Source organism: Leifsonia sp. PS1209, from assembly GCF_012317045.1.
Classification (GTDB): Bacteria; Actinomycetota; Actinomycetes; order Actinomycetales; family Microbacteriaceae; genus Leifsonia.
This window is the reverse complement of sequence record NZ_CP051154.1, coordinates 1765946-1878794: the sequence shown is the minus strand read 5'-3', so window position 1 is coordinate 1878794 and position 112849 is coordinate 1765946. Positions and strand designations below refer to the sequence as shown.

The window sequence follows — 112849 nt, the reverse complement described above, 5'->3', positions numbered from 1 at the left end:
CCGCGCTCGGCACGCTGATGCCGGTGCTGCGGGATGCGGGCGAACTGAAGACGTCGTTCGGGCGCGCCGTCACCGCGGTCGGCGCCGTCGGCGAGTTCGGTCCGCTGCTCGCCATCTCGCTGTTCCTCAGCGGACGGAAGCCGCTCGCGGCCTCCCTGGTGCTGATCGCGTTCGCGGTGATCGCCGGCCTCGCCGTCTGGTTCGCCGCGCGCGGAGGGCACGAACGCTTCCACGGGCTAGTGCGGGCGACGCTGCACACCAGCGGGCAGTTCGCCGTGCGGTTCATCGTGATGGTGATCGCGGCACTGGTCGGGCTGAGCCTCGCGCTCGGACTCGACATGCTGCTCGGGGCGTTCGCCGCCGGGGTGATCTGCCGGGTGCTGCTCTCCGGAGCCGCGGAGCCGGACGCGAAACTCGTCGAGGGGAAGCTCGAGGCGGTCGCGTTCGGCGTGCTGGTGCCGGTGTTCTTCATCAACACCGGGATCGGCTTCGACCTCCGCGCGCTCGTCACCGACCCGCACGCGCTGCTCCTGCTGCCGATCTTCCTGGTCCTGATGCTGATCGTGCGCGGGCTGCCGGGCTCGCTCGCCGCGCCGGGCGGGTCGACGTTCGCCGACCGCAGCGCGCTCACGCTGTTCAGCGCCACCGGTCTGCCGATCATCGTGGCGGTGACCAACATCGGGGTGGCGGAGGGCGACCTGAAGACCGGGACGGCCACCGCGCTCGTCGGAGCCGGGATGCTGTCGGTGCTCGCGTTCCCGATCATCGCGCTCACGCTGCGCAAGCGCTCCTCCGACGGCGGCCTCCGCCCACCGGACCCCGACCGCATCCCGATCGTCGGCTGACCCGCCTCCCGTCCCGAAGCCATCGTGCCGTCCCGAAGCCATCGAGCCGGGACTTGTGCACGCCCCATCCCGGCGTGTCGCGTGCATAAGTCCCGGCTCGATGGCTTCGGGACTGGGGTCAGGGGATGCGGGTGACGGCGCGGGCGAGGATGGCGGTGGTGAGCGCGTCGACCGGCTCGCGCGCGGCGGCGGGGTTGGAGAGCAGGGTGAAGTCGACGTGGCCGAGGTCGGGCAGACCGAACCGGTTGGTGACCTTGATGAGGTCGGTGGGGATGAGCGACCGGGGGAACACCGCGATCCCGATACCGGCGCGCACCGCGGCCAGCACACCGTTCACCTCGCGCGTGTTGCAGGTGATCCGCCAGGTGCGGCCGGCGGCCTCCAGCGCGTCGATCGTGATCTGACGGCTGATGCTCGGCCCCTGGTATGCGATCAGCGGCACAGGATGCTCGGGCTCCAGCACCGTCTTCTCCTGCCCCATCCAGACCAGCTCGTCGGTGGCGACGACCGTGCCCTCCGTCGTACCCGGGTTCTGCTTGATGAAGATGAGGTCGAGGTGCCCCGCCTGCAGGCGACGGTACAGCGGCGCGGACTGGTCGACGGTGAGCTCCAGGTTGATCTGCGGGTGCTGCTGCCGGAAGTGGCGCAGGATGCGCGGGAGCGTCGTGATCGCGAGGTCGTCCGCCGCGCCGAAGCGCAGTCGCCCGCGCATCGCCGAGCCGCTGAAGTAGCGGTCGGCCTCCGCGTGTGCCGCGAGGATCGTGCGGGCGAACCCGGCCATCGCGTCCCCGTTGTCCGTCAGCCGCACATCCCGGGTGTCGCGGGCGACCAGCTGCCGTTTCGCCGCCGCTTCGAGCCGTCGGACGTGCTGGCTGACCGTCGGCTGGCTGATCCCGAGCCGCGCGGCGGCCTTCGTGAAGCTGTGTGTGTCGGCCACGGCGAGGAAGGTGCGGAGCAGCACAGGGTCGAACATCGCGCATCCATTCGGTAATCCAATAGGAGTTATAGGTTCAATTCGCTGCAAGAATAGCTCAGGTTGCGTAACGTCGAAGGTGCAGAAACCTCATACGAAACTCGATACGCAGGAATACACGTGGCAAACTCCACCGCAGCAGCCCCACCGACCGGGCCCATGCCCGTTCTCAGCACGCGCCCACCGTGGCGGGAGACGTTCGTCTCACTGAAAGTCCCCAACTACCGCAAGTTCGCCGCAAGCAACCTCGTCGCCAACACGGCCGTCTGGATGCAGCGCATCGCGATGGACTGGCTGGTACTCCAGCTCTCCGGCAGCGTCGCGGCCGTCGGCATCACGGTCTTCATGCAGTTCATGCCGATGCTCGTGCTCGGTCTGCACGGCGGAGTGATCGCCGACCGGTACAACAAGCAGAAGATCCTCATCGTCACGCAGACCTGCGCTGCACTGCTGGCCGGCGTCCTGGCCGCGCTCACCCTCACCGGACTCACGCAGGTGTGGCACGTCTACCTCATCTCGTTCCTGCTCGGACTCGTGACCGTGGTCGACAATCCCACCCGCCAGGTGTTCGTCAACGAGCTGGTCGGGCCGAAGTACCTGCGCAACGCGATCAGCCTGAACTCGTCCATCTTCCAGCTCGGCGGCCTCATCGGCCCCGCGGTCGGCGGCATCCTGATCACCGCGGTCGGCGGCGGCTGGTCGTTCGTGATCAACGCCGTCGCCTGCCTCGCCGTGGTCGGCTCGCTGCTCTCGCTCAACCGCTCGCAGCTGCACCACTCTCCTGCTGCGCCGCGTGCGAAAGGCCAGCTGGCCGAGGGCATCCGGTACGTGCGCCGCAAGCCCGTGATCTTCTGGACCGTCGTGATGGTCGCGATCATCGCCGTCTTCGCGTTCAACATGCCGGTGTTCCTCGCGGCGTACGCCAACAACGTCTACGACGTCGGCGCGCAGGGCTACGGACTGTTCAACGCGCTGGTCGCTGCGGGCGCGCTGGTCGGCGCCCTCGCATCCACTCGCCGGACGAGCGTGCGGCTGAGCATGGTGGTCGGCACGGCTGCCGCGCTCGGCTTCATCCAGGCCATCGCCGGATTCGCGCCGTCGGAGATCGCGTTCGGCGTGCTCCTGATCGGCATCGGCGTGGGAAATCTGCTGTTCATCACGGCGGCGAACTCGCTGGTGCAGATGTCGTCGAACGTGCAGATCCGCGGCAGGGTCATCTCGCTCTACATCCTGGTGCTGCTCGGCGGCCAGGCCATCGGCGGACCGTTCATGGGCTGGGTGGTCGAGGAGGTCGGACCGCACATCGCGATGATGATCTCCGGCGTCGTCCCCGCCGTCGCAGCCGTGGTGATCGCCCTGCTGATCGCCAGGAGCGCGAGCCTGCGGCTCCGGTTCGGCCTGCGCGGCCGCCGCCCCACCATCGCCATCGTCAACAGGGCGGGCAAGAGCGGCGCGACGCTCTGAGGCCGACGGGCTGCGGTATCGTGGAAATCACGCCCCCGTAGCTCAGCGGATAGAGCAGGAGCCTTCTAATCTCTTGGTCGCAGGTTCGATTCCTGCCGGGGGCACCGCTGTGCCGCCCCACTGGGCCGCGCCCAGTGGCCGCACAGCTGGGCAGCGCCGAACCTGGGTTCAGACCGCTTTCGCCGCGGCGACCAGCACCTGCTGCAGCGTCGGAACGCCCTCCGCGCGGAACACCTCGTCGCCGGCAGCCGTCGCCACGATCACCGTGGGGGTGACCCGGATGCGGTCGGCCTCCGCGCTCTGCAGGTTGCGGGCGACGTCCAGCTCGGTCACGGTCACCAGCGGCACGAGCCGCGCCGCCTCGGCCAGCACGGCGCGCGTCTGCATGCACGGTTCGCAGAACGCCGACGTGTACAGGGTGAGCCGGACAGCGTCTCCGTCGGTGACGGGACGGCCAACGGCCGATGTCGAATCCACGGTTCCAGTGTACGTCCGGGGAACATCCGGAGACCATCGAGCCAAGCGGCGGCTGTTGGCACGCGCATCCCGGCACCGGTGGGCAGACTCGGGATGTGAGCCGCACAGCTTTCACCCGGTATGTCGCCCTCGGGGACTCGATCACCGAGGGCCTCTGCGATGCCCCGCCCGCGCGCGGAGCGCAGCACCCTGAACCGGCCGGGGCGTGGATCGGCTGGGCCGACCGCCTCGCCGCCATCCTCGACGGGGACGCCAGACTGGCGGGGCATCCGTTCGAGTTCGCCAACCTCGCCGTCCGGGGGCGCCGCATCGCCGACGTGGTCGACGGGCAGGTGCCGCACGCGCTGCGGCTCTCCCCTGACCTGGTCTCGGTGATGGTCGGCGGGAACGACCTGATGAGCCCGGCCGCCGATCCGGATGCGCTCGCCTCGCGCCTCGACTCCGGCATCCGGTCGCTGCGGGAGGCCGGCGCGACCGTGCTGCTGGCGAACCTGTTCGACCCGCAGTTCGCGTTCTTCCTCAAGCCGTTCCGCGGACGCGCCGCCGTCTTCAACGCCAACATCTGGAGCATCGCGCGGGACCACAGGGCCATCGTGCTCGACGTGTGGGGCGTGCGCGAGTTCCGCGAGAGCAGCATGTGGGCGAGCGATCGCGTGCACCTGAGCGCCCGCGGCCACCGGCTGCTCGCCGCGCACGCGGCGCACACGCTCGGCGTGCCGTACGCGGAGATCGCGGCGACGACCGCCGGAGAAGCGGCAGCCGACCAGCCGGTTCCCCCGCCGGAGGAGATCCCGCTGCGCACCTGGCTGCGCGTGTACGCCATCCCGTGGGCGGCGAGGCGCATGCGGCGCATCTCCGCCGGGGACGGCATGGATGCGAAACAGCCGGTGCCGCTGCCCGTCGGAGGGCCGCACTAGACTTTCAGCATGGCAAATTCCTCGGATCGTCTGGTCTGGATCGACTGCGAAATGACCGGACTCGACCTCGAGGTCGACGAACTCGTCGAGATCGCGGTGGTCATCACCGATTTCGAACTGAACGTGCTCGACCCCGGCCTCAGCATCGTGATCAAGCCGGACGCGTCCGCGCTCGAGAACATGAACGACTTCGTGCGAGACATGCACACCACCTCCGGGCTGATCGACGAGATCCCGAACGGCAAGAGCCTGGCCGAGGCCGAGTACGAGGTGCTGGAGTACGTGCTCAAGTTCGCGCCGACCGCGCGCACGGCGCCGATCGCCGGGAACACCATCGGCACCGACCGGATGTTCATCGCCAAGTTCATGCCGCGCCTCGACAACCACCTGCACTACCGCAGCGTCGACGTGTCCTCCATCAAGGAGCTCTCCCGCCGCTGGTACCCGCGCATCTACTTCAACGCGCCCGAGAAGCACGGCGGTCACCGCGCTCTCGCCGACATTCTCGAGTCGATCCGGGAGCTCGATTACTACCGCCGCGCAGCGTTCGTGGGCGAACCGGGACCCACCACGGACGACGTTCAGAGCGTGTCGGCGGCCGTAGTGGAAAAATGGGCCCCGCGAATGTAATAGAATCGTCGAGTTGCTTTGTTCGGGACCGCGTTCCGGACGAAGACATGGTGGGTATAGCTCAGTTGGTAGAGCGCCTGGTTGTGGTCCAGGAGGTCGCGGGTTCAAGCCCCGTTACTCACCCCAGTTGAATGAAGCCCCCGCGCGAATGCCGGGGGCTTCGTCGTTGGGCCGGGCTCTCTGTCCGCCGAGCGATGCAGCAGGAACATCCCGCCATGCACCGGGAGGTCCCGTCGCGAATCGTCCGTCTCCACATACTCGTCGATCACCGCGACGATCCTGCGGTCCAGTTCCTCGATGTCCTCCGGCGACAGATGCAGGGAGAATCGCGCGTACGTGGCGATGGAGGACGGCCCCGCCTCCGCCAGCTCCTGCTGGAACGCCTCCACCGGCGCGAACCCCTCGCTCGGGTCCGACCCGGCCAGCGCATCCGACAGCCACCAGCTGCGCCCCGTCGAGCGGTACGGCTTCTCCAGCGCGCCGCTCTCCCCCGTGCGCACCGGCGCGGGTTCCAGGAAGCCCGCATCCACCAGCTGGCGCACGTGATAGTGCGCCGTGCCGGGATCGACGCCGAGGCGGTCGGCCAGCTGCTTGTTGGTCAGCTCGTACTGTCCGCACAGGCGCACCATGCGCACCCGCAGTGGATGCGCGAGTGCTTTCGTCTCCTTCACCGTCGCCGGGCGCCGCTTGGCGTCGACCGGATGGATGGGGGCGCTGTCGCTCTCGCTCATACGCAGACTCTACGCTTCGATCCGTCTTTCTCCCATCGATTGAGTTTTCTCAATCACTGTGTCATCGTTCTTCCATGACCTCGTCCCTCGGAGCGCCGTACTGGAAGCTGTGGACCTCGTCCGCGCTCTCCAACCTGGCCGACGGCGTGATGAAGGTCGCGCTCCCGCTCGTGGCCATCCGCTACACCGAGTCACCGGCGCTGATCGCGGGACTCGGCTTCGCGTTCACCCTGCCCTGGCTGCTGTTCGCCCTCACTGCCGGCGCCCTCGCCGACCGCTTCGACCGCCGGCGCCTGATGCTCATCGGCAACACGGCCCGCGCCACGCTGCTGGCCGCGCTCGTCGTCATCGCCCTGCTCGGCGGAGGATCCATCTGGATGCTCTACGCCGTCGCCCTGTTCGTCGGCACGGCGGAGACGGTCTACGACACCTCCGCCCAGTCGATCCTCCCGCAACTCGTGAGCAGGGACGCGCTCTCCCGCGCCAACGGCCGTCTTTACGCCGCAGAGCTCACCACCAACCAGTTCGTCGGGCCTCCGCTCGGCGGCTTCCTCGTCGCATCCGGGATCGCTGTCGCCTTCGGGGCGCCCGTCCTGCTCTGGGTGCTGGCGATCGGGATGCTGCTGCTCGTCCACGGGCGCTTCAGCACCGACCACCCCGGCACCACCACCATCCGCACCGACATCGCCGAGGGGCTCCGCTTCCTCTGGCACAACACCATCCTGCGCGTCCTCGCGATCATGGTCGGCGTCTTCAACCTGGCGTCGAGCGCCACCTTCACCGTGCTCGTGCTCTACGCGGTCGGCCCGAACTCGGCCATGAAGCTGACCGACCCCGGCTACGGCCTATTGCTCACCGCGTCCGCACTCGGCAGCGTGCTCGGCTCCTTCGCCGCGGAGTGGGCGGAGCGGAGGCTCGGCCGTGCCAGGGCGCTCGCCCTCACCATCCTGGGCAGCGTGCTCACGGTCGCGACGCCCGCGTTCACGACCGACGCGTGGGTTATCGGCGCCGCGTTCTTCCTCGGCGGTATCACCGTGTCGATCTGGAACGTCATCACGGTCTCGCTCCGCCAGCGCATCGCACCGCCCCGCCTGCTCGGCAGGGTCAACAGCGCGTACCGGCTGGTCGCGTGGGGCACCATGCCCCTCGGCGCGGCTCTCGGCGGTGTGATCGCCGAATTCTTCGGCCTGCCTGCGGTCTTCCTCAGCATGGGCGTCGTGGTGGTCTGCCTGCTGCTCGGGATGTTCTGGGTCACCGACACGCGCATGGATGCGGCAGACGAGGCCGCGGAACGCGAGCACGCCGCCGCGACCGCCACAGCCACCTCCGCCACCAGCGGGCCGTCCCCCGCCGAGGAAAACGGCCGCTGATCAGCAGCAACGCACACACGACTTTGCCAGGCTCCGTGCCTCTCGCGTCCAGACTGGCCGTCTAACATTGTCGGGTCGACGGCACTGTACGCCGTCGTGCCGTGCACCTGCCGCGCATCCACCCCCCAACCCCCGGATGCCCGCCGAACGTTTCGCGCGGCACACCCGCGTTGCGCACAGCACGCCATCGGACCACCAGGTCGCCGGTGGATCACGCCTGTGCCTGCGCGGTGTCAGCCCGCCGGGTCGCAGCCTCACCGCTGCAGAGCCGTGCCTCCCCTGCGCCCGAGTGCGAAGAACGGCAGGCGGGGAAGCCCGTAACCAGGAACCACATGCCCCTCACTTTCAAGAACACCACCATCCCCTTCCGCCACATCGTCGCCGGCGTCACCGCCGCCCTGATGACGGCATCGCTCTTCGCTCCCGCTGTCGCCCAGCAGCAGAGCGAGAAGCAGACCCGCGAACTCTCCGAGTCCACCGGGATGCACCACGAACAGCTGGGCGTGTACGAGAGCATCGTGCGCCACCGCCTCGAATCCGAGGCGAAGACCACCATCGTCGGCGCCACCCGCACCGTCGACGCATATGCGGCGAAGGCAGACCCGACGGCGGCCAAGACCGCCATCGCGGGTCTCGACAGCTATCACAAGCTCGACGACTCGACGCTCCGCACCACCATCGACAGCGCGAAGGCCGCGTCGGACGCCCTCGCGGCAGCGGCGGCGGAGGCAGACCGCAAGGCGGCGGAAGCCGCAGCGGCCGCACTGGCCAACGCCAACACCCCGGACGGCGCCAAGTCGGTCGCCCGCTCGCTCCTCGCCGCGCACGGCTGGGGCGACGACCAGTTCTCCTGCCTCAGTAACCTGTGGCAGAAGGAGTCCGGCTGGAACTACCAGGCGTACAACGCGGGCAGCGGAGCCACCGGCATCCCGCAGGCCCTCCCCGGAAGCAAGATGGCCACGATGGGCAGCGACTGGCAGACCAACGCCGGCACCCAGATCAAGTGGGGCCTCGACTACATCTCCCGCTCGTACGGCACCCCCTGCAGCGCCTGGTCGCACTCGCAGTCGGTCAACTGGTACTGATCCACGGCACGGGCTCCCGGTAGACTCGCGCGGGTGAACACCCCCACCGTCCAGGGAGCCCACCTCGTCGGCAGCGTCAACCTGCCAGACGCGGAGACCGTCTTCCGCACCGTCAGCACCCACCTCGGCGACCGGATGCACCGCATCCCGGATGGCGAGGTCGGTGAGCGGTTCTACTGGATCCAGTTCCAGACCAAGCGCTTCGACACGATGAGCGGGCTGTCCCGCATCCCGGTCGAGCCGTTCTACATCCGCGGTGTCTTCGACGGGCGCCCCTTCGTGATCGACGACGGGATGTCCGCCGACGACCTCGTGTTCCCGACCCTCGGTTACGCCGACGCGGCCCTGGAGTCGTTCGCGACCTTCGACAGGATGCGCGCGGCCGGCGAGATCGCAGAGGGCACCCGGTTCCAGGTGTCGCTACCCACCCCTGCGGCGATCACCGGGGCGTTCGTGGTCGCCGAGCACCGCGCGGCGTTCGAGCCGGCATACGAGCGGGCCCTGTTCGCCGAGCTCCAGCGCATCGTCGACGGCATCCCGCACGACAGCCTCGCGATCCAGTGGGACACGGCCGTCGAGTTCGCGCTGCTCGAGTCGGCGAACATCCGGTCGCACCACGCCATCGTGCCGTGGTTCGACGACGTTCTCGGCGGCGTCGTCGAACGCGCCGTCCGACAGGCAGCGGCCGTCCCGGCCGACGTGGAGGTCGGATACCACCTCTGTTACGGCGACGTCGAGGAGGCGCACTTCGTGCAGCCGACGGACGCCGGTCACCTGGCCGACGTGCTCGGCGGCGTGCTCGGCGCTGCGACGCGCCCGATCACCTGGTTCCACCTGCCCGTGCCGATCGAACGCGACGACGCGGAGTTCTTCGCACCGCTCGCTGCTGTGACCGTCCCGCAGCACACCGAGCTGTACCTCGGGCTGCTGCACCACGAGGACGGCGTCGACGGCGCCGAGCGCAGGATCGCGGCGGCGGCGGCCGTTCAGCCGAGGTTCGGCGTCGCGACGGAGTGCGGGTTCGGCCGCGGTCCGAGCGAGCGCACGGTGGAACTGCTCGACCTGCACGCCGCCACCGCCCAGGCGTGGTGACCGTGCCGATCCAGCTGGACGCCGACGCCTTCGAGCGCCTGGTCACCGACGAGCTCGACGAGCTGCCGGACGAGATGGTCGACGGGCTCGACAACGTCGTGTTCGTGGTCGAGGACCGTCCGGAGGACGGCTCACTCGATCTGCTCGGGTTGTACGACGGGGTCGCCCTCACCGAGCGCGACAGTTACGGCTTCGGCGAGATGCCGGACCGGATCATCCTGTACCAGGAGCCGCTGCTGTCGATCTGCGACGACATCGACCAGCTCCGTGAGGAGATCCACGTCACGCTGGTGCACGAGATCGCGCACTTCTACGGCATCGACGACGCCCGCCTGCACGAGCTCGGCTGGGCCTGACCGGCGCGGCCGGCCCGGCCCGCCAGCTGCCCGCCTAGAGGGACTCTTCCTCTTTCTCGGTCTCGACGGGGTCGCTGTCCGGGGCGTCGAACGAGTACGACACGTACTTCTCGCCGTTGACGGTGCGCTCGGCGCCCGCCACGTACCAGAACAGCGACTCGAGACCCTCGATGGCCGCCACGGCGCCGATGCGCTCGTCGACTTTGCCGTCGATCAGGAGGCGTCGCTCGGTCGTTCCGGCCAGGGGGCCGTCGACGTATTCGACGATGTACTCGGTCTCAGTCTGTTCTGCTGCGGTCATGCCTCAACGTTAGTCCTCTGCGCTGCCTGCCGGGCTGCGGCCAGCGGCCAGTCGGTCACGTCGAGCACGAGCGAGGCGTTCTCCCTCGGGCGTTCGCGCGCGAGGTAGCGCTCGAAGTCGTGCTGCCACTGGTCCCAGTGGGTGGCGAAGGAGAGTCCGTCGCGGGCGAGCGCGCGCTCTTTTCGCAGGGCGTCGTCCGCGTCGAGCCAGAGCGCGAGGTCGGCGAGCCGCGCGTTCGCACGAGCGAGCGTCCCGCATCCCTCGACGATCAGGGGCGCGTCGCCGTCGACGGTGTGCCACTCGGCGGGGGCGTCGGCCGCCCAGTCCCAGCGTCGCCACCGTCCTGCCCCGGATGCGCGGAGCGGCGCGAGCAGGTCCGTCCCGACCGCCTCGCTCGCCGCATCCAGCCCGCCCCAGCCCGGGTACAGGTCGTCCATCCGCACCAGCCGTGGGGCGACGTCGCCCGGCCAGTCCGCCAGCAGCAGGTCGGCGAGGGAGCTCTTCCCCGCCCCGCTCGGCCCGTCGATGAGCACCACCGGCGCCGCCCGGCGTGCAGTCGCATCCCGGATCGCTCGCTGCAGCGCATCCCGCAGCCGCAGCTCGGCGTCACGCGCCGAAGACATGCCACGTCCCCGCTGCGATGGCGGCGCCTGCCGCGGTGATCGCGACGGCTGCGGCGAGGGAGAGCGCCACCCAGTCCCGCCCGCGGAACACGCTCTGCCGTGCCCAGGTGCGCACGGTCGACGCCCCGAAGCCGCGCGCCTCCATCGCCGTCGCGAGCTTGGTGCCCCGGCGGATCGACAGCACGAACAGGGCGAACGCCTGGCCGAGCATCCGGCGGAGCGCTCCGGACTCGGAGATGCCGCGGGCGCGCCTGGCGAGGCTGAGCGCGCGCCAGTCGTCGACGAACAACCCGACCAGCCGCAGCCCGGCCAGGCCGCCGAGCACGAACCGCGCAGGAAGGTGAAGCACCTGCGCGAGGCCGTCGGCCAGGTCGGTCGGGTCGATGGTGATGAACAGCAGCACGGCGGGGAGGCCGATCGCGAGGATGCGCAGCGTGGTCGCAACCGCCAGCTGGATGGAGCCGTCGCTGATCTCCACGAACATCCACTGCACGTAGACGACGCCGCTGGTACGGCCGTAGAGCAGCGTGGTGATCCCGGCGAGCGGCGCGGCGATCCAGACGGGAGCCGTGCGCAGCGCGAGCACCCGGAACGGGATGCGCGAGAAGCACAGCAGCACCAGCTCGAGGCCGAGCGCGACCGCGGCGGAGACGATGTCGATGGACAGCAGCAGCACCACCGTGACGATGAGGGCTGCGCCCAGCTTGGCGACCGGGTTGACGGCGCCGAGCGGTCCCTGGCGCACCGGGGCGATGATGCTCACGCGCGCACCTCCGTTCCGGCGCCGAGCGCGAGCCTGGTCGCGCCGATGGCGGTCACGAACTCGTCGTCGTGGGTCGCGGCGACGATGGCGTGCCCCTCGGCGCGCAGCTCGGCGATCATCGCGACCAGACCGGCCCAGGTGTTGGCGTCCTGGCCGAACGTCGGCTCGTCGAGCACGAGAACGGTGGGCCGGGTGGCGAGCGCCGTCGCCACCGAGAGGCGGCGCTTCTGGCCGCCGGAGAGGGTGAACGGGTTCGCGTCGGCGAGCGGTGCGAGCGAGAGCCGGTCGAGCAGCTCGTCGACCCGCGCGGTCACCGCGCTCTCCGGTTCGCGCAGGACGCGCGGCCCGATGGCGAGCTCGTCCCGGACCGTGGAGGCGACGAACTGGTGCTCCGGATTCTGGAACACGCTGCCGATGCGGGTGAGCAGGTCGCGCGAGCGCCACGCGGAGGGCTCCTGCCCGGCCTGACCGGCGAGGGCCCCCTCTGCGCGCAGCACCCCGCCGAGCGGAGGGAGCAGGCCGCCGAGGGTGAGCGCCAGGGTCGACTTGCCCGCGCCGTTCCTGCCGACGAGGGCGAGCGCCGAGCCCTGGGCGATGCGCGCATCCACCCGGTCGGGCAGTGCTGCGGCAGCGAGCTCGGCCGTCCTGTCCGCGTGGCCGCGCCTCCCCCGCCGGGCGCGACGGGCGACGGCAGGACCGCGGCCGAACGCCAACGCGTCGGCGGTCAGCAGCGGTGCGCCGGTGACGACCTCCCTGGCGACGGGCACCGGTTCGTCGGGCAGCCAGACGCCTGCCGTCCTCAGCTCGTTCGAGGTGTCGGCGAGCACGGCATCCGGATGTCCGTCGGCGAGCACACCGCCGTCGGAGGCGAGCACGATCACCCTGTCCACGATGCCGCGCCAGACGGCCACGCGGTGCTCGACCACGATCAGCGTCGCCCCGGTGGCCGCGAGCACGGACTCGACAGCCTCACGCACCTCGATCACGCCGTCCGGGTCGAGGTTCGCCGTCGGCTCGTCGAGCAGCAGCAGTCCCGGCCGCATCGCCAGCAGCCCGGCGAGGGCGAGCCGCTGCTTCTGACCGCCGGAGAGCTCCGCGGTGGGGTGGTCGAGCGGCACCCGGAGCCGCACCGCGTCGAGCGCATCCCGCACCCTCGGCCAGATCTGCTCGCGCGGCACGCCGAGGTTCTCGCAGGCGAAGGCCACGTCATCTCCGACGCGCGCGAGGATGACCTGCGAGTCCGGGTCCTGCAGCAGCAGCCCGCTCGCCCCACGCGCATCGGCCGGGCGCCGTCCCCCGACGATGACGGACCCGACGGTCTCCCCGTCGTCGTCCCCGCCGAGCACCCCGGCGAGGCCTGCGAGCACGGTCGACTTGCCCGCTCCGGATGCGCCGAGCAGCAGCACCCGCTCCCCCGGCTGGATGCTCAGGCTCAGTCCGCTGACCGCCCACGCGTTGCGCCCGGCATAGCGCCAGCCCCAGTCGTCGACCCGAACGGCGACCGGGGCTGACGGTCCGCGCAGACCATCCGCACTGCCTGCGATGATCAGACCCTGCCTGTCGCCTCGCGACCGGATGCGAACCTGCTGAGCGCGCCGGTCTTCGCCAGCGCGCGCACGAGCAGCCAGGAGAGCAGCCCGGCCACGACGATGCCGGAGATGGTCGTGGTGATCGTGTACGTCACGACGAAGCCGAGCTTGGAGCCCGGGTACCAGTAGAGGAGGTCGAGGATCGACTCCGCGATGCCCGCTCCGGCCCCCGCGAGCAGCGCGACAGGCAGCCGCCAGTTTGCGTAGAGAAACAGGGCGAAGACGATCTCGACACCGAGGCCCTGCACCAGCCCGGAGATGAGCGTCGCGAAGCCCCACTGCGTGCCGATCAGCGCCGAGACGGTCGCGGCGACCAGCTCGGTGTAGATCGCAGCACCCGGCTTGCGGATGATCAGCGCACCGAGCACGCCCGCGAACAGCCACGGCCCGTTCAGGATGCCCTGGAAGCCCGGGAGCACGGCGCTCACCGGTCCGGAGATGGGGTTGTCGAGCTGTCCCCAGACCCAGAAGACGACGCCGGAGGCGACGGCGACCACGCTGGCGACGACGATGTCGACGACCCGCCATTTCAGGACGCGCGTGCTGCGATCGGCTGTGGTGCTCGGAGAGAGTGTTGCGTGCACTGTTCGTGCCCTTTCGTTCGTGGAAAGAGGGCACGGGATTCGAGAATGTCTCCCTGCGCTGGCATGATCCAGATCAGGTTCAACGGTCGAAACTTGAGAAGTTTCCTCTCAGCCCGGCTCACCGGACTCCCGTGTTCGCGTTCAGTCTACTTCTTCAACGCCCGGATGATGCGTGCCCAGGCGTGGCCGGCCACCCAGACGAACGGGATGGCGACGGCGAGCAGCGTGATGATGTTCGGACGGAAGTGCACACCGGTCTCGTCGTTGATGTACGCACCGAACGGGATGCTCACGCCTCCACCGCCCGCTCCACCGGGGGCGTCGGCGTCCTCGCCCTCCCCGGCCGAGCCTGCGCCGAAGCCGTACTGCACGGCCGCGACAGGGACGATGGTGGTCCCGTCGATCTCCACGGGCTCGCCGTAGACCGACTTGATGCCGTTTGAGCTGATCGTTTCCGCGAGCTTCAGGGAGATGTTGGTCATGCAGCAACCGTACCCTCCCGCTCCCAGGCTCACCAGGGCAGTGCTCAGCCTCTGTCCAGCGTTTGCGGCGGGTTCTCAGCGGTGCACCGTGAATAATCGTGCGAGTGTCGATGATCCGTTCCAGCCGTGGCCCGCGCGGCATCGTCACAGGCCTGCTCGCCCTCATGGTGGGCGCACTGCTGCTCTGGCACGGTCTGCTGCCGAACATCGTGGGGTCCGCGTCGCTGATCGAGACCTTCCTGCCGTGGCTCGGCGGGGTCATCCTGCTGCTCGGCATCGCCTCTCTGCTGCGGCTGTCCCTGTTCGGCGGGCTCTGCGTCGCGGCGGCCGCCGCGGTCTGGGGCAGCATGTTCCTGCCGACCATCCTGCCCGGGATGCACGCGGGAGCGCCGTCGCTGACCGTCGCGAGCGAGAACATCCACGCCCAGAACACTGCGGCGGGCGCGATCGCGAAAGACCTCGCCGACCGCGCGCCGGACGTGATCGCCCTGCAGGAACTCGACGCCACCTCGCGGGAGACGGTCGCGGGCGTCCTCGCCCCCGGCTACCCGCACAGTGCCGTCGTCGGCACGGTCGGCGTCTGGAGCAAGTACCCGATCAGCGACGAGCAGCGGCTCGACCTCGGCCTCGGCTGGGACAGGGCGGTGCGGGTCGACCTGGCGACGCCGGGAACGCCGACGCGCGTCTACGCGGTGCACATCGCGTCCGTCCGGCCCGGCGCATACCAGTCGCGCGACACGATGCTGTCGCAGCTGGCGGAGACGGTCGCCGCGGACGACGCGGCGAAGCTGATCGTGGTCGGCGACTTCAACACGGCGAGCACCGACAGGAAGTTCCAGCCGCTGCTGTCCACGCTTACCGAGGCGCCGGACAGCACGCTCGGCTTCGGCTTCACCTGGCCGGCCGAGTTCCCGGTCGCCCGGCTCGATCACGCGCTGGTGCGCGGCATGACGAACGTGTCGAGCGACGTGCTGCCGGACAACGGCAGCGACCACCGCGGCATCATCGTCGGGCTGCGCTGACCGGTCGCGCGCTCAGCCTGCTGCGCTGACGCTCAGTCGCTGAGCCAGCGCGGGTTGCGGCCGTCGTCGGCCGCCGCGTCGGCGTCCGGCTGGCGTTTCACCAGGGAGGCCGGCCCGATCATCCCGCGCCCGAACCGTGCGCTGACCGCGTCGAGCGTTCGCTCGGTCTCGCGCCACTCGTCGTCCGGATCCCAGAGCGCCAGGCTGTCGCCTCCGCCGTCGAGCAGTTGCTCGGCGCGTACGCCGATGAGACGGATCGGGGTGCGGCCGAGGTCGAGCCCTTCGTAGACCTGCCACGCCTCCTCGAAGATGCGCCTGCCGACGTTGGTCGGCTCGCCGAGGGTGCGCGAGCGCGTCACCGTGCGGAAGTCGGAGAACCGCAGCTTGAGGGCGACGGTGCGCCCGACGAACCCGTGCTTGCGCAGCCGCTCCCCCACCTGGTTGGACAGCCGCAGCAGTTCGCGGCGCAGCAGATCCTGATCGGAGACGTCGGTCTCGAACGTCATCTCGTGCCCGACGCTCTTCTCGCGGGTCTCCGTGACCACCGAGCGGGGATCCCTGCCGTTCGCGAGCTCGTGCAGTTTGCGTCCTGAGGCGTCGCCCACCGCCTTCTGCAGCACGTGCAGCGGTGCGTCGGCCAGGTCGGCGACCGTGCGCATCCCGAGTCGTTCGAGCGCCTGCTGGGTGCTGGCGCCGACGCCCCAGAGCGCCCCGACCGGCAGCGGGCGCAGGTAGGAGATGATCGCGGACTCCGGGATGACCAGCACGCCGTCGGGCTTGGCCCGGCCGGAGGCCAGCTTGGCCATGAACTTGGTGGGCGCTGCGCCGACCGAGCAGGTGAGGCCGGTCTCCGAGTACACGCGCGCCCTGATCAGCTCGGCGATGCGGCGCGGCGACCCGAGCAGCCGCCTGGCGCCCGCGACGTCGAGGAAAGCCTCGTCGATGCTCAGCGCCTCCACCAGCGGGGTGACCTCGGAGAAGATCGCCATGACCTTCTCCGAATACTCCTTGTACTTGTGCATGTGCGGCGGCAGGATGATCGCCTGCGGGCAGAGCCGGAGCGCCTGGGAGACGGGCATCGCGGAGCGCACCCCGAACTTGCGCGCCTCGTACGTCGCGCTGGTCACGACCGAGCGCGGGCCGGGGTGACCGACGATGGCGGGCTTGCCGCGCGCATCCGGTCGGTCGAGCAGCTCGACGGAGGCGAAGAACGCGTCCATGTCGACGTGCAGGATGGTGGCGGACGAGTCGTCGATCGGCTCGGTGGTCACCCGCCTGTCGTTGCCGTCCGCTCGTCCCACCAGACAAGCTTGCCACGTGCCGCCGACAGTGTCGTCGGGTAGCGTGAGCATCATGGAATTCAGGTACCTCGGCAACAGCGGACTCAAGATCTCCGAGATCATCTACGGCAACTGGCTCACCCACGGCTCCCAGGTGGAGAACGACATCGCGACGCAGAGCGTCCGTGCAGCACTGGATGCGGGCATCACCACCTTCGACACCGCGGATGCGTACGCGAACACGGCGGCGGAGAAGGTCCTCGGCGACGCGCTCAAGGCCGAGCGCCGCGCCTCCCTCGAGATCTTCACGAAGGTCTACTGGCCCACCGGCCCCAAGGGCCACAACGACGTCGGGCTCTCCCGCAAGCACATCTTCGAGTCGATCGACGGCTCCCTGGAGCGTCTCGGCACCGACTACGTCGACCTCTACCAGGCGCACCGGTACGACTACGAGACGCCGCTCGAGGAGACGATGCAGGCGTTCGCCGATGTCGTGCGCGCCGGAAAGGCGCTCTACATCGGCGTCTCCGAATGGAACGCGGAGCAGCTGCGCGCCGGTGCGGCGCTGGCGAAGGAGCTGAACTTCCAGCTGATCTCCAACCAGCCGCAGTACTCGATGCTGTGGCGGGTCATCGAGGGCAAGGTCGTCCCGGCCTCCGCCGAGCTCGGCATCTCGCAGATCGTCTGGTCGCCGGTGGCGCAGGGCGTGCTGACCGGCAAGTACCAGCCGGGCGGAGAGGTGCCGGAGGGCAGCCGCGCCGCGGACAGCAAGGGCGGCGCGAACGCGATCAAGTCGTTCATGAACGACGACGTGCTCACCGCCGTGCAGCGTCTCCGCCCGATCGCCGACGAGCTCGGCATCACGATGGCGCAGCTCGCCGTCGCCTGGGTGCTGCAGAACCCGAACGTGGCGGGCGCCATCGTCGGAGCATCCAAGCCGGAGCAGGTCGCCTCCAACGCCGCCGCAGCGGGCATCCGCCTCTCCGGCGACGTGCTCGCCCGCATCGACGAGGCCGTCGGCGACGTGGCCGTCACCGACCCGGCAGAGACCGTCTCCCCCGCTCAGCGCCCCGCCTGATCGGCGAGGAGCTAGACGAGGGCGGCGACGACGGGGGCGAACCAGGCGCGGAAGGCGTCGGAGTCGTCTCGGAGGGTCGTGCTGAGGATGACGGAGTGCGGGCCGACGATCCAGGCTCCGCGCTCCTCGAGCGGGAGCACGGAGAGATCCAGCCGGAAGTAGCCGGCCTGCCTCCGCAGCTCGTGCTCGCGGTCGCGCACCACATCCACGATGTCGGCTGCGCGCCTGGCGTGCGTCTGCGCGCTCGCCCTGGCGTACTCGTCGTGCCGCTCCGTCGCCCACAGCAGCGCCTCGTCGAAGTGCTCCAGGATGAGGTCCTGCAGCTCGATCGCCCTGTCGAACGCCGAGAAGTGGGGCGGCTGCAGCAGCGACCCCGCCGCCCTCCGCTCCCTGTCGACGGTGAACTCGAACCACGCCAGCCACTGCTCGGCCAGCGGGCTGCCCTCCGCTCCGGGATGCGCTGGGCGACGCCGGGCGGGAAGCACGGGGAGCGCACCGGTCGCCGGATGCAACACGGGAGCGACCGCCGGCGTCAGCCGCGGGATCACGGGGTCGCCGACCCCGTCGAGGTGTCCGAGGTCGCGGAGGGCGAGCGCCATCAGCAGGTCCCAGGGACAGTCCTCGGTGACCTGCCATCGAAGGGTGCCCTCGACGAACATGCCGTCATTGTAGGAGCGTCCGCCGCGCGGGGCCAGTGATTGCGGGTAAAGGGCACGGCCCGCCCTCCCGAAGCCGGGGAGGACGGGCCGTTCGGACGACGAGGCCGGTCAGCTCCTGAGGAGCGTTCCGTCCAGCTCGTCGTCCTCGGCGGGCTGCGCCGTGTCGGACGCAACCGCCTGCTGGGAGGCCGCTTCCGCATCCAGTGTCGGATGCGTCGAACCGTCGATCTGGGCGGTCGTCGCGACCACATCGCGCTCGATGGTGGTGGCCAGCGGCTTCTCCTTGACGAAGCAGAGCAGCACGACCGCGACGAGCAGCAGCGGGACCATGTAGAGGAACACCGGGGTGAGCGCATCGTTGTACGACCCGACGATCACGTCGCGGATCGGCGCAGGCAGGCTCTTGACGATCGCGGGGGTGAGCGAGTTGGTCCCGCCGCCCGCCGCCTGGCCTCCTGCCGGCATCCGCTCGGTGAGCAGTTCGGTGAGGCGCGACGCGAACAGGCTGCCGACGATCGCGGAGCCGAGCGAGGCTCCGATCTGACGGAAGTAGTTGTTCGCCGCCGTCGCCGTGCCGACCTGGGACACCGGGAACGCGTTCTGCACGATGAGGATCAGGATCTGCATGCTCATCCCGAGCCCGATTCCCATGACGGCCAGGTAGCTGCAGAGCACCCACACCGGCAGGGTCGGGGTCATGGTCGACAGCAGCACCAGGGCGACGCCGACGATCACCGTTCCCGCGATCGGCAGCCACTTGTACCGTCCAGTCCTGCTGACCAGCTGCCCGGAGACGATCGAGGTGATGAGCAGCGCGGCCATCATCGGGATCATCAGGAAGCCGGCCTCGGTGGCGTTCGCCCCGGTGACCATCTGCAGGTAGGTGGGCAGGTAGGCGAGGGCGCCGAACATCGCGATGCCGATGATCAGACCGGCGATCGTGGTCAGGTTGAAGTTGCGGTCCTTGAACAGCGCCAGCGGCATGATCGGCTCCGCCGCCGCCTTCTCGACGAAGACGAAGGCGATGCCCGCCGCGACCGTTCCCACGACCAGCGAGACGATCACGGGCGAATCCCAGGCGTACGTCGTGCCGCCCCAGGTGGTCAGCAGCACCAGGCAGGTGGATGCGATGGCGAGCAGCCCCATCCCGGCCACGTCGATGCGCGGCTTGCCTGCGGTGTTCTTCGGCAGGCGGAGGAAGGCGACGGCGGACGCGATGGCCAGGATGCCGAGCGGGATGTTCATCCAGAACGCCCAGCGCCAGCCGATGCTCTCGGTGAACCAGCCGCCGAGCAGCGGGCCAGCGACGGATGAGAGGGCGAAGACGCCGCCCATGATGCCCATGTACTTGCCGCGCTCGCGGGCGGGGACGACGTCGGCGATGATCGCGTTGGAGAGGATCATCAGTCCGCCGCCACCGAGACCCTGCACGGCACGGCCGACGATCAGCCAGCCCATGTCGCCCGCAAGGCCGCCGACGACCGAGCCGGCCATGAACAGCCCGATGGCGATGATGAACAGGCCCTTGCGGCCCATCAGGTCGCCGAGCTTGCCGTAGACCGGCATCATGATCGTGGACGCCAGGATGTATGCCGTGGTCACCCACAGCATGTGCTCGACGCCGTTCAGCTCGCCGACGATCGTCGGGAGGGCCGTGGAGAAGATCGTCTGGTCGAGGGATGCGAGGAGCATCGTGACCATGAGGCCGGCGAAGACGAGGAGGATCGCCTTCTTCTTCGGAGCCCCGTCGGGCATCGCGCCCGCGGTCTCCTGGTGGAGTGCTGTCTGACTCATGCGAGTGCCGTGATCACCTTTCCGGCGAGCTCGACGGCCCGCCTCTGAAGTTCTGCTGTGTCGCGCACGGAGCCGTCGGCGACCCACTCTTTGACGGCAGCGCGGATGGCGCCGCCGCAGAGCGGGAGGATCAGCTCGGCGAGCGAGTCGCGTTCGGCGTCCGGGAGGGCGGAGAACGCAGGATCGTTCGTGAGGAAGAGGGAGACGCCCGCGACGAGCTGCTCCCCCATCCGTGTCATCTGGGCGAACTGTCGGCGCAGGAGTTCCGGATGCTCCTTGACGATCGCCATCCTGGCCGCGTGCAGCTCGGTGTCTCCGATCGCCGGGCCCATCACGTGCAGCAGCAGGCCGATCACCTGTTCGACGACCGGCAGCCCGGCGGTGGCCGCCCTGTGCTGGTCGAGGAAGGCGTCGTCGATGGGCAGGTCGCGCATCCCGAGGATGGCGTCCTCTTTGCTGTCGAAGTAGTTGAAGAAGGTGCGGGGCGAGACGGGCACACGGGCGCAGATCGCGTCGACCGTGGCGTTCTCGAGTCCGACCTCTGCCACCAGCAGTACGGTGGCGCGTTCGAGCTGCGCCCGTGTCTCCAGGCGTTTGCGCTCGCGCAGTCCGAGGGTTTCCGATGTCACCTGACTATTATTGCACTCGCTGCAAGCTTTCTAAACTGAAAGAATGCAGTTCTGCATTATTCGCGGAGAACGCTCAGCTTCGCGCATCCAGCTCCTCGATCAGGCGGAGCACCGTGCGCCAGTTGCGCCCGGTCGCCACCGGTCCGACCTCGCGCCAGAACGCGTGAGTGAGCTTCGACTTCGAGACGCCGAGCGGGCACCACTGGTACACGGCGCGTTCACCGACGCTGACGACCTCCGGAGCGATCCTGTCCGCGTCGGGAACGCGGAGCGCGGGCGGCACGGGATGGTCGAGAAAGGTGACCATCAGCTTCGAGTGATCATCGCCGGCGTCGAGCAGCGGGTTCGCCGCCGCGACGGTGCGGAACGCCTTCTCGGTCAGCAGGATCACGCGGGCGGAGACGCCGGAGCGCTTCTCGATGGCCCTCTCGACGGCCGCGGCCTGTGCGGCCGACGGGGCGGCTGCGGCGTCGAACACGACGTTCCCCGACTGCAGGAAGGTCGAGACGCGCTCGAACCCGGCCTCCGTGAACGCCGCGGCCAGGTCGCCCTTCGCCACCCGCGTGGATGCGCCGACGTTGATCCCGCGGACCAGCCCGACCCCGTGCATCCGGATGCCGCTAACCGTCGATCGGGTCTGCGGCCACCAGCAGCGCCTGTGCGATGGTCGCCTGCTCGTACGGGCCGCGGCCGTCGCGCCGCCGCTGCGGCTCGCTGAACGCGACCAGCCACGACGTCACGTCTCCGGCGGGCAGGTTGACGCTGCGCAGGCTCGCTGCACCCGGCGCGATGATGACCCCGGTGGGCTCCCCCACCCAGTCGTCACCGCTCTCCTCCTGCGGCTCGCGCACGTACACCTGCACGCCGACGCCGAACGCCGGGGCCGTCGAGGCGGCTGTCTTGCGGTTCTTCATGCTCCAAGCATCCCACCCGGCGGGCCGGCTGCCCGGTCAGCGGGCGGCGGACGGCTCGATCCGCCCATCCGGACGGTGCCGCTCCGGGTCGAGGAGACGACGCAACGTGAACCGCTCCGCGACGGTCCATGCCGTCGAGGTCAGGATGTAGACAGCGGCGGCGAGCGGCACGAACGCCGCGAACACCACGGTCACGTACGGCAGGAACGACAGCGCGCGCAGCAGGCCGCCGGAACCGGGCGTGGCGGCGCCCTCCGGCTGCGGGAGCGTGAGCACCCTCCTCGACACGGTGGTGACGATCGCGATCAGCCCGAGCACGACGAGGTAGACCAGCATCGCGGGCCACACCTCCGCTCCGGCACTGGTCAGGCCGACGAAACTCGTGCCGAGCGGCGCGCCGAAGACGTGCTCGCCGAGCAGCTCGTTGGCGTGACCGGAGATCGCCGGATGGGTGAACACCGCGTAGACCAGCGAGATCACCGGAAGCTGCGCGAGCAGCGGGAGCATCCCCGCGAACGGAGAGACCTTCTCCGACTGGTAGAGCTCCATCGTCTTCCTGGCGAGCAGCTCGCGGTCCTTTCCATGTTTGCGTTGCAGCTCGGCGATGTGCGGCGCCAGACGGCGGCGGTTGTACTCGGCGCGCACCTGACTCATCCCGACCGGGATGAGGAGCGCGCGGACGATCACGGTGAGGGCGACGACGGCCAGCAGGCCGCTGAGAGTGCCTGCGACCGGCGCGAGAGCGCCGGACAGGCCGGTGACGAGAGCGTATGTCGCGTCGAGGACGGCCGCGATGGGGCCGAAGGAGAAGATGTCCACGAGAAGTGTCCCTGCTGTCGAACGGATGGGGGGATTCCGTCTGACCGCGCTCGGCAGCCGATGTTGCCGGCAGGGCTGCGCCGCCCATCGGGGTGGCGGGAGATGCTCCTGCTACGCGGTCCGCAGGGAGAGACCGGGCGCTCGCGGGCGCGGGCGGCCGTCGGCATCCGGATCGGACTGGCGGAGCATGGCGCTCTTGTCCGCCGGTTCGATGGGCCGTTCGAGCCGGGCCCGGATGCGCAGCGACGCCGCCAGTGCTGCCACCGACGTGAGCCCGGCGGCCGCGACGACCGCGACGAGTCCGATCGCACCGGCCATACCGGCGAGAGCGATGATGCTGGCCGGCGTGGATGCGGCGAGCACGCCGTCGAGCGACGCGGCGAAGACCCGCCCCAGCAGCTCGAAGAACGTCAGCATGGGATGACGCTAACAAATTCACGGCCGATTCGCTGGAGGTGTTCGCCGTGGGCGCATCCACCCCCGAGGGGTCCATGATGGAAGCATGACTCGTGTTGTGATCGTCGGTGCCCACGGAAAAGTCGCCCAGCAGTTGATGCGGGTGCTCTATGACAACGGTGACGACTTCGTCGGCATCGTCCGGAATGAGGAGCACGCGGACGACGTGTACCGCCTGGGCGGAGAGGGCGTGCTGCTCGACATCGAGAAGGCGACGCCCGAGCAGCTCTCCACGGCGTTCGCAGGGTCGGACGCCGTGGTGTTCGCCGCCGGTGCCGGCGCGGGCTCCGGCATCGAGCGCAAGCGGACGGTCGACTACGAAGGCTCCGTGAAGTCGATGCAGGGCGCCGTGCTCGCGGGCATCCGCCGCTTCGTGCAGGTCTCCGCCTGGGGCGTCGACGCGCCGCTGCCGGACGACACCGAGCCGGTCTGGCGCGCATACGTCGAGGCGAAGCGGGATGCGGACGCCGTGCTCCGCGAATCCGGGCTCGACTGGACCATCCTGCGCCCGGGCGGCCTCACCACCGAGGAGGGCACGGGGCTCGTGACCATCGGGGACAGCGTCGAGCGAGGCAGCATCCCGCGCGAGGACGTCGCCCGGCTGATCAGCGCCTGCATCGACGAGCCGGGCACCATCGGGCACGTCTGGGAGGCCGTCTCCGGCAGCACGCCGATCGACGACGCGGTGCGCGCGCTGGTCGCCTCGTCGTAGGCTTGCCAGCGTGAGCCAGACACCGGACGGCGCAGACGCCGCAGCCACCTCCGACGCCAGCACCTCCGCTCCAGGCACCGACGCCACAGGCACCGCTCCCGGCGACTACGCCGCGCGGCCGTGGCTCGCGAGCTATGCGCCGAACGTGCCGGACGACGTCGACCTGCCCGACGGCTCGCTCGCGCACCTGATCGACGAGTCCGTCGCCCGCTACCCGCGAAACGTCGCCCTCGAGTTCTTCGGGGCGACCACCACGTACGCGGAGCTGGGCGACCAGATCGCCCGTGCAGCGGAGGGCCTGCGCAAGCGCGGCGTGCGCAAGGGAGACAGGGTCGCGCTCGTGCTGCCCAATTGCCCGCAGCACGTGGTCGCGTTCTACGCCGCCCTGCGTCTCGGCGCCGTGGTGATCGAGCACAACCCGCTCTACACGCCGCGCGAGCTGCGGCACCAGTTCGAGGACCACGGTGCGACCGTCGCCATCGTCTGGGACAAGGTCGCGAAGACCGTCCAGGAGCTCCCGGCCGACCTCGGAGTGACCACGGTCGTCTCGATCGACATCACCCGGGCGATGCCGGCGACCAAGCGCGCCGCCCTGCGGCTGCCGGTCCGTGCAGCACGTCAGGCCAGGGAGCAGCTCACCGCGAAGGTCAGCGGCACGGTCACTTGGGAGACCCTGATCGGCGGCCGCAGGCTGAAGGCCTCGTATCCGCGGCCCGAGCGCGACGACCTGGCGCTCATCCAGTACACCAGCGGCACCACCGGCCTGCCCAAGGGCGTGATGCTCAGCCACCTGAACCTCACGGTGAACGCCGCGCAGGCCCGGGCGTGGGTGCCCACCATCGAGCGGGGCACCTCCGTGGTGTATGCCGTGCTCCCCCTCTTCCACGCGTACGGGCTGACGCTCTGCCTCACCTTCGCGATGAGCATGGGGTCGCGCCTGGTGCTGTTCCCGAAGTTCGATCCCGACCTGGTGCTGGATGTGGTCAAGAAGCGCCCGGCGACCTTCCTGCCGGCGGTCCCTCCGATCTACGACCGCCTCGTCGCGGCCGCGGAGAAGCGGAAGGTGTCGCTGTCCGGCATCGAGATCGCCATCTCCGGGGCGATGAGCCTGCCGGAGAGCATCGTGCGGCTCTGGGAGAGCAAGACCGGCGGCTATCTGGTCGAGGGCTACGGCCTGTCCGAGTGCTCCCCCGTGCTGATGGCCAACCCGGTCGGCACAACGCGCAGGGACGGCACCGTCGGCCTCGCGCTCCCGAGCACGCGGCTGCGCGTCGTCGACCCGGACGATCCGTCGCAGGACCGCCCGTTCGGCGAGGAGGGCGAGCTGCTCGCCAAAGGCCCGCAGGTGTTCTCCGGATACTGGCACAAGGCCGACGAGACGGCGAAGGTGTTCACCGACGACGGCTGGTTCCGCACCGGTGACATCGTGACGATGGATGCGGACGGCTTCGTGCGCATCGTCGACCGCATCAAGGAGCTCATCGTCACCGGCGGCTTCAACGTCTCGCCGACGGAGGTCGAGGACGCGCTGCGCGACTTCGAGGGCGTCGCGGACGTGGCCGTGGTCGGCGTCCCGCAGGAGCGCGGAGGCGAAGACGTGGTCGCCGCCGTCGTGATGAAGCCGGGCGCCTCGTTCGACGAGGCCGCGATCCGGGCGTTCGCGAGGGACACGCTGACCCCGTACAAGGTGCCGAGACACGTCACCCAGGTGGACGATCTGCCGCGCTCCATCGTGGGCAAGGTGATCAGGCGCAAGGTGCGCGATCAGCTGCTCGCAGCGAAGGACTGACCGGCCCGGACCGCTAGAGCGGGAACACGAGCAGCGAGCCCGTCGCCGTCGCGACCGTCTTGCCGGAGGCGTCCGTCACCACCCCGTCAGCGAACGCGACCCTGCTGCCCGGCTTCGTGACGTGCGCCACGCAGGTCAGCGGACCGGCGCCCGCGTAGACAGGGCGCAGGTAGTTCACCTTGATCTCGATGGACGTGTATCCCTGACCCTGCGGCAGCGTCGTCTGCACCGCGCATCCGAGGGCCGAGTCGAGCAGCGTGCAGACCAGCCCGCCGTGCACGGTGCCGATCGGGTTGTAGTGCGACTCGTCCGGTTCGCAGACGAACGTCGCCGTGCCCGGCCCGACGTCGGTGAGCCGCATGCTCATCAGGTTGGTGATCGGCGGGGGCGGAAGCTCCCCGTCGAGCATCGACCGGAGGTAGTCGAGGCCGCTCATGGTGGGCATCACCGCCACTCCCGGTGCCGGGTCCTCCCATTCGACGACGCGCTGTCGTTCGCTCACTCACTCGTCCTTTCGCGGCAGGGCGGGATCGTCCGGCGGTAGCTCGGACGGTTCCTTCACCGGCTCCAGCGTCTCGGCATTGATGGGGGTCTGTCCAGGGGGAAGATTGGAGAAGTCCGGCGCGATGATCGTGGGCGGGATGCCGGAGTCCGGCAGCCCGAACGCCGGGACGACGCCCTCCGGCGACAGCACCAGGTCGTCGGAGCGCCGTGGGAGGGTCCTGCCGCGGAAGTAGTCCGGCCTGCGCCACCACCAGATCGCCATCAGCACCAGCCCGATCAGCAGACCGCCGACACCGACCACGGCCTCGGCGCCGATGCCGAAGATGGTCACGTTCTTCCCGTTGTCGTCCACCAGCCAGTCCACGGCGGCGAAGTTGATCAGGCCGTAGATGAAGACGTAGGTGAGCATCAGCCCGCCGACCAGCGGGAACAGCCCGCGCAGGATGATGCTGCGGAAGCTGTGGAACAGCGTCTTGCGGTAGTACCAGACGCAGGCATACCCGGTGAGTCCGTAGTAGAACGCGATCATCAGGCCGATCGACCCGATCAGCGCCAGCAGCAGCGCGGGGCTGATGAAGGTGAAGATGAGGAAGAAGACCGCGGACACCAGCCCCATCCCGATCGTGGCCCAGGTCGGCGTGAGGAACCGAGGGTGGATGCGCGCGAACTGCTCGGGGATGGCCTTGTACGCCGCCATCGACAGGGCGGTGCGCGCCGTCGGCAGGATCGTGGTCTGGGTGGAGGCGGACGCCGAGGTCAGGATGGAGAAGCCGAGCAGCGCCATCAGGAGCGCGCCGACCGGGCCAGGACCGAACAGCGTCGGCCCGATGGCCGAGAACACGTCGCCCGAGTTGGCCGGGTTCGCCAGCCCGATCCCCTTCTCCCCCACGCCCGCGAACGCGACCGTCGCCACCGTGACCACCGCGTACGTGGCGAGCAGCAGCAGCGTGCTGATCACGGCTGCGCGGCCGGGGGTCTTCCCCGGATCCTTCGTCTCCTCGTTCACCGAGACGGCCGTGTCCCAGCCCCAGTAGATGAAGATCGCGGTCAGCATGGCCGGTGCGATGGTCTTGCTGAAGTCGAGGGTGAACGGGTTGAACCAGTCCCACTGCGGGATGAGCGAGTACGGCTCCGCGTTGCCGGTGTAGACCTTCACGAGCGCGAACGCGGCGAAGAAGATCAGGATGACGACCTCGAACGAGAGCAGCACGTACTGCAGCCTGGCCGAGATCTCGATGCCGCGGTAACAGATCCAGGTCATGATCGCGATCCAGAGCAGGCCGGCGATCGTCGTCGCCACGGTGTTGGTCGCGAGGTCGGCGACGGCGGGCAGGCCGAAGCTGCCGACGAAGGTGAACGAGTACGACCCGGCGATCTGCGCCAGATTGGACATCACGATCACGTCGGCGACGATGATGCCCCAGCCGCCCATCCACCCGGTGACCGGCCCGAACGCTCTGGTCGCCCAGGTGAACGTCGTTCCGCAGTCCGGCTCGGCCTTGTTGAGCTCCTGATACGCGACCGCGATCATATACATCGGGATGAACGCGAGCAGCACGATGCCGGGCGCCTTCACCCCGGCGACGACCGTGCCGCCGACGACGATGAAGCCCAGGCTCGCCGCCAGGCTGTACGCGGGCGCGGTCGATGCCACGCCTACCACGACGCTGGAGACCAGGCCGAGGGCCCCGCCTTTCAGCCCCTTGGATTCCACATCCTCCGGTTTGGAGGGGACGGTCGCTGTCATTTCTGCGCCTCCACCGACTCGGGTCCGCTCTCCACTGAGCGGGCCGGCTGGAGACAGGCTAACCCCAAACGACGCCGAGCAGGTCCTCAGTCCGCCGCGAGGCGCGCCAGGCGACGGCGGGCGGAGAGCTCGGCCTGCGTCTGCGGGCCGAGCAGCACCCCGGCTCCCGCGAGCACGGTCGCCGCGGCCCTGTCCACGGGGAACACCCGGTCGAGCGGCGTCGTGCGGAGGCCGAGCATGGCGCGGTGCCGTGGTTCGAGGCTCGCGACGGCCGCCCGGAAGACCACGCGGTACGACGGCCGGAGCATCCTGCGCAGCGGAGGACGCCGGATGAACCGCACGATCTCCTCCACCTCCGGTCCTCCGCGCAGCTCCCCGTCGGCGGTGTACGCGCCGATCTGCGCACGCAGTTCCGCCGCGCTGCGCGGCGGCTCGGCGACGCCCATCAGCTCACCGGCCGTCGCCCACTGCGACACGTAGCCGTCCGCTCCACCCGGGATGGGACTCCCCCAGCGCTCGTGCGCCGTCAGGAACGCGTCGGTGAAGGCGATGTGCACCCAGGCCGCCAGCTCCGGATCGTTCGCGGAGTACGGCCGCGTGACGCCGTGGCCATCGACGAACGTGCCGGTGACCCTCTTGTGCATCGCTTTCACCATCTGCGTGCTCGCGACGGCCTGGCCTGTGCTGCCGAAGGTGACCGTGTGGATCCACTGGATCGTGCCGGCCAGACGCCCGAGCGGATCCTCCCGGTACCGCGAGAAGTCTCTGACGCCCGCGAGAGCCCCGGGATGCAGCGCCTGCAGCAGGAGCGCACGCACCCCGGCGACGAGCGTCGGCATCCCGCCGTGCACCACCCAGGGCGCGCTTCCCGCTTCGAAGAAGCCGTCGTCCTCCCCGTCCTCCAGGGCGAGCACCCAGCGGGGCACCTCGTCGGAGCGTCCGGCCAGCGTCTCGATGAGGCGCGAGCGGACGGGTTCGAGGATGCCGGTCATGCGCCGGCGCCGAGCGCATCCAGGCCGAGACCGTCGACGACGCGGGCATTCGGCAGCTCCCCGAGGAGGCGCCCCGGCAGCAGGATCTTCGACCGGCGGACGCCGGAGCCGATGATGACGACGTCGGTCTCCGCGACGCGGGCGTCGACGAACACCGGCCACTCGGCGGGCAGGCCGATCGGGGTGATGCCGCCGTACTCCATCCCGGTCAGCTCGACGGCACGGTCCATCGACAGAAACGACGCCTTGCGCACATCCAGCAGCCGCTTGACGGTGTTGTTGACGTCGGCGCGCGTCGTCGCGAGCACCACGCAGGCCGCGATCCGCTCGACGCCCTCGCGCTTGCCGGCGACCACCACGCAGTTGGCGAGCGTCGCAGCATCCAGGCCGAACCGCTCGCGCGTGGCCGCCGTGTCCGAGACGGCGGGGTCGATCTCCACCACCCCGACATCGTCCAGCCACCCGGATGCGGTCAGCGCCCCCGCGGTCGTCGGCGCGAGCAGTTCCGTGGCAGTGGAGGCGGGGGCCGTGGTCAGCCCGCCGAGTGTGAAGACGCCCATCTCCCTAATCTGCATCACGCGCCGCCCGAACGCCAACCCCGCCGCGCCTCCGTCGAAACAGAAGCGCGGCGGGGTCTGAGCGTTGCTACTCGGCGGAGCCAGCGCGCTCGAGCACGAGCTCGCGCACGCGGGCGGCGTCCGCCTGGCCCTTCATGGCCTTCATCACGGCGCCGATCACGGCGCCGGCGGCCTGGACCTTGCCGTCGCGGATCTTGGCCAGCACGTCCGGCTGCGCGGCCAGCGCCTCGTCGATGGCGGCGATGAGCGCTCCGTCGTCCGACACGACCGCGAGGCCGCGCGCATCCACGACCTGCTGCGGCGAGCCCTCGCCGGCGATGACGCCTTCGAGCACCTGGCGGGCGAGACGGTCGGTGAGCGTTCCCGCCTCGACAAGTCCGGCCAGCTCTGCGACGTGCCCCGGGCTCACGAGCGTGCCGGCCGGAACGCCCTGCGCGTTCGCCAGTCGGGCGATCTCGCCGGACCACCACTTACGCGCGGCGGCCGGGGTGGCCCCGGCGGCGATGGTCGCCTCGACCTCGTCGAGGAGGTCGGCGTTCGCGATGTCCTGGAACTCCAGCTGCGTGAAGCCCCACGCCTCGATCAGGCGCTTGCGGCGCAGCGACGGCTGCTCCGGCAGGGTGCAGCGCAGCTCGTCGACCCACTCGCGCGCCGGGGCGACGGGCACCAGGTCGGGCTCGGGGAAGTAGCGGTAGTCGTCCGCGTCGGACTTCGGACGTCCAGCACTCGTGGTGCCGGTGTCCTCGTGCCAGTGCCTGGTCTCCTGGACGATCGTGCCGCCGGCGGCGAGAATCGCGGCCTGGCGCTGGATCTCGTAGCGCACCGCACGCTCGACCGAGCGCAGCGAGTTGACGTTCTTGGTCTCCGTGCGGGTTCCGAGCTTTCCGGAGCCGCGGGGACGCAGGGACACGTTCGCGTCGCAGCGCACGTTGCCCTCTTCCATCCTGGCGTTGGAGACGCCGAGCGCCTTCACGATGTCGCGGATCGTGTGCACGTAGACGCGGCCGATCTCCGGAGCGTCGTGCTCCGCTCCCTCGATCATCTTGGTGACGATCTCGACCAGCGGGACACCGCCGCGGTTGTAGTCGACCAGCGAGTAGTCCGCGCCCTGGATGCGTCCGGTCGCCCCGCCGACGTGCGTCAGCTTCCCGGCGTCCTCCTCCATGTGAGCGCGCTCGATGTCGACCGTGATCGTGCGGCCGGACTCCAGCTCGATGGTGACCGCGCCCTCGAAGGCGATCGGCTCGTCGTACTGCGAGGTCTGGAAGTTCTTGGCCGTGTCCGGGTAGAAGTAGTTCTTCCTGGCGAACCTGCTCGACTCCGCGATCTCGCAGCCGAGGGCGAGGCCCAGCCGGATGCTCGACTCGATGGCCTTCTTGTTCACCTGCGGCAGACCGCCGGGAAGACCCAGGCAGGTGGGGCAGGTGTTCGTGTTGGCACCGGAACCGAACTCGTTCGCGCAGCCGCAGAACATCTTCGTCTTGGTGTTCAGCTCGACGTGCACCTCGAAGCCGAGCACCGGCTCGAAGAGTTCGAGAGCCTTGTCGTAGTCCATCAGTTCTGCTTTGGCCATCAGACGGCTCCCTCTTCGCTCGCGAACATCTCGGTGGCGCTCAGGTCGGGCGCCTGACTCAGCAGGGTGCGACCCCACTTCTGCTCCAGGAGCTGCTCGAGCGCTGCGCCGATCGTGTACAGCCTGGCGTCGGCACGCGCCGGCGTCATCAGCTGCAACCCGACGGGCAGGCCGTCCTCGGGCGCGAGGCCGATCGGCAGGCCCATGCCCGGCACGCCGGCCAGGTTGGCCGGGATGGTGGTGATGTCGTTGAGGTACATCGCCATCGGGTCTGCGAGCTTCTCGCCGAACTTGAACGCCGTGGTCGGCGCGCTCGGGCTGACCAGCACATCCACCTTCTCGAAGGCGGAGGAGAAGTCGCGCTGGATGAGCGTGCGCACCTTCTGGGCGCTGCCGTAGTAGGCGTCGTAGTATCCGGCGCTCAGGGCGTAGGTGCCGAGGATGATGCGGCGCTTGACCTCCGGGCCGAACCCGGCGTCGCGGGTGGCGGACATGACGCGCTCGACTGTGACCGGCCCTTCCGCCGGGTTGGTGCGCAGACCGAACCGCACGGAGTCGAAGCGGGCAAGGTTGCTGGACGCCTCCGCGGGGAGGATCAGGTAGTACGCGGCGACCGCGTACTCGAAGCTGGGGGCGCTGACCTCGACGATCTCCGCACCGGCCGATTCGAGCAGCGCGAGCGCCTCGTCGAAGCGCTGCTTGACGCCCGCCTGGTAGCCCTCGCCGGAGATCTCCTTGATGACGCCGACGCGGATGCCCCGCAGGGCTCCGTCGACGAGCCCGGCGCGCGCGGCGTCCGCCATCGACGGCCAGGTGTCGCTGAGCGACGTCGAGTCGAGCGGGTCGTGGCCGCCGATCACGTCGTGCAGCAGACCGGCGTCGAGCACGGTGCGGGAGACGGGGCCGACCTGGTCGAGCGAGCTGGCGAGCGCGATCGCGCCGTACCGGCTGACGCCGCCGTACGTCGGCTTGACGCCCACCGAGCCGGTGACGGCTGCGGGCTGGCGGATCGACCCTCCGGTGTCCGACCCGAGCGCGAGCGGAGCCTCGAACGCGGCGACCGCAGCGGCGGAGCCACCGCCCGAGCCACCGGGGATGCGCTCCAGGTCCCACGGGTTGCGGGTGGGCCCGTATGCGGAGTGCTCCGTCGACGAGCCCATCGCGAACTCGTCCATGTTGGTCTTGCCGAGCGGCACGAGGTCGGCCTCGCGCAGCTTGCGCACGACGGTCGCGTCGTACGGAGGCAGCCAGCCCTCGAGGATCTTCGATCCGGAGGTCGACGGCATGTCGTTGGTGGCGAGCACGTCCTTGATGGCGATGGGAACGCCGGCGAGTGCCGACAGCTTCTCACCGGATGCGCGGCGCGCGTCGATCGCGGCGGCGGTGGCGAGCGCCTTCTCCCCCGCGACGTGCAGGAACGCGTGGACGTCGGCATCCACGGCCTCGATGCGGTCGAGGTGGGCGCGGGTGGCGTCGACGCTCGACACGTCTCCCGCGGAGAGCAGGTCGGAGAGGGCGGCGGCGGAGAGCCTGGTCAGGTCTGTCATTCGTGCGTCCTACTCTTCGTCCAGGATGGCGGCGACCTTGAACTTGTCTCCGTCGCGGTCGGGGGCGCCGGAGAGCGCCTGCTCAACGGTCAGAGACGGCCGCACATCGTCGTCGCGGAAGACGTTGGTGAGCGGCAGCGGGTGGCTGGTGGCAGGGACGTCCGGTCCGGCCACCTCTGTGACCTTCGCGACCGCTTCGACGATCTGGCCGAGCTCGCTGGTCAGGCTCGCGATCTCTTCCTGGCTGAGGTCGATCCTGGCGAGGTTCGCCAGGTGCGCGACCTGCTCTGCACTGATTTCGGACATGCGTCTCCGTGGTGACTCGTGGGTGGACTCACCAATTCTATTGCGCGCCGAAGAGTCCCGTTCCCAGACGGGTCACCGCGTCGTACGCCTCCTTGTATGTGCGGGGCGTCTCCTCCTCCGGCAGCCCGTAGCGCGCCTGCAGCAGCCCGACGAGGCCGATGCCGGGCGGGCTGAGCGGCCGGTCGTCGTCGCCGGGCGCCGGCGCCTGCTGCTCCGGGTTGGCCGGGAGGAACTGCGGATGCGTGTCCGGCCAGGTGCCCGGCTGTCTCGGCGTCGACCTGTTGACGGCGTTGTCGATCGTCGCCGCTCCCCTGTCCCGGTCGGTCAGGTGCTTGAGCTTGTGCTTCTTCACGAGCGTGCTGACCACGGCGGCGTGGTGCATCTCCTCGTTGATGATCGTGCCCCGCTGCGTGTACGCCGAGATCGCGAGGGTGGGCACGCGGACGCCGAGCCGGTCGAACGTGAACCCCATCTCGCCCGGCCCCGAGCCGTCCGGGGGTGTCGCCGGACCGGGGACGGCGTGGTCGTACGTGCCTCCGTGCTCGTCGAACGTGACGAGCAGCATCGTGTTCAGCGCGTTGGAGCCCTTCGCGCTGCGCGACGACCGCACGGCGCTGTACACCCGGTGCAGCAGCAGGTCGCCCGCCCGCACATCGGAGATGGCGCCGCCCACGATGATCTGGCCGTCGACGTTCTCCTCGGTCATCGGGCCGCCGGGTGGATGCATGTCGTTGTGGTCGTAGAGCAGCCGCGGCTCCACGAACGCGTACGCGGGCAGGGTGCCCTCCTCCACATCCCGGTAGAAGTCGGTCATCGTGCGGAAGTTGCTGTGCCAGTACGGCTCGAGCACCGGAGCGTGGATGAAGCCGGTGAGCGAGATGATCTGGCGGTCGTCGAAGTAGACCCGCCAGCTGATCCCGGCCTCTTCGAGCCTGTTGAAGATGGTCGGGGAGTCGTTGGCGGCGTCGAACCACTTCTTCAGCCCGCCCTTACCCCCGTTGGTGACGTAGCCGTGCGAGGTGGACGCGTGGAAGAACGAGCGGTTGCAGAAGGTCTGGGACGGAACGGCGCAGTGCCAGTCGTCGTAGACGGCGAACTGCTTGGCGAGAGTGGAGAACACGGGAAGCATGTCCGGCGTGAACGAGCCCATCACCCTGCGGTACTCCTCGGGGACGGGGTCGCGCTTCAGGTCTTTGCGGAGCTCGCCGACGTAGTCCTGCACGAACCCCTTCATCCGCGCCTCGGTGCCGGCGGGCGGAGCGTTGAACGGCGGCAGCATCTCGCGCTCGCGCGCCGTCGCGTTCGTGGCAGGGTCGACGGTGCCGAACAGCTGCGTGTTGACGTGCGGGTACGCCTCGCCCGGGTCGGGAGACGGCTGCCGCATCACGAAGTCGGTGGTGCCCTCGTACGGATGCGCCGCGACGACGCCTCCTGCCGGGTCCGGATTGCTGTACTCGCCGAACGCGAGGCCGTCGAACCTCTTTCCCGCCGGGAGGTTCTTCTCGTCGTAGAGGTAGCCGAGCAGGTTGTCGAACGACCGGTTCTCGTACATGAGCACGATCAGGTGCTCGAAGCCCGGCTTGTCCGGCACGGGAAGCGGCGGGTACTCCTCGCCGGTCTCGTGCTCGACCTCCTGGGCGGGATGCGAGGCGACGGATGCGCCGATCGCCCCGCCGCGACGCCACCGACGGCCGCACCGATCCCCGCGATCCCCGCCGTCTTCAGGAAGGCACGCCGGGACGGAGCGGGCTGGCCCACGTCGCGCTCGTCGTCATCCGGCTGCATCGTCTCCCATTATGCGCGCAGCAGAGCGGCCGTCCAGGGTCAGCGCGCCGAGGCGGTCACGACGCCGCCGGACGATCCCGTCCCGCTGATCACCAGGCGGCCCTGGTCGATGCCGATCATGGCGAGGTTGCGCATGCACTCCGTGCCGGCCGTGAAGTACTCGTTGTGGCCGGACGAGCCGCTGAGGCTCTTGCCGGTGATCGGGTCGACAGCTCCTCCCACATCCATCCGCTGCGCGCCGTAGGACGCGGAGCCCGGGTCGCTTCCGAAGAACGCGCTGTGCACGACCGGGTCGAGGTCGGCCTGGCCGACGAACACGTTGCCGCCGCGCACGCTCAGCTGCTGCACCGACTGCGCGTCGCTGCCCGGCGAGCCCATCAGCGCCAGCGCATCCACCGTCACCGTGTGCCGCTGGAGGGCGAGCAGTGCGGCCGTCGAACCGTAGGAGTGCGCGAGCACGCTCAGGTACGGCGGGTTCTCCTTCCGCAGCTCCTGGATGCCGACCAGGGTGCGCTCCAGGCTGTCCGCGCCCTCTTCGGCAAGCTGCATCCCGCCGATGTTGGTGAGCACGGGCGTCTGGTAGCCGATCCAGGCGACCACGGCGACGCCCGGCGCCCCGCCGGAGGAACGCGGCCCGAGGAGCCTGTGCAGGAACGCGGTCTGCTCGTCGTGCAGGTTCTGCGCGACCTTGGCCCAGTCGACGATCTGCTCCCCCACCGACATGTACATGCCGGGCACCAGCACGCTCACGTAGCGCGCGGTCGACAGGTCGCCGACGACGATCGACGCTCTGGCGTCGTCGGAGGTGTCGAGGTTGACCAGGGTGCGCTTCACGCCGTCCTTGACGGTGAGGGCCTTCTTCACGTTGTCGAGCGTGGTGAGCCTGCGCTCCAGCTCCAGGCGCACGGCCTTGCCGTTCTCGGTGGTGAGGCGCTTCGTGGTCGAGGCGATCGTGCGGCTGAGGTCGATCGCGTTCGCCTTGCCGCGGACCGAGTACGGGATGCCCTCCAGGTTGCCGATCACGTGCGGGGCCTCGGCGACGAGCGCCGCCTGCTTGACGGGGTCGAGCAGGCGCCAGACCGCGGAGACGTCACCGGCGCGCGGCGGCGTGACGAGCATCCGGTCGAGGTCGGCCTTGTGCGCGCTGACGAAGCCGGGCACCGCGGCGGCGCTCAGCCCGGCGATGGAGCCGAGCAGCGATCCCGGCGCGACGGCCGACGTCCCGCTGCCGGAGGGAGCATCGGCGACGACCGCGTCGTACGAGGAGGCGCTGTAGCTGTATGCCGCGATCGGAGGGAGATCTGCGGGCGCGACGGAAACCCCGGTCAGCCCTGTGGCGACCGAGGTCATGGCGATAACAGCTGCAAAGCCGACCAGCACTCCGTCCGGGTCCCTCCGAGAGCGACGAGCTAAGCCCTTGCAGTGCGCCCCGGGCGAGCGCACTCTTCGATGCTATCGGTAGCGCGATCGCGTCAGGCCGGTCATTCTACCCCCTGTTCAGGCGTAGACGGACGAGTCCTGGCTCAGGATTGCTCGTCGGCCGCCCCGGAATCGTCCGAATCGTCCAGAGCAGACGGCCCAAGCTCGACAAGAATCCGAAACTGCTCCGCGTCGAGGATGCGGAGGCCCAGCGCCTCCGCCTTCGCGAGCTTCGACCCTGCGCCCGGTCCGGCAGCGACGAAATCGGTGTTCTTCGACACGCTGGATGCTGCCTTGCCGCCGGCGGCGATGATCGCCTCCTGCGCGCCCTCCCTCGTATAGCCCTCCAGAGAGCCGGTGGCGACGACGGTCAGCCCGGCGAGCACGCCGCCCGCCTCCGCCGCTGCACCAGGACCGGGATGCCCCGGCGTCGCGAACTGCACGCCGTCCGCGGCCCAGCGCTCCACGATCTCGCGGTGCCAGTCCACCTCGAACCAGGCGAGCACCGCGTCGGCGATGATCCCGCCGACGCCGTCGACCGCGGCCAAGTCGTCCCTGGTGGCGGTGCGGATCGCATCCAGCGACCCGAAGTGGTTGGCGAGTGCCCGGGCGGCGACCGGACCGACGTGCCGGATGTTCAGGGCGACCAGGATGCGCCAGAGCGGCTTCACGCGCGCCGCGGCCAGGTTGGCCAGCAGCTCGACCGCGTTCTTCGACGGCACGTGGTCTTCGTCTCCGCCGAACTCGGCGGCGTCCGGGTCGTACGCGCCGTCCTTCTTCTGCCGGCGGCGGCGGAACGGGGTGTCCGTCTTCTCCGCGCCGGAGTCCGTGAGCTTGGGCAGCCCGGTCTCCGAGTCGCGCACGACGACCTCGACAGGGAAGATGTCTTCCATCCGCAAGCCAAACAGTCCGGCCTCCGTGGGCAGCGGTGGTGTCGGCGGGTGCAGCGGCTGGGTGAGGGCGGCCGCGGCCACCTCCCCGAGCGCCTCGATGTCGAGCGCCCCGCGCGACCCGATGTGCTCGACGCGCCCGCGCACCTGGGCCGGACAGAACTCGGAGTTGGGGCAGCGGAGGTCGATGTCGCCCTCCTTCGCCGGGGCGAGCTTCGTGCCGCACTCCGGGCAGTTCTCCGGCATGACGAACTCGCGCTCCGTGCCGTCGCGCAGCTCGACCACCGGGCCGAGGACCTCGGGGATCACGTCGCCCGCCTTGCGCAGCACGACGGTGTCGCCGATGAGCACGCCCTTGGCCTTGACCACATCCTGGTTGTGCAGCGTGGCCTGGCGCACCTCGGAGCCGGCCACCTTCACCTTCTCCATGACGGCGAACGGCGTGGCACGCCCTGTCCGGCCGACGCTCACGACGATGTCGAGCAGCTTGGTGTTGACCTGCTCCGGCGGGTATTTGTAGGCGATGGCCCAGCGCGGCGCACGGCTGGTGGCTCCCAGCTCGTCGTGCAGCGCCAGCTCGTCGACCTTCACCACGATGCCGTCGATCTCGTGCTCGACGCTCGCGCGGTGCTCGCCGAAGTATTCGATGAACTCGGCGACCTTGTGCGCGTCGTCGAACACCCGGTAGTGCGAGGAGGTGGGCAGGCCCCACTCCTTCAGCAGGTCGTAGACCTCGGACTGGCTGGCCACCGGCGGGTTGGCCCACGCTCCGATGCCGTGCACGAGCATGTGCAGTCGCACCAGCCTGTTGTGCATGAGCGCGAGCTGGGCCTGGTTCTTGTTCTCCGCCTTCTGGCGCAGCGACCCGCTGGCCGCGTTGCGCGCGTTGGCGAAGACCTTCTCGCCCTGCTCCAGCTGGGCGGCGTTCAGAGCCTCGAATTCGGCGACGGGGAAGAACACCTCACCGCGCACCTCCACCAGCGAAGGGTGGCCCGTGCCGGACAGCTTCGCCGGGATGGCCGGGATGTACCGGATGTTCTCGGTGACGTCTTCGCCCACGACGCCGTCGCCGCGGGTCGCGGCGCTCACCAGCGTGCCGTACTCGTAGCGCAGGTTGATCGCGAGGCCGTCGATTTTGAGCTCGCTGAGGTAGTGAACCCGGCGCCCGGCGTCTCGCTCCACCTTGGCCGCCCACGCCTCGAACTCCTCGATCGAGAAGACGTTGTCGAGGCTGAGCATGCGCTCGGCGTGCTCGACCGGCGCGAACAGCGTGGTCTGCGCGCGACCGCCGACGGTCTGGGTGGGGCTGTCCTGGCTCTGCAGCTCGGGATGCAGACGCTCCAGCTCTTCGAGCCGCTGGATCATGCGGTCGTAGTCCTGGTCGCTGACGAGCACGGTGTCGCGCTCGTAGTACGCATCCCGCAGCTCCAGGATGCGCGTGGTCAGCTCCGCGGCCTCGGCGCGGGCGTCCGTGTCGCTCTGCTCCGTGCTGCTGTCGATGTCGTCGTGCGTGCTGGTGTCGTCTGCCACGACAGACAGCTTATTCACCACCACCGACGTCCAAGCGGGGGCGCGCCCCTCGGCGCCTAGCCGACGGGGACGGCGGAGACCGTGCGGTCGATGGTGGTCTGGCCGAGCACGCGCGTGCCGACGTAGACCACGGCCGTCTGCCCGGGCGCGACGCCGTTCAGGGGCACGTCCGGGCGGATCACGAGCTCTCCGTCGCGCACCACGGCCACAGCGGACACAGGGTCGGCGTGCGCGCGGATCTGCACGTCGCAGGCGAACTCCTCGCCGGCGTCCTCCGGAGCGCGGCCGGCCCAGGTGAACCGGGAGCCGGCGATCTCGGCGATGTCGAGCGCCTCCTTCGGGCCGACGACGACCGTGTTGTCCTTGGGGCGCACCTCGAGCACGAAGCGGGGCTTCCCGTCGTCCGACGGGTAGCCGATGTTGAGGCCCTTCCGCTGGCCGACCGTGAACGCGTGGGCGCCATCGTGGCTGCCCAGCCGGTTGCCCTCTCTGTCGAGGATGTCGCCGGTCTCGGCGCCGACGCGGTCGGCGAGCCAGCCGCGGGTGTCTCCGTCCGGGATGAAGCAGATGTCGTGCGAGTCCGGCTTGGTGGCGACGCTGAATCCGCGCTCCGCCGCCTCGGCGCGCACCTCGGCCTTCGACGGCGTGTCTCCGAGCGGGAACATCGCGTGTGCGAGCTGCTCGGAGGTGAGCACGCCGAGCACGTACGACTGGTCCTTGGCCCACGCGCTCGCCCTGTGCAGCTCGCGGTTGCCGTCGTCGTCGGTCAGGATCGTGGCGTAGTGGCCGGTGCAGACCGCGTCGAAGCCGAGGTCGAGCGCCTTCTCGAGCAGCGCGGCGAACTTGATCTTCTCGTTGCAGCGCATGCACGGGTTGGGCGTGCGGCCCGCGCTGTACTCCGCGATGAAGTCGTCGACCACGTCGAGCTTGAAGCGCTCGGAGAAGTCCCACACGTAGTACGGGATGCCGATGATGTTGGCCGCGCGCTGCGCATCCATCGAGTCCTCGATCGTGCAGCAGCCGCGGCTGCCGGTGCGCAGCGTGCCCGGCATCCTGCTGAGCGCCAGGTGCACGCCCACCACGTCGTGCCCGGCGTCCACGGCGCGTGCCGCCGCCACCGCAGAGTCCACCCCGCCGCTCATCGCTGCCAAAATCTTCACCCGGCGATTGTACGCGCCCACCCTGGATGCGGTCGCCGGGCCGGACGGGCGCACCAGTGAGCGCGCCAGCCGAACGCGTCAGGCGAGCCGGGAGGCGCGGGTGGCCAGCCCGGCGCGGGACGCCTGGGCGTACGCGGACGGGAGGGCGGCGAGCAGCGCATCCACGTCGGCGTCCGTGGTGGTGCGGCCGATGGTGAAGCGGAGGGCGCTGCGGGCGTCGTCCTCGCTGCGGCCCATCGCCAGCAGCACGTGCGACGGCTCCGGGATGCCCGCCTGACAAGCGGAGCCCGTGGAGACGGAGACACCGGCGAGGTCGAGCAGGAACAGCAGCGAGTCGCCCTGGGCGCCCGGGAAGGTGAAGTGCGCGTTCGAGGCGACCCTCTCGCCGCTCTCCGGATCCGGCCCGCTCAGCCGCGCCTCGGGCACGGCAGCCTGCACACCGTGGATCAGCCGATCCCGCAGCGCGGTCAGCCGCGCGCTCTCCTCCGCCAGCTCGGCGGCCGCCGCGCGCGCCGCCACGGCGAACGACACCGCAGCAGCAACATCCTGGGTGCCGCTGCGCACCTGCCGCTGCTGGCCGCCGCCGTGCACCAGAGGCACGACGCTCGCGCTGCGGGAGAGCACGAGCGCGCCGATGCCGACCGGTCCGCCGATCTTGTGCGCCGACACGCTGAGCGCCGCGACGCCGAGCGAGGAGAAGTCGATCGGCAGGTGCCCGTACGCCGCCACCGCGTCGATGTGCGCCGGCACACCGGCCGCCGCGGCGAGCGCCCCCAGTTCCTCGACGGGCTGGATGGTGCCGACCTCGTTGTTGACGGAGAGGACGGTGAGCAGCGCTGTCTCGTCTGCCCGTGCGGCGAGCGCATCCCGGGCGGCGTCGAGCCGGATGCGGCCGTCGGCGTCCAGGGGCAGCCAGTCCGCCTGTGCGCCTTCGGCGTTCTGCAGCCAGTCGATCGTGTCGATCGTGGCGTGGTGCTCTCCTCCCGGCGCGAGGATGCGCGGCCGACGGGCGCCCGTGTTGCGCTGCCAGTACAGTCCTTTGATCGCGAGGTTGATCGCCTCGGTGCCTCCCGAGGTGAAGACCACTTCGATCGGGTCGCAGCCGAGGGTGGCGGCGACGGTCTCCCTGGCCTCTTCGAGCATCCGCTTGGCCTGCTGGCCCTGGCTGTGGATGGACGAGGGGTTGCCGACGACGCCCATCGCCTCCGCGTACGCGGCGATGGCGTCCGGCCGCATCGGCGTGGTGGCCGCGTGGTCGAGGTAGACAGGCACCGGCCCTCCTTCGCTCAGATCGGCTCGTCGGCTATTCACTACTGTAGATCGCATGAGCCCCGCTGATCCTCTGCGCAACCTCGGCGTCCGCGTCGGCACTCACGGCGGCGAGCTGCGGGTGTGGTCCGAGCACGCCGACGGCATGGAGCTGTGCCTGTTCGACGCGAAGGACCCGAACTGGCTGGTGAAGACCGTGCCGATGACCAAGGATGCGAACAACGTCTGGGTGGGCAGGTCGCGCTCGCTGGCCGTGGGCGCCCGGTATGCCATCCGGGTGTCCGGCCCTGCGTCTCCCACCAACGTGTTCAATCCGGAGACGATGCTGCTCGACCCGTATGCGCGGGGGCTGGTGCGGGTGGGCTCCGACGGGTGGCGCGGCACGGTCGTGGCGGACGGCTTCGACTGGGGGGACGTGAGCAAGCCGAACATCCCACTGGATCACACCGTGGTCTACGAGGCGCACGTGAAAGGCATCAGCAAGCTCAACCCCGATGTGCCGGAGGAGCTGCGCGGAACGTACGCCGGCCTCGCGCACGAGTCGACAATCGGCTATCTGAAGGATCTGGGCGTCACCGCCGTCGAGCTGCTCCCCGTGCAGGCGTTCGTCTCCGAGCAGCGGCTGCTGCAGCAGGGGCTCACCAACTACTGGGGATACAACACCCTCAACTTCTTCTCCCCGCACGCCCCGTATGCGTCGCGTGCTGCGCAGGCGGCCGGTCCGGATGCGGTGCTCGCCGAGTTCAAGGGCATGGTCAAGCTGCTGCACCAGGCCGGGCTCGAGGTCATCCTCGACGTGGTCTACAACCACACGGCCGAGGAGGGGCTGGGCGGTCCGCGCACCAGCTTCCGCGGCATCGACAACGCCACCTACTACCGGCAGGACGAGACCGGCGCGTACATCGACGTGACCGGATGCGGGAACACCCTGAACTTCGGGCATCCGGTCCCCATCCGGCTGGTGCAGGATTCGCTGCGCTACTGGGCGAACGAGATGCAGATCGACGGGTTCCGGTTCGACCTGGCCGCGACGCTGGGGCGCGGGGCGGACGTGCAGTACAGCCCGGAGCATCCCCTGCTGCAGAGCGTGCTCAGCGATCCGGCGCTGGCCGACGTGAAGATGATCGCCGAGCCGTGGGATGTCGGGATGGGCGGCTGGCAGACGGGGAACTTCCCGGCCGGCTGGTCGGAGTGGAACGACCGCTACCGCGACAGGGTGCGGAACTTCTGGCTCGCCGACATCGCGGAGGCGAGGAGGAACGGGAACCCTCCGGTCGGCATCGGCGGCTTCGCGACCAGGCTCGCCGGGTCGTCGAACACCTTCTCGCCGGAGCGCGGACCGCTGGCGTCCGTGAACTTCGTGACGGCGCACGACGGGTTCACGATGGCGGATCTGACCGCGTATGACGTGAAGCACAACCTCGGCAACGGCGAGAACAACCGGGACGGCACCGACAACAACCGGTCGTTCAACCACGGCATCGAGGGCGTGACGACCGACGAGGCGGTCCTCCTCGACCGGCACAAGGCGATCAGGAACCTGATGGGCACCCTGCTGCTGTCCGCCGGCGTGCCGATGATCACCTCCGGCGACGAGTTCGGTCGCAGCCAGCGCGGCAACAACAACGCGTACTGCCAGGACAGCGAGCTCACCTGGCTGAGCTGGCTGCGCACCCGCGAGCAGCGGGAGATGTACGACACCACCCGGCGGCTGCTCGAACTCCGCAGGGACAATCCCGCGCTCCGTCCGAGCAAGTACGCGGTGTTCGGTCAGTCCACCAAGAACGCCAGCCACATGGACTGGTTCGACGCGTCCGGCGCGCTGATGGACGACGAGGACTGGAACTCGCCGGAGAACCGCACCCTGCAGTACCTGGCGGCGTCGACGCCCGACCAGGAGGAGTTCAACCGCATCCTGCTGATCGTGCACGGCGTCGAGGACGACGTGGAGGTGCGACTCCCCGTCGCACCCGGCGTCGACTCGTACCGGCTGCTCTGGGACAGCGCGACCGAGGTGCCGATCGACGAGGAGCACGAGACACTCGCCCCCGGCGCCACCCGGCTGGTGGGAGGCGCGTCGATGCAGCTGTTCCGCGCCAACGGCCCGCGCCTGGAGCCGTCGGAAACGGCCATCCAGCAGCACCCGGCCGAGGCAGCGGAGGCAACGGCGTAGTGGCGAAGGCGAAGTCGCCGTCCGGGAGGATGGCAGGCACCCCGGCGACCGTCGCGCTGACGGCGGCCGGCATCGCGTTCACGGTGCACGCGTACGACCACGACCCGGCGGCCGCCTCGTACGGCCTGGAAGCGGCGGAGGCGCTCGGCGTCGAACCCGACCGCGTGTTCAAAACGCTGCTCGCCGACACCGAGCTCGGCCTCGTGGTCGGCATTGTGCCGGTGACCGGGATGCTCGACCTCAAGGCGCTCGCCGCTGCCGTCGGCGCCAAGCGCGCGACGATGGCCGATCCGGCCGTCGCCGAACGCAAGACCGGCTATGTGGTCGGCGGCATCAGCCCGATCGGGCAGAAGACCAGGCTCCGCACCGTGCTGGACGAGACGGCCCAGCTCTGGGACACGGTGTTCGTCTCCGGCGGCAAGCGCGGGATGGACGTGGAGCTCTCCCCCACCGACCTCCTCGCCGTCACCGCCGGAGACGTCGCGGCCATCGCCGCCTGACGGTCAGCTCGCGACCGCCACCAGCCCCAGCTCCGCATCGGAGATCAGCAGCGGGTTGCGCGGCACGACACGCACCGTGTATCCGAAACCGCCCGCGTGGTCGAGCTCGACCGTCCCGCGGTACTCGCGCGCCACGGACGGGTCGTCGACGCCCGGCTCCGCTTCGTCGACAGCGAGCGCCTCGTGGCGAACGTCGGTCAGGTCGTCGCCCTCGTGGCTGCGGCCGTAGACCAGCTGCACCTCCACGTCGTCGGGGCTCAGCCCGCCCAGGTGCACCAGTGCGCGCACGTGCAGCTCGTCGCCGACCTGCGGCACAGCATCCACACCTCCGGCGTCGACGTGGGCGACCGTGACGCCCGGCCAGGCTGCGCGGACGCGCGACTTCCAGGCGGCGAGGCTGCGGGCGGCGGCGAAGCCGTCTGCGGTGAGCCTGCGCTCGAACGTGGTGGCGGGAACGTAGAGGCGGGTGACGTACTCGCGCACCATCCTGCCCGCGCTCAGCTCGGGCGACAGGGTGGAGAGGGTGTGCCGGATCTGGCCGACCCACCTCTCGGGCACGCCGTCGCTGTTGCGGTCGTAGAACCGCGGGGCGATCTGGTGCTCGATCAGGTCGTAGAGCGCCTCGGCTTCGAGCGCGTCGCGCTCCGCCCCGTCTCCCGCCGCGTCGGCGGACGGGATCGCCCAGCCGTTCTCGCCGTCGTAGAACTCATTCCACCAGCCGTCGAGGATGGAGAGGTTGAGCGCTCCGTTCAGTGCCGCCTTCATCCCGGAGGTGCCGCACGCCTCCAGCGGGCGCAGCGGGTTGTTCAGCCAGATGTCCGTGCCGGGGTAGAGCAGCTGCGCCATCCCGATGTCGTAGTCGGGCAGGAAGACCATGCGGGTGCGGATGTCGGGCTCCGAGGCGAACTGCACCAGCTTCTGGATGAGGCGCTTGCCCTCGTCGTCTGCCGGATGCGACTTGCCGGCGATCACGATCTGCACCGGCCGGTCGGCGTTCAGCAGGATCGACCGCAGCCGCTCCGGGCTGTGCAGCATCAGGGTGAGGCGCTTGTACGTCGGGACGCGCCGGGCGAACCCGATGGTGAGCACGGACGGGTCGAGCAGCTCGTCCATCCAGGCCGGGGCGATGCCGCCGGGGTTCTGCGACTCCCACGCGGCCTGCAGGCGGCGCCGGGCGTCCTCCACCAGCTGCTCGCGCATCCTGGTGCGCACCGACCACAGGTCGAGGTCGGTGACGGCCTGGCCGTTGGCCCAGTCCGCTGCGGTGGTGTCGTCGGTGCCGAGGCGTTCCTCGGCGAGCGCGAGCAGCATCGGGTCCGTCCAGGTGGGGGCGTGTACGCCGTTGGTGACCGAGTCGATCGGCACCTCCTGCGCGTCGAACCCCGGGTAGAGCCCGTTGAACATCTGCCTGCTGACCTCGCCGTGCAGCCGCGAGACGCCGTTGGCGTGCTGGCCGAGCCGGAGGCCCATCACGGCCATGTTGAACACGTCCGGCGAGCCGCCCGGGTAGTCCTCGGCACCGAGGGAGAGCACCTGCTGCGGGTCGACGCCGGGCAGGAGGTCGGTGGAGAAATAGCGCTGGACGAGAGGGGTGTCGAACCGGTCGATGCCGGCGGGGACAGGGGTGTGCGTGGTGAACACCGTTCCCGCACGCACCACCTGTAGCGCCTCGTCGAAGGTGAGGCCCTCGCCGATCAGGTCGGAGATGCGCTCCAGGCCGAGGAACCCTGCGTGGCCCTCGTTGGTGTGGAACACCTCGGCGGCCGGAGTTCCGGTCAGGTCGTTCCACGCCTTGACGGCGCGCACGCCGCCGATGCCGAGCAGCAGCTCCTGCAGCAGGCGGTGCTCTCCTCCTCCGCCGTACAGGCGGTCGGTCACCGAGCGCAGCCGCTCCTCGTTGTCTGGGATGTCCGTGTCGAGCAGCAGCAGCGTCACACGTCCGACGGCGACCTGCCAGACGCGGGCGTGCAGCACGCCGTCGGGGAGGGCGAGCGTGATCTGCACCGGGGTGCCGTCCGGGTTGCGCAGGACGGACAGCGGAAGGCCGTCGGGGTCGAGCACCGGGTAGCTCTCCAGCTGCCAGCCGTCCGGCGTGATCGCCTGGGCGAAGTATCCCGAGCGGTAGAAGAGGCCGACGCCGACGAGAGGAACGCCGAGGTCGCTCGCGGCCTTGAGGTGGTCGCCGGCGAGGATGCCGAGGCCGCCCGAGTACTGCGGCAGGGCGGCGGCGATCCCGAACTCCGGGGAGAAGTATGCGATGGAGTGAGGAGCGGAGTCGTCGAGCGACTGATACCAGCGCGGCTCGCTCAGGTATGCGCGCAGGTCCTCCCGGATGTGGGAGGCCCAGTCGACGTAGCCCTGGTCGGCAGCGAGTTCGGCGAGCCGGGCAGGCTCGACGGCGCCCAGCAGCGCGATCGGATCGTGGCCCACCTGCTGCCACAACTCGGGCGCGATCCTCGCGAACAGCTGGCGGGTCGGCTCATGCCAGGACCAGCGCAAATTGCCTGCAATCTCTTCGAGAGCAGAGAGATTCTCTGGCAGGACGGCACGGACGGTGAACCTTCGGATAGCCTTCACGCTGCCACTCTAGGGGAGCCTGATGTCCGGCACGTTAATGCGTGTACGGTCGGGGTGTGGCAAAGAGTGCAGCGACCAAAACAGTATCGGCCGGACAGCCTGCATCCCCTGCGGACGGCGGCGCACCGGCGCAGACCGACTACGTTCCCCTGCTGGGGCGCATCCCGATCCTGGGGCTCTCCCCCCAGGTGGACGACGGCCTCTGGCCGGCGGCGGCGTTCAGCGGGGAGGTGATCCCGTTCCGGGCCACGGCGTTCAGGGAGGGCCACGACCAGATCGGCGTCGACCTGCTCCTGCTCGACCCGAACGGCGTGCAGACCGAGCACAGGATGCACCCCGTCGACCCGGGCACCGACCGCTGGGAGGTGCTCGTCCAGCTGGAGACGGAGGGCCTCTGGAAGTACCGCGTGCAGGCGTACGCCGACGAGTACGCCACCTGGCGGCACAACGCGGAGGTCAAGATCCCGGCCGGCATCGACACCGAGCTGATGCTGACCATCGGGCACGAGCTCCTCACCCGCGCGGCGACGGACAAGCGCCGCAGCACGGCGGAGCGCCGCCACCTCACCGAGACCGCCAAGGTGGTCGCCGACACCACCAAGACAGTGGATGAACGGTTCGCCGCCGCCATCGAGCCGCGCGTCGCTGGCATCCTCACCGTGCGCCCCGTCGTCGACCTGCCCACCCTCTCCGCGACGCGCGGCGTGCAGGTGGAGCGCACCCGCGCGGGCGTCGGCAGCTGGTACGAGTTCTTCCCGCGCTCCGAGGGCGCGAAGAAGCAGCCGGACGGCACCTGGAAGTCCGGCACCTTCCGCTCGGCGGCGAAGCGCCTGCCGGAGGTCGCCGCGATGGGCTTCGACGTCGTCTACCTGCCGCCGATCCACCCGATCGGGCGCACGTTCCGCAAGGGGCCGAACAACACGCTGGATGCGGGACCGAACGATCCGGGTTCGCCCTGGGCCATCGGCTCGGCGGAGGGCGGCCACGACGCCATCCACCCCGACCTCGGCACGGAGAAGGACTTCGTCTACTTCGTCGGCAAGGCCAAGCAGGCCGGGCTCGAGGTCGCGCTCGACCTCGCACTGCAGGCCGCACCGGACCACCCGTGGGTCACCGAGCATCCCGAGTGGTTCACGACCCTGCCGGACGGCACGATCGCGTACGCCGAGAACCCGCCGAAGAAGTACCAGGACATCTACCCGATCAACTTCGACAACGACCCGGAGGGCCTGCGCGAGGAGATCCTGCGCATCGTCCGCTACTGGATGTCGCTCGGCGTCCGCATCTTCCGCGTGGACAACCCGCACACCAAGCCGCTGGCGTTCTGGGAGTGGCTGATCCGCACGGTCAACGCCACCGACCCGGATGTGGTCTTCCTCGCCGAGGCGTTCACCCGCCCCGCGATCCTGCACACGCTCGCCAAGGCGGGCTTCCAGCAGTCGTACACCTACTTCACCTGGCGCAACACGAAGGAGGAGCTGGAGGAGTTCCTCACCGGCCTCGCTACAGAGACGGCGGACTTCCTGCGCCCCAACCTGTTCGTCAACACCCCGGACATCCTCACCGAGTACCTGCAGTTCGGCGGCCCGGCCGCGTTCAAGGTGCGCGCGGCCATCGCGGCGACGGCCGCGCCGACCTGGGGCGTCTACTCCGGCTTCGAGCTGTACGAGAACGTCGCCCGCGCCGGCGCGGAGGAGTACATCGACAACGAGAAGTACGAGTACCGCCCGCGCGACTACGGCAGGGCGCAGACCCTCGGCCAGTCGCTCGCGCCGTACCTGACCATGCTCAACCGGGCGCGCAGCGAGCATCCGGCGCTCCGCCAGCTGCGCAACCTGCGGGTGCACGCCAGCGACGACGACTCGATCCTCGTCTACTCCAAATATCTGGCCGGCGAGTTCACCCGCAGCGGCAAACCGGATGCGGTCATCGTCGTGGCGAACGTCGACCCGCACTCGGTGCGCGAGACGATGGTGCACCTCGACGTCGCCGCGTTCGGCGTCGAGCCCGGCGCCCTGTTCGAGGTCAAAGACATCGTCACGGGTGCGAAATGGACCTGGGGGGCCGACGACTACGTCCGGCTCGACGCGTTCACCGAGCCCGTGCACATCCTTACTGTGAAGGCAGGTTCCTGATGAGTCCCATCCCCGAAGGCGCGGCAGCCGTTGAGCTCCCCACCCTCGACGACGGGCTGCTCCTCGCCGTCGCCACCGGCAGCTACCACGACCCGCACGCCGTCCTCGGCCAGCACGCGGTCAGCGCGCCGGGCGTCGCCGACCCCATCACGGTCATCCGGACGCTGCGCCCGCTCGCCAGCGAGGTGACGGCTGTGCTGTCGACCGGCGCGCACATCGAGCTCGCGCACGTCGCCCACGGCGTCTGGCAGGGCATCGACATCATCGGAGCCGGCACGTACACGATCGAGGCCCGCTACCCGGACGGCAGCGTCTGGGACGCAGAGGACCCGTACCGGTTCGCGCCCACCATCGGCGAGCTGGACATCCACCTCATCGCCGAGGGCAGGCACGAGCAGCTGTGGACGGCTCTCGGAGCGCACCTCCGCGAGATCGACGGCGTGCGCGGCACGGCGTTCACCGTCTGGGCCCCGCACGCCCGCGCGGTGCGGGTGGTCGGCGACTTCAACGACTGGGACGGCGAACGCCACTCCCTGCGCAGCATGGGCTCCTCCGGCGTCTGGGAGATCTTCCTCCCCGGCATCGGCGCCGGCGCGATCTACAAGTTCGACCTGCTCGGCCAGAACGGCGCGTGGGTGCGCAAGGCCGACCCGATGGCCAGGCAGGCGGAGACTCCCCCGGCCACCGCCTCCGTCGTCACCGCCTCCGAGCACGTCTGGGGCGACGACCAGTGGATGCGCGACCGCTCCTCCCACGACGCCCACTCCGGCCCGATGAGCATCTACGAGCTGCACTTCGGCAGCTGGCGGCCGGGCCTCGGCTACCGGGAGGCCGCCGACCAGCTGATCGACTACGTCGGCGCCCTCGGCTACACGCACGTCGAGTTCCTGCCGCTCGCCGAGCATCCCTTCGGCGGATCGTGGGGATACCAGGTCACCGGGTACTACGCGCCGACCAGCAGGTTCGGCTCCCCCGACGACCTGCGCTACCTGATCGACCGGCTGCACCAGGCCGGGTTCGGCGTGATCATGGACTGGGTGCCCGGCCACTTCCCGAAGGACGACTGGGCGCTGGCCCGGTTCGACGGGCAGGCGCTCTACGAGCACTCCGACCCGCGCCGCGGCGAGCAGAAGGACTGGGGCACGTACGTCTTCGACTTCGGCAACTCGCAGGTGCGCAACTTCCTCGTCGCGAACGCGCTCTACTGGCTGGAGGAGTTCCACGTCGACGGCCTGCGGGTCGACGCCGTCGCCTCGATGCTCTACCTCGACTACTCCCGCGCTGACGGCGAATGGCTGCCGAACATCCACGGCGGCCGGGAGAACCTGGAGGCGATCAGCTTCCTGCAGGAGGTCACGGCCACCTCCTACAAGCGGAATCCGGGCACGGTGATGATCGCCGAGGAGTCCACCAGCTGGCCGGGCGTCACCCAGCCGACCTCCTCCGGCGGCCTCGGCTTCGGCCTCAAGTGGAACATGGGCTGGATGCACGACGCGCTGCAGTACATCGAGGAGGACCCGATGTACCGCAGCTACCACCACAGCGAGATCACCTTCTCGTTCGTCTACGCGTTCAGCGAGAACTTCCTCCTGCCGATCAGCCACGACGAGGTCGTGCACGGCAAGGGCTCGCTGCTCGGCAAGATGCCGGGCGACCACTGGCAGCAGCTCGCGAACGTGCGGGCATTCCTCGCGTTCATGTGGGCGCACCCCGGCAAGCAGCTGCTGTTCATGGGCCAGGAGTTCGGGCAGCCGTCGGAGTGGAGCGAGGAGCGCGGCCTCGACTGGTGGATCCTCGACCAGCCGTCGCACCGCGGCCTCTGGGACCTGGTGGCCCAGCTGAACGCCGTCTACAAGGCCACCCCCGCGCTCTGGGCGCTCGACAACGATCCGGCCGGCTTCGAGTGGATCGACGGCTCGGACGCGGCGGGCAACGTCGTGTCGTTCCTGCGCAAGGATGCGGACGGCTCACCGATCGCCGTCGTGATGAACTTCTCCGGCGCGCCGCACACGGGCTACCGCGTCGCACTGCCGTTCGCCGGTCAGTGGGAGGAGCTGCTGAACACGGACGCCGAGGCGTTCGGCGGCTCCGGTGTCGGCAACCTCGGGGTGGTGGATGCGGTGGACGAGCCCTGGGCCGGCCGCCCGGCGTCCGCGCTGGTCACGCTTCCGCCGCTCGGCGCCCTGTGGCTCAAGCCGCGTTCGAGCTGAGCCAGGTGGCGTAGTCGATGCCGGGCAGGGCAGCATCCGGAACCAGGTTGCTGCCCGCCCGGAGGAACGTGCCGAGCTGACCGCCGAGCCGCACGGGCACGATCGCGCCGCGCGCACCGGTCGCCGCCTTCCACTGCTCCGCGAGCTCGCGCGTGGTCTCGACCTTCGGGCCCCCGACCGTGAGCGTGGAATCCTCCTCGCCCTGGCCGTCGACGGCGTCGACCAGCAGCCGGGCGACATCGCTGACCGCGATCGGCTGGAAGCTGGTCTTCGACGGAGCGGGGATGACGCCCGCCTTCCCCCGCGCGAAGATCGACGACACGAAGTCGTGGAACTGCGTCGTGCGCAGGATGCGGGTGCTGAGCGGAGACTCCCGGTAGACGCGCTCCTGGGCGGCCTTGGCGCGGTAGTAGCTGTACCCGGACTGATCGACGTTCACGATGGACAGCAGCACGGCCTGGTGCACGCCGAACCGGGCCGCGGTGTGCAATAGGTTCTGCGAGCCGTGGGCGAAGACGTGGGCGGCGGTTCTGCCGGAGCCGTTGGTGGTGTCCACCAGCACGTCGACGCCCTCGAGCACCGCTTCGAGCCCGTCTCCGGAGACGACATCGGCCGTCTCGTACACGGCGCCGAGCACATACTGCTCGCTGTCGTCGTCCGGCACCCGGCGGGAGGCGACGATCACGTCGTGGCCACGGCCCACGGCTTCATTGGTGACGGCGCGACCGGCGAGGCCGGTTCCTCCGACGACGAGAACGCGGGCCATGCAGGGGCCTCCCGGCAGATCGATACGATGCGGTTAGGAGCGGAAGCCGCTGGGGCCGGTGATCGGCTCAGTACAGCAGCGACGCCAGCCTAGCCCGCGCCTTCACGACGCGCTGGTCATCCACACCGACGATCTCGAAATAGTCCAGGATGCGCGTGCGCACCGCGTCCTTGCCCGCGGCGTCGAGCTTCGGGAACAACGTGAGCAGCCGGTCGAACGCGTCGTCAACGTGTCCACCCGAGATGTCGAGGTCGGCCACGAGCAGCTGCGCGTCCACGTCGTCGGGGGCGGCGGCCCCGGCCGAGCGGATCTCGTCGAGCGACTTCCCTGCCAGCCGCGCGAGCAGGCTCACCTGGGCAAGGCCGGCGACGGCCATGCTGTCGCGCGGGTCCTGGGCGATCGCGGTCTTGTACTCCGCGATGGCCGTGTCGAAGTCGCCGCGCTCGATCGCCTCGTACGCCTCTGCGTGGTGCGGGGGAAGCGGCTCCGGCGTCGGCTCCGCCTGCTCCGCCGCGTCTCCGGCCTCCGGCACCGCTGCGCCGTCGACGGCCGCGCGTCCGGTCACGCCGTTCTGAGCGGCGAGCTGCAGCAGCTGCTCGAACACGTCGCGCACCTGCTGCTCCGGGATCGCCCCGGCGAAGAGCTGCACGGGGCGTCCGCCGATGACGGCGGCGACGGCGGGGATCGACTGCGCCTGGAACGCCTGCGTGAGCTGCGGGTTCGCATCCACGTCGACCTTCACCAGCACCAGGCGGCCGCCGTACTCGGCGATCAGCCTGTCCAGGATGGGACTGAGCTGCTTGCACGGCTCGCACCACTCGGCCCACAGGTCGACGACCACCGGGACGGTCATCGAGAGGTCGAGGAAGTCGTTGAAGTTGGCGTCCGTGCCCTCGAAGTAGAGGCTCGGCAGGGCGACGTCGCCGCCCTGCTCCCCCGCCGGTGCCGTTCCGGCGGCCGCGCCGGCCGCTGCGGGCTGACCGGACGTCATGGCCCGGTTCACGAGCGAGGTGAGGTCGACGGCTCCGCGCAGGTTCGTGGGGCTCGGCGGGATCTGGCTCATTGGACTTCCTTGGCTGAGACGAGGCCCTGGGCGAAGCCCAGGAGGGTGATCTTGGAGGACGAGCCCGCCGGCGGCACGTAGAACGCCAGCTGGTATCCGTAGGTGGATGCGATGCCCGTCTTGGACGACGCTACTCCGGAAAGCGCGGCGGAGGTCGGCCCTGCGTCCACTTCCGCTCCGGCCTCGACGACGCGCAGGGTCTGCGTCTCCTCGAGGTTGACCCAGACGATCGCACCGGAGTCGTTGGTCGCCATCGCGATGTCCGGTCCTGCGCCGACCGCGCTGGTGAAGTCGAGCGACGACGTCGCGCCGAACTTCTGCTGCAGCTCGGCCTTCTGCTGCGCCTTCCACTCGGCGCCGACCTGCGTGCGCAGGGTGTCGCCCTCCGGGCTGAACAGCGCGGCGGACGTGCTCGCGTCCCCGTTCATCAGCACGTCGCCGTATGCGGCGGCGAGTTCCTTCGGCGGCAGCTTCAGCAGCTTCGAGTCCGGCGGCACGACGGCGGAGCCGATGCTGGCCGGTGCGAGGTTCGGGACCTTGGCCTTCGGCTCGAGCGAGACGGCGTACGTCACGAGGTAGTTGTCGCGCGGGGTCTCCTGCACCAGCGTCAGCGCGAGAGGAGCCTGGGCCGCCCCGTTGGCGTCCTTCGGCGTCTCGACGACGGCGGTGACCGTGCGCGGCCAGGTGTCCGTGGCCTGCGGAAGCGAGAGCACGATCGGGCTGGCCGGGATGGCGGGGAGCGCAGGCTCGTCCGCCTTCTTGGCGCGGATGGCGTAGTTGGCCTCGCGCAGCTGCAGGGCAGGACCGGTGAAGCGCTGCTTGGCGATGGCCGGGTCGGCCTTCGCGTCGGCCGTGGTCGCCGTCGCGGAGATGCGCTTCACGATGCGCTCCAGCTGCGGCACGGTGACGGCGGGGGGAAGCTGGTCCTTGGCCTTGGGCAGCTCGGTGGTGATGGGGCTCGCCGTGCGGATCGGGACGGAGGACGACTGCACGGAGCCGATCGAGCATCCACTGAGCGCCAGGGCGCCGACGAGCGTGATCGGCACGGCGACCATCGAGCGCCTGATCGACCGACGGCCCTTCGGGGTGGCCTCGACGGCCTTGGACGGCTTGTACTTGGGCGCCTTCGGCAGCTTCGGCATCTTCGGTCCGCCCTTCCTGCGCGGGCCACGCGACTTGCGGATGGCGTACAGGCCCCAGAGGTAGAGGCCGATGCCCACCACCAGCAGCACGAGGCCGCCGATGATCAGCGGGAAGGCGAACGGGGTGCTCGAGTCGACCGGCCAGGTGACGCGGATCTGGTTCGGAGCAGCCTTCGTGCCGTCTCCGGCGACGATCACGCTGATGCTGTCCGGGACGTTCATCCTGGTGACCTGCGCGTCTTCGCCGTCGAACTCCTCCAGCCACATGTCGGAGCCGGCCGGGTTGGGGTTCGGCGTGGCGGCCGCGTCGCCCGTCGTCGCGCCCTCCGCCGGGGTGGTCGTCGCCGGGTCGGCGGGAGCGGCCGGGGTGGACGTCGGGGCGGGAGTGGCCGTCGACGTCGATTCGCCGTCGGTCGTCTTGGTGGTGACCGTCTTCATCGTGATGTCGCCGGTGGTCTTGTCGAGCCCGAGGCTCACGTACTTCTCGGAGCCCAGCCAGGCCTTCACGTCGGCGGTCCTGCCGTATGCGACGACCTGCGACTTGGCGTCTCCACCGCTCACCGACAGGGTCTGCTGCCCGGGATGTGCGTTCAGCACGGCGCCGTCGATCACGATGAATCGAGGGTCGCCTTTGACAGTCGTGGTCGCGGCGATCTGCGACGGGGGCGCGAAAACCGTGCGCTGGGCGATTCCCGCGACGATCATGACGGCCGCCACGACGAACGCGACGATGGCGAGTACGAAACGCAAGCAAGCTCCTTCTGTGCCGGAGACGACGGGAGGCACAGTTACACAAAGATACCGGGTCACCCTGGGAGCCGTCTAACCATTGCCTCCACGGATGCACTGTCCACCGGTGCGCGCCCCTGGCTTGAAATGTAGGATCGTCGGGGTGCACGCCAGGCGCCGCACCCCCCGAGCTTTCAGGAGTATGAAGTGGCCACCGACGAATCGAACTTCACCCAGGTCTTCCGCGGCTACGACAAGGACGAGGTCGACAAGGCCCTGCAGGAGCTGCGCCGCGACCTGATCAAGTCGAACACGCAGGCCGCGGACGCCACCAAGGAGATCAAGCGCCTGCAGGTGCGCGTCGAGGAGCTCAACGCCGAGATCGAGGAGGTCGGCAGCCCGACGTTCTCCGGCCTCGGCACCAAACTGGAGAACACCCTCAGGGTCGCCGAAGAGCAGTCCACCCGGCTGATCGCGCAGGCGGACATCGACGCGGAGAAGCTGCGCGCCGGTGTCGCAGCAGAGGTCGAGAAGATCAAGACCACCGCATCCCAGCAGGCGGAGCGCATCCTGGCCGACGCCAGGGCCCGCGCGACGACCGCCATCGAGGACGCCCAGATCGAGTCGGCCGAGCTGCTGGAGAAGACCAGGGCGGACAAGGAGACGCTGCTCACCGACGCGATGCGCGAGGCCGCGGCGATCCGCGGCGCCGTCGCCACGGAGGCGGCGGAGGTCAGGGCCACCAGCAAGCGCGAGGCGTCCGCCGTCCGCGCGGAGGCCGACAGAGAGGCCGCCGAGCTCAAGGCCGTGGCCACCAGGGAGGCGGAGGCCGCTCGCGCAGAGGCCGCCCAGCTCGACCGCGAGATCGAGACCAGGCGCACCGAGCTCGCCACCGCGTTCGCGGAGGACAGGGCGGCGTTCGAGCGCGAGTCCGAGCAGACCAGGCTCGACCTGGCCAGGCAGGTGGCGGAGACGGCGGACCGCCTCGAGGCGGAGCAGACCAGCACGCGCAACGCCCTCGCCGCCGAAGCCGCCCAGGCGCGCGCGGACCTCGCAGCAGAGGTCGAGCAGCAGCGGGCGGCCATCGCCGCGGAGACGGCCCAGACGAAGGCCGACCTCGAGAACGAGTCCAAGACCACACGCCTCGCGCTGCAGACCGAGGTGGAGCAGACCAAGAAGGCCCTCGCGGTCGAGGTCGAGCAGACCAAGGCGTCGCTGGACGCCGAGGTGGAGCAGACACGGTCGTCGCTCGCCGACGAGGTCACCAGCACGAAGAGCGCCCTGGCCGACGAGGTCACTCGCACGAAGCAGGAGCTCGCCGACGAGGTCACTCGCACGAAGAGCGCGCTCGCGGACGAGGTCACGACCACGAAGAGCGCACTCGCGGACGAGGTCACCACCACCAAGAGCGCCCTCGCCACCGAGGTCAGCACCACGAAGAGCGCCCTCGACGCCGAAGCGGCGACCACCAGGAGCGCCCTGGCCGAGGAGGTCGAGCGCACCAGGAAGGAACTCGCCGACGAGGTCCTGCAGACGAGAACCGCCCTCGAAAAGGAGGCGACCGAGACCAGGGCGCAGCTCGAGTCCGACCGCGCGACCACCGCGGCCTCCCTCGCCGCAGACCGCGAGCAGACGGCCACCGCGCTCGCCACCGAGGTCGAGCAGACCAGGGCGGCCCTCGCCGCGGACGCCGAGCGACAGCGCCGCGAACTGGATGCGGAGGCCACCGAGCTGCGCGCGTCCCTCGCCGAGGAGGTCGACACGGCCAGGAGCTCGCTCGCCGACGAGCTCGCGCGCGAGCGAAGCGCCCTCGCGGCGGAGACCGCGAACGTCCGGTCGGAGCTCGCCGCCGAAGTGACCTCCACGAAGTCGGCCCTGGCCGCGGAGGTCGAGCAGACGAAGTCCGCTCTCGACACCGAGGTCACCACCACGAAGTCGGCCCTCGCCGCAGAGGTCGAGCAGACCAAGGCCGAGCTGGCCGCCGAGGTCGAGCAGACCCAGACCACCCTCGCCGCGGAGGTCGAGCAGACGAAGTCGGCCCTCGCCGCCGAGGTCGAGCAGACGAAATCGGCCCTCGCCGCAGAAGTGGAGCAGACGAAGTCGGCCCTCGACACCGAGGTCACCACCACGAAGTCGGCCCTCGCCGCCGAGGTCGAGCAGACGAAGTCCGCCCTCGCCGCCGAGGTCGAGCAGACCAAGTCGAGCCTCGACGAGGAGGTGCAGCGCATCCAGAGCACGCTCGCGGAGGACACCCGCCGCACGGCCGTCGACCTGGCCGACCAGCGCGAGGCGACCGCCAACGAGCTGGAGAACGACAGGGAGCAGCAGCGCCTCGCCCTGCAGCGCGAGGCGGAGCAGACCCGCGTCGACCTCGCGGCGGAGACCGAGCAGGCCCGCGTCGCCCTCGAGCGGGAGACCGCCGAGGCGCGCGCGACCCTGGCCGCCGAGGTCGCCGAGTCACGCACGGCGCTGGAAGCCGAGCTCGCCTCCCTGCGCAGCGCGTTCGAGCAGGAGTCCGTGCAGGCGCGGTCCGCCCTCGACACCGAGCTCACCACGATGCGCACCGAGGTGCTCGAGACCGTGGATGCGCGCACCCGCGAGATCGAGCAGGCCCGCATCGACCTCGACGTCGAGCTCAAAGCGCGCCGCGACGAGGCCGAGAAGGACTACCTGCTCCGGCACCAGGAAGCGGTCGCCCAGACCCAGAAGTACCTCGACGAGGCCAACACCCAGCTCGCCGACGCCGTCAAGCGCACGGCGCAGGCGCGTGCGGAGGCGGAGAAGGCCGAGAACGAGGCGCGCACGACAATCAAGTCGGCGAAGTCCGAAGCGGACGAAACTGGGCGTACCATCGTCGCCGAAGCCGAGGAACGCGCAGCTGCGCTGATCGAGGACGCCGACGAACGGACACGCCGCCTGGTGGCGGACGCCGAGGAGCGGTTGGCCCAGATTAGGATTGAGCGCGAAGCCGTTGCCGGCTACTTCGAGAACCTGCGTGGAGTCCTGCAGCAGGCCGAGAAGGTGACCACCGACAGAGACTGACCAAGAGCACCGTGGGGGCCCCGTGAAGATCCTGAACCCGTTCCGCGTCGGATTGATCGGAACCCTCGGGGTCGGGCTGGGTTTCCTGCTCCTGACGTCGATCGTCAACCTGGCGACGATCCTCACCTACATCGGAGCCGCCCTCTTCATCGCGCTCGGCATCGAGCCGTTGATCTCGTTCCTCGAACGGCGCAAGTTCCCGCGCTGGGCGGCGCTCACCGTCACCCTGGTGGTCATCATCGGGCTGGTCACTCTGCTCATCTGGGCGATCGTGCCGGTGGCCGTCGACCAGCTGTCCCAGCTCATCCAGGGCATCATCGGCTGGGTCAACCACGGGGATGCGGAGAAGTGGTTCGAGGGGCTGCAGCACCAGTTCCCGACCATCGTCAACCAGGACAACATCGACGCCGTCACCAAGTGGCTGCAGCAGAACCTGCCCAACATCACCTCGCAGGTGCTGCAGACCGGCATCGGCATCGTCAGCGGCGTGTTCGGCGGGATCATCATCATCATCCTGACCATCTACTTCACGGCGTCGCTGCCGAGCATCAAGCGCGCCACCTACCAGCTGGTGCCCGCCTCCAAGCGCTCCCGGTTCGCCGACCTCGGCGACCAGATCACCGACTCCGTCGGCAAGTACGTGATGGGGCAGGTCGCGCTGGCGCTGGTCAACGGCGTCCTGAGTGCGATCTTCCTGACGATCATCGGCGCCAAGTTCCCGATCCTGCTCGCGTCCGTGGCGTTCTTCTTCTCGCTGATCCCGCTCGTCGGCACGATCACCGGCTCGGTGATCATCACGGCGGTCTGCCTGCTGGCCGGGCCGCCGACCGCCATCGCTGCGGCGATCTACTACATCATCTACATGCAGGTCGAGGCGTACGTGCTCAGCCCGCGCATCATGAACCGCGCGGTGGCCGTGCCCGGCGCCCTGGTCGTGGTGGCCGCCCTCGCGGGTGGAACGCTGCTCGGCATCCTCGGCGCGCTGATCGCCATCCCGTTCGCCGCCGCGATCCTGCTCATCATCAAGCAGGTCGTCATCCCGCGCCAGAACGAGCTCTAGCCCGCGGGGCGGCGCCGGCGCCCGTCGTCGTCGCTAGTCGACGGGCGGGTACGTGGTCGGCAGAGGCAGCGCGGACGGGTTCACGCGCGCGACGATCTCGGTCAGCACGCGCCTGGTCTGCGTCTCGCCGACCCACAGGTGCTTGCCGCCCTCAACGTCGACCAGCTCGATCTGCGGCAGCGGCGCGAACCGCTCGGCGGCCGCATCCGGTTTCAGGTAGTCGTCGTGCTCCGGGATGAGCGCCACGATCGGGCGGCTGTCCCCCGCCCACGCCGCCAGGTGCTCCAGCTTAGCGCGGTGCAGCGGCGGGGAGAGCAGGATCACCCCGGCGACCGGATACTGGCGTCCGTACATCAGCGCCAGCTCCGTCCCGAACGACCAGCCGACCAGCCACGGCTTCGGCAGTCCGCGCTCCGCGACGAAGTCCATCGCCGCCTCGACGTCGTACCGCTCGTCGACGCCGTGCCCGAACGCGCCCTGGCTGGTGCCGCGCGGCGACGTCACCCCGCGCAGGTTGAAGCGCAGCACGGCGATGTCGGCCAGGGCCGGCAGCCGCCCCGCCGCCTTCCGCAGGATGTGCGAGTCCATGAAGCCGCCACCCGTCGGCAGCGGGTGCAGCGTGACGAGGGTCGCGACCGGCGGACGGTCGAGCGGGCTTGCCAGCTCGCCGACCAGGGTGAGGCCGTCGCGCGTGTGCAGCTCGATGTCTTCGCGTCGTGCAGGCAGCTCGATGGCGCCGCGGATCTCGGTGGGGGCAGTCGTCACGGACGTGACCTCTCTCGTCAGCTGATCTTCCAGCAGTGGGCGTGCCAGTGCCGCCGCGCGGCGATGTCCGCAGCGTCGCCCATCACGCCGTCGGCGCGCCAGGTGACCACGTGCGCGACGCCCGGGGCGACGTCCTTCCCGCAGCCGGGGCAGACGTAGCTCTTCTGCGCCTGGAGTGCGGAGACGGGCTGCACGTTCCAGACCACGCCACGGCGGGTCTCCGTCTGCCGCCAGCCCGCGAGCAGACGGCCGAGGCCGTTCTCCTCGTCGTCGTCGCCGGGCACCCGGCCCTGGCGACCTCGGGGACGGTTGCTGCGCGGCATCTGTCCAGTCTAAACGCCCGATTCACGGCCGGTCTTCGCGTTGCGCCATCCGCGATTCATCGAAGTCCAGCATCGTCTGCGCCCTGCTCAGGATGCGCGACGAGTAGTTCCCCCTGCTGCGCGCTTCGAGCAGCGCGGCGCGTTCGGCATCCAGCACGGCGGCCCGCAGCGCGCGGTACTGCTGGTGCGGCCCGACGGTCTCCTCCTCCTGCTCCTCGCGCTCGACGCGCTCCCACTCGGCCTCCACCCGCAGCAGCGTGTCCTGCCGCACCCGATCGACCACCTGGTCGTCGAGCTTCTGGCCGTCCGCCAGCGGGATCTCCGGGTTCTCGAGCGCGGCGATGCCCGCCTCGCTGAGCTCTTCGAGCAGGCCGGCGAGCTCTCGCCGGTCGGCGGCGGCGTCCGTGCCGGAGACGCGCAGCAGCCGGATCATCAGCGGCAGCGTGCCTCCCTGGGCCAGCAGCGTGACGAGCGCGACGGTGAAGGCGATCAGGATCAGCTCCGCCCGGTACGGGATGCTGCCGTCCGCCGGCAGCGACTGGGCCGCCGCGAGCGTGACGACCCCGCGCATCCCGGCCCAGGTGAGCACGGCGCCGCCGCGCCAGCCGATCGGCGACTCCTGCATCTCGGTGATGTCGGCCGAACGCCGTTCCAGATACCGGGTGAGCCGCCGCCAGCGCCGGTGCCCGCGCTCGGTGGTGGGCTCATCCCTGTTGCGCACCCGGTCGAGGCCCGCGCTGACCCTGTCCTCCAGCTCCGCCGCCCTGCGCTGCGTCGCCCGCAGCCAGATCACGATCGGCGTCATGAACGCGGCCCGGATGAGGAGCAGGAGCACGCAGAGCAGCAGCCCGATGCCCACAGCCGTGGCGACGGTGATGGACTCCTTGTCGCTCTGGACGCTGCCGATGATCGTGTTCAGCTGCACGCCCATCAGCAGGAAGACGCCGTTCTCCAGCACGAACTGCACGGTGCGCCAGTTCAGCCGCTCGGCGATGCGGGCCTGCGCGCTGAACTTCCTCGCAGCGTTGTGGCCGGTGTAGAGCCCGGCGACGACCACCGCGAGGATCCCGGATGCGCCGAGCTCCTCCGTCGGGATGTACGCGATGAACGGCACGGCGAACGACATCGCGGTCTCCAGCACGGAGTCGTTCAGCCGGGAACGGAAGTAGACGGTGACGATGCCGACGACGAGCCCGATCACGATGGCGACCACCACGGAGAACGCGAAGTTCCAGGCGACGGATCCGATGCTGACCACGGCCGCCGTCGCCGCCAGCGCCGACTTCAGCAGCACCAGGGACGACGCGTCGTTGACCAGGCTCTCGCCTTCGAGCACCGTGACCAGCCGGGCGGGAAGGCCGAGACGTTTGGCGACGGCGGTGGCGGCCACCGCATCCGTCGGGCTGACGACAGCGCCGAGCGCGATGCCCTCGGCAAGCGACAGTCCGGGAAGCAGCGCGTGCAGCACGACGCCGACGATCACGGCCGTCACGATCACCAGGCCCACGGACAGCGCCGAGATGGTGCCCAGGTTGCGTCGGAAGTCCATCAGCGGCACCTGGATCGCCGCCGCGTACAGCAGCGGTGGGAGGACCGCGGAGAGGATCACCCAGGGCGGCACCTCGATCGGAGTCGGCAGGCCGGGGATGTACGAGCTGGCCACCCCGACGAGCACGAGCACCAGCGGAGCCGCGACGCCGAGCTGCTTCGAGAACTTCGAGACGGTGACGAGGACGATCACCCCGATGACACCGATCAGCGCGAACTCCATGCATCAACGCTACCGTTTCGCGGCCGGTGTGACCGTTGCAGCCGCCATCCGGCGCTCAGAGCGCCGCTGACCGCTCAGGATGCTCCCGAGGGGATCAGTACCAGCCGGAGCTCTCCGAGTGGCTCCACGCGCCGCAGGGCGTCGAATAGCGCCCGGAGATGTAGCCGAGCCCCCAGGTGATCTGCGTGGCCGCGCTGTTCTGCCAGTCCGGACCGGCCGACGCCATCTTGCTGCCGGGCAGCGCCTGCGGGATGCCGTATGCGCCGCTTCCCGCGTTGTAGGCGTAGACGTTCCAGCCCGATTCGCGGTTCCAGAGCGACACCAGGCAGTTGTACTGGTCGTCTCCCCAGCCGCGCGCCTGCAGCATCTGGTACGCGATGGCCTGGGCGGAACCGGGGTCCGGCGTGCCGGCGGCGGGTGCTCCACCACCGGATCCGGAGTCGGAGCCGGAGTCGCTGGAGGTCGCGGCGGGCTTCGGAGGCGCTACCACGACGGGCTTCGGCTTCGGCTTGACCGTCATGGCCTCGCGCGTGACCGTCGCGGTGTACGAACCGGGGGCGGTGAGCGACTGCACGGGGGCGTCGCCGAACCGGCTGGTCGCCTGCACGGTGTCCGCGTACGCCGGGGTCGCCGCCGATCCCGAATACGGGTCGACCACATTCACGAGCGCGAAGCCGACGGCCGCCGTGAAGGCGAAACCGTAGAGGGCCGCACGCGACCGGATGTGCGGACGCCGGGGTCGCTTGAACGCTACGCCGACCGGGTTGGCCGGAGACAGCGGAATGATCTCTGCTTCTCGTCTACCCACGATCACAGAACCATAACGAACAATTGACGAACTGCCAACACAGCCCACCCATACTCAGCGAACAGCCAGCATCACATCCGTCACGCCGTCGAGCAGCAGATCGACCTGGATTTCGCGGTATCCGCCGCGCTGCGGACGGAACGTGACGGTGCGCACTTCTTCGACGCTCATCGGTCGTCCGTCCTGGAAATACCGCGACAGCCGGGTGGCGAAACGGTCGACGTCGCCCTTGTTGTATCCGTAGGTCAGGAAGCTCACGCGCTCGAACCGCTCCCCCGCCGGGCGCTCCAGCCGGTTGAGGATCACCTGCGCCGTGGTGCGCGCCTGCTCGAACCAGGCGGCGTCTCCCATCGCGGTCCTCGCGGACTCCCGCTCGCGCGCCGCGAAGGCGTCCTCGAGGCGTTCGAGTGCGGCGTCGACGTGCGATGTCGAGTATCCGCCCTTCTTCATCGCGAAGGCGGTGTGCCTGATGTCTGCGGCGGTCAGGAGCGGCGCGTCGTCCGCCGTGCCGCCGTCTGCCGCGCCTCCGTCGTATGCGCGGCGCGCTGTCTGCAGGAACTCGTCGACCTGCTCGGTGTCGTACCCGATGACCGATTTGCGAGTGCGGGGGAAGGTGCTCACTCCCCTATTGTGTCATCCGAAGATCAGGAACAGCGCGTACGTGACCGCCGCGGACGGCAGGATCGAGTCGAGCCTGTCGAGGAACCCGCCGTGGCCGGGCAACCAGGAACTCATGTCCTTGATGCCCAGATCGCGCTTGATCAGCGACTCGGCGAGGTCGCCCAGCGTGGCCGTGAGCAGCAGCGCGATGCCGAAGACGACGCCGAACCACCACGTCATGTGCAGCATGAACACCGAGAGCAGCACGCCCGCGATCACGCTCGTCACGGCGGCGCCCGCGAAGCCTTCCCAGGTCTTCTTCGGGCTGATCGTGGGCGCCATCGGGTGCTTGCCGAACGATAGCCCGCTCACATAGGCACCGGTATCGACGGCGACCACCAGGATGATGAACGCCAGCACCCACCACTCCCCGCCGTCTTCCGCGAGCAGCAGGATCGCGAAACTGCCGAGCAGGACGACGTAGAGCTGCACGAGCACGCTCCACGTCAGGTCGCGGACCAGCGCCGCTCCCCCGCGCCGCGCATCCGGCCGGGCGGCCTCTTCGATCAAACGCCAGACGACCACGAACAGGATGCCGGCGGACAGCGAAACGAGCTGCCCGCCCGCGTGGAAGAAGAACGACGCGGGAACGATCGCCAGCGCGGCGATCAGCGTCGGCGTGCGGGGAACGCGGTGGCCGGCCCCGCGGAACGCCTGGGTCAGCTCGAAACCGGCGAAGCCGACCATCGCCATCCCGAAGACCAGGAAGATCTCCTTGATGAAGATCAGGCTGAACAGCAGGAGGGCGCCGACGCCGACGCCGATCAGGATCGCGAGGATCAGGTTGCGGCCTGTGCGCTCCGCGATGCGCTCGTTCGTCGCATCCAGTTGCGCCTTGCGAGCGAGCACCTGACGCTCGAAATCCGCCCTGGTGGCCTGCACCTGGGCTCGGAACTCGGCCTTCGACACCGACCGGCCCCGCTTGGGGATGACGGGTTTCTCAGGATCGCCCGGTGTGTCGTTGGTCATCAGCGCCTAGACCTCGAGGAGCTCGGCTTCCTTGCGCTTCAGTGCGTCGTCAACGGCGTCGACGTGCGAGCGGGTGATGTTCTCGAGCTCCTTCTCACCGCGCGCCACGTCGTCGTCGCCGACCTCGCTCTTGAGGGCGTCCAGGTCGTCCTTCGCCTTGCGGCGGATGTTGCGGATCGCGACCTTCGCGTCCTCGCCCTTGGTGCGGACGATCTTGACGAACTCCTTGCGGCGCTCCTCGGTCAGCTCCGGCAGGGTGACGCGCACGATGTCGCCGTCGTTGCCGACGTTCGCCGACATGTTCGGCATCGCGACGATGGCCTTCTCGATCTCCTTGAGCGCCGACTTGTCGTACGGCGTGACGAGCAGGACGCGGGCCTCCGGGTTCTGCAGACCGGCGAGCTGCGCGAGCGGCGTCGGGGAACCGTAGTAGTCGACGAGCACCTTCTGGAAGAGCGCGGGGTTCGCGCGACCGGCGCTGACCGTGCTGAAATCGTCCTTCGCCGCCTCCACGGTCTTGCTCATGCGCTGGGTGGCGTCGGAAATCACATCCGCGATCACGGTCTCTCCTTCAGTCGGTGGAACGGTTTCTAGTCTAGAGCCCAGGATGCGGGCGGATGCTGCGGGCGGCGGTTGCGGCGGCAGCCTCAGCCGAGCAGGGTGCCGATCTCGGCGCCGAGCAGCGCAGCGGTCACGTTGCCTGCCGGCTCGATGCCGAAGATGCGCATCGGCATCCCGTTGTCCATGCAGAGGCTGAGCGCGGTCGAGTCGACGGCCTTGAGACCCTGCTGCAGCGCGTCCTGGTGGCTGATCTGGTCGATCTTGCGCGCATCCGGGTTGGTGCGGGGGTCGTCGTCGTACATGCCGTCGACGCCGTTCTTGGCGACGAGCACCACGTCGGCCTCGATCTCGAGGGCGCGCTGGGCGGCGACGGTGTCCGTCGAGAAGTACGGCAGGCCTGCGCCGGCACCGAAGATGACCACGCGGTCCTTCTCCAGGTGACGCTCCGCACGACGCGGGATGTACGGCTCGGCCACCTGGGTCATCGCGATGGCGGACTGCACGCGGGTCTCCGCGCCTGCCTGCTCGAGGAAGTCCTGCAGGGCGAGCGAGTTCATGACGGTGCCGAGCATCCCCATGTAGTCGGCGCGGCCGCGGTCCATGCCGCGCTGCGACAGCTCTGCTCCGCGGAAGAAGTTGCCTCCGCCGACGACGATGGCGATCTCGACGTCCTGCGCCGCCTGCGCGATCTCGCGGGCGATGGCGCTGACGATGTCCGGGTTGACGCCGAGCTGGCCGCCACCGAACGCCTCACCGGAGAGTTTGAGAAGGACCCTGCGCCTCTTGTTGGATTCCGACATGCGTAATGAGTCCTTCCGTGAGCGATCTCGTTAAAGCTAGTGGGTGTGCGAGCCCTGTACCGAACGCGGTCGGCATGCGCACAGAAAAGGAGTCCGGATCGTACGAGACGATCCGGACTCCTTCATGGTGCTGCTAGGCGCCGACCTTGAACCGGGCGAAGCCGGACACGGTAATGCCCGCGTCCTTGACCACCTGGCTGATGCTCAGCTTGTTGTCCTTTGCATAGTCCTGCTCGAGGAGCGCGACCTGCTTGAAGTAGGCACCGAGGCGACCCTCGATGATCTTCGGCAGTGCTGCCTCCGGCTTGCCCTCGTTGCGCGAGATCTCCTCGACGATGCGACGCTCGTTCTCGACGGCCTCCGCCGGGACGTCCTCACGGGTGAGGAACTCCGGGTTGGCGAACGAGATGTGCTGGGCGATGCTGCGCGCGGTCTCCGCGTCGTCGCCGGCGTAGCCGAGCACGACACCGACCTGCGGGGGCAGGTCTTTGGAGGTCTTGTGCAGGTAGATCGCGAAGTGCTCGCCGGTGACGACGGCCACGCGGCGCAGCTCCACCTTCTCGCCGAGGATGGCTGCCTCGTCGCCGATGAGCTCGGCGACGGTCTGGCTGCCGGCGGGGGCCGCGAGGGCCTCCTCGACCGTGGTGGCGCCCGCGGCGGTGACCGCGTCGAGGACCTTCTCGGCGAGGGCGCCGAACTTCTCGCCCTTCGCGACGAAGTCGGTCTCGCAGGCGAGCTCGATCATCGTGGCGGTCTCGCCGTTCTCCTTGGCCGCGACGAGGCCTTCGCTCGTGGAGCGGTCTGCACGCTTCGCGTTGCCCTTCGCACCCTTCAGGCGCAGGATCTCGGTGGCCTTCTCGATGTCTCCATCGGCCTCCTCGAGCGCCTTCTTGGTGTCGACCATGCCCGTGCCGAGCTGCTCGCGCAGGGCCTTGATGTCAGCGATGCTGATGTTTGCCATGTTCGTTGAGAACCCTTGTCTTCTGAAACTGTGTGGTGAGGAAGCGGACTACTTGGCTTCGGTCTCGGCCTCGACGACCGCCTCGGTGGCGTCGTCGGTCGCGACGGCGGCGGCCTCGTCGGCAGCCTCGGTCTCGGCGACGGCCTCTGCGACCGCTTCGCCCTCGGCGACGACCTCAGCGGAGTCCGCCTTGGCCTCAGCGAGGTCGGCGTCTGCCGCCTTCTCGGTCTCGGCGCTGGCCTGGACCTCTTCGCCGGACGCCTTCAGGAGCTCCTGCTCCCACTCGGCCAGCGGCTCGGCGGGCTCGGTGCCCTCTTCCGGCTTCTGGTGACGCTGGATGAGGCCCTCTGCCGCTGCGTCGGCGACGATGCGGGTGAGGAGGCTGACGGAGCGGATGGCGTCGTCGTTGCCCGGGATCGGGTACTGGACCTCGTCCGGGTCGCAGTTGGTGTCGAGGATGCCGATGACCGGGATGCCCAGCTTCTTGGCCTCGTCGATCGCGAGGTGCTCCTTCTTGGTGTCGACCACCCAGAGAGCGCTCGGGGTCTTGGACAGGTTGCGGATGCCGCCGAGCGACTTGTGCAGCTTGTCGAGCTCGCGCTTCTTGATGAGGAGTTCCTTCTTGGTGAAGCCACTCGTGGTGCCTTCGAAGTCGAGCTCCTCGAGCTCCTTCATGCGGGCGAGACGCTTCGACACCGTCTGGAAGTTGGTCAGCAGACCACCCAGCCAGCGCTGGTTGACGTAGGGCTGGCCGACGCGGGTCGCCTGCTCGGCGATGGCGTTCTGAGCCTGCTTCTTCGTGCCGACGAAGAGGATGGTGCCACCGTGGGCGACCGTCTCGCGGACGAACTCGTACGTCTTGTCGATGTATGCGAGCGACTGCTGCAGGTCGATGATGTAGCTGCCGGAGCGCTCGGTGAGGATGAAGCGCTTCATCTTCGGGTTCCAGCGACGGGTCTGGTGTCCGAAGTGGACGCCGCTGTCGAGCAGCTGGCGCATGGTTACAACGGCCATGATGCCGTTCTCCTTTTCTGGGCATCCGGAGCCAGGGCGTTCTGCGCCGGCAGGCGGATGCGCGTTGCGGTTTGTCAGTGGCGACCGAGTGGCCGCCGCTCCTGGTGCCCTGCGCGCGCATCCGCTTCGCTCACCGCGCGGATGACCGCTGGAGAGAGAAGACCGGTGGATGTCGCGCCAGCCGGTGAAGGCCTCGACCCGTGAAGGTCGTGTGGGCACGCGTAGTCACTCCGACGGGCGGAGTGCTGCAGACAGCTTATCAGGAACGGCGGGCCGTCGGGCGCGCCGGCGTCAGACGGTGTCGCCGGTCGACCGCACCTGCGGACCGCGGCTCTTGCCCGCGTTCGTGAACAGCGTCTCCGCGTGTTCGAGCGCCATCCCGTTCGTCTCCGGGATCTTGAAGAACACGAAGAAGAACGACAGCAGCGCAAAGATCGCGTACATCCCGTACGTGAACGGCAGGGAGAAGTCGGACATCGGCGGGAAGCTGATCGTGACCACGAAGTTCGCGATCCACTGCGCCGCTGCGGCGACGCCGAGCGCCTTGCCGCGGATCTTGGTCGGGAAGATCTCGCCGAGCAGCACCCACACCAGCGGACCCCACGACGCCCCGAAGCAGACCACGAACAGGTTCGCGGCGACCAGCGCGATCGGTCCCCACGCTCCGGGAAGGGTGACGGCCCCGTCGACCTTCTCGGAGAACGCGAACGCCAGCGCCATCACGCCGAGCGACACGGTCATGCCGATCGACCCGGTGAGCAGGATCGGACGCCGCCCGACCCTGTCGACCAGCAGGATGGCCACGATGGTGACGGCCACGTTCGTGACCGAGGTGATCACGGTGATGAGCAGTGAATTGCTCTCCGTGAACCCGACGGCCCGCCACAGGGTGGTCGAGTAGTAGAAGATCACGTTGATGCCGACGAACTGCTGGAACACGGACAGGATGATGCCGATCCAGACGATCGGCTTGAGCCCGAACCTGTTGCCGCGCAGCGTGGCCTTCTTGCCTTCCTTGTCCTCGGCGATGGCCCGCTCGATGTCGGCGATCTGCCGGTCGACGTCGCTCTCCGGAACGAGCGTGGAGAAGATCGCCTTGGCCTCGTCGTGCCGCCCGTTCGCCAGCAGGAAGCGCGGAGACTCCGGCAGCGTGAGCGCGAGGATGCCGTAGACGACCGACGGGATCACGCCCACCAGGAACATCCACCGCCAGGCCTCCATCCCGAGCCACAGCTGGTTGGATGCGGACCCCGCGACCCCGGCGAGCAGAGCGTCCGAGAGGAGGGCGACGAAGATACCGATGGTGATGGCGAGCTGCTGCAGCGACGCGAGGCTGCCGCGCGACTGCTTCGGAGCGATCTCGGCGATGTATGCGGGGGCGACGACGGACGCGATCCCGATGCCGAGACCGCCGATCACGCGCCAGATGCCCAGATCCCAGGCGGAGAACGCCAGCGCGGACCCGATCGAGCTGACCAGGAACATCACGGCGCCCAGAAGCATGACCTTCAGCCGGCCCCAGCGGTCGGCGAGGCGCCCGGCGATATACGCACCGGCGGCACAGCCGAGCAGGGCGATGGCGACGATGAACCCGGTGACGAACGCGTTCAGGGCAAAATGCTTCTGAATCGAGTCGACGGCCCCGTTGACGACGGACGAGTCGAAACCGAACAGGAAGCCACCGACGGCTGCAGCGATCGCCAGCCCGATGACCTTCCTCCGCATGGCTCCGGTCGGCTTGGGCACATTCGCATCCGACGACGCTGTGGCTGACGCCGACGACGACGCCTTCTGCTGCTCAGACATGTAAGACCTTTTTTCGGTTGTGGCTGTACGGCGCGCGGCTGGCCGCAGTTGCAGCGGGCTGCAGCGGGCTGCAGCTGCCGCTGGCTGCGGGCTGCCGCTGGCTGCGGCGAACCGGCGACCCACACGATACTCCGAAGGCGGGTGGGGGCAAGGGCGGCCGTCGGGCCGGGTGTGTTGGACGCAGTTCTCCACAGGAGGCGGCGCTGGGGTGTTGTCCACGGGGTTCCTGCCGGGGCGGGAGCGAGAGAGTGCGGCGGACAGGGTTGAGGTATGGAAGTGGTGAGCGAGCGTGGAGGAGATGCGGGTCTGGCAGGTGCGGTGATGCGGGCGGTGGTGTTGGCGCTGGTGCTCGCGTTGATCGGAGTGCTTGCTTCAACCAAGCCAGTGGATGCGGTGGCCGGCACCACCTCCGCCACCGCGACCGCCGCCACCACCCAGCCAGGCGCGTGGGCGTGGCCGGTGCAGCCTGTCGTGCTGTCGAACGCGTATGCGGCTCCCCCGACGCCGTACGCGGCAGGGCACAGGGGCATCGACCTCGCCGTCGTATCCAGCACCGGGGCGGCGGTACCGGTCACGGCCCCCGCCCGAGCCACGGTGAAGTTCGTCGGCACGGTCGTCGACCGTCCCGTCCTCACGCTCGACCACGGCGACGGCATCCTCTCCAGTTACGAGCCCCTCGCGTCGGAGCTGACGCTGGGGACGGACCTCGCACCCGGCCAGCTCCTCGGCCACGTCGCAGACGGCGGCCACTGCGCAGCGACCTGCCTCCACGTCGGCGTGCGCGTGGACGGCGAGTACGTCTCTCCCCTGCTGTTCTTCGACCGTGTGCCGAGAGCGGTGCTGCTCCCCCTGCATCCACCGGCGACCGCCGCCGCGGAGCGTGAGTCAGGCGCGAGGGTGGGCGGTGCGGTAGCTCTCTTTGAGCCGTTCCGTGGAGACATGGGTGTAGATCTGCGTCGTGCCCAGGCTGGCGTGTCCGAGCAGCTCTTGCACAGCGCGCAGGTCGGCACCGCCGTCGAGCAGGTGCGTCGCGGCCGTGTGCCGGAGCGCGTGAGGGCCAGAGGGTCCCCCGCCCGGAATGTCCGCGAGCAGTCCGGCGACCAGCCCATAGACCGCGCGTGATCCGAGCCGCGCCCCGCGGGGCCCGAGCAGCAGCGCCGGCCCGGACCGCTCTGTCACGAGCACCGGCCGCGCGCGTCGAAGGTAGTCGACGACAGCCGTCTGAGCGGGAACGCCGAACGGGACCACCCGCTCCTTCGCTCCCTTCCCCAGCACGCGAACGGTCAGCCGGTCCAGGTCGACGTCGTCGACATCCAGCCCGGTCAGCTCGGACACCCGAATACCGGTCGCATACAGCAGCTCGATCACGGCCAGGTCGCGCACCCGACCGGGATCCCCGTCTTCGGCGAGCGCCGCGAGTCGCGCGAGGAGCGCGTCGATCTGCGTGCGATTGACCACGCGCGGCAGCATCTTGTCCGCCTTCGGCGCCCGCAGCCGGACCGCCGGATCGTTGTCGTCCCCGGTTTGCCGGGCCACCCACGCGCTGAACCCTTTTGCGGAGGCCGACCGCCGAGCCAGTGTCGCCTTGGACAGACCGTGCTGGGACGAGTCCCACAGCCAGTCACGCAGCACCTCAAGACTCAGCCCCGACGTCTCCTCGATCCCCCGCGCAGCAGCGAACGACGCCAGCCCGGTCAGGTCCGACCGGTACGCCCGCACCGTCTGCGGCGAATAGCCCCGCTCCACCGTGAGGTGCACGGTGAAGTCGTCGATAGCCCGGGCGAGTTGCACCTTCCCAGCCTCTCCCACGACCGGCCGGCGCGCGCGGCGACTCCCCGCTGCCGCTCGGTTTGGTGGTGTCGCCGACGCCAGGTCCCCGACGCCAGGTCCCCAACGCCACGCACCCAACGCCCTGCACGGCTCAGCGCGTCGTGCGCCACCCTCCCTCGTCTTCCGTGACCTGACCGGCGAGCTCGAGCCGGCCGAGCGTGGCCATGACCTCGGATGGCGAAAGACCTGCCCTGGCCGCGATGTCGGGGATGCTGCGTGGGGTCCGTGCGCTGAGCGCGTCTCTGAGTCGCACGTCGTGCCCGTCTACCTGTGGGGATTCGGCGAAGGCCGGAGGCCGGTCTGCGGCCACGTCTGGGTGTGGGGATGGGTGTGGGTCTGGTCCCAGGAGTTCGATCGTCGGGCCTTCCCGCTCATTCGACGGGGCCCGGTCATGCGTCATCGGCCTGTTGCATCCCACCGGCGCCCCCACTCCGGCCGAATCCGGTGGGAACGGGTCGCCGGCGAGCTCGGCCATCTCGTCCGGCGTGGTGACGCAGACGGCGTCGTACTCGCGGATGAGGCGGTGACAGCCCGACGAGGCGGGGGACGTGATCGGGCCGGGGACCGCACCGAGCGGACGGCCCATCATTGCCGCGTGGCCCGCCGTGTTGAGGGATCCAGAACGGCTGCCTGCCTCGATGACGATGGTGGCTGTCGCGACGGCGGCGATCAGTCTGTTGCGCTGGAGGAAACGCCAGCGGGTAGGCGGCGAACCACACGGAAGTTCACCGATGAGCAACCCCCGCTGGGCGATGCGCTGCAGGAGCCGGGTGTTCCCGGCCGGATACAGGCGATCGACACCGCCGGCGAGGAAGGCGACGGTCGTCTGATTGCTCGCGAGCGTTGCTCGGTGCGCTGCGCCGTCGATCCCGTACGCGCCACCGGACACGATGGCGAGGCCCTTGTCGCTGAGCGCGGCCGCGCTCTCCATCGCGACGTGCTCACCGTAGCCGGTGGATGCGCGGGCTCCGACGAGCGCGATCGAGCGGCCGAGTTGGCGGAGGCCCGCAAGGTCTCCGCGCACCCAGAGGGTGAGCGGGGCGCCGTGACCCAGCGCATCCAGGGCTGACGGCCAGTGATCGTCTGCGGGAGTGAGAAGGGTGGCGTGGAGATGCGCCGCCGACGTGAGAGCCCGCGTGGCGGTGGCGAGTGCGATTCTCGGCTTCCAGCGTTCGAGGGCGGCGGTCAGGCGGCGGCTCAGCGTGTCGGCCGCGAGTTCGTCCACCTCGCGCAGGCGGCCGAGCACGGTGTCTGCCGGATCTCCGACGACGATGCTGCGCAGTGCCTCCCGGGGGCCGAGGGTGTCGGCGAGCAGTCGAGCGTCGGTGTCCCCTGGTTCGATCAGGGTGGAGATGGCTGCCCAGGCGAAACGCGTCTCCAGCGCGTGGACCCCGTCCTCGGTGAGTCGGGGTTCGCGCGAGCGGGAGTCCGCCTGGGCTCGGTCGCCAGAGTCCGGTGGGCGCACGCTGCCGGCTGGCGTGGTGTCGGTGAGCACAGACGCCCTCGGGGTGACGGGGCGGAGGAGGTCGGCGAGGTCCGCGTGCGGGATGCCGAGGAAGTCCGTGGGGGTCATCGTCGCGGCTCCGAACGTCCGGTTGGGCGCATCGTGCCCAAGGCGAAAGCCCGCAGCGGACACGGGACGCAGGTGAGTTCAGCCACCCGGATACGCGGTGGTGTTGGAGACGTTTCCGCGGCAGGTGTTCCGGCGGGAGTCAGAGATGGTTCGTTCACGGTGGTTCCTTGGGGTGTTGCGTGGGTTCCGATGGCGAGGCGGGGCGTCATGCTGCTCCCCTGCGGAGGAAGAGGGCGGCTCCGATGTGGTGGCCGGTGGGGGTGGATGCGCCGTCGAGGTCGGCCATGGTCCAGGCGAGACGGAGGGTTCTGTCGTAGCCGCGCATCGTGATGGCCCCTCGGTCGAGGGCCCGGTCGAGGGCTCCGACCGTCGCGCGTGGGAGACGGAGTGCGCCGGTTCGGAGCCAGGCGCCGGAGACGTCGGCGTTCCTGGTCCAGTCGGTGCCGGCGAGGCGGGCCGCCGCCGTAGCCCGGGCGATCACCACGCGTTCCCGGAGGAGGGCACTCGCCGTTCCGGTCGTGGGCGCAGGCGAGGCCTCCGGGTCCGATCGGATCCGGAGGGCAGCGAGACCGATGCGGCGGACGGCGAGGCGGATGTCGACGCGGTCGAGGAGGGGGCCGGAGAGGCGGGCCAGGTAGCGGCGGCGGGCGATGGGGGTGCAGGTGCATTCCTCGTCGGGTGAGCCGTAGCGGCCGCAGGGGCACGGGTTGGAGGCGAGGACCAGTTGGAAGCGGGCGGGGAAGGTTGCCGTGCCGGTGGCGCGGTGGATGGTGATCGTTCCGGATTCCAGTGGTTGGCGGAGGGAGTCGAGGACGGACGGCGGGAACTCGGCGGCCTCGTCGAGGAAAAGGACGCCGTGGGTGGCGCGGACGATCGCGCCCGGCACGATCCGGGTGGTTCCACCTCCGACGATCGCCGCGGCGGAGGCCGTGTGATGCGGGGACTCGAACGGTGGGCGGCGGATCAGACCGCGGGGCGACGATGACGGGTCGCCGGTGCTGCCACGGCCTGCGATGCCCGCGTCGGTGAGAGAACGGATGCAGGTGACCTCGATGGCCTGCTCGTCGGTGAGGTCGGGGAGAAGGCCGGGGAGGCGCGTGGCGAGCATCGTCTTGCCGGCGCCCGGTGGGCCGATCATCGCGAGGTGGTGGCCGCCGGCGGCTGCGACGACGAGCGCCTCGATGGCTTCATCGTTTCCGGCCACGTCGGCGATGTCGGGCTCGGGATGCGCGCGGACTGTCGCCGGGTCGGTGGCAGGCGCACCGACAACCGCAGCACCCACCGGCACGACGTCCACGGGCTCGAGGTCGCTTCCGTGGTGGATCGCCGCGTGGCGCAGGCTGGTGACGGCGACCACCTCCACCCCGTCGACCAGGGCCGCCTCCTCCGCGTTGGCGGCGGGGACGAGGACGCGCGCGAAACCGGCGGCCCTGGCCGCGATGACCGCGGGCAGGATGCCCGGGACGGGACGGACGCGGCCGTCGAGTCCGAGTTCGCCGAGGTGGACGGCGGCTGCCGCGGACTCCGCGCTGAGGTCTCCGGCCGCTGCGAGGGCGGCGACCGCGATGGCGAGGTCGAACGCCGAGCCCTGCTTGCGGAGGGAGGCCGGGGACAGGTTGACCGTCAGCTTGCGCGGGGTCAGCGGGCAGCCGGCGTTCATCGCGGCGGAGGTCACCCGCTTGCGGGATTCGCCGAGAGCGGCGTCGGGGAGGCCGATCAGCGAGAACGCGGGCAGGCCGGCGGCGATGTCCGCCTCCACCTCGACCACGTTGCCGTCGACCCCGTTCAGGGCGATGGCGTATGTGCGGGCGAGCGGCATCAGGCCACGCCCTCGAGGTGCTCGACCGACGGGCGTGCGCTCCAGGCGTCGATCACCGCGATGGCGTCGATCCGGATGCGGCCGGGCACCGGGCCGTGCTGGCGGCACCATTCGGCCGCGAGGCGTCGGAGACGCGCGGCCTTCGCCGGGGTGATCGCCTCGAACGGATGGCCGTACGCCACCGACGTCCTGGTCTTGACCTCGGCGAACGCGGTCACGCCGTCGCCGCGGACGATCAGGTCGAGTTCACCCGACGCGCATCGCCAATTCCGGTCGAGCACGACGAACCCTCGCCGCTCGAACCACTCCGCCGCCACGTTCTCTCCGCGGCGGCCCAACTCGTCTTTCGCTGCCATTGCTGCCTCCCACGTCCAGCCTCATGGGGAGGGGACGGTGGCAGGGAGCCGGGAAGGAATCTGTGGAGAGTTGCCGAAGACGGTCAGGCTGTGGAGAAGAACGCCGAGCTACTCGTCGAGCGCGAGTTCCTTCGGGAGCTCGAACTCCTTGCTCGACAGCTCCTCGATGTTCACGTCTTTGAACGTGAGCACGCGCACCGATTTCACGAAGCGGTCGGAACGGTACACATCCCACACCCACACGTCGTTCATCGTCAGCTCGAAGTAGAAGTCGTGCTCGGTGTCTCGGCGCACGAACTCCACCTCGTTCGCGAGGTAGAACCGGCGCTCGGTCTCGATCACGTACTTGAACTGCGAGACGACGTCCCGGTATTCGCGGTACAAAGCCAACTCGACCTCGCGGTCGTAGTCGTCGAACTCGTCTTCATCCATTGTTCGTCAAGTCTATGCCGGACGGAGGGGTCATGTCGGAATGGGGAGCGTTGCCGCATCCCGCAGCCAGGTCAGCCGGTGCAGCGCGCTCGGTCCGAGCTCGGCGATGGCGTCGAAGTGTTCGCGGCTGGAGTAGCCCTTGTTCGATGCCCAGCCGTAGCCCGGATAGTCGGCGCTGTGCTCGATCATCAGCCGGTCGCGGTGCACCTTCGCGATCACGCTGGCGGCGGCGACCGACGCGCAGTCCCTGTCCGCCTTGATCCGCGTCACCACGCGGGCCGGCCGCATCAGCACCGGGTTCAAGTAGTCGTAGTTTCCGTCCAGGATGAGGGTGCTCTCCCGGATCTGCGCCCCGCCCTGCTCGAGCAGTTCCATCGCCCGAGCGCCCGCGAGTCCGAGGCAGCGCATGATCCCGAGCGAGTCGACCTCCGCCGCGGACGCCATGCCGACCGCATGGTGCAGCACCCATTTGCGGCAGTGCGGCTCCAGCGCCTCGCGAGCGGCCTCCGGCAGGAGTTTCGAGTCGCGCAGGCCGACCGGGATGCGCTTCACGGCGGTGTCGATGACGACCATCCCGACCGCGACCGGTCCGGCCAGGGCGCCGCGGCCGACCTCGTCGACACCGACGATCGAGGTCACACCCGTGCGGTAGAGGGACTTCTCGAACCGGAGGGTGGGGCTCACCGGCGCCATCATCGCTTGTCCTCCTCCGCCCCGCGGAACACCTCGGGGTAGTTGTCGAGCCAGGTCCACCGGCTGGTCGGCCAGCTGATCACGAACGCCCGCCCGACAACATGGTCGATCGGGACGAAGCCGTGACCCGGCAGGCTCTGGTTGCGCGACGAGTCCTGGGAGTTGTACCGATTATCCCCCATCACCCACAGTTCGCCCTTCGGAACCGTGACATCGAACGCGAGTGTCGCGGCGTTCTTCTGCCCGGGCTGCAGCAGCACGTACGGCTCGTCCAGCGGGCTGCCGTTCACGGTGACTCTTCCATCGACGTTGCAGCAGGCGACGTGGTCGCCCGGCAACCCGATGACGCGCTTCACGAGGTGATCGTTGCTGTCGGAGGCGGAGAGGCCGATGAAGGTCAGCGCCTGGTCGATGGCCTGCGAGACAGGGCTCTCCCTGCTGGGCGGCTGCGGAGGGAGCCAGCCGCCCGGATCCCGGAACACGACCACATCGCCGCGGCTGATCGGGAACAGCCCGGGCTCCAGCTCGTTGACGATGATCCTGTCGTTGATCTGCAGCGTGTTCTCCATCGACGCCGACGGGATGTAGAACGAGCGGACCACGAAGGTCTTCACCAGGAAGGACACCAGGATGGCGACCACCACGATCACCGCGAGGTCGCGGAGGAAGAGTCGGACGCTCCGCCGCCTGCTCCTGCTGCGCCTGCGCGCGCCGCGCCGTTCCTGAGCCACGCGGTCCGACCGGGTGGGCACTGCTTCGTCCGTCATTTAACCGTCTGAGCTCCCTGCCCAAGTGTATGGGACAGGGAGCTCAGGCGATGCGTGGGCGGATGCCGCGCGTCGAGGTCTTCCGGCGTGAGCCGAGAAGCCTAGTTGTCGCGCTTCTCCTTGATCTTCGCCTTCTTGCCGCGCAGTTCGCGCAGGTAGTAGAGCTTGGCGCGACGGACGTCTCCGCGGGTGACGACCTCGATCTTGTCGATGACCGGGGAGTGCACCGGGAAGGTACGCTCGACGCCGACCTGGAAGCTGACCTTGCGGACCGTGAAGGTCTCGCGGACGCCCTCGTTGGAGCGGCCGATGACGACGCCCTGGAAGACCTGGATACGAGAGCGGCTGCCCTCGATGATGTTGACGTGAACCTTGACGGTGTCGCCCGCGCGGAAGTCGGGAATGTCCGACTTCAGGGACGCGGCGTCGACGGAATCGAGGATGTGCATTGCTGTTCGCTCTCTGTACCCGCCACAGGTCGAGGACGGACTTGGGGCCACCTCCTGCTCAGAGCAGGCGACGACCGGGAATCAACGGTATGGGGTGTGCGCGAGAAGTGCTGGCTCCCCTGTGGCAGAGCCTGGCCGCGGCACAAAGATCAATTCTGCCATGAACAGGATGCGTTTGCCAAAGCGGTCAGTGCTCGTCGCGCCGCTCTTCGATCACGATGACCTCCGAGCCCTCCTCGAACAGCGCATCCGGTCGCCGGACCTGCTGCGGCTGCGCGGCACGCTCGTAGGCCTCGAACGTCTGCTGCACGCGCATCCTGGCCTCGGTGACCAGCTGCCAGAGCGCCACCCAGAACGCGGCGAGACCGAGCAGGATGCCGAGGACGGCGAGCCAGCTCATCACGCCGGGGATGAAGCAGCCGAAGGCGACGATGGAGGCGTGCCACGCGCCGATCAGGCCGACGTCCCACCAGGAGACGGCCTTGGTGTCCCGCACGGTCTTGCGCGCCATGATGATGCCGCCGATCGCGAGCATCGCGATGAACAGCACCGGGCACAGGATGAGCAGGCCGATGAAGCTCCACCCGCCGGAGCCGAAGATCGCCCAGCCGATGAGGAGCCAGACAGGCAGGATCACGGCGGAGGGGAACAACCACCAGTAGAACGCCTTGCGGAGGATCACGGCACCAGCGTATCCGCGCTCGCCTGTGCAGCGGCTGCGGGTTCGCCGAAAGCCGAGCGCGCCCGGATGCACCGCGCGTGCAACAATCATGGAACACTGGGTGTCGACGTGAAGGAGACACCGTGATCGAGTTGAGGACCCCCGCCGAGATCGAGCAGATGCGGCCGGCCGGCCGTTTCGTGGCCGACGTGCTGCAGCAGACCGCTGCCGCGGCGAAGGTGGGCGTTAACCTGCTGGAGCTCGACCGCATCGCGCACGACCTGATCCGGAAGGCCGGCGCGGAGTCCTGCTACATCGACTACCACCCGTCGTTCGGCGCCAGCCCGTTCGGCAAGGTCATCTGCACGTCGGTGAACGACGCCGTGCTGCACGGACTCCCCCACGACTACCGCCTGCAGGACGGCGACCTGCTGACCCTCGACTTCGCCGCATCCGTCGACGGCTGGGTGGCAGACTCGGCGATCAGCCTGGTGGTCGGTCAGCCCCGGGATGCCGACCTCCACCTCATCGACACCACCCGCCGCGCCCTCGCCGCCGGGATCCAGGCCGCGCAGCCGGGCGGCAGGGTCGGAGACATCTCCGCCGCGATCGGCGCCGTCGCGCACGCGGAGGGATACACGGTCAACCTGCAGTTCGGCGGCCACGGCGTCGGCCGCACGATGCACGGGGACCCGCACATCGCCAACGACGGCCGCGCCGGCCGCGGCTACCCGCTGCGCCCAGGCCTCGTCATCGCGATCGAGCCGTGGTTCCTCGAGTCGACCGACGAGATCTACACCGACAGGGACGGCTGGACACTCCGCAGCGCTGACGGCTCGCGCGGCGCGCACTCCGAGCACACGGTCGCGATCACCGAGGACGGCCCGCTCGTCCTCACCGCCCGAGACTGACGGCTACACGGTCTGGCGCAGATGTCCAGGCCTTCAGCGCCTTCCACCGGCGGTCTACCGTTCTGGCGGGTCGGAGAATCCGGCCGGCAACGGAAGGGAGCCCCTATGGCTGACGTGACCGAATCCGTCGATGTGGACGTCGACGTGACCACCGCATACAACCAGTGGACTCAGTTCGAGTCTTTCCCGCACTTCCTCGACGAGGTCGAAGAAGTGAAGCAGGTCGATGAGACCACCAATCACTGGCGCGTGAAGATCGGCGGCCAGGAGCGCGAGTTCGACACCGTCATCACCGAGCAGCTGCCGGATGAGCGCGTCGCCTGGAAGAGCATCTCCGGCGATGTCCAGCACGCCGGCGTCGTGACCTTCCACCGCCTGTCGGACACGACGACCAAGGTCACCGTGCAGCTGGAATGGACACCGTCCGACCTGATCGAGAAGATCGGCGCAGCCATCGGAGCCGGAAGCCACGCGGTGAAGAAGGACCTGGAGAACTTCAAGCGCTTCATCGAGAGCCAGGGCGCAGAGACCGGCGCGTGGCGGGGTGAAGTGGGGCACTGATCCCGAACTCTTCGCGCACGGAGACGGCGTGACACGCCCGCCCGCTCGGTCAGCCGTGCGGGCGGGCGTCTGTCGTTCCGTCTACGGCAGCAGGTCCGGCCGCACGGCGCGTGTGCGCTCGAGCTGCTGCTCGTGCCGCCACGCCGCGATGGCGCCGTGGTTGCCGGAGAGCAGCACAGGAGGCACGTCGTGGCCGCGCCACGATGCCGGCTTGGTGTAGCTGGGGTATTCGAGCAGGCCGTCCTCGTGGGACTCCTGCACCAGGCTCTCCGGGTTGCCGACCACGCCGGGGATGAGCCTGCCGATCGCCTCGATCATCGCCATCGTCGCCACCTCTCCCCCGTTGAGGACGTAGTCGCCGATGCTCATCAGCCGCACCCTGGCCCTGGATGCCGTGTCGTCGAAGACGCGCTGGTCGATGCCCTCGTATCGGCCGCATCCGAAGACCAGGTGCTTCTCCTCGGCGAGCTCGCGCGCGATCGACTGGGTGAAGACGTCTCCGGCCGGGGACGGGAAGATCACCAGCGGGTCGCCGGGGCTCGCCTCCAGGATGCCGTCGAGCGCCTCGCCCCACGGCTCCGGCTTCATCACCATGCCGGCGCCGCCGCCGTACGGGGTGTCGTCGACCGTGCGGTGCCTGTCGTGGGTGTGGTCGCGCAGGTTGTGCACGCCGAGGTCGATCAGGCCGGTCTGCCTGGCCTTGCCGAGCAGCGAGATGTCGAGCACATCGAAGAACTCGGGGAAGATCGTGACGATGTCGATGCGCATCCATCCAGCTTATGCGAGCGCGCGCCGCTTATTGCGGGACGACGGCGAGCTCCCTGTCCCTGGGCACGAGCGGCGTCGCGATGACCGGGCAGAGCGCCACCGCTGCGAAGGCGAGCGGGTAGCCGAGCAGCGTGATGAGGCCCCCGACCGCCGGTCCCACCACGGACGCCGCCAGGAACTGGCCCGTGTTCTGCGTGCCGAGCGCCCTGCCCGACCAGAACGGCCCGGCGATCTCCGCCACCGAGGTGTACGCCAGCCCGTTGTCCGCCACGGTGACGATGGCCGCGACGATCAGGATCACCGCGGCCCACACCGCGCCGAGCGCCGACGCTGCTCCCATCAGCAGCATCACCACGGCGGCCGCGACGGACACCCAGCGCAGCGGCAGCAGGTGGCTGCCGACCTTGTCGCTCAGCACCCCGACGCCGATGCGCCCGATCGCCCCCGCGAACTGGCTCACGCCGATCACGATCCCGGCGGCGAGGGCGGAGAAGTGCAGTTCGGTCACCAGCCAGACCAGCCCGAACGTCGACACCGTGAACTGCGGGACCACCAGCAGCATCGACACCCCGTGGATGCGCCACAGCAGCGAGGTCTCCTTGTACGGCTTCCACACGGCCAGTGGATGCGCATCCCCTCCCGTCGTCCGCGGAGGCCGGGGCGGGTCGACGATGCCGACGGCGCACAGCACGGCGGACACGGCGCAGAGCACGGCGGGCACCGCCAGTGCGGCGCCGATCCCGCCCGCCGCGGCGAGCTGCGGGATGGTCAGCGCCGCGACGGCCACGCCGAGCGGCTGGCACATCTGCCGGATGCCCATCGCGAGTCCGCGACGCTCCTTCGGGAACCAGCCGATCACCACGCGCCCGCTGGCGGCGTTGGGGCTCGCCGACGCCATCCCTCCCAGCAGGAACAGCGCGCCGAGGCTGAGGTAGTCGCTCGCGAACATCGCCGCGAAGGCGACGGCGGCGGTCAGCGCGAGCCCGGAGGCGATCACCCAGCGCTCGCCGATCCTGTCGCTGAGCGCTCCCCAGCCGATGAGTGTGATGACCAGCCCGAGGGTCGGTGCGGATGCGAGCAGCCCGGCCTCGGCGAGGCTGAGCCCGCGCTCGGTGTGCAGCAGCGGGATGAGGAAGGCGGGCGTCGACACGAACACGGTGGAGCTGGCCTGGGCGATGACGCCGAACGACAGCATGAGCCACGGTCGCGGGGTGCGTTGTACGGTGGAGGTCACGAGGTATACCCTAGTGGTATACCAAGCCGGTATACCAAAAGGAGTCTCCGCGTGGCTGAGCAAACGACCGTCTACGACCGGCTGCGCGCGCAGATCCTCGACCTCGAACGGATGCCGGGCGCACGCCTGACCGAACGCGGCCTCGAAACCGACATCGGCGCGTCCCGCACCCCGCTCCGCGCCGCCCTGATGCGCCTGGAGGCCGACGGCCTCGTCGAGCGCGACGGCCGCGCCTGGCAGATCACCCCCATCGATCTCGGCGAGATCGCCCGGCTCAGCGAACTCCGCGACGCCGTCGAGTCCGCTGCGATCCGGCACAGCTGCGCCCGCGCCTCCGACGACGCCATCGCCGACCTCACCACCCGCCTCGGCGCCTTCGACCTGCACCGGCCGAGCGACGACGCGATGATCGCCGGCACCCACTTCCACGTGGAGCTCGCGCAGCTGTCCGGCAACCACTTCTTCGCCGACAGCGTCGACGCGGCCATGACCAGGCTCGCCCGCACCCGCTGGCTCGAAGTGCGCACGGAGGAGGCGCGCCGCACCGCCTGGCAGGAGCACCGCGACATCCTCGGCCTGCTCGCCGCCCGGGATGCGGAGGCAGCGGCCGACAGCATCCACCGGCACATCGTCGGCACGCACGAGCGCCTGATGGCGGCACTGGATGCCGACACCCGCACCCTGCGCGCCCGCGGCCTCGCGATCGTGCGCTGACGGCGGGTGCAGGACGCAGAAGAGCCCCGACTCCTGGTCGGGGCTCTTCTATCAGAGTGCGTCACTCGGGGGCTGGTTCGTCGGCATCCGCGTCGTCGTCGTCCGGCAGTTCTTCGAACAGTCCGGCGGGCGGGGTGAGCGTCACCGTTCCCGCCGTCACGTCGACCTCGGGCACGATCGCCTTGACGAACGGCACCAGCACTTCGCCGTTCGCGGTCTTGATCGCGAGCAGGTCTTGCGCAGGAAGGTGGTCGACGCGGGCGACGACACCGACCTTCTGGCCGTCACGGAGGGCATCGAGTCCGACCAGCTGGTGGTCGTACCAGGCGTCCTCCTCGTCGGGGAGCTCTTTCACATCCTGGCTGACCCAGAGGATCGCCTTGATGAGGGTCTCCGCCTCCGAGCGGTCGTCCACGCCGGCGAAGAACGCCACGGCGTGGCCGTTGTACCAGCGCAGTTCGGTCAGCTCGAGCGACTTGCCGTGCCATTTGGATGCGGTCGGCACCTGCAGGGTGAAGACCGCTCCTGGGACGAAGCGCTTCTCGGGCTCGTCCGTGTAGAGCTCGACCTTGATCGCGCCCTTCAGGCCGTGCGCCTTGGTGAGCCGTCCGACCCGCAGCTGGGTCTCATCCGGCCGCGGTGCGGCGTCCTTGCGGGGCAGCTTGTGGTCGGCCACCTCAGTCGTCGACGACGTCGACGCGAACGCGTCGGCCGTCGGCCAGTGCACCGACCAGCGTCCGCAGCGCCTTGGCGGTGCGGCCGGACCGGCCGATGACCCTGCCGAGGTCCTCGGGGTTCACACGAACCTCGAGGACCTCGCCACGGGGCGAACTCTTTGCAACGACGTGCACGTCGTCCGGGTGATCCACGATCCCCTTGACGAGGTGCGCGAGTGCGGGTGCGAGCAAGGTGTTACGCCTTCTCGCCGTCGGCGGCAGCCTCGGTGATTTCCTCGGCCTCGGCGACGACCTCGGCCTCAGCGGCCTCCTCGGCCTCGACCTCTGCCTCGACGACGGCCTCGGCCTCTGCTGCGACAGCAGCGGGCTTCTCCGCCTTCGGCTTGAGGACAGGCTTCTTCTTCTCGTCGGCCTGGAACTCGACCTTGGCTTCCTTGACCTTGACGGTGCTGGTGGCGTTCTTGTCGCCCTTGAACTGGCCCCAGTCTCCGGTGAGCTTGAGGAGTGCGAGGACCTGCTCGGTCGGCTGGGCGCCGACGCTCAGCCAGTACTGCGCGCGCTCGGAGTTGACCTCGATGACCGAGGGGTCCTCGGTCGGGTGGTACAGACCGATCTCCTCGATGACACGGCCGTCGCGCTTGGTGCGCGAGTCGGCGACGACGATGCGGTAGTACGGTGCGCGGATCTTGCCGAGGCGCTTCAGACGGATCTTGACAGACACAAATTCTCCTGTGTGTATGAGTGACGTGACGAACTGTCTGCCGTGAGCGTGGGGGGCACACTCGGCAGGAGGTCTATGGTGTTCCACCGCACCTGATTAGAGGGTCGGGTACGAGGGAACTCAACTAGCTATTCTGTCAGATACCGCCGCCCTTTGAACAATCGAATGATCAGGACGCCCACTATGCAGATCGAATTCTCGGAATCCGAGCGTTCCACCGTCGGAATCGAGTGGGAGCTGGCGCTGGTCGACTCGTCGACCGGAGACCTCGTGCAGATCGCCGAGGAGGTGCTGAAGGAGCTCTCCGGGCCGGACGGCGAAGAGCACCCGCAGATCACCCACGAACTGCTGATGAACACCGTCGAGCTGGTCAGCCGGGTGCACCGCACCGTCCCGGATGCGGTCGACGACCTCCAGGGGCTGATCGGGCTCGTCCGCGAGGTCATCGACCCGCTCGGCGTCGAGCTGATGTGCGCGGGAACGCATCCGTTCGCCCAGTGGTTCGACCAGAAGGTCACACCGAACGAGCGCTACGACCGCCTGCTCGACCGCACGCAGTGGTGGGGGCGCCAGATGATGATCTGGGGCATCCACGTGCACGTCGGCATCGACGACAGGGAGAAGGCGCTGCCGATCGTCAACGGCCTGCTCACCTACTATCCGCACCTGCAGGCGCTCAGCGCATCCAGCCCGTTCTGGGCGGGGGCGAACACGGGATACGCCTCCAACAGGGCGCTGATGTTCCAGCAGCTGCCGACGGCGGGGCTGCCCTGGCAGTTCGGCAGCTGGGCGAACTACGAGGAGTACGTGCAAGATCTGGTGACGACCGGCGTCGTGACCGACCACAGCGAGGTGCGCTGGGACATCCGGCCGTCTCCGAAGTGGGGAACGGTCGAGATGCGCGCCTGCGACGGGATGTCGACGGCGGACGAGGTCGGCGCCGTCGCCGCGATCATCCACTGCCTCACCGACCGGATGTCCGGCCAGCTGGACGACGGAGAGGAGCCGGTCACGCTGCAGCCCTGGTTCGTCAGGGAGAACAAGTGGCGCGCTGCCCGCTACGGCCTGGATGCGGAGATCATCACCGCACCGGACGGCAGCGAGCGGCTGGTGTCCGACGCGCTGCGCGACCTGATCGTCGACCTCTCCCCCACGGCGGAACGCCTCGGCTGCCTGGCCGAGCTGGAGACGGTCGACGTGATCCTGTCGAAGGGCGCGAGCTACCAGCGGCAGCTGCGGGTCGCAGAGGCGAACGGCGGCAGCCTGCAGGCGGTCGTCAGCTCGCTCACGCACGAGCTGCGCGACGGACTCGACAGGAGCTGACCCTGCCGCCGCTCCCCTGCTCGCTGCCCCGCTCAGCATCCTCTGCGAACCGGCAACGTATGCTTTCTGCTGTGCTCGCCCGACCGATAACCCGAATCGCCGCCGCCGCCATCGCCGCCATCGTCCTCACCGTGACCGCAGGATGCACCGCCTTCGCCGGCGGAGCCACCGTCACGGGAGAGCCGACGCCGGCCCCGACGTCGCAGGCGTCCTCCGACGCGCCCGTGCGCGCCGCCGCCATCGGAGACTCGATCGCGATCGGCAACGGCGTCCCCTCCGACGACGCCTGGCCGTTCCTCGTCGCCGACCAGTTCGGCTGGACGCTCAACGACTTCGCCGACAGCGCATCCGGCTTCATCGCGCCGGGGCTCAACACGCACACCTACGAGGCACAGGTGACCCAGGCGATCGCCCTGCGGCCGCAGGTCGTGCTCGTCGCGGCCACCCGCAACGACACGCTCGGCTCGACCATCGAGCTCAAGCAGACGGCGACGGCACAGCTGCAGAGGCTGCGCACCGCCCTCCCGGACGCGGTCATCATCGGGGTCGGCCCGATCTGGGGTGCCGGCACCCCGACCCCGGCGACGCCGGTGGTCGCGAGCATCGTCCGCAGCGCCGTGCTCGCGGTCGACGGCACCTGGGTCGATGTCGGCCAGCCGTTCCAGAACCGCGCCGATCTGGTGCAGAAGGACAACGTGCATCCCACGACGGAGGGGCAGCAGTTGCTCGCCGGGCTGATCGCGGACAAGATCGCGGCGGCCAGGGTCACGACGAAGTCCGCGAACGCCTCGTCGCACTGATTCGCGGCCACCGGATGCGGTCAGCGGCCGCCCGCTGATCGAACCTTCTGAAACACACAGCTTTCACGCAGCTTCCGCCCCTTACTCTCGCTCCGTGCGCTTGTCTACCCGTGGCCTCCGAGTGGCCCTTCTCGCCGCCGCCACGGCTGCCGCCGTCGTCCTCACCGGATGCACGGCCGCCGCACCGCAGGAACCCGTCGCCGGGCAGCGCTCGGCCGCAGCGCCCCAGGTCGCGGAGCGTCCCGTCGCCGTCGCGATCGGCGACTCCATCGCGTTCGGCAAGGGCATCCAGCAGGACCAGGCCTGGCCCGCCCTCGTCGCGAAGGTGCACGACTGGCGGCTCACCGACCTCGCCGTCTCCGGCTCCGGCTTCCTGCACCCCGGCTGGAACGGCACGACCTTCCAGCAGCAGGTCGACCAGGCCGTCGCGCTGAAGCCGTCGTACATCCTGATCGCCGCGACCAGGAACGACCGGCTGGAAGACCCGGCGGCGCTCGCTCAGAAGAGCACGGAACTGGTGGGAGCGCTTCGCTCCGCGTTCCCCCGCGCGCACATCATCGGCGTCACCGCCATCTGGGGCTCCGACCAGCCGCCGGCGACCATCACGATGGTCGACGACGCGTTCCGCTCCGCCGTGGAGGACGTGGACGGCACGTTCGTCGACATCGGCTTCCCGCTCGTCGGCCACCCGGAGTGGCTGCAGGCGGACGGCATCCACCCGAACCCGGCCGGTCAGGAGATCGTCGCGAAGGCGATCGAGACCAAGCTCGCGCCGAAGTCCCTCGCGCTGTAGCGCTCGCGCCCTAGCGGCCGAGGAACTTCTGCAGCGAGGCCAGCTCCTCCTCGGATGGGCCACCCTGCTTGCCGGCGCCCGCGCCGCCGCCGAGGCCGAAGCCCGAGCCGCCCTGCGCGCCGGTCGACGGCTTCGCGCCGGAGCTGAGCGCTGCGTTCTCCGCCGCGCGCTTGGCCGGGTTGCCGGAGCGCGAGCCCTTCTTCTTGGGCTGCTGCTTGGCCTTGCCGCCGTAGCTGGCGCCCGGGATCGGACCCATGCCCGGCACGTTCGGCACGCCGCCCTTTGCGACGGTCTTCATCATCTTGGCGGCCTGCTCGAACCGGTTGACGAGCTGGTTCACCTCGGTCACCGTGGAGCCGGACCCCTTCGCGATGCGCAGGCGGCGCGAGCCGTTCAGCAGCTTCGGCGTGGTGCGCTCCGCCTTGGTCATCGACTGGATGATCGCCTCGGTGCGCACGATCTCCTTCTCGTCGAAGTTGTCGAGCTGCTGCTTCATGGCGCCGGCTCCCGGCAGCATGCCCATCATCTTCTTGATGGAGCCCATGTTGCGCAGCTGCTGCATCTGCTTGAGGAAGTCGTCGAGCGTGAAGCTGTCCGTCGCGAACTTCTCGGCGACCTTGCGCGCTTCCTCCTCGTCGAAGGCCTCCTGGGCCTGCTCGATGAGGGTGAGGATGTCGCCGAGGTCGAGGATGCGCGACGCCATGCGGTCGGGGTGGAACGGCTCGAAGTCGTCCAGTCCCTCACCGGTGGAGGCGAAGATGATCGGGCGTCCGGTGACGGACGCGACGGAGAGGGCTGCGCCACCGCGGGCGTCGCCGTCGAGCTTGGACAGCACGACACCGGTGAAGTCGACGCCGTCCTGGAACGCCTTGGCCGTGGCCACCGCATCCTGACCGATCATGGCGTCGATCACGAACAGCACTTCGTCTGGGTCGACGGCCTTTCGGATGTCCGACGCCTGCTTCATCAGCTCGGCGTCGACGCCGAGGCGGCCGGCGGTGTCGACGATGACCGTGTCGTACTGCTTGGTCTCCGCGAACTTCAGGGCGTCCTTCGCGACGCGCACCGGGTTGCCGACGCCGTTGCCCGGCTCCGGGGCGTAGACGGGGACCCCCGCCTGCTCTCCGACGATCTGCAGCTGGGTGACGGCGTTCGGGCGCTGGAGGTCGGCCGCGACGAGCACGGGCGTGTGCCCGTCCTTCACGAGCCACTTCGCGAGCTTGCCGGCGAGCGTGGTCTTACCTGCACCCTGGAGGCCGGCGAGCATGATGACGGTCGGCGGCTTCTTCGCGAACTGCAGCCTGCGCTGCTGGCCGCCGAGGATCTCGACGAGCTCCTCGTTGACGATCTGCACCACCTGCTGAGCGGGGTTGAGGGCCTTGTTGACCTCGTCGCTCAGGGCGCGCTCGCGCACCTTGCCGGTGAACTCCTTGACGACGGGGAGCGCGACGTCGGCGTCGAGCAGGGCGCGACGGATCTCGCGCACGGTGCCGTCGACGTCGGCCGGAGAGAGCTTGCCCTTGGTGCGAAGGTTCTTGAAGGTATCTGCCAGGCGGTCAGACAGCGATCCGAAAGTAGCCATGATCCAACCAGTTTACCGGGCGGATGCTGTGCGTCAGGATTGCGTGTCGACCGCGACCACGTCGCCCCGGATGTCGAACGACACGGTGAGCAGCGCATCCGTCTCGTCCGGGCTGATCGAGTAGTCGAACGTGGCGAAGACCTCCTCCTCGTCGGAGTGGTCTGGCTGCAGCAGGATGCGCAGCAGCTGCAGGGAGCGCAGCACGTCGACGGCGATGTCGCCCGAGTTGTGCACGAGCAGGTCGAGCAGGGTCTCCCCCAGCTTCTCGACGTGCTCGTCGATGTACGCCACGGTGGCGGACTGTCGCGAGCTCAGCTCGGCGATGAGCGCATCCCGTGCCCGGGCGTCGAATCCGTCGATGGCCTGGATGAGCGCGGCGGCGGAATCCAGGGCGAACTCGGTCACCGCCGATTCGTCGTCGGCAAGCAGGTCGACCTCGACCACCTGCTCGGAGAGGTCGGCGGAGTTGTTCCAGGCGAGCCCACCGGATGCGGTCTCGTCGATGATGCCGAAGTAGTCGTGTTCGATGGCCATGCCCGCGCCCCTAGCCGACCAGCTGCTGAGCGAAGACGTGCGCGGTGAAACCGGTGAGGTCGTTGATGCCCTCGCCCTGCCCGACGAGCTTGATCGGGATGCCCGTCTTCTCCTGCACGGCGAGCACGAAGCCGCCCTTGGCCGAGCCGTCGAGCTTCGTGAGCACGAGCCCGGTGACCCCGGCGTGCTCGATGAACGCCTCCGCCTGGGCGAGCCCGTTCTGACCGGTGGTCGCGTCGAGCACCAGCAGCACCTCGGCGATGGGAGCCTGCTTCTCCACCACCCTCTTGATCTTGGACAGCTCGTCCATCAGGCCGCCCTTGGTCTGCAGCCGCCCTGCCGTGTCGATGATCACGATCTCCGTGCCGTCGTTCTTGGCCTTCTCGACGGTCTGGAACGCGACGGACGCCGGATCCTGGCCCTGCTGCTGCGGGCGGACGATCTCGACCCCTGCACGCTGCGCCCAGGTGGCGAGCTGCTCGACGGCCGCCGCACGGAACGTGTCCGCCGCGCCGACCACGACGGTGCGGTCGTAGGTGCGCAGGAACTTGGCGAACTTGCCGATGGTGGTGGTCTTGCCGACGCCGTTGACGCCGACGACCAGCACGACGGCGGGACGGTCGCTCAACTTGAGCGTGGTGTCGAGCTTGGAGAGGCGCTCTTCGAGGCTCTCGCGGAGCATCCGCTGCAGGTCGGCCGGATCGGTGGTGTGGTAGCGGTCGACCTTGGCGCGCAGGTCGTCGACGATCGCCTCGGTCACATCCGGTCCGAAATCGGCGGTGATGAGCGCCGTCTCGAGGTCGTCCCAGGTGGTGTCGTCGATCGTCTTCTTCGCGAACATGCCGCGGAGCGCGCCGGACAAAGACCAGGGGGTGCGTTCTGCCATAGCTCCCAGCGTAGTTGTTAGCGTGTGACCATGTTCTCTCTCGTGGCGGTGTCGGCGGAGCTCGCCGAGCAGCTGGTGGCGATCGAGACCGGCGGGGACGACGCCGTGCACCAGGCGCGCACCAGGGTGCGCAGGCTGCGGAGCATCCTCGGGGTGTACCGGCGCGCGTTCGAGAAGGACGACGCCAAGCGGCTGCGACGGCGGCTCAGAGCGCTGGGCACACGGCTGGGCGTGGTGCGCGATTTGGAGGTGCTGGCGGAGGCGCTCGATGGGCTGGCGGCCGATCCTGGGCTCGACACACCGACGATGGATGCGGTCGTCGCCTTCGCCGCGGACGCCCGCTCCGCACACGCCGCCGCCGTCACCCGTCTCCTCTCCGAGCTGAGCGGCAGGAGCGACCGCCGTCTCGTCGCCGACACCGTCTCGTTCGCGGCCGCCCCTCCGCTCAGCAGCCGCGGAGCCGACCATCCGAGGAAGACGGCCAGGAAAGGGCTGCGCCGCGCCGCCCGCCGGGTGACCGCGCCGGCGGACGCCTCGCTGGAGGCCAAGCACACGACCAGGAAGGCCGCCAGGCGCCTGCGCTACGCGGCAGAGGCCGTCGCCGACCTGTTCGGCCGGGACGCCGTGCGGCTGGCAGCGGCCGCGGAGGCGCTGCAGGACGCGCTCGGCGACCACCGGGACCTGGTGCTCCTTGCCGCCCACCTGCGGCAGAAGGCCGAGGACGCCGAGCTGTCGCCCGCTGCGGCGGCCGGGGTGGAGCGTCTGGCCTCAGCCTGCGAGCAGCGCGCCGACGAGAGACTGGCCGGGCTCGACGACCTCGTGGCCGGCGTGGCGGACGCGCTCTGATCCGCTAGGAGGCCTGCTCCTGCGCCACGCGCTGGCCGACCACTGCGGAGACGCCGTCCTGGCGCATCGAGACGCCGTAGAGGGCGTCCGCGATCTCCATCGTGCGCTTCTGGTGGGTGATGACGATGAGCTGGCTCGACTCGCGGAGGTCTTCGAAGATCGTCAGCAGGCGGCCCAGGTTGGCGTCGTCGAGGGCGGCCTCGACCTCGTCCATGATGTAGAACGGGCTGGGGCGCGCCTTGAAGATCGCGATCAGCAGTGCGACGGCCGCGAGCGAGCGCTCACCGCCGGAGAGCAGCGACAGCCGCTCGATCTTCTTGCCTGCCGGCTTCACGGACACCTCGATGCCGGTGGTGAGCAGGTTCTCCGGGTCCGTCAGCGAGATGCTTCCCGTGCCTCCCGGGAACAGGATGGGGAAGACGTAGCCGAACGCCTCCTTGGTGTCCTCGAAGGCCGACTCGAAGATGGTCTGCATCTTCTCGTCGATGTCCTCGATGATCGTCAGCAGGTCTGTGCGCGTCTTGGTGAGGTCGGTCAGCTGCTCGGTGAGGAACTTGTGCCGCTGTTCGAGGGCGGCGAACTCTTCCAGCGCGAGCGGGTTGACGCGGCCGAGCTGCGCCAGCTTCCGCTCGGCGGCGGCGAGGCGCTTCTGCTGCTGCTCCCGGTTGAAGGGGACCGTCTCGCGCTCGGCGTCGCCGTCCTGGCCCGCGTCGCCGTCCTGATCGGAGTCCTCCGCCGCATCCGGCGTGGGCGCGTCGACCGGGATGGGCACCTCCGGGCCGTACTCGGCGACCAGCACGTCCTCGACCAGGCCGAGTTCGCTGCCCGCGCGTTCGAGCAGGCTCGACAGGTGCAGCTTCTTCTCGTAGATCTGCAGTTCGAGGCCGTGCACGCTCTCGGTGATGACCTGCAGGCGATCGCGCACCGCGTTCTCCTCGCGGCGCAGCGTGGCGAGCTCGTCGTTCTGGCTCGACCGCTTCGCCTCGGCGGCGGCCAGCTCCACCCTCGCCTGCGCGACGGAGCGGTCGACGGAGTCGAGCACGGCGGGAAGCGCCTCGATGACGCCGGTGGCCGCATCCACTTGGCGGCGACGGATGACGGCGCGGCGGGCGGCCTCCTCCGCGGCGGCGCGCTCGGCGTCCAGCTGCCGGGCGAGCGCCTCTCCCCTGGCCTGCTCTGCGCGTACGCGCTCCTTGGCCGTCTCGACGGAGAGCCGGGATTCGACCTCCGCCTCCCTGGCGGCCTCCAGCTCGGCGGAGAGCGCATCCCGTGCGGTCACGTCGAGGATCGGGCGCGGGCGGGACCGTGCCGTCTCCAGCTCCGACTTGGCCTTGTCCGCGGCGGCCTCGGCCTCCGCGACGCGTTCCGCGGCGAGGGACAGCGCGGTGCTCAGGCGGTCGAACTCGGCCTGCGACGCCTCCAGCTGCACCTTGAGCCTGTTGAGCTGCTCGGTCTGCGCCGCCAGCTTCGCGTCGAACTCACGGAGCGAGGCGAGCGCGGCCTGCGACTGCTCCTTCGCCACCTGCAGCACACCGCGCTGCTCGGCGAGGGCGAACTTCGCCCTGTCGATCAGGGAGGTGACCTCGCCCAGCCGGTCCGCCGCAGCATCGCGGTCGGCGATCAGCTCGATGCGGCTCTGCTTCGCGCCGGAGCCGCCGCGCAGCACGTAGTCGGTGAGCACCTCTCCGGACTTCGTGATGATCGTCACCGGGCCGCCGAGCTTCCGCTTCGCGAACGCGGCGGACGCCGCCCTGGCGGCATCCAGGTCGTCGGCGATGGCCGTGAACGCCAGGATGCCGAGCACGCCGTCCGGGGCCTCGACCACCGAGCGCGCGGCGACGACGCCCGCGACACCGGACAGGTCGACCTCGGACGCGGACGCGTCGGCGATGATGACCTCCACCCGCCCCAGATCGTCGGACGATGCCTGGGCGACCGCGTCGAACGCGCTCGCCCTGTCGTCGGCGAGCACCGCATCCGCCAGCGACCCGAGGGCCGCGGCGATCGACGCCTCGAATCCGGGATGCACGCGGATGTGCTCGGCGACCAGCCCGCGCACACCCGGCAGCCGGGCCGCGACCAGGGCGGCAGAGCCGTCCTTCTGGTCGAGCGCGGACGACAGCGCGCTGGTGCGCGCCGCGAGGGCGTCGCGCTCGCGCTCCAGCGTGTGCAGCTCCTCGCGGAGGCGCTCGATCTCGCCCTCCGCCTCGAAGACGTCGGCCTGCGCCAGCTCGTACGCCTCGTCGAGGTTGCCCTCGCCGACGTCGGCCGTCGCCGCCTCCGCCTCTCGGGCGGCGAACTCGGCGCGCGCCTTCTCCCGGCGGTCGGTGGCCGCATCCAGCGCGTTCTGCTGGCGCAGCACCTCTCCGCGCACGGCGGCGAGTCGCTGCGCCGCCGCGTCGGCCTGGCCGGTCAGCTTGGACAGTTCGAGGTCGTGGCGGGAGACGAGGGCGCTCTGGGCGGCGATCTCGTCGTCGACGGCGTCGAGCCGGCCGCGGGCGGACCGGGTGGCGGCCTGCGCGGCGGTCCACGCGGCCTCCGCCTCGGTGACCACGGTGCGGAGCCTGTCGACCTCGTCGCGCGCATCCTGGACCATCTGCTGGCTGACGCTCGGGCCGGCATCCGGTGCGTCGGCCTGGCTGCCGAGCAGCGCGAGCCGCTGGTTGGCCATCGTGTAGAGATTGCGGAGGCGCTCCTGCACGGACTCGAGGCCGAACGCGGTGCGCCGGGCGATGTCGACCTCGTCGCCGACCTGCGCCTGTTCGAGCCGTGCGACCCTCAGCTGCTTCTGCTCCAGCTGCTCCTGCAGAACGATCCGCTCGCTGTGCCGCTCGGACTCCGTGCGGCCGTGGTCGTCGAGCGCCGTGCGCAGCGCCACCACGTCGTCGGCCAGGATGCGCGCCCTGGCGTCGCGTACGACGGCGGCGATCGACTGCGCCTCCCTGGCGATCTCCGCCTGGTGGCCGAGCGGCTTCAGCTGCCGCCTGATCTCCCCGGCGAGGTCGCTCAGCCTGGTGAGGTTGGTCTGCATCGCCTCCAGCTTGCGGAGGGTCTTCTCCTTGCGCCGCCGGTGCTTCAGGATGCCGGCGGCCTCCTCGATGAATCCGCGCCGGTCCTCGGGGCTGGCGTGCAGCACCGCATCCAGTTGCCCCTGGCCGACGATGACGTGCATCTCGCGGCCGAGTCCGGAGTCGCTGAGCAGCTCCTGCACGTCGAGGAGGCGGCAGGCCGAGCCGTTGATCGCGTATTCGCTTCCGCCGTTGCGGAACAGCGTGCGCGAGATGGTGACCTCGGAGTACTCGATCGGGAGTGCGCCGTCGGAGTTGTCGATGGTGAGGGTGACCTCTGCGCGGCCGAGCGGGCCGCGGGTGGAGGTCCCGGCGAAGATGACGTCCTCCATCTTGCCGCCGCGGAGCGTCTTCGCGCCCTGCTCCCCCATCACCCAGGCGAGCGCATCCACCACGTTGGACTTGCCGGAGCCGTTCGGCCCGACCACGCAGGTGACGCCCTGCTCGAACGCGAAGGTCGTCGGCTGCGCGAACGACTTGAACCCCTTGAGCGTCAGGCTCTTCAGATACACCCGCCGCTCCTCGCTCTCGTCCGTCTACCGCGCCGTCGCCCCAAATTTACCCGACCCGTCCCCTGCACCCCGCCACCGAACGCATCGAGTCCGAACTTATTCACGCCTGACACCGGCGTGTCGCGTGAACAAGTTCGGACTCGATGGACGGGGAGGTCAGCCGACGCCGAGGTAGGCCTCCTTGATGGCGGGGTTGGCAAGGAGTTCCTTGCCGGTGCCGGAGTGGGTTATCGAGCCGGTTTCCAGGACGAAGCCGCGGTGGGCGCGGGCGAGGGCCTGGTTGGCGTTCTGCTCGACGAGCAGGATGGTCGTGCCCTGCTTGTTGATCTCGGTGATGATCGAGAAGATCTGCTTGATGAACTGCGGGGCGAGCCCCATCGACGGCTCATCGAGCAGCAGCAGCCGCGGCGCGGACATCAGGGCGCGGCCGATGGCGAGCATCTGCTGCTCGCCTCCGGACATCGTCCCTCCCACCTGCGTCTTGCGCTCGGCCAGGCGCGGGAACAGGTTGAACACGCGCTCGAAGTCCGCGTCCATCCCGCTGCGGTCCTTGCGGCCGAACGCGCCCATGTCCAGGTTCTCCAGCACCGTCATGCCGGGGAAGATGCCCCGGCCCTCCGGCGCCTGCGAGATGCCCCGGATGACCCGGATGTGCGCCTTCATCTTGGTGATGTCCTGGCCGTCGAAGGTGATCGACCCCTGCGACGGGTTCAGGATGCCGGAGATCGTCTTCATCGTGGTCGACTTGCCAGCGCCATTCGCCCCGATGAGGCTGACGATCTCGCCCTCCTCCACCGAGAACGACATGTCGTGGATGGCCTCGATGCGCCCGTAGGAGACGCTCACGTTCTTCAGTTCAAGCAACGTCATCTTCAGGCTCCCCCAGGTAGGCGGCGATCACGCGCTGGTCGTTGCGGATCGCGAGCGGAACGTCGTCGGCGAGCTTCCTGCCGAACTCGAGCACCACGATCCTGTCGGTGACGCCCATCACCAGGCGCATGTCGTGCTCGATCAGCAGCACGGTGTACCCGTCGGCCCTGATCGTGCGGATGAGGTCCATCAGGTCCTCTTTCTCCGCGGGGTTGAAGCCGGCGGCCGGCTCGTCCAGGCAGAGCACCTTCGGGTCGGTCGCGAGAGCGCGCGCGATCTCGAGCCTCCGCTGGTAGCCGTACGGCAACTGGCGGGATGCGGTGCTCGCCAGGTCGGCGATGCCCACGAACTCGAGCAGCGCCATCCCGCGTTCGATCGCCGACTTCTCCTCACGGATGTGCCTGGGCGACCGCACCAGGGCGCCCGGCACCGAGGTGCGGTGCCTGGCGTCCAGACCGACCACCACGTTCTCGAGCGCGCTCATCTCGCCGAACAGGCGGATGTTCTGGAAGGTGCGCGCCAGGCCGAGGCGGGTGATCTGGTGCTGCTTCTGCCCCTTGATCGACTTGCCCTCCAGCAGCACGTCGCCGCTGGTCGGCTTGTACACGCCGGTCATGGCGTTGAAGCAGGTGGTCTTGCCCGCACCGTTCGGGCCGATCAGCCCGAGGATCTCGCCGCGCTTGATGTCGAAGCTCACGTCGTCGAGGGCGAGCAGGCCGCCGAACTTGACGGTGAGGTTCTTCACCTCGACGAGCTTGTCGCCCACCTCCACCGCGATGTCGCGGTCGGGGGCGGCCGCAGCCGCGACGTCGAGGTCGACGTCCAGGTCGGCGAGGGCCGCCTGGTCTGCGCCGTCCGGGAGGTCGGCGCCGGCGTTTGCGTTGGCGTCTGTCATGATGCGCCTCCGTTCGGCGTTGCTGGCGGTGTGGTCGGCGCGCTCGGCGTCCGCGGTGTGCTACCCGTCGCCGGGGGCGCCGGTTTGCTCACCAGATACCGGTATGCGTTGCGGCCGTAGGCGAGCAGGCGCTGCTTGGCGGGCACGAGACCCTTCGCCCGGAAGATCATCAGCACCACCAGGGCGACGCCGAAGATCAGGTACTTGTAGTCGGCGATGGCGGTGAAGCGCAGCGGGATGTACGCCACGATCGCACCACCGAGCAGGGCCCCCACCTTGTTGCCCGTACCGCCGAGGACCACGGCGGCGAGGAACAGGATCGAGGTCTGCACGTCGAACTTCTGATTGTTCACGAAGCCGACCTGACCGGCGAACAGCGCTCCGGAGAGACCGCCGACCGCCGCGCCGATCGCGAACGCCCACACCTTGTACTTGAAGGTCGGGACGCCCATGATCTCTGCGGCGTCCTCGTCCTCGCGGATCGCGATCCAGGCCCGGCCGACGCGGCTGCGCTCCATGTTGCCGACCAGCAGCAGCACGATGATGATGATCGTCAGCGTCAGCCAGTACCACGGGATGCCGTTCGAGTTCGAGAAGATCGGGATGCCCTTGGCATCCTCTCCCGGCGGGTGCCCGACGTTCTGGAAGCCGACCTGACCCTTCAGCGCCGGGATGATCGTGGCCAGGATGCGCACGATCTCACCGAAGCCGAGCGTCACGATGGCGAGGTAGTCACCGCGCAGGCGCAGCGTCGGAACACCGAGCACGACGCCGAAGATCATCGCGACCGCCATCGCCACCGGAATCGTCCAGAGGTACGGGATCTTGAGGAACGGCGAGTCCGGGCTGGTCAGCATCGCCGCGGTGTACGACCCGACCGCGAAGAACGCCACGTAGCCGAGGTCGAGCAGACCGGCGTAGCCGACAACCACGTTCAGGCCGACGGCGATCAGCGCGTACACGGCCATCGCGAAACAGGCCAGCGGCCAGTCGTTGCCCGGCTCCGTGGTCAGCGGGAAGAAGTTCAGGTACGGAAGGGCGAAGGCGAGAGCCACCACGATGAGCATCCACAGCCACTGGATCTGGCGTGGCAGCCCGTTCCAGCGGTCGCGGAAGCCCTGGAGGGGCCCGCCTCTCTTGCGCTTGGCCTCCGCAGCATCCAGTGCCTGCTCGCTGCGCGCATCCGGGAGCACCCGGGGTCCGTCTGACGTGCTCATGCTCTGCTCCTCCCCAGTGAGGTACCGAGGATTCCTGTCGGCTTGACCAGCAGCACCAGCACCAGCACCACGAAGGCGATGACGTCTGTCCACTGGGAGTCGCCCAACAGGATCTGTCCGTAGTTTCCGATCAATCCGAGCAGAAGTCCACCCAGAAGCGCTCCGCGCACGTTGCCGATGCCGCCGAGCACCGCGGCGGCGAACGCCTTGATGCCGAGCACGAAGCCGCCCGTGTATATGACACCGGATGGCACGAGCATCACGTAGAACAGGGCAGCTGCACCGGCGAGGATGCCGCCGAGCACGAACGTGATCACGATGATCCGTTCCTTGTTCACGCCCATCAGGGTCGCGGTGTCCGGGTCCTGGGCCACGGCGCGGATGCCGCGGCCGGTGCGGGTGCGCCGGATGAACATGTCGGTCAGGATCATCAGCACGACAGCGGCCACCACGATGATGATCGACTGGCTGTTGATGATGGTGCCGAACACGTCGAACACCGGGATCGGCTTGAACATCGTCACCGCAGGCTCGGCGTTCGCGCCGCGGATCACGAAGATCAGCGACTGGATGGCGAACGACGCGCCGATGGCGGTGATGAGGAACGCCAATCGTGGCGCATTGCGTCTTCGCAACGGCCGGTATGCGATCCGTTCGAGCAGGAAAGCGGTGACCGCGGACGCCACCATGCCGACGAGCAGGGCGAGGAGGAGGTCACCGATGATCGCCGCGAGCGACAGGTTCGGGATGGAGGGGCCGAAGCCCAGCGAGGTGAGGGTGATGACGACGCCGTACGCGCCGACGATGAACACCTCGGAGTGCGCGAAGTTGATCAGGTTCAGCACACCGTAGACGAGCGTGTACCCGACGGCGATGAGGCCGTAGATGGCCCCGAACGTGAGTCCGTCGAAGGTCGCGCCCCAGAAGTTCTGTATTAGGGAAGGGACATCGAAGTTGATCCAGGAGTTGTCGATGACCGGGTGGAGGACAAGGGTTTCGAGCATTCAGGCATCCAGATCGAACAGGAAGGGATCGTACGTGATCCGGTCGGAAACGGACAGGTGGGACGACGGATGCGGCGGGCGGCGCGGGAGGCCGCCCGCCGCATCCCTTTCTATGTCGCGCTATCCGATGGTTCCGATCGGGACGATCTTGCCGCCCTCGACCTTGTACCCGTAGACGGTCGGCGCCTGCAGCTCACCCGTGGAGTCCCACTTGTAGTGCTTGCTCAGCCCGTCCTTGTCGTAGGACTTCACGAAGTCCTTGAGGTCGGCACGGGTGGTCTTGCCCTGGTCGATGCCGGACAGGAGCACGGTCGCCGCGTCGTAGCCCTCGATGGAGTACGTGCCGGGCTCGGCGCTCGCGAGCGTCTTGTACGCCTTCTCGAAGTCCGGGATCAGCTCGCCGGGGATGCAGGGGCAGGTGAAGTACGCGTTGCTGGATGCGTCGCCGGCCAGCTTGATGAACTGGTCGTCCTTCACGCCGTCCGGTGCGACGAACGTTCCCTCGAAGCCCTTCGCGACCAGCTGCTGGTCGAACGGAGCACCCTCGGCGTAGTAGCCCGAGTAGTAGACCGCATCCGGCTTGGCGTTGATGATCTTCGAGACGACGGCCGAGAAGTCCTTCTGGCCGGTGGTCACCTTGTCGGTTCCGACGAGCGCGTCGCCGAGAGCCTTCGAGGTGGTGGTCGCGAGGCCGATGCCGTAGTCGGAGTCGTCCTGGACCAGGTACACCTTCTTGGCTTCCAGCTTGCCCGTGAGGAACTTCGCGGCGGCAGGACCCTGCACCGCGTCGTTGCCGAGGCCACGGAAGAAGGTCGTCCAACCGTTCTTCGTCAGGTCGGGGTTGGTCGCGGACGGGGTGATGTGCACCAGCCCCTGCTGCTCGAAGATGTTGCCGGTCGCCTTGGACTCACCCGAGAACGGGAGGCCGATGACGCCGACGATGTCCGCCTCGTTGACGGCCTGCGTGACGGGGCCGGTGGCCTTGTTCGGGTCGCCCTCCGTGTCGAACTTCTTGAAGCCGACCTGGCAGCCCTTGTTGGCCTCGTTGTGCTGGTTGATCGCCAGCTGGATGCCGTTGTAGATGTTGATACCGAGCTGGGCGTTCGGGCCCGTCTCCGCTCCGACATAGCCGATGGTCAGCCCAGCGGCACAGGTCGCCTTTCCGTCACCGGCAGGGAGCACGGCGTCCTTCGGGGTGTCGATCGAGGTGATGGCCGGAATGTTGACCTTCGAACTCGAGTTTGTCGATCCACCCGTGGACGCCTGATTGGCGCACCCCGCCAGGAACAGCGCGGCTGACGCTGCAACAGCCGCACCGATGATGACTTTCTTTCGTAGCATCTCTTGCCTCTCGACGTGAAATTCGTAACGAAGCGGCGTGGTTGCCTCTTCGCACCACGAATATGTGTGTCGAGAGTACATGCATTGCAACTAATCGCAACGCACTTTCTTACGGAGATTTACACGATCGAAACCAAATCGGCTCGCCCTGTTCACGGCGACGAGGCCGGGTTAGGCTCGGGAACACTCGGTTCGCGCAACCGGCGAGGAGGCGATGGATGCTCGGTGACGGCCACGTCACGATCGTGCGGATCCCCCTGCCGGGGCGTCTCGGCACTCCCGAATCCGCGGCCTTCGAAGAACTGGTGTCCGTGATGAACGGGATCGCCGTCTCGCTCTGGGGTAACGACGATTTCGTGTACACCGCCGAGGCGGAGCTGGCGTCGTTCCGCGCGCAGGAGTTCCACGAGAAGCTGCTCTTCGCCGCGGTGCTCGACGGCGCCGTCGTCGGGCGTGTCGTCGCCGACTTCCCGCTGGAGGAGGACGCGGTGACGGCCACGCTGCTCGTCGACGTCGCCCCCGCCGTGCGCGGCCGCGGGATCGGGTCGGCGCTCCTGGCGAAGGGCGAGGAGCTGGCGGCGGACGGCGGGAGGACGGCGGTGTCCGCGTACACCGAACATCCGGCTGCCACGATCCCGCCGGGCGGCGACGTCGTGCGCGCCTCCGCGGGAAGCAGCGGGCTGCCGGCGGACTCCCCCGACGTGCGCTTCGCCCTCTCCCACGGCTACCGGCTCGGCCAGATCGAACGGTCGAGCGAGCTGGCGCTCCCGCTCGACCCCGGTCGCGCCGCCGCCCTGCTGGCGGACGCCGTCGACCACTCGCGCGACTACCGCACGATCAGCTGGTGGCGGCACGCCCCGGACGAGCTGGCCTCCGCCTTCTCCGCTCTCAAAGAACGGATGACGGTCGACGTGCCGCACTCCGGGATCGCCCTCGACGACGAAGCCTGGACCCCGGAGCGGGTCCGCCGCCACGAGGACGAGCTGATCGAGCGCGGAGAGCCGCTGCTCGTCACGGTGGCCCAGCACATCCCGAGCGGCGAGCTGGCCGCGTACACGGAGATCGCGGTGCCGGACGACGGAGGCAAGGCGGAGCAGTACGACACGCTGGTGGCCGCCGCGCACCGCGGGAAGCGGCTCGGCACGCTGGTGAAACTCGAGAACCTGCGCAGGCTGGCCGACCTGGCCCCGCGCATCCACCGGCTGCTCACCTGGAACGCCGACGAGAACGCGCCGATGCTCGCGGTCAACGACGCCTTCGGCTTCCGCCCCCACGCCCTCACCGGCAACTGGCAGAAGACGCTGCGCTAGCGGGCCCGGCTCGCCCCATCCCGTGCCCACGCAAACTCCGTCCGAACGGAGTTCTCGCTTCTCCCGCCCGATTTCTCCGCTCCAACGGAGTCTCCGGCGGCGTGTCGCACAGATCCTCCGGTTTTGCGCTTGAGCGGAGATCCCGGCCGACACGCCGCCGGTTTCTCCGTTGGAGCGGAGATTCGGGAGGTGCTGGCCGTTATCTCCGCTTGACCGGATCCTGATGGGGATGAGGCTGTGGCGTGCGGGTGGGGTGGGGTGGGAGGCAGCGGGATGTGGCGAGGGGGCGAGCGGGTCAGGGGCGCGCGGGGCGCAGGCGCTGGCAGCGGGGGCAGAAGTGGGAGGAGCGGTTCATGAACTGCTCGCGCACGATCGGCGTGCCGCAGCGCGGGCACGGCTTGCCCTGCTGGCCGTACGCGTTGAGGCTGTGCGAGAAGTAGCCGGAGGCGCCGTTGACGTTGACGTACTGGGCGTCGAAGCTGGTGCCGCCCTCCGCCAGCGCCTTCTGCAGCACCAGGCGCACCTCCGCCAACAGGCCCCGGATGCGCGCCCGCGAGAGCGACGACGCCGGCTGCGCGTAGTGCAGCTTCGCCGCCCAGAGGGCCTCGTCCGCGTAGATGTTGCCGATGCCGCTGATCAGGGTCTGGTCGAGCAGCGCGCGCTTGATGCCGGTATTCTTCCGGGACAGGGCGGCGGCGAACGCCGCATCCGAGAAGGCGGGGTCGAGCGGGTCGCGGGCGATGTGGGCGACCTGCGACGGCACGAGCGGCTCGTCCGTGCCCAGGCCGCCTGGCGCGCCGTCTGCGGTGGGGACGAGCGCATCCACCGCCATCGAGCCGAAGATGCGCTGATCGACGAAGTGCACCCACAGCTCGCCGTACCCGGGCTGCTCGATGTGCATCCGGATGCGCAGCAGCCCGTTCTCGACGGCGCCAGGCTCCCGCAGGAGGATCTGCCCGCTCATGCCCAGGTGCGCGACGATCGCCGAGCGAGACTCAGAAGCCGAGGCCGCAGCGAGCGGGATCCACAAGAACTTGCCGCGCCGCGCCGGGGTCTCCATCACCCGGCCGGTGAGCAGCGCGTCGAACGCACCGGCGACCGGGTCGTGGCGTTTCAGAGACCGCGGCTCGAAGACTTCGACGCCGAGGATGGTCGCTCCGGTGACGGCGGGCGCCAGGCCCGCCCGGACGACCTCAACCTCGGGAAGCTCTGGCACGTCGCTGCGTGAGGGTGGTCCAGGCGCTGAGCGCCGCGGCCATCTCGGCCTGCTTCTTGCTCGTGCCGTCGCCGCTCGCCGTGACGAGGCTGCCGACGGCGACCGTGGCGTGGAAGGTCTTGGAGTGGTCCGGCCCGCTGTTGGTCACCGTGTAGACCGGGATGCCGGCTCCGCGGTGGGCTGCCGCCTCCTGCAGGCTGGTCTTGGGGTCCATCGCCGCGCCGAAGCGGGCGGGGTCGTCGAGCAGCGGCTCGATCAGGCGCAGCACGAGTGCCGTCGCCGCCTCGCCACCCGCGTGCAGGTATGCGGCGCCGATGATCGCCTCGACCGTGTCGGCCAGGATGGAGGCCTTCTCGCGGCCGCCGCTCTGGTTCTCGCCGCGGCCGAGCAGCAGGTACTCGCCGAGACCGATGCTGCGCGCCACCTCTGCGAGGGCGACGGAGCTGACGAGGCTGGCGCGCCGCTTCGCGAGGTCGCCCTCGTCGAGCTGCGGGTTCTCCACGAACAGCTTGACCGTCACGGCCTGCCCGAGGATCGAGTCCCCGAGGAACTCGAGACGCTCGTTGTTCGGGATGCCGCCGTGCTCGTACGCGTACGAGCGGTGCGTCAGCGCAAGCTCGAGAAGCTCGGGGCCGATATCGACTCCGAGCTTCTCGATGAGTTCTGTACGCGCGACCGAATCCTCGGTCATCGCACGACTCCGTCCGTCATACGACGATCAGACGTCGGCGACCTTGCGGCCCTTGTACTCCATGAACAGGGCGGTGCCTGCGGAGTCCTCGACGACCTTGGCGCGGTGCGGCAGGCTGTACGTGACCTTGCCGCCCTCGACGGTCTTGACGAGCGTGGGGACCTCGGCCTTCCACTGCGAACGACGGGCGTGCGTGTTGGCGCGTGACTTCTTCCGCTTCGGAACAGCCATGGTTATCTCTCTTCTCTGTTACTGCTGCTGGTGGATTCAGTGGTGTCGGAAGCCTGGAAGGCCGCGAGCGCAGACCATCGAGGATCGACAATCGCTGTGGCTTCGCGGTCCGGCACATCCGCCAGCCGCTCCCCGGACTCGGGGTCGAGTCCTGGGCAGTCTGGCCGGCACACCGGCTGAAACGGCAGTGACAGCACTACCGCGTCCCTGATCAGAGGTTCAAGATCCACGTGGTCGTCGTGAACCTCAAAATCAAAAGCTTCGTCAGAAGAATACGCGAAAAGTTCCTGGATATCGACTTTGACAGGCTGCTCGATGTCGATGAGGCAGCGTCCGCAGACCCCGACGGCCGTCGATTCGGCCTCCGCGGTCACCAGAATGCCCTCGTGCATCGACTCGAGCCGGAGGTCGAGGTCGATGGTCGAGCCCTCGGGGACGCTCACCAGCCCTTCGCCCATCTTCTCCGCGACCGGCAGCTGGATGCGCTGCTCGCGCATCTCGCCTGGGCGGTGGATGATGTCGTACACATTGACGGTGTACGGCGTGGTTCTGAACTTGGTCACGAGCGACTATTTTACGCGGGTCTTCCCTGGTTAGGGGCCGGAGACCACGCGGCTGGGATGAGAGACACAGGAATGAGCGCCGCCTTGAGCCGGAGGGCAGCCCCGGCCTGCGCCTCCAGGGCGGCAAGAACGCGCGTCAGATCGTCGCCGAGGCCCACGGCGGTCGCCCGGGTGGGCGGCCCGTACGCATCCCGTTCCCTGACGGCCAGCAGCCTGCGCACAGCGTCCTCCCCCGGCGTTCCCGCCACGGCGGACGCCACCCGCACGGCGAAAGCGCGCGGGGTCTCGGTGGCCGGGACGATCCAGCCCAGGTCCCTCGCGGTGTCTCGCAGCTCGTCCCAGGCGGTGGATGCGCCTCCCCACTGGTCGGTCAGCCTCCTCAGCCTGTTCCTGCGTCTCACCCTGCGCAGCACGGCCGGGGTGAGCAGCAGCGCCACGATGAGGAGTGCGACGCCGACGCCCGAGATCACCGGCTGCAGTGTGGACGGCGCCGTCGCGCCTGTCGGGCTGCCAAGGTTCGCCGGGTCGGTCGGCACGATCGCCTTGGAGCCGGCCGTCGACGTCGAGGTGGAACCGGGAACGACGGCGGTCGGCGTACTGTCCGGCCGGGTGTAGCTCGGGATGGTGCCGCGGCCGACGGTCGGCTCGAAGGCCACCCAACCGACACCGGCGAAGTACAGCTCCGGCCAGGCGTGCAGGTCGTCGCTGGTCACGGTGTACTGACCAGGGTTGTTGGCCGTTCCTCCACTGGTCGCGCCGGGCAGGTAGCCCTCCGCGACCCTCGACGGGATGCCGAGCGCCCTGGACATCAGCGCCATCGCCGAGGCGAAGTGCACGCAGTATCCGCTCTTGACCTGCAGGAACTTGGCGATCACCCGCCCGCCGTCTCCGTCGAAGCCCTGCTTGAGCGGGGTCTGCGTCGAGTACGTGAAGCCGTTGTCGCGGAAGTAGTCCTGCAGCGCGACCGCCTTGTCGTACTCGGACACCGCGCCCTTGGTCGCGGAGATGGCGGTGCTGGCGATGATCGACGGCAGGTCGGGAGGGAGGAACAGGTCGCGCTCGACCGAGGCCGGCACGAATCCTCCCGCCGCCTGCAGCTGGTCGGCCGTCGGCTGCAGCACGAGGCTGGTCGCCGTGTACTTCTGGCCCTGCGTCGTGGTGTTGATCGCTCCCACGGTGAGGTCGTCCGGATCCCACGACCAGGTGCCGCTCAGCCCGGAGACGCCCTGCACCGGATACGGCACGGGCAGCCAGCGGCTCTGCATGTTGTCGATCTCGACCTTCGTGGTGATCTTGGTGGTCGCGACCGTGTCGGAGAGCCCGAACACCGGCCCGATCGTGTTGCCGCTCGGCAGCCGTTTGGTGTCGCGCTCCCTGTGCTTCCAGACCGACCCGGTGAACTGGTCGAGCGACGCCAGCTTGAGGTACTGCCCGGACGACGCCGTCGTCGTGTACGTGAGGGCTCGCACCGCCGCCGGTCTGCGCAGATCCTTGCCGAGGTCGATCAGCGGCGTCACCGTGCCGCCGATCGAGATGCCGCCCGCCGTGAACGAGGTCGCGCCGCCCCTGTCGAAGCCCGGAGCCGTGCCGCCCAGGATGAGCGCGACCACCACCGCGGCCGCCGAGATCGAGAGGGAGGCCGTCGGCCGCGGCGTCCCCGGCCGCCTAGTGCGCACGTCGCAGCGCAGCAGCCAGAGGAACGCGGCGGCGGACGCCGCGAGCGCGAACGGGTCGAGCCCGTCGCCGAGCAGCGCGCCGGGCACCACGAGCACGATGCCCACCCCGAGCGCGGTGAACGCGGGCACCCGGAACGCGATGGCGAGGGTGTCGAGCAGGATGGCGAGGACGCATCCGCCGCCGACCACCAGGAACATGAACTCCGGCAGGCTCTCCGCCGGGGTGCCCTGCTGGTAGATCGACAGCATGGCCTGGTCGATGAAGTCGCCCCACGCCGCGAAGGTGCGCGGCGTCGGGAGGATGCCGAGCAGGCCGGTTCCCCTGCCGAAGGCCACGGTCATCACCACCGCCGCCTCGGCCAGCAGCAGGAGCGGAACGATGCGTCGGTGCACGCCGGCCGTGCGCAGCGCCGCTCCGGTGACGAGGAGCAGGGCGGCCGAGAACACCAGAGCGAACCACCAGCCCGCGCCCTGGATGAGGCCGACCAGCGCGAAGCTGACGGCGACCACCTGGATGAGCAGCGCCGTCGTCAGCCGCCAGTACCCCTGCCGTCGCTCCCGCACCATCGGCACGGCGCCGGCGAACGCCTGCTCGCTAGCCACGGTTCACCGCCGCCCTGCGCCGCCCGAGGGCGCGCTGCCAGCTGTCGGCCGGGTCGTCCCCTCCCGAGAACGGCACGCAGAGCCATCCGGCGTCCGCCAGGACGTCCTCGACCTCCTGCGGCGCGGACGCCCCGATGAACGCGACGGCCGGGTCGCACATCGAGCGGACGGCGGCCAGCGCCCCGAGCTCGTTGAGGGAGCCGCCGATGAGCACGGCGAACACCGGGACGGCGCGGCCGGAGCGGCGGAGCCCCGCCGCGAGTTCGGCGACCGCGTCGTCGCGGGGCACGTCGCTCGGTTCGATGCCGGCGAGGTCGGCGAGCAGCAGCCGGTCGGCGCTGCCGACGTCGTAGGTCGGCGTCGCTGCTCCCAGCGTGCCGGTCCTGCCCGCCCCGCTCCTGCCGGAGAGCTGGCGCGGCCCCGTCTCGACGACGCTGACGACGAAGCCCTCGTCGAGGAGGTGGACGCCGATCGAGGCGACCAGCTCCACCAGGGTCTCGAACTCCGCATCCGGTGCGGTGACGTCCCGGGTGTCCGCGATCAGCCACGCCTCCGGATTGCTGCGGCGCTCCTCCTGCCGCACCATGAGCTTGTCGTGGCGTGCCGTGGCCCGCCAGTGCACGCGGCGCAGCGGGTCGCCCGGCCGGTACTCACGTGCGATCAGCTCGTCGGCGCTCGGGATGCTGTGGCGCAACAGCTCGTGCTCCGTGCCCTCGCTGCGTGCCACATCCAGGTCGCCGCCCGGCAGGGCCGTCACCCGCGGGGTGACCACGAACTGTTTCGGCTGCCCGAGGGCGTACTCGGCGTACGCCAGCCCGAACGGGTCTGTACGGCTGACGATGAGCGGGCCGACCGGATGCGATCCCCGGTGCTTCGCGCGCACCTCCTGCCGCAGCACGATGGTGTCCCTGCCGTGGCTCACGTTCTGCTGGTGGGCGCCGAGCCGCGGGAACGGGGCCTGGCCTTGCACCCCGACCGCCGGAGGGGCGGACTCGCGCCAGTTCGCGGCCGGGCTCGGCCGGGGAGACTCGTTGCGGGCCGTCGTCACGACGGTCGCGGTCTCCCCCGCCGCCACGATGTCCGGGTGGAAGCTGCGGGTGACGGTGAGTCTCGGGCGGTCGACGGTCACCGAGATCATCGCCGCCAGCGGCAGGACGGTGAGGAACACGCCGACGAACAGCACGTCGGTGCGCCCGAGCGCGACCGAGGCGACGAGCGCGACGACTCCCACGGCGAACAGCGCCCAGCCGCGTACGGTCGGCCGGGGTTTTCTGACCGGCGACGACGTTCGGGCGCGCCGCGGCATGGCTCAGCCCGCCTGCCCTGCCCTGGTCGGGCGGTTCGCACCGTCCGGACGGCCCGAACCCCCCGCTGCCCCGATCGCGCCGGAGCCGACGGGCACGGGGGTCGCCGCGACGATCCTGCGGACGATGTCCGCGATCACCGGCGCGCTCTCGTGGTGGTGGCCGAGCGCGCGGCTGGTCGGCAGCAGCCGATGCCCGAGCACGGGGACGGCGAGCGTGTCGATGTCGTCGGGGAGCACGAAGTCGCGGCCGTCGAGCGCCGCCATCGCCTTCGCCGCCCGCACCAGCTGCAGCGTGGCCCTGGGGCTGCCGCCGAGTCGCAGATCCCTGTCCTCCCTGGTGGCGCGCACGATGTCGACCGCGTACTGCTTGACCGGCGTGGAGGCGAACACGCTGCGGGCGGTGGTCATCATGGCCCGCAGCTCGTCCGAGGTGACGACCGGCCCGATCCGGGAGAGCGGGCTGGAGGTGTCCCTGGTGGTGAGCATGGCGAGCTCGGAGGCGTCGTCCGGGTATCCCATCGCGATGCGCGCCATGAACCGGTCGCGCTGCGCCTCCGGGAGCGCGTACGTGCCCTCCATCTCGACCGGGTTCTGCGTGGCGACGACGATGAACGGCGCGCTCAGCGGATAGGTGGAGCCGTCGACCGTGACCTGCCGCTCCTCCATGCACTCGAGCAGTGCGGACTGGGTCTTGGGGCTCGCGCGGTTGATCTCGTCGCCGATGACGATGTTCGCGAACACCGCTCCCGGCTTGAACTCGAACCGCCGCTCCGCCTGGTTGTAGACGGACACGCCGGTGACATCGCTCGGCAGCAGGTCCGGCGTGAACTGGATGCGGCTCACCGTACAGTCGACCGACTTCGCCAGCGACTTCGCGAGCATCGTCTTCCCGACGCCCGGCACATCCTCGATCAGCAGATGCCCTTCGGCGAGCAGCACGGTGAGCGCGGTCTGGACGGCGTCGTGCTTGCCGTCGATGACCGACTCGACGTTGGCGGTGATCTGGGCCGCGGCGCGCCTCAGCTCATCGAGGTCCATCCCGGTGGCGTGGTCCGTCTCATCGGGGGCGACCGACGATTCGGTCGGCTGGCGCGTCGCGTAACTGTTCATGTCTCCTGCAAATACTCGTAGACGGCGGTGGGGACGTATGGACTCACGTCGCCCCCGAGCGCGGAGACCTGGCGCACGAGGGAGCTGGAGACGTGGGCGTTGGCTGGATTGGGCAGGATGAACACGGTCTCGACCGCTGCGAGGTGGCGGTTGACGATGGCCATCGGGGTCTCGTACGCCACGTCCACCTGCGACCGGATGCCCTTGACGAGCACGTGCGCCCCGACATCGGTGCAGTAGTCGACCAGCAGGCCGACACTCCAGGATGCGACGACGATGTTCCCGGGGATCCCGGCGTCCGCGATCGAGCGCTCGATCAGGGCGACCCGCTGAGCGATGGGCAGGAGGGCGCTCTTGTCCGGGTTGTGCACGACGAGCACGTGGACCTCGTCGAACAGGCCTGCGGCACGTTCGATGACGTCGAGATGCCCGAGGGTGACCGGGTCGAACGATCCAGGGACAACGGCGATCCTGTTCATAGACCTTCAGACTATCCCGCTGTACCCGGCATTTCGTTGTGAATCCGTTACCAAAATATGGCCGTGGCGCCGCCCCCTTCCAGGGGTCACCGAGCGGTCAGGATGTGCCGAGCGGTCAGGATTTACCGAGGAAGGCCCGTTCGCTCTCGTCCAGTCGCCGTGCGAGCGCGGCGGCCAATGCGGGATGCGCGGAGAGCCCTCCGTCGTCGTCCAGCGTCTCCTGCGCGGCCGTCCTCGCCTCCGCGATCAGTTCCCCGTCGGAGACCACGCGCAGCAGCCGCAGCGACGACCGGCCGCCGGACTGCCTGCTGCCGAGCACGTCGCCCTCGCGGCGCAGCTCCAGGTCGATGTTCGCCAGCTCGAAGCCGTCGAGCGTCGCGGCCACCGCCTCGACCCGCTCCCTGGCGAGCGTCTCCTGCTCGGCGGAGGTGACCATCAGACAGAGCCCTGGCACCCCGCCGCGGCCGACGCGGCCGCGCAGCTGGTGCAGCTGCGAGACGCCGAACCTGTCCGCGTCGAGGATGACCATCGCCGACGCGTTCGGAACATCCACCCCGACCTCGATCACGGTGGTGGCGACGATCAGGTCGAGGTCGCCTGCGGCGAACGCGCGCATGATCTCGTCCTTGGCGTCGCTGCTGAGCTTGCCGTGCAGCATCCCGATGCGCGCATCCCGGAACAGCGGGTCGGCGCGCACCCGCGCCGTGACGGATTCGACGTTGGCGATCGGGCGTACGGGGGCGCCGTCCTCGTCCTGCTCCGCCTCTTCCCCGTCGTCCTCCCTGTCTTTGCCGGTGATCGCCGGGCAGACCACGAAGACCTGTCTGCCCTTCGCGATCTCCTCCGCCGCGCGCTCCCAGATGCGCCGCTCCCAGCCCGGCCGGTCGGCCAGCGGCACCACGAAGCTCTCGATGCCCTGGCGGCCGGCGGGCAGCTGGGCGATGGTCGACACGTCCAGGTCGCCGAACACCGTCATCGCGACCGTGCGCGGGATGGGCGTCGCCGTGAGCACGAGGACGTGCGGAGGGGTGCCGCCCTTCGCCCGCAGCGCCTCGCGCTGCTCCACGCCGAACCGGTGCTGCTCGTCCACCACCACGAGCCCCAGGTCGAAGAACGTCACGGCGTCGCCGAGCAGCGCGTGCGTGCCGACCACGATGCGGGCCTGGCCGGACACCGTGCGCAGCAGCGCCTTCTTGCGCTCGGCGGTGGACAGCTGCCCGGTGAGCAGGGTCGGCATCAGGTCGGCGGAGAGGTCCGGCCCGAGCATCTTCACGATCGAGCGCAGATGCTGTCCGGCGAGCACCTCGGTCGGCGCGAGCAGCGCGGCCTGGCCGCCGGAGTCCGCGACGGCGAGCATCGCCCGCAGCGCCACCAGGGTCTTGCCGGAGCCGACCTCGCCCTGCACCAGCCGGTGCATCGGGGCGGTGTCCGCCAGGTCGCGCGCGATCTCTGCCCCGACCGTTGCCTGGTCGGCGGTGAGCTCGAACGGGAGCACGGCATCCAGCCTGTCGAGGAAGCCGCCCGTCTTCGCCGTGCGCGGGGTCGCGGCGATCGCCCGGGAGGCCGCGCGCTGCTGCAGCAGGGCGGCCTGCAGCACGAACGCCTCGTGGAACCGCAGCGTGTCGCGCGCCCGCTGCCACTGCGCGTCCTTCTCCGGACGGTGCATGTACTCGTACGCGGTCCGCAGGGCGAGCAGGCCGCGCTCGGCCACGATCCGCTGCGGCACCGGGTCCGGAACGTCGGTCAGCGCATCCAGGGCGAGCGCGACGGCCTTCTGCACCTGCCAGCTGGCAACCGTGCCGGTCGCCGGGTAGATCGGGATGGGGGTCTGCGCCCAGTTCTTCGCGGCGGCGCTGCCGGGGACGACGGCGTTCTCCGCATCCGGCTCGAACAGTTCGTAGTCCGGATGCGCCAGCTGCAGGGCGCCGCGGTAGTCGGACACCTTGCCGGCGAAGATGCCGCGGACACCGGGGACGAGCTCTTTCGCCCGCCACGCCTGGTTGAAGAAGGTGAGGGTCAGGATGCCCTCTCCGTCGGTGATCTTCACCTCGAGGATGGAGCCGCGGCGGGCGCGCATCGGGCGCTCCTGCACCCGGATGACCTCGGCCACGATGGTCACGTTCTCGTCCAGTGGCAGGTTCGCCAGCGCCGTCAGCTCGCCGCGCTTGGCGTAGCGGCGCGGATAGTGGCTCAGCAGGTCGGAGACGGTGCGCATCCCGAACGCCTTCTCGAACGCGGAAGACGTGCGCCCGCCGAGGACCCCGCTCAGCCGGGAGTCGAGACTGATCGCACCATCGACGGCCGGTGCGGAAACGGAACTCATGGTTCGATCGTATGCGCCGCGTCCGTCAGTGCCGCCAGTTCGGCCGCGACGGCCTCGTCCTCCGGCTGCTCGGCGGCGAGCCGCTGCTGGATGCGCCTGGCCTCCTGGATGCGCCCGAGCTCACGCAGGCAGCGTGCGACGGTCCACGCCGCCGCGAAGCGCTGCTCCGGCGTGCCGTAGCGCTCTGCCGCCTCCTCCGCCGCCTCGAACTCGGCGAGCGCCGACACCGGGGTGCCCTCCTCGAACAGCCGCCAGCCGCGGTTGTTGTGCAGGGCGACCGCCCAGCGCAGTGTGCGCGGGTCGTGGCTGGATGCGAGGTCGGAGAGTCCCTCCGCGGTCCAGTGCTCCGAGCGCTCCGGATCGGAGATGGCGAGCATGTGGGCCGCATCGACGGCGAGGAAGGTCTCTCCCTGGCGCCGGGCAGCACTGAGGGCCTCCTCGAACAGCGCGGTGGCCTCCGCGGTTCGTCCCGCGGAGTTGCGGAGCCGTCCGCGTTCGAGCAGCACGCGCACGGCGAGCGTGTCCGTGGCGGGGATCAGCAGGTCGAGCAGGGCGTCCGCCTCGTCGAAGCGGCGCAGCAGCCCGAGCGCGCGGGCGCGCTGGGTCTCGAGCTCTGCCCTGACCAGTTCGGGCCGGTCGGGCTCTGCCGCCGCTGCGGCGAACCGGTCGGCAGAGGCGACAGGGTCGTCGAAGTTCCAGATGGCGTCGAGTTCTGCCTGTTCCAGGCGATCTACCATCCCTCCATCTTGGCCGCCCTGCCGTCGCTGACGCTAGGCTCGAATTGCCATGACACGTATCGTCGCCGGATTCGCCGGCTCGCTCAGCCTGCAGGTGCCGAAGAGCGGAACCCGCCCGACGAGCGACAGGGTGCGCGAGGCGATCTTCTCCGCGCTCGACGCGCGCGACGCCGTGCACGGCGCCCGGGTGCTCGACCTGTACGCCGGATCGGGCGCGCTCGGCCTGGAGGCCGCGAGCAGAGGCGCGACGCACGTCACGCTGGTGGAGAGGAACGCGGACGCCGCCCAGGTCTGCCGCAGGAACGCGCAGTCGGTCGCGAAAGCCGCGCCGCGTTATGCGGTCCCCGTCATCGAGGTGCGCGGCGCGGCCGTGCAGAGCTACCTCGCCGGGGCCGGCTCGACCTACGACCTCGTGTTCATCGACCCTCCATACGAGGTGGACGACGCCGAGCTGCTCGCCGTGCTCACCGCTCTCGTGCCGCGCCTCGCCCCGCACGCCACGGTGTGCGTCGAGCGCAGCACCCGCACGCCGGAGCCGACCATGCCGGACGGCCTCGTGATCGAGCGCCGCAAGGACTACGGCGACACGGCGCTGTACTGGCTCGAACGCGACTGACGCTACAGACGCCGGTCGTGACCGACCTCGATCTCGCGCCGCTCAGCCCGCGTTGCCGTCCCAGCCCTCGTACGGGTCCCAGCCGCCGCGCGCGTCGAACGGCCGGCCGCCCACCAGCAGGCCGTCGCCCTCCCGCACCGTGCCGATCGCGCGGAAACCGCCCGGCAGCTCCGTCCCGGCCGGGAACGTCGCGAGGAGCCCGTGGTCCTCTCCCCCGGTGAGCGCGGCCTGCACATCGCCGCCGAGCGCTGCAGGGTCGATGTCGAGCGCCACGCCGCTCGCCAGTGCGACTCTGCGGGCGTCGAGCGCCAGCCCGTCGCTCAGGTCGAGCATGGCGGTGGCGCCCGCGACGGCGGCGAGCGGCCCATCCTGGATCGGCGGCTCCGGACGCAGCTGGGCGGCCACCGCATCCGGATGCTCGCGCAGCACCTCATCGAAGCGCGCCCTGTCCGGCTCCCCCGTCTCGTCGACCGCCCGCTCGAACAAGAGGCGCAGCCCGGTCCCTGCACGCCCGAGCGCTCCGGACACCGCCAGCACGTCGCCGGCGCGCGCTCCGCTGCGCAGCACGGGGTCCCGGCCCTCCAGGTCGCCGAACGCGGTCACGGCGATGGTGAACGTGTCCGAGGCGGAGAGATCCCCGCCGACCACGCCGCATCCGGGGGCGAGGGAAGCGCAGGCGTCGCGGAACCCGTCGGCGACGCGTTCCAGGTCGTGGACGGGCGTTGCGGACGGCGCGGCGATGGCGACGACCATCGCGGTGGGCACGGCCCCCATCGCCGCTACGTCGGAGAGGTTGGTCGCCGCGGCCTTCCAGCCGAGGTCGTACGGCGTCGACCAGGCCAGCCGGAAGTCCGGGCCGTGCACCATCATGTCCGTCGTCACCACGTACCGGCCGTCCGGAGCCGCGATCACGGCGGCGTCGTCGCCGGGCCCGACGATGGTGGCCGCGGACTCCGGCAGCCGGGGGAAGATCCGCTTCAGAGTCTCCACCTCGGACACCTCGCCGATGGTCGCTCCCGCGGTTCCGCTCCCAGACATCGTCATGCATCAAACGGTAGCCTGAAACGGATGTCCACCCGTCACCGCGCCCAGCGTCGCACAGCAGCCCTCCTCACCATCGTCCTCGGCGCAGGCATCGCCCTCGCCGGGTGCGCGCCGATCGTCTCGCTCCAGCCGGCGGCCGACGCCAACGATCCCGGATGCGCGGAGGTCAGCGTCCGCCTGCCGGACAGCGTCGGCGGCAAGGCGGAGCGTCAGACCGACGCGCAGGCCACCGGCGCCTGGGGCGACCCGACCGCCGTGCTGCTGCGCTGCGGCGTGCCGCCGATCGGCCCGACCACCAAGCCGTGCGTCTCGGTGAACGGCGTCGACTGGGTGCTGATGACCGAACCGGATGCGAAGACGATCGTCTACCAGACGTTCGGCCGCACCCCGGCCACGGAGGTCGTCATCGACCACGTCGCCGGCGTCTCGGACGCGTCGGTGCTCCCCGAGTTCGCGAGCGCCATCCAGACCATCAAGCAGACCAGCAAGTGCCTGTCGACGCTCGACACGTCGCTCACCCCGGCGCCGACACCGACCC

Annotated in this window: 108 protein-coding genes, 2 tRNA genes, 1 pseudogene and 1 riboswitch (3 of these 112 running past the window's edge); of the genes and pseudogenes, 31 read left to right on the top strand and 80 right to left on the bottom strand. The window is 69.6% G+C overall.

The window, feature by feature from the left end; translation table 11 throughout:
- Positions 1-845: the 3' portion of a cation:proton antiporter gene (locus HF024_RS08880; protein ID WP_168689316.1), read on the top strand. 373 nt of this gene lie to the left of the window's left edge; 845 of the gene's 1218 nt are visible here — the last part of the coding sequence; its start codon lies off the left edge, out of view; its stop codon occupies positions 843-845.
- A 118-nt stretch (positions 846-963) separates the two neighbouring features.
- Here HF024_RS08880 and HF024_RS08875 read toward each other — a convergent pair whose 3' ends face one another.
- Complete coding sequence (locus HF024_RS08875; protein ID WP_085368509.1) at positions 964-1818, bottom strand: LysR substrate-binding domain-containing protein; 855 nt, start codon at positions 1816-1818, stop codon at positions 964-966.
- Between the two features lie 120 nt (positions 1819-1938).
- Here HF024_RS08875 and HF024_RS08870 point away from each other — a divergent pair, with 120 nt between their 5' ends.
- Both HF024_RS08870 and HF024_RS08865 read left to right on the top strand, forming a co-directional pair.
- A complete protein-coding gene (locus tag HF024_RS08870) occupies positions 1939-3282 on the top strand; it encodes an MFS transporter (RefSeq protein WP_247597379.1) in 1344 nt (447 codons plus the stop codon).
- A 31-nt stretch (positions 3283-3313) separates the two neighbouring features.
- Positions 3314-3386 (top strand) — tRNA-Arg (locus HF024_RS08865).
- A gap of 64 nt (positions 3387-3450) precedes the next feature.
- Here the strand turns inward: HF024_RS08865 and HF024_RS08860 are convergent.
- Complete coding sequence (locus tag HF024_RS08860) at positions 3451-3759, bottom strand: thioredoxin domain-containing protein (protein WP_085368511.1); 309 nt, start codon at positions 3757-3759, stop codon at positions 3451-3453.
- A 95-nt stretch (positions 3760-3854) separates the two neighbouring features.
- Between HF024_RS08860 and HF024_RS08855 the strand changes: the two genes are divergently transcribed.
- The 3 genes from HF024_RS08855 (at position 3855) to HF024_RS08845 (ending at position 5432) form a co-directional block, all read left to right on the top strand.
- On the top strand, positions 3855-4676 hold the full coding sequence (locus HF024_RS08855) for an SGNH/GDSL hydrolase family protein (protein ID WP_168689315.1): 822 nt from the start codon (positions 3855-3857) through the stop codon (positions 4674-4676).
- A gap of 9 nt (positions 4677-4685) precedes the next feature.
- The gene (gene orn, locus HF024_RS08850) at positions 4686-5306 is read left to right on the top strand and encodes an oligoribonuclease (RefSeq protein WP_168689314.1); all 621 of its coding nucleotides are present in this window, start codon (positions 4686-4688) and stop codon (positions 5304-5306) included.
- Positions 5307-5356: 50 nt separating this feature from the next.
- Positions 5357-5432, top strand: a tRNA-His gene (locus tag HF024_RS08845).
- On the opposite strand, the gene HF024_RS08840 is transcribed toward HF024_RS08845, so the two are convergent.
- Positions 5411-6037, bottom strand: a complete 627-nt coding sequence (locus HF024_RS08840) for a winged helix-turn-helix domain-containing protein (RefSeq protein ID WP_168689313.1) — start codon at positions 6035-6037, stop codon at positions 5411-5413. The genes HF024_RS08845 and HF024_RS08840 overlap by 22 nt on opposite strands.
- A gap of 74 nt (positions 6038-6111) precedes the next feature.
- Here HF024_RS08840 and HF024_RS08835 point away from each other — a divergent pair, with 74 nt between their 5' ends.
- The 4 genes from HF024_RS08835 (at position 6112) to HF024_RS08820 (ending at position 9940) form a co-directional block, all read left to right on the top strand.
- Complete coding sequence (locus tag HF024_RS08835; protein ID WP_168689312.1) at positions 6112-7407, top strand: MFS transporter; 1296 nt, start codon at positions 6112-6114, stop codon at positions 7405-7407.
- 332 nt (positions 7408-7739) lie between these two features.
- Entirely contained in the window at positions 7740-8492 is a 753-nt protein-coding gene (locus tag HF024_RS08830; protein WP_085368516.1) for a hypothetical protein, read from the top strand.
- Between the two features lie 33 nt (positions 8493-8525).
- On the top strand, positions 8526-9584 hold the full coding sequence (locus tag HF024_RS08825) for a hypothetical protein (RefSeq protein ID WP_168689311.1): 1059 nt from the start codon (positions 8526-8528) through the stop codon (positions 9582-9584).
- Between the two features lie 74 nt (positions 9585-9658).
- Entirely contained in the window at positions 9659-9940 is a 282-nt protein-coding gene (locus HF024_RS08820; protein ID WP_210724083.1) for a metallopeptidase family protein, read from the top strand.
- 34 nt (positions 9941-9974) lie between these two features.
- On the opposite strand, the gene HF024_RS08815 is transcribed toward HF024_RS08820, so the two are convergent.
- The 6 genes from HF024_RS08815 to HF024_RS08790 form a co-directional block, all read right to left on the bottom strand.
- Positions 9975-10241, bottom strand: coding sequence for a hypothetical protein (locus tag HF024_RS08815; RefSeq protein ID WP_085368518.1), 267 nt, complete (start codon positions 10239-10241; stop codon positions 9975-9977).
- The gene (locus HF024_RS08810) at positions 10238-10864 is read right to left on the bottom strand and encodes an ATP-binding protein (RefSeq protein WP_168689310.1); all 627 of its coding nucleotides are present in this window, start codon (positions 10862-10864) and stop codon (positions 10238-10240) included. Before HF024_RS08810 ends, HF024_RS08815 begins: the two co-directional genes overlap by 4 nt.
- The gene (locus HF024_RS08805) at positions 10848-11627 is read right to left on the bottom strand and encodes an energy-coupling factor transporter transmembrane component T (protein WP_168689309.1); all 780 of its coding nucleotides are present in this window, start codon (positions 11625-11627) and stop codon (positions 10848-10850) included. The genes HF024_RS08810 and HF024_RS08805 overlap by 17 nt, the downstream gene beginning before the upstream one ends.
- Entirely contained in the window at positions 11624-13150 is a 1527-nt protein-coding gene (locus HF024_RS08800; protein WP_281727836.1) for an ABC transporter ATP-binding protein, read from the bottom strand. Before HF024_RS08800 ends, HF024_RS08805 begins: the two co-directional genes overlap by 4 nt.
- A 23-nt stretch (positions 13151-13173) precedes the next feature.
- The gene (locus HF024_RS19795) at positions 13174-13800 is read right to left on the bottom strand and encodes an ECF transporter S component (RefSeq protein WP_085368521.1); all 627 of its coding nucleotides are present in this window, start codon (positions 13798-13800) and stop codon (positions 13174-13176) included.
- Positions 13801-13833: 33 nt separating this feature from the next.
- Positions 13834-13934: riboswitch (TPP riboswitch) on the bottom strand.
- A gap of 12 nt (positions 13935-13946) precedes the next feature.
- Entirely contained in the window at positions 13947-14282 is a 336-nt protein-coding gene (locus HF024_RS08790; protein ID WP_085368522.1) for a spore germination protein GerW family protein, read from the bottom strand.
- A gap of 110 nt (positions 14283-14392) precedes the next feature.
- Between HF024_RS08790 and HF024_RS08785 the strand changes: the two genes are divergently transcribed.
- Entirely contained in the window at positions 14393-15304 is a 912-nt protein-coding gene (locus tag HF024_RS08785) for an endonuclease/exonuclease/phosphatase family protein (protein ID WP_168689308.1), read from the top strand.
- Positions 15305-15336: 32 nt separating this feature from the next.
- Here the strand turns inward: HF024_RS08785 and dinB are convergent, their stop codons facing one another.
- Positions 15337-16605 (bottom strand): DNA polymerase IV, encoded by a 1269-nt coding sequence (gene dinB / locus HF024_RS08780; RefSeq protein ID WP_168689307.1) that lies wholly within the window; start codon positions 16603-16605, stop codon positions 15337-15339.
- A gap of 52 nt (positions 16606-16657) precedes the next feature.
- Between dinB and HF024_RS08775 the strand changes: the two genes are divergently transcribed.
- Positions 16658-17662, top strand: a complete 1005-nt coding sequence (locus tag HF024_RS08775) for an aldo/keto reductase family protein (protein ID WP_168689306.1) — start codon at positions 16658-16660, stop codon at positions 17660-17662.
- Between the two features lie 11 nt (positions 17663-17673).
- On the opposite strand, the gene HF024_RS08770 is transcribed toward HF024_RS08775, so the two are convergent.
- The 7 genes from HF024_RS08770 to HF024_RS08740 form a co-directional block, all read right to left on the bottom strand.
- On the bottom strand, positions 17674-18321 hold the full coding sequence (locus HF024_RS08770; RefSeq protein WP_168689305.1) for a hypothetical protein: 648 nt from the start codon (positions 18319-18321) through the stop codon (positions 17674-17676).
- Between the two features lie 108 nt (positions 18322-18429).
- On the bottom strand, positions 18430-20115 hold the full coding sequence (locus HF024_RS08765) for an MDR family MFS transporter (protein ID WP_168689304.1): 1686 nt from the start codon (positions 20113-20115) through the stop codon (positions 18430-18432).
- Positions 20112-20744 carry a TetR/AcrR family transcriptional regulator gene (locus tag HF024_RS08760; RefSeq protein WP_168689303.1) on the bottom strand — a complete coding sequence of 211 codons (633 nt, stop codon included), beginning with the start codon at positions 20742-20744 and terminating at the stop codon, positions 20112-20114. Before HF024_RS08760 ends, HF024_RS08765 begins: the two co-directional genes overlap by 4 nt.
- A 73-nt stretch (positions 20745-20817) precedes the next feature.
- Complete coding sequence (locus HF024_RS08755; protein ID WP_168689302.1) at positions 20818-21354, bottom strand: DUF1697 domain-containing protein; 537 nt, start codon at positions 21352-21354, stop codon at positions 20818-20820.
- 10 nt (positions 21355-21364) lie between these two features.
- Positions 21365-21658: a hypothetical protein gene (locus HF024_RS08750; RefSeq protein WP_247597377.1), complete on the bottom strand. Its 294-nt coding sequence runs from the start codon at positions 21656-21658 to the stop codon at positions 21365-21367.
- Positions 21659-21694: 36 nt separating this feature from the next.
- The gene (locus HF024_RS08745; protein ID WP_168689301.1) at positions 21695-22477 is read right to left on the bottom strand and encodes a YidC/Oxa1 family membrane protein insertase; all 783 of its coding nucleotides are present in this window, start codon (positions 22475-22477) and stop codon (positions 21695-21697) included.
- Positions 22478-22588: 111 nt separating this feature from the next.
- Positions 22589-22894 (bottom strand): DUF6412 domain-containing protein, encoded by a 306-nt coding sequence (locus tag HF024_RS08740; protein WP_168689300.1) that lies wholly within the window; start codon positions 22892-22894, stop codon positions 22589-22591.
- 85 nt (positions 22895-22979) lie between these two features.
- Here HF024_RS08740 and HF024_RS08735 point away from each other — a divergent pair, with 85 nt between their 5' ends.
- Together HF024_RS08735 and HF024_RS08730 are read left to right on the top strand one after the other, a co-directional pair.
- Positions 22980-23645 carry an SDR family oxidoreductase gene (locus HF024_RS08735; RefSeq protein WP_168689299.1) on the top strand — a complete coding sequence of 222 codons (666 nt, stop codon included), beginning with the start codon at positions 22980-22982 and terminating at the stop codon, positions 23643-23645.
- A gap of 10 nt (positions 23646-23655) precedes the next feature.
- Positions 23656-25434 carry a long-chain-fatty-acid--CoA ligase gene (locus HF024_RS08730; protein WP_168689298.1) on the top strand — a complete coding sequence of 593 codons (1779 nt, stop codon included), beginning with the start codon at positions 23656-23658 and terminating at the stop codon, positions 25432-25434.
- 13 nt (positions 25435-25447) lie between these two features.
- Here HF024_RS08730 and HF024_RS08725 read toward each other — a convergent pair whose 3' ends face one another.
- The 13 genes from HF024_RS08725 to HF024_RS08670 form a co-directional block, all read right to left on the bottom strand.
- The gene (locus HF024_RS08725) at positions 25448-25936 is read right to left on the bottom strand and encodes a PaaI family thioesterase (RefSeq protein WP_348770482.1); all 489 of its coding nucleotides are present in this window, start codon (positions 25934-25936) and stop codon (positions 25448-25450) included.
- A complete protein-coding gene (locus tag HF024_RS08720) occupies positions 25937-27685 on the bottom strand; it encodes an APC family permease (RefSeq protein ID WP_168689297.1) in 1749 nt (582 codons plus the stop codon).
- A gap of 86 nt (positions 27686-27771) precedes the next feature.
- Complete coding sequence (locus HF024_RS08715) at positions 27772-28677, bottom strand: oxygenase MpaB family protein (protein WP_168689296.1); 906 nt, start codon at positions 28675-28677, stop codon at positions 27772-27774.
- Positions 28674-29237 (bottom strand): YbaK/EbsC family protein, encoded by a 564-nt coding sequence (locus HF024_RS08710; RefSeq protein ID WP_168689295.1) that lies wholly within the window; start codon positions 29235-29237, stop codon positions 28674-28676. The genes HF024_RS08715 and HF024_RS08710 overlap by 4 nt, the downstream gene beginning before the upstream one ends.
- 85 nt (positions 29238-29322) lie before the next feature.
- Positions 29323-30828, bottom strand: a complete 1506-nt coding sequence (gene gatB, locus HF024_RS08705) for an Asp-tRNA(Asn)/Glu-tRNA(Gln) amidotransferase subunit GatB (RefSeq protein ID WP_168689294.1) — start codon at positions 30826-30828, stop codon at positions 29323-29325.
- A complete protein-coding gene (gene gatA / locus HF024_RS08700; protein ID WP_085368537.1) occupies positions 30828-32375 on the bottom strand; it encodes an Asp-tRNA(Asn)/Glu-tRNA(Gln) amidotransferase subunit GatA in 1548 nt (515 codons plus the stop codon). The genes gatB and gatA overlap by 1 nt, the downstream gene beginning before the upstream one ends.
- Before the next feature lie 9 nt (positions 32376-32384).
- Complete coding sequence (gene gatC / locus HF024_RS08695; protein WP_085368538.1) at positions 32385-32681, bottom strand: Asp-tRNA(Asn)/Glu-tRNA(Gln) amidotransferase subunit GatC; 297 nt, start codon at positions 32679-32681, stop codon at positions 32385-32387.
- Positions 32682-32718: 37 nt separating this feature from the next.
- Complete coding sequence (locus tag HF024_RS08690; RefSeq protein WP_247597376.1) at positions 32719-34272, bottom strand: alkaline phosphatase family protein; 1554 nt, start codon at positions 34270-34272, stop codon at positions 32719-32721.
- On the bottom strand, positions 34242-34466 hold the full coding sequence (locus HF024_RS19790; protein ID WP_247597375.1) for a twin-arginine translocation signal domain-containing protein: 225 nt from the start codon (positions 34464-34466) through the stop codon (positions 34242-34244). Before HF024_RS19790 ends, HF024_RS08690 begins: the two co-directional genes overlap by 31 nt.
- 39 nt (positions 34467-34505) lie before the next feature.
- Positions 34506-35816, bottom strand: a complete 1311-nt coding sequence (locus tag HF024_RS08685) for an alpha/beta hydrolase (protein ID WP_168689293.1) — start codon at positions 35814-35816, stop codon at positions 34506-34508.
- Positions 35817-35989: 173 nt separating this feature from the next.
- The gene (gene ligA / locus HF024_RS08680) at positions 35990-38305 is read right to left on the bottom strand and encodes an NAD-dependent DNA ligase LigA (RefSeq protein WP_168689292.1); all 2316 of its coding nucleotides are present in this window, start codon (positions 38303-38305) and stop codon (positions 35990-35992) included.
- Positions 38306-38361: 56 nt separating this feature from the next.
- Positions 38362-39465: a tRNA 2-thiouridine(34) synthase MnmA gene (gene mnmA / locus HF024_RS08675; protein WP_247597374.1), complete on the bottom strand. Its 1104-nt coding sequence runs from the start codon at positions 39463-39465 to the stop codon at positions 38362-38364.
- Between the two features lie 78 nt (positions 39466-39543).
- A complete protein-coding gene (locus tag HF024_RS08670; RefSeq protein ID WP_168689291.1) occupies positions 39544-40737 on the bottom strand; it encodes a cysteine desulfurase family protein in 1194 nt (397 codons plus the stop codon).
- A gap of 52 nt (positions 40738-40789) precedes the next feature.
- On the opposite strand from HF024_RS08670, the gene glgX reads away from it, so the two are divergent.
- On the top strand, positions 40790-42907 hold the full coding sequence (gene glgX, locus HF024_RS08665) for a glycogen debranching protein GlgX (RefSeq protein ID WP_168689290.1): 2118 nt from the start codon (positions 40790-40792) through the stop codon (positions 42905-42907).
- Positions 42907-43407 (top strand): Cys-tRNA(Pro) deacylase, encoded by a 501-nt coding sequence (gene ybaK, locus HF024_RS08660; RefSeq protein WP_168689289.1) that lies wholly within the window; start codon positions 42907-42909, stop codon positions 43405-43407. The genes glgX and ybaK overlap by 1 nt, the downstream gene beginning before the upstream one ends.
- A 3-nt stretch (positions 43408-43410) precedes the next feature.
- Here ybaK and glgP read toward each other — a convergent pair whose 3' ends face one another.
- Entirely contained in the window at positions 43411-45984 is a 2574-nt protein-coding gene (glgP, locus tag HF024_RS08655) for an alpha-glucan family phosphorylase (protein WP_168689288.1), read from the bottom strand.
- Positions 45985-46145: 161 nt separating this feature from the next.
- Between glgP and HF024_RS08650 the strand changes: the two genes are divergently transcribed.
- Together HF024_RS08650 and glgB are read left to right on the top strand one after the other, a co-directional pair.
- Entirely contained in the window at positions 46146-48119 is a 1974-nt protein-coding gene (locus tag HF024_RS08650; RefSeq protein WP_256921882.1) for an alpha-1,4-glucan--maltose-1-phosphate maltosyltransferase, read from the top strand.
- Positions 48119-50329, top strand: coding sequence for a 1,4-alpha-glucan branching protein GlgB (gene glgB, locus HF024_RS08645; RefSeq protein WP_168689287.1), 2211 nt, complete (start codon positions 48119-48121; stop codon positions 50327-50329). Before HF024_RS08650 ends, glgB begins: the two co-directional genes overlap by 1 nt.
- Here the strand turns inward: glgB and HF024_RS08640 are convergent.
- The 3 genes from HF024_RS08640 to HF024_RS08630 all read right to left on the bottom strand — a co-directional run bounded on the left by HF024_RS08640 (position 50310) and on the right by HF024_RS08630 (position 54050).
- The gene (locus HF024_RS08640) at positions 50310-51095 is read right to left on the bottom strand and encodes an NAD(P)H-binding protein (RefSeq protein WP_168689286.1); all 786 of its coding nucleotides are present in this window, start codon (positions 51093-51095) and stop codon (positions 50310-50312) included. The two genes, glgB and HF024_RS08640, sit on opposite strands and share 20 nt — an antisense overlap.
- 67 nt (positions 51096-51162) lie before the next feature.
- Positions 51163-52158: a tetratricopeptide repeat protein gene (locus HF024_RS08635; RefSeq protein ID WP_168689285.1), complete on the bottom strand. Its 996-nt coding sequence runs from the start codon at positions 52156-52158 to the stop codon at positions 51163-51165.
- Positions 52155-54050: a hypothetical protein gene (locus HF024_RS08630; protein WP_168689284.1), complete on the bottom strand. Its 1896-nt coding sequence runs from the start codon at positions 54048-54050 to the stop codon at positions 52155-52157. The genes HF024_RS08635 and HF024_RS08630 overlap by 4 nt, the downstream gene beginning before the upstream one ends.
- Before the next feature lie 186 nt (positions 54051-54236).
- Between HF024_RS08630 and HF024_RS08625 the strand changes: the two genes are divergently transcribed.
- Together HF024_RS08625 and HF024_RS08620 are read left to right on the top strand one after the other, a co-directional pair.
- Positions 54237-57071 (top strand): DivIVA domain-containing protein, encoded by a 2835-nt coding sequence (locus HF024_RS08625; protein WP_168689283.1) that lies wholly within the window; start codon positions 54237-54239, stop codon positions 57069-57071.
- Between the two features lie 22 nt (positions 57072-57093).
- Entirely contained in the window at positions 57094-58131 is a 1038-nt protein-coding gene (locus tag HF024_RS08620; RefSeq protein ID WP_085368551.1) for an AI-2E family transporter, read from the top strand.
- Positions 58132-58164: 33 nt separating this feature from the next.
- On the opposite strand, the gene HF024_RS08615 is transcribed toward HF024_RS08620, so the two are convergent.
- From HF024_RS08615 to HF024_RS08565, 11 genes are all read right to left on the bottom strand, one after another.
- Positions 58165-58896, bottom strand: a complete 732-nt coding sequence (locus HF024_RS08615) for an alpha/beta fold hydrolase (RefSeq protein WP_210724052.1) — start codon at positions 58894-58896, stop codon at positions 58165-58167.
- A gap of 17 nt (positions 58897-58913) precedes the next feature.
- The gene (locus HF024_RS08610; RefSeq protein ID WP_085368553.1) at positions 58914-59219 is read right to left on the bottom strand and encodes a hypothetical protein; all 306 of its coding nucleotides are present in this window, start codon (positions 59217-59219) and stop codon (positions 58914-58916) included.
- 22 nt (positions 59220-59241) lie between these two features.
- On the bottom strand, positions 59242-60990 hold the full coding sequence (locus tag HF024_RS08605; protein WP_168689282.1) for a sodium:proton antiporter: 1749 nt from the start codon (positions 60988-60990) through the stop codon (positions 59242-59244).
- A 94-nt stretch (positions 60991-61084) separates the two neighbouring features.
- On the bottom strand, positions 61085-61798 hold the full coding sequence (locus tag HF024_RS08600; protein WP_247597373.1) for a lytic transglycosylase domain-containing protein: 714 nt from the start codon (positions 61796-61798) through the stop codon (positions 61085-61087).
- A gap of 54 nt (positions 61799-61852) precedes the next feature.
- Positions 61853-62419: a DivIVA domain-containing protein gene (locus tag HF024_RS08595; RefSeq protein WP_085368555.1), complete on the bottom strand. Its 567-nt coding sequence runs from the start codon at positions 62417-62419 to the stop codon at positions 61853-61855.
- Between the two features lie 12 nt (positions 62420-62431).
- Positions 62432-63427, bottom strand: a complete 996-nt coding sequence (locus HF024_RS08590; protein WP_085368556.1) for a phosphatidate cytidylyltransferase — start codon at positions 63425-63427, stop codon at positions 62432-62434.
- Positions 63428-63433: 6 nt separating this feature from the next.
- On the bottom strand, positions 63434-63988 hold the full coding sequence (gene frr, locus HF024_RS08585; protein ID WP_085368557.1) for a ribosome recycling factor: 555 nt from the start codon (positions 63986-63988) through the stop codon (positions 63434-63436).
- Positions 63989-64074: 86 nt separating this feature from the next.
- Complete coding sequence (gene pyrH, locus HF024_RS08580; protein ID WP_168689281.1) at positions 64075-64788, bottom strand: UMP kinase; 714 nt, start codon at positions 64786-64788, stop codon at positions 64075-64077.
- A 133-nt stretch (positions 64789-64921) separates the two neighbouring features.
- Positions 64922-65749, bottom strand: coding sequence for a translation elongation factor Ts (gene tsf, locus HF024_RS08575; RefSeq protein WP_168689280.1), 828 nt, complete (start codon positions 65747-65749; stop codon positions 64922-64924).
- Positions 65750-65797: 48 nt separating this feature from the next.
- On the bottom strand, positions 65798-66763 hold the full coding sequence (gene rpsB, locus HF024_RS08570; protein WP_085368560.1) for a 30S ribosomal protein S2: 966 nt from the start codon (positions 66761-66763) through the stop codon (positions 65798-65800).
- 291 nt (positions 66764-67054) lie between these two features.
- Complete coding sequence (locus tag HF024_RS08565; protein ID WP_168689279.1) at positions 67055-68569, bottom strand: sugar porter family MFS transporter; 1515 nt, start codon at positions 68567-68569, stop codon at positions 67055-67057.
- Positions 68570-68839: 270 nt separating this feature from the next.
- Here HF024_RS08565 and HF024_RS08560 point away from each other — a divergent pair.
- Positions 68840-69364, top strand: a pseudogene (locus HF024_RS08560) (M23 family metallopeptidase); the annotation flags it as partial.
- A 90-nt stretch (positions 69365-69454) separates the two neighbouring features.
- On the opposite strand, the gene HF024_RS08555 reads toward HF024_RS08560, so the two are convergent.
- The 9 genes from HF024_RS08555 to HF024_RS08515 form a co-directional block, all read right to left on the bottom strand.
- Positions 69455-70360 (bottom strand): tyrosine recombinase XerC, encoded by a 906-nt coding sequence (locus HF024_RS08555; protein ID WP_168689278.1) that lies wholly within the window; start codon positions 70358-70360, stop codon positions 69455-69457.
- A 130-nt stretch (positions 70361-70490) separates the two neighbouring features.
- On the bottom strand, positions 70491-71972 hold the full coding sequence (gene dprA / locus HF024_RS08550) for a DNA-processing protein DprA (RefSeq protein WP_168689277.1): 1482 nt from the start codon (positions 71970-71972) through the stop codon (positions 70491-70493).
- A gap of 205 nt (positions 71973-72177) precedes the next feature.
- A complete protein-coding gene (locus tag HF024_RS08545; protein WP_168689276.1) occupies positions 72178-73791 on the bottom strand; it encodes a YifB family Mg chelatase-like AAA ATPase in 1614 nt (537 codons plus the stop codon).
- A complete protein-coding gene (locus HF024_RS08540) occupies positions 73791-74147 on the bottom strand; it encodes a YraN family protein (RefSeq protein WP_168689275.1) in 357 nt (118 codons plus the stop codon). Before HF024_RS08540 ends, HF024_RS08545 begins: the two co-directional genes overlap by 1 nt.
- 108 nt (positions 74148-74255) lie before the next feature.
- Positions 74256-74579 carry a DUF2469 domain-containing protein gene (locus tag HF024_RS08535; RefSeq protein ID WP_055893100.1) on the bottom strand — a complete coding sequence of 108 codons (324 nt, stop codon included), beginning with the start codon at positions 74577-74579 and terminating at the stop codon, positions 74256-74258.
- Positions 74580-74609: 30 nt separating this feature from the next.
- The gene (locus tag HF024_RS08530) at positions 74610-75272 is read right to left on the bottom strand and encodes a ribonuclease HII (RefSeq protein ID WP_247597419.1); all 663 of its coding nucleotides are present in this window, start codon (positions 75270-75272) and stop codon (positions 74610-74612) included.
- Entirely contained in the window at positions 75272-76039 is a 768-nt protein-coding gene (lepB, locus tag HF024_RS08525; protein WP_085368577.1) for a signal peptidase I, read from the bottom strand. Before lepB ends, HF024_RS08530 begins: the two co-directional genes overlap by 1 nt.
- A gap of 101 nt (positions 76040-76140) precedes the next feature.
- Entirely contained in the window at positions 76141-76488 is a 348-nt protein-coding gene (gene rplS, locus HF024_RS08520) for a 50S ribosomal protein L19 (protein WP_085368578.1), read from the bottom strand.
- Between the two features lie 187 nt (positions 76489-76675).
- Positions 76676-77170, bottom strand: coding sequence for a hypothetical protein (locus HF024_RS08515; protein WP_085368579.1), 495 nt, complete (start codon positions 77168-77170; stop codon positions 76676-76678).
- Between the two features lie 122 nt (positions 77171-77292).
- Between HF024_RS08515 and map the strand changes: the two genes are divergently transcribed.
- Together map and HF024_RS08505 are read left to right on the top strand one after the other, a co-directional pair.
- Positions 77293-78060 (top strand): type I methionyl aminopeptidase, encoded by a 768-nt coding sequence (map, locus tag HF024_RS08510; protein WP_168689273.1) that lies wholly within the window; start codon positions 77293-77295, stop codon positions 78058-78060.
- A gap of 105 nt (positions 78061-78165) precedes the next feature.
- The gene (locus tag HF024_RS08505; protein ID WP_085368581.1) at positions 78166-78621 is read left to right on the top strand and encodes an SRPBCC family protein; all 456 of its coding nucleotides are present in this window, start codon (positions 78166-78168) and stop codon (positions 78619-78621) included.
- An 81-nt stretch (positions 78622-78702) separates the two neighbouring features.
- Here HF024_RS08505 and trmD read toward each other — a convergent pair whose 3' ends face one another.
- Together trmD and HF024_RS08495 are read right to left on the bottom strand one after the other, a co-directional pair.
- Entirely contained in the window at positions 78703-79389 is a 687-nt protein-coding gene (gene trmD, locus HF024_RS08500) for a tRNA (guanosine(37)-N1)-methyltransferase TrmD (RefSeq protein WP_085368582.1), read from the bottom strand.
- Between the two features lie 28 nt (positions 79390-79417).
- The gene (locus HF024_RS08495; protein WP_168690838.1) at positions 79418-80584 is read right to left on the bottom strand and encodes an MFS transporter; all 1167 of its coding nucleotides are present in this window, start codon (positions 80582-80584) and stop codon (positions 79418-79420) included.
- A gap of 90 nt (positions 80585-80674) precedes the next feature.
- On the opposite strand from HF024_RS08495, the gene HF024_RS08490 reads away from it, so the two are divergent.
- Positions 80675-81337: a GntR family transcriptional regulator gene (locus HF024_RS08490; RefSeq protein WP_168689272.1), complete on the top strand. Its 663-nt coding sequence runs from the start codon at positions 80675-80677 to the stop codon at positions 81335-81337.
- A 61-nt stretch (positions 81338-81398) separates the two neighbouring features.
- On the opposite strand, the gene rimM is transcribed toward HF024_RS08490, so the two are convergent.
- Genes rimM through rpsP form a run of 3 tightly spaced genes read right to left on the bottom strand, consistent with a single transcriptional unit; the run spans position 81399 to position 82735 of the window.
- On the bottom strand, positions 81399-82013 hold the full coding sequence (gene rimM, locus HF024_RS08485) for a ribosome maturation factor RimM (RefSeq protein WP_168690837.1): 615 nt from the start codon (positions 82011-82013) through the stop codon (positions 81399-81401).
- Between the two features lies 1 nt (position 82014).
- The gene (locus HF024_RS08480; protein ID WP_055893072.1) at positions 82015-82245 is read right to left on the bottom strand and encodes an RNA-binding protein; all 231 of its coding nucleotides are present in this window, start codon (positions 82243-82245) and stop codon (positions 82015-82017) included.
- A 4-nt stretch (positions 82246-82249) separates the two neighbouring features.
- Positions 82250-82735, bottom strand: a complete 486-nt coding sequence (rpsP, locus tag HF024_RS08475; RefSeq protein ID WP_085368586.1) for a 30S ribosomal protein S16 — start codon at positions 82733-82735, stop codon at positions 82250-82252.
- 183 nt (positions 82736-82918) lie between these two features.
- Here rpsP and HF024_RS08470 point away from each other — a divergent pair, with 183 nt between their 5' ends.
- From HF024_RS08470 to HF024_RS08460, 3 genes are all read left to right on the top strand, one after another.
- Complete coding sequence (locus HF024_RS08470; RefSeq protein ID WP_168689271.1) at positions 82919-84058, top strand: glutamate--cysteine ligase; 1140 nt, start codon at positions 82919-82921, stop codon at positions 84056-84058.
- 71 nt (positions 84059-84129) lie between these two features.
- Positions 84130-84858: an SGNH/GDSL hydrolase family protein gene (locus HF024_RS08465; RefSeq protein ID WP_247597372.1), complete on the top strand. Its 729-nt coding sequence runs from the start codon at positions 84130-84132 to the stop codon at positions 84856-84858.
- A 121-nt stretch (positions 84859-84979) separates the two neighbouring features.
- On the top strand, positions 84980-85651 hold the full coding sequence (locus HF024_RS08460) for an SGNH/GDSL hydrolase family protein (RefSeq protein WP_247597371.1): 672 nt from the start codon (positions 84980-84982) through the stop codon (positions 85649-85651).
- 10 nt (positions 85652-85661) lie between these two features.
- On the opposite strand, the gene ffh is transcribed toward HF024_RS08460, so the two are convergent.
- The 3 genes from ffh to ftsY are packed head-to-tail and all read right to left on the bottom strand — an operon-like array spanning position 85662 to position 88653.
- Positions 85662-87233 carry a signal recognition particle protein gene (ffh, locus tag HF024_RS08455; RefSeq protein WP_168689270.1) on the bottom strand — a complete coding sequence of 524 codons (1572 nt, stop codon included), beginning with the start codon at positions 87231-87233 and terminating at the stop codon, positions 85662-85664.
- A gap of 33 nt (positions 87234-87266) precedes the next feature.
- Positions 87267-87767, bottom strand: a complete 501-nt coding sequence (locus HF024_RS08450; RefSeq protein WP_168689269.1) for a DUF2004 domain-containing protein — start codon at positions 87765-87767, stop codon at positions 87267-87269.
- Positions 87768-87777: 10 nt separating this feature from the next.
- Positions 87778-88653 carry a signal recognition particle-docking protein FtsY gene (ftsY, locus tag HF024_RS08445; protein ID WP_085368591.1) on the bottom strand — a complete coding sequence of 292 codons (876 nt, stop codon included), beginning with the start codon at positions 88651-88653 and terminating at the stop codon, positions 87778-87780.
- Between the two features lie 30 nt (positions 88654-88683).
- Between ftsY and HF024_RS08440 the strand changes: the two genes are divergently transcribed.
- Entirely contained in the window at positions 88684-89499 is an 816-nt protein-coding gene (locus HF024_RS08440) for a CHAD domain-containing protein (protein WP_247597370.1), read from the top strand.
- A 4-nt stretch (positions 89500-89503) separates the two neighbouring features.
- Here HF024_RS08440 and smc read toward each other — a convergent pair whose 3' ends face one another.
- From smc to HF024_RS08410, 6 genes are all read right to left on the bottom strand, one after another.
- A complete protein-coding gene (gene smc / locus HF024_RS08435; RefSeq protein WP_168689267.1) occupies positions 89504-93079 on the bottom strand; it encodes a chromosome segregation protein SMC in 3576 nt (1191 codons plus the stop codon).
- Positions 93080-93235: 156 nt separating this feature from the next.
- Positions 93236-93949 (bottom strand): ABC transporter ATP-binding protein, encoded by a 714-nt coding sequence (locus HF024_RS08430; protein ID WP_085368594.1) that lies wholly within the window; start codon positions 93947-93949, stop codon positions 93236-93238.
- Positions 93936-94844 (bottom strand): ABC transporter ATP-binding protein, encoded by a 909-nt coding sequence (locus HF024_RS08425; RefSeq protein ID WP_168689266.1) that lies wholly within the window; start codon positions 94842-94844, stop codon positions 93936-93938. Before HF024_RS08425 ends, HF024_RS08430 begins: the two co-directional genes overlap by 14 nt.
- Positions 94841-96061: a branched-chain amino acid ABC transporter permease gene (locus HF024_RS08420; protein WP_085368596.1), complete on the bottom strand. Its 1221-nt coding sequence runs from the start codon at positions 96059-96061 to the stop codon at positions 94841-94843. The genes HF024_RS08425 and HF024_RS08420 overlap by 4 nt, the downstream gene beginning before the upstream one ends.
- Positions 96058-97065, bottom strand: coding sequence for a branched-chain amino acid ABC transporter permease (locus HF024_RS08415; protein WP_085368597.1), 1008 nt, complete (start codon positions 97063-97065; stop codon positions 96058-96060). Before HF024_RS08415 ends, HF024_RS08420 begins: the two co-directional genes overlap by 4 nt.
- Positions 97066-97185: 120 nt before the next feature.
- On the bottom strand, positions 97186-98406 hold the full coding sequence (locus HF024_RS08410; protein ID WP_085368598.1) for a branched-chain amino acid ABC transporter substrate-binding protein: 1221 nt from the start codon (positions 98404-98406) through the stop codon (positions 97186-97188).
- A gap of 218 nt (positions 98407-98624) precedes the next feature.
- Between HF024_RS08410 and HF024_RS08405 the strand changes: the two genes are divergently transcribed.
- The gene (locus tag HF024_RS08405; protein WP_168689265.1) at positions 98625-99716 is read left to right on the top strand and encodes a GNAT family N-acetyltransferase; all 1092 of its coding nucleotides are present in this window, start codon (positions 98625-98627) and stop codon (positions 99714-99716) included.
- 295 nt (positions 99717-100011) lie between these two features.
- Here HF024_RS08405 and mutM read toward each other — a convergent pair whose 3' ends face one another.
- The 10 genes from mutM to HF024_RS08355 all read right to left on the bottom strand — a co-directional run bounded on the left by mutM (position 100012) and on the right by HF024_RS08355 (position 110651).
- Positions 100012-100932 (bottom strand): bifunctional DNA-formamidopyrimidine glycosylase/DNA-(apurinic or apyrimidinic site) lyase, encoded by a 921-nt coding sequence (gene mutM / locus HF024_RS08400; protein ID WP_168689264.1) that lies wholly within the window; start codon positions 100930-100932, stop codon positions 100012-100014.
- On the bottom strand, positions 100910-101623 hold the full coding sequence (gene rnc, locus HF024_RS08395; RefSeq protein WP_085370365.1) for a ribonuclease III: 714 nt from the start codon (positions 101621-101623) through the stop codon (positions 100910-100912). The genes mutM and rnc overlap by 23 nt, the downstream gene beginning before the upstream one ends.
- Before the next feature lie 27 nt (positions 101624-101650).
- Positions 101651-101854, bottom strand: a complete 204-nt coding sequence (rpmF, locus tag HF024_RS08390) for a 50S ribosomal protein L32 (protein ID WP_055893012.1) — start codon at positions 101852-101854, stop codon at positions 101651-101653.
- Positions 101855-101856: 2 nt separating this feature from the next.
- On the bottom strand, positions 101857-102351 hold the full coding sequence (locus HF024_RS08385) for a DUF177 domain-containing protein (RefSeq protein WP_085370377.1): 495 nt from the start codon (positions 102349-102351) through the stop codon (positions 101857-101859).
- A 77-nt stretch (positions 102352-102428) separates the two neighbouring features.
- Complete coding sequence (locus HF024_RS08380) at positions 102429-104696, bottom strand: DUF3488 and transglutaminase-like domain-containing protein (protein ID WP_247597369.1); 2268 nt, start codon at positions 104694-104696, stop codon at positions 102429-102431.
- Positions 104689-106002, bottom strand: coding sequence for a DUF58 domain-containing protein (locus HF024_RS08375; protein WP_168689263.1), 1314 nt, complete (start codon positions 106000-106002; stop codon positions 104689-104691). The genes HF024_RS08380 and HF024_RS08375 overlap by 8 nt, the downstream gene beginning before the upstream one ends.
- A 3-nt stretch (positions 106003-106005) precedes the next feature.
- Positions 106006-107040: a MoxR family ATPase gene (locus HF024_RS08370; protein ID WP_247597418.1), complete on the bottom strand. Its 1035-nt coding sequence runs from the start codon at positions 107038-107040 to the stop codon at positions 106006-106008.
- Positions 107041-107108: 68 nt separating this feature from the next.
- Positions 107109-107591 carry a pantetheine-phosphate adenylyltransferase gene (gene coaD / locus HF024_RS08365; protein ID WP_085370359.1) on the bottom strand — a complete coding sequence of 161 codons (483 nt, stop codon included), beginning with the start codon at positions 107589-107591 and terminating at the stop codon, positions 107109-107111.
- A gap of 115 nt (positions 107592-107706) precedes the next feature.
- Positions 107707-109914, bottom strand: coding sequence for an ATP-dependent DNA helicase RecG (locus HF024_RS08360; RefSeq protein WP_168689262.1), 2208 nt, complete (start codon positions 109912-109914; stop codon positions 107707-107709).
- Positions 109911-110651, bottom strand: coding sequence for a hypothetical protein (locus HF024_RS08355; RefSeq protein WP_179150835.1), 741 nt, complete (start codon positions 110649-110651; stop codon positions 109911-109913). The genes HF024_RS08360 and HF024_RS08355 overlap by 4 nt, the downstream gene beginning before the upstream one ends.
- A gap of 49 nt (positions 110652-110700) precedes the next feature.
- On the opposite strand from HF024_RS08355, the gene rsmD reads away from it, so the two are divergent.
- The gene (gene rsmD, locus HF024_RS08350; protein ID WP_085370356.1) at positions 110701-111267 is read left to right on the top strand and encodes a 16S rRNA (guanine(966)-N(2))-methyltransferase RsmD; all 567 of its coding nucleotides are present in this window, start codon (positions 110701-110703) and stop codon (positions 111265-111267) included.
- A 42-nt stretch (positions 111268-111309) separates the two neighbouring features.
- On the opposite strand, the gene thiL is transcribed toward rsmD, so the two are convergent.
- Positions 111310-112311 (bottom strand): thiamine-phosphate kinase, encoded by a 1002-nt coding sequence (gene thiL, locus HF024_RS08345; protein ID WP_085370354.1) that lies wholly within the window; start codon positions 112309-112311, stop codon positions 111310-111312.
- Between the two features lie 24 nt (positions 112312-112335).
- Here thiL and HF024_RS08340 point away from each other — a divergent pair, with 24 nt between their 5' ends.
- On the top strand, positions 112336-112849 hold the 5' portion of the coding sequence (locus HF024_RS08340; RefSeq protein ID WP_168689261.1) for a DUF3515 family protein. The gene runs 23 nt beyond the window's last position; 514 of the gene's 537 nt are visible here — the first part of the coding sequence; its start codon is at positions 112336-112338; its stop codon lies beyond the right edge, outside the window.
- Positions 112826-112849: the final stretch of a ThiF family adenylyltransferase gene (locus HF024_RS08335; RefSeq protein WP_168689260.1), read on the bottom strand. 1056 nt of this gene lie beyond the right edge of the window; 24 of the gene's 1080 nt are visible here — the last part of the coding sequence; its start codon lies beyond the right edge, outside the window; it ends in the stop codon at positions 112826-112828. The two genes, HF024_RS08340 and HF024_RS08335, sit on opposite strands and share 47 nt — an antisense overlap.

Excerpts from the sequence above, each read along its gene's own strand:
- HF024_RS08875 (WP_085368509.1), bottom strand. The coding sequence starts at position 1,818 with ATGTTCGACCCTGTGCTGCTCCGCACCTTCCTCGCCGTGGCCGACACA.
- orn (WP_168689314.1), top strand. The coding sequence starts at position 4,686 with ATGGCAAATTCCTCGGATCGTCTGGTCTGGATCGACTGCGAAATGACC.
- HF024_RS08840 (WP_168689313.1), bottom strand. The coding sequence starts at position 6,037 with ATGAGCGAGAGCGACAGCGCCCCCATCCATCCGGTCGACGCCAAGCGG.
- HF024_RS08835 (WP_168689312.1), top strand. The coding sequence starts at position 6,112 with ATGACCTCGTCCCTCGGAGCGCCGTACTGGAAGCTGTGGACCTCGTCC.
- HF024_RS08830 (WP_085368516.1), top strand. The coding sequence starts at position 7,740 with ATGCCCCTCACTTTCAAGAACACCACCATCCCCTTCCGCCACATCGTC.
- HF024_RS08820 (WP_210724083.1), top strand. The coding sequence starts at position 9,659 with ATGGTCGACGGGCTCGACAACGTCGTGTTCGTGGTCGAGGACCGTCCG.
- HF024_RS08815 (WP_085368518.1), bottom strand. The coding sequence starts at position 10,241 with ATGACCGCAGCAGAACAGACTGAGACCGAGTACATCGTCGAATACGTC.
- HF024_RS08810 (WP_168689310.1), bottom strand. The coding sequence starts at position 10,864 with ATGTCTTCGGCGCGTGACGCCGAGCTGCGGCTGCGGGATGCGCTGCAG.
- HF024_RS08790 (WP_085368522.1), bottom strand. The coding sequence starts at position 14,282 with ATGACCAACATCTCCCTGAAGCTCGCGGAAACGATCAGCTCAAACGGC.
- HF024_RS08785 (WP_168689308.1), top strand. The coding sequence starts at position 14,393 with ATGATCCGTTCCAGCCGTGGCCCGCGCGGCATCGTCACAGGCCTGCTC.
- HF024_RS08775 (WP_168689306.1), top strand. The coding sequence starts at position 16,658 with ATGGAATTCAGGTACCTCGGCAACAGCGGACTCAAGATCTCCGAGATC.
- HF024_RS08770 (WP_168689305.1), bottom strand. The coding sequence starts at position 18,321 with ATGTTCGTCGAGGGCACCCTTCGATGGCAGGTCACCGAGGACTGTCCC.
- HF024_RS08765 (WP_168689304.1), bottom strand. The coding sequence starts at position 20,115 with ATGAGTCAGACAGCACTCCACCAGGAGACCGCGGGCGCGATGCCCGAC.
- HF024_RS08755 (WP_168689302.1), bottom strand. The coding sequence starts at position 21,354 with ATGCACGGGGTCGGGCTGGTCCGCGGGATCAACGTCGGCGCATCCACG.
- HF024_RS08750 (WP_247597377.1), bottom strand. The coding sequence starts at position 21,658 with ATGAAGAACCGCAAGACAGCCGCCTCGACGGCCCCGGCGTTCGGCGTC.
- HF024_RS08740 (WP_168689300.1), bottom strand. The coding sequence starts at position 22,894 with ATGCTGACGTTCTTCGAGCTGCTGGGGCGGGTCTTCGCCGCGTCGCTC.
- HF024_RS08735 (WP_168689299.1), top strand. The coding sequence starts at position 22,980 with ATGACTCGTGTTGTGATCGTCGGTGCCCACGGAAAAGTCGCCCAGCAG.
- HF024_RS08720 (WP_168689297.1), bottom strand. The coding sequence starts at position 27,685 with ATGACAGCGACCGTCCCCTCCAAACCGGAGGATGTGGAATCCAAGGGG.
- HF024_RS08715 (WP_168689296.1), bottom strand. The coding sequence starts at position 28,677 with ATGACCGGCATCCTCGAACCCGTCCGCTCGCGCCTCATCGAGACGCTG.
- HF024_RS08710 (WP_168689295.1), bottom strand. The coding sequence starts at position 29,237 with ATGGGCGTCTTCACACTCGGCGGGCTGACCACGGCCCCCGCCTCCACT.
- gatB (WP_168689294.1), bottom strand. The coding sequence starts at position 30,828 with ATGGCCAAAGCAGAACTGATGGACTACGACAAGGCTCTCGAACTCTTC.
- gatA (WP_085368537.1), bottom strand. The coding sequence starts at position 32,375 with ATGACAGACCTGACCAGGCTCTCCGCCGCCGCCCTCTCCGACCTGCTC.
- gatC (WP_085368538.1), bottom strand. The coding sequence starts at position 32,681 with ATGTCCGAAATCAGTGCAGAGCAGGTCGCGCACCTGGCGAACCTCGCC.
- HF024_RS19790 (WP_247597375.1), bottom strand. The coding sequence starts at position 34,466 with ATGCAGCCGGATGACGACGAGCGCGACGTGGGCCAGCCCGCTCCGTCC.
- HF024_RS08685 (WP_168689293.1), bottom strand. The coding sequence starts at position 35,816 with ATGACCTCGGTCGCCACAGGGCTGACCGGGGTTTCCGTCGCGCCCGCA.
- glgX (WP_168689290.1), top strand. The coding sequence starts at position 40,790 with ATGAGCCCCGCTGATCCTCTGCGCAACCTCGGCGTCCGCGTCGGCACT.
- glgB (WP_168689287.1), top strand. The coding sequence starts at position 48,119 with ATGAGTCCCATCCCCGAAGGCGCGGCAGCCGTTGAGCTCCCCACCCTC.
- HF024_RS08640 (WP_168689286.1), bottom strand. The coding sequence starts at position 51,095 with ATGGCCCGCGTTCTCGTCGTCGGAGGAACCGGCCTCGCCGGTCGCGCC.
- HF024_RS08635 (WP_168689285.1), bottom strand. The coding sequence starts at position 52,158 with ATGAGCCAGATCCCGCCGAGCCCCACGAACCTGCGCGGAGCCGTCGAC.
- HF024_RS08610 (WP_085368553.1), bottom strand. The coding sequence starts at position 59,219 with ATGCCGCGCAGCAACCGTCCCCGAGGTCGCCAGGGCCGGGTGCCCGGC.
- HF024_RS08605 (WP_168689282.1), bottom strand. The coding sequence starts at position 60,990 with ATGGAGTTCGCGCTGATCGGTGTCATCGGGGTGATCGTCCTCGTCACC.
- HF024_RS08590 (WP_085368556.1), bottom strand. The coding sequence starts at position 63,427 with ATGACCAACGACACACCGGGCGATCCTGAGAAACCCGTCATCCCCAAG.
- pyrH (WP_168689281.1), bottom strand. The coding sequence starts at position 64,788 with ATGTCGGAATCCAACAAGAGGCGCAGGGTCCTTCTCAAACTCTCCGGT.
- tsf (WP_168689280.1), bottom strand. The coding sequence starts at position 65,749 with ATGGCAAACATCAGCATCGCTGACATCAAGGCCCTGCGCGAGCAGCTC.
- rpsB (WP_085368560.1), bottom strand. The coding sequence starts at position 66,763 with ATGGCCGTTGTAACCATGCGCCAGCTGCTCGACAGCGGCGTCCACTTC.
- HF024_RS08565 (WP_168689279.1), bottom strand. The coding sequence starts at position 68,569 with ATGTCTGAGCAGCAGAAGGCGTCGTCGTCGGCGTCAGCCACAGCGTCG.
- dprA (WP_168689277.1), bottom strand. The coding sequence starts at position 71,972 with ATGACCCCCACGGACTTCCTCGGCATCCCGCACGCGGACCTCGCCGAC.
- HF024_RS08545 (WP_168689276.1), bottom strand. The coding sequence starts at position 73,791 with ATGCCGCTCGCCCGCACATACGCCATCGCCCTGAACGGGGTCGACGGC.
- HF024_RS08540 (WP_168689275.1), bottom strand. The coding sequence starts at position 74,147 with ATGGCAGCGAAAGACGAGTTGGGCCGCCGCGGAGAGAACGTGGCGGCG.
- HF024_RS08535 (WP_055893100.1), bottom strand. The coding sequence starts at position 74,579 with ATGGATGAAGACGAGTTCGACGACTACGACCGCGAGGTCGAGTTGGCT.
- HF024_RS08530 (WP_247597419.1), bottom strand. The coding sequence starts at position 75,272 with ATGGCGCCGGTGAGCCCCACCCTCCGGTTCGAGAAGTCCCTCTACCGC.
- lepB (WP_085368577.1), bottom strand. The coding sequence starts at position 76,039 with ATGACGGACGAAGCAGTGCCCACCCGGTCGGACCGCGTGGCTCAGGAA.
- rplS (WP_085368578.1), bottom strand. The coding sequence starts at position 76,488 with ATGCACATCCTCGATTCCGTCGACGCCGCGTCCCTGAAGTCGGACATT.
- HF024_RS08505 (WP_085368581.1), top strand. The coding sequence starts at position 78,166 with ATGGCTGACGTGACCGAATCCGTCGATGTGGACGTCGACGTGACCACC.
- trmD (WP_085368582.1), bottom strand. The coding sequence starts at position 79,389 with ATGCGCATCGACATCGTCACGATCTTCCCCGAGTTCTTCGATGTGCTC.
- HF024_RS08495 (WP_168690838.1), bottom strand. The coding sequence starts at position 80,584 with ATGCTGTCGTTCGGCGTCATCGCCCAGGCCAGCTCCACCGTGTTCGTG.
- HF024_RS08470 (WP_168689271.1), top strand. The coding sequence starts at position 82,919 with ATGCAGATCGAATTCTCGGAATCCGAGCGTTCCACCGTCGGAATCGAG.
- ffh (WP_168689270.1), bottom strand. The coding sequence starts at position 87,233 with ATGGCTACTTTCGGATCGCTGTCTGACCGCCTGGCAGATACCTTCAAG.
- HF024_RS08450 (WP_168689269.1), bottom strand. The coding sequence starts at position 87,767 with ATGGCCATCGAACACGACTACTTCGGCATCATCGACGAGACCGCATCC.
- ftsY (WP_085368591.1), bottom strand. The coding sequence starts at position 88,653 with ATGGCAGAACGCACCCCCTGGTCTTTGTCCGGCGCGCTCCGCGGCATG.
- HF024_RS08440 (WP_247597370.1), top strand. The coding sequence starts at position 88,684 with ATGTTCTCTCTCGTGGCGGTGTCGGCGGAGCTCGCCGAGCAGCTGGTG.
- HF024_RS08430 (WP_085368594.1), bottom strand. The coding sequence starts at position 93,949 with ATGACGTTGCTTGAACTGAAGAACGTGAGCGTCTCCTACGGGCGCATC.
- HF024_RS08425 (WP_168689266.1), bottom strand. The coding sequence starts at position 94,844 with ATGACAGACGCCAACGCAAACGCCGGCGCCGACCTCCCGGACGGCGCA.
- HF024_RS08420 (WP_085368596.1), bottom strand. The coding sequence starts at position 96,061 with ATGAGCACGTCAGACGGACCCCGGGTGCTCCCGGATGCGCGCAGCGAG.
- HF024_RS08415 (WP_085368597.1), bottom strand. The coding sequence starts at position 97,065 with ATGCTCGAAACCCTTGTCCTCCACCCGGTCATCGACAACTCCTGGATC.
- HF024_RS08410 (WP_085368598.1), bottom strand. The coding sequence starts at position 98,406 with ATGCTACGAAAGAAAGTCATCATCGGTGCGGCTGTTGCAGCGTCAGCC.
- HF024_RS08405 (WP_168689265.1), top strand. The coding sequence starts at position 98,625 with ATGCTCGGTGACGGCCACGTCACGATCGTGCGGATCCCCCTGCCGGGG.
- rnc (WP_085370365.1), bottom strand. The coding sequence starts at position 101,623 with ATGACCGAGGATTCGGTCGCGCGTACAGAACTCATCGAGAAGCTCGGA.
- rpmF (WP_055893012.1), bottom strand. The coding sequence starts at position 101,854 with ATGGCTGTTCCGAAGCGGAAGAAGTCACGCGCCAACACGCACGCCCGT.
- HF024_RS08385 (WP_085370377.1), bottom strand. The coding sequence starts at position 102,351 with ATGCGCGAGCAGCGCATCCAGCTGCCGGTCGCGGAGAAGATGGGCGAA.
- HF024_RS08375 (WP_168689263.1), bottom strand. The coding sequence starts at position 106,002 with ATGCCGCGGCGCGCCCGAACGTCGTCGCCGGTCAGAAAACCCCGGCCG.
- HF024_RS08370 (WP_247597418.1), bottom strand. The coding sequence starts at position 107,040 with ATGGACCTCGATGAGCTGAGGCGCGCCGCGGCCCAGATCACCGCCAAC.
- coaD (WP_085370359.1), bottom strand. The coding sequence starts at position 107,591 with ATGAACAGGATCGCCGTTGTCCCTGGATCGTTCGACCCGGTCACCCTC.
- HF024_RS08360 (WP_168689262.1), bottom strand. The coding sequence starts at position 109,914 with ATGAGTTCCGTTTCCGCACCGGCCGTCGATGGTGCGATCAGTCTCGAC.
- HF024_RS08355 (WP_179150835.1), bottom strand. The coding sequence starts at position 110,651 with ATGGTAGATCGCCTGGAACAGGCAGAACTCGACGCCATCTGGAACTTC.
- rsmD (WP_085370356.1), top strand. The coding sequence starts at position 110,701 with ATGACACGTATCGTCGCCGGATTCGCCGGCTCGCTCAGCCTGCAGGTG.
- thiL (WP_085370354.1), bottom strand. The coding sequence starts at position 112,311 with ATGACGATGTCTGGGAGCGGAACCGCGGGAGCGACCATCGGCGAGGTG.